Origin of the sequence: Actinomyces sp. SKVG-SVH-4(1), from assembly GCF_048514265.1 — a bacterium.
In the GTDB taxonomy this organism is placed as follows: Bacteria; Actinomycetota; Actinomycetes; order Actinomycetales; family Actinomycetaceae; genus Actinomyces; species Actinomyces oris.
This window is the reverse complement of the sequence record NZ_JBGEVE010000001.1, coordinates 57,672-173,014: the sequence shown is the minus strand read 5'-3', so window position 1 is coordinate 173,014 and position 115,343 is coordinate 57,672. Positions and strand designations below refer to the sequence as shown.

The 115,343-nt window shown below is 68.3% G+C and carries 87 protein-coding genes, 1 tRNA gene, 3 pseudogenes and 1 CRISPR repeat array (1 of these 92 only partly in view); of the genes and pseudogenes, 42 read left to right on the top strand and 49 right to left on the bottom strand.

Annotation, left to right across the window (positions count from 1 at the left end; genetic code table 11):
• Both AB7V09_RS00680 and pepN read left to right on the top strand, forming a co-directional pair.
• Nucleotides 1-47: part of an LPXTG cell wall anchor domain-containing protein coding region (locus tag AB7V09_RS00680; protein ID WP_419142631.1), annotated on the top strand (this coding region is incomplete at its 5' end). 661 nt of the annotated region lie to the left of the window's left edge; the window shows 47 of its 708 annotated nt.
• Nucleotides 48-239: 192 nt separating this feature from the next.
• Entirely contained in the window at nucleotides 240-2,840 is a 2,601-nt protein-coding gene (gene pepN, locus AB7V09_RS00675) for an aminopeptidase N (protein ID WP_419142630.1), read from the top strand.
• A gap of 131 nt (nucleotides 2,841-2,971) precedes the next feature.
• Here the strand turns inward: pepN and AB7V09_RS00670 are convergent, their stop codons facing one another.
• The gene (locus AB7V09_RS00670; RefSeq protein WP_003786634.1) at nucleotides 2,972-4,420 is read right to left on the bottom strand and encodes a PTS transporter subunit EIIC; all 1,449 of its coding nucleotides are present in this window, start codon (nucleotides 4,418-4,420) and stop codon (nucleotides 2,972-2,974) included.
• Between the two features lie 260 nt (nucleotides 4,421-4,680).
• Between AB7V09_RS00670 and AB7V09_RS00665 the strand changes: the two genes are divergently transcribed.
• From AB7V09_RS00665 to AB7V09_RS00655, 3 genes are all read left to right on the top strand, one after another.
• The gene (locus AB7V09_RS00665) at nucleotides 4,681-5,430 is read left to right on the top strand and encodes a GntR family transcriptional regulator (protein WP_009407254.1); all 750 of its coding nucleotides are present in this window, start codon (nucleotides 4,681-4,683) and stop codon (nucleotides 5,428-5,430) included.
• Nucleotides 5,431-5,617: 187 nt separating this feature from the next.
• A complete protein-coding gene (locus AB7V09_RS00660) occupies nucleotides 5,618-5,848 on the top strand; it encodes a glucose PTS transporter subunit EIIB (protein WP_009407032.1) in 231 nt (76 codons plus the stop codon).
• Nucleotides 5,845-6,306 carry a PTS sugar transporter subunit IIA gene (locus AB7V09_RS00655; RefSeq protein ID WP_009747852.1) on the top strand — a complete coding sequence of 154 codons (462 nt, stop codon included), beginning with the start codon at nucleotides 5,845-5,847 and terminating at the stop codon, nucleotides 6,304-6,306. Before AB7V09_RS00660 ends, AB7V09_RS00655 begins: the two co-directional genes overlap by 4 nt.
• 147 nt (nucleotides 6,307-6,453) lie before the next feature.
• Here AB7V09_RS00655 and malQ read toward each other — a convergent pair whose 3' ends face one another.
• A complete protein-coding gene (malQ, locus tag AB7V09_RS00650; RefSeq protein ID WP_009747917.1) occupies nucleotides 6,454-8,667 on the bottom strand; it encodes a 4-alpha-glucanotransferase in 2,214 nt (737 codons plus the stop codon).
• 433 nt (nucleotides 8,668-9,100) lie between these two features.
• The gene (locus AB7V09_RS00645; protein ID WP_009407368.1) at nucleotides 9,101-9,328 is read right to left on the bottom strand and encodes a glucose PTS transporter subunit EIIB; all 228 of its coding nucleotides are present in this window, start codon (nucleotides 9,326-9,328) and stop codon (nucleotides 9,101-9,103) included.
• 368 nt (nucleotides 9,329-9,696) lie between these two features.
• On the opposite strand from AB7V09_RS00645, the gene ptsP reads away from it, so the two are divergent.
• The 4 genes from ptsP to AB7V09_RS00625 all read left to right on the top strand — a co-directional run bounded on the left by ptsP (nucleotide 9,697) and on the right by AB7V09_RS00625 (nucleotide 13,284).
• Nucleotides 9,697-11,394, top strand: coding sequence for a phosphoenolpyruvate--protein phosphotransferase (ptsP, locus tag AB7V09_RS00640; protein WP_003786645.1), 1,698 nt, complete (start codon nucleotides 9,697-9,699; stop codon nucleotides 11,392-11,394).
• Nucleotides 11,391-12,371, top strand: coding sequence for an acyl-CoA thioesterase (locus AB7V09_RS00635; protein ID WP_314156843.1), 981 nt, complete (start codon nucleotides 11,391-11,393; stop codon nucleotides 12,369-12,371). Before ptsP ends, AB7V09_RS00635 begins: the two co-directional genes overlap by 4 nt.
• A gap of 38 nt (nucleotides 12,372-12,409) precedes the next feature.
• Nucleotides 12,410-12,763 (top strand): hypothetical protein, encoded by a 354-nt coding sequence (locus tag AB7V09_RS00630; RefSeq protein ID WP_232622547.1) that lies wholly within the window; start codon nucleotides 12,410-12,412, stop codon nucleotides 12,761-12,763.
• Nucleotides 12,764-12,957: 194 nt separating this feature from the next.
• Nucleotides 12,958-13,284, top strand: coding sequence for a hypothetical protein (locus AB7V09_RS00625; RefSeq protein ID WP_315063909.1), 327 nt, complete (start codon nucleotides 12,958-12,960; stop codon nucleotides 13,282-13,284).
• 563 nt (nucleotides 13,285-13,847) lie between these two features.
• Here the strand turns inward: AB7V09_RS00625 and AB7V09_RS00620 are convergent.
• Nucleotides 13,848-14,552, bottom strand: a complete 705-nt coding sequence (locus AB7V09_RS00620; protein ID WP_419142772.1) for a M23 family metallopeptidase — start codon at nucleotides 14,550-14,552, stop codon at nucleotides 13,848-13,850.
• A 157-nt stretch (nucleotides 14,553-14,709) separates the two neighbouring features.
• On the bottom strand, nucleotides 14,710-16,392 hold the full coding sequence (gene ettA / locus AB7V09_RS00615) for an energy-dependent translational throttle protein EttA (protein WP_009747851.1): 1,683 nt from the start codon (nucleotides 16,390-16,392) through the stop codon (nucleotides 14,710-14,712).
• Between the two features lie 225 nt (nucleotides 16,393-16,617).
• Between ettA and AB7V09_RS00610 the strand changes: the two genes are divergently transcribed.
• A complete protein-coding gene (locus AB7V09_RS00610) occupies nucleotides 16,618-17,169 on the top strand; it encodes a methylated-DNA--[protein]-cysteine S-methyltransferase (protein ID WP_419142629.1) in 552 nt (183 codons plus the stop codon).
• Here AB7V09_RS00610 and AB7V09_RS00605 read toward each other — a convergent pair.
• The 3 genes from AB7V09_RS00605 to AB7V09_RS00595 all read right to left on the bottom strand — a co-directional run bounded on the left by AB7V09_RS00605 (nucleotide 17,108) and on the right by AB7V09_RS00595 (nucleotide 20,324).
• A complete protein-coding gene (locus AB7V09_RS00605) occupies nucleotides 17,108-18,067 on the bottom strand; it encodes a type II CAAX endopeptidase family protein (RefSeq protein WP_314920781.1) in 960 nt (319 codons plus the stop codon). The two genes, AB7V09_RS00610 and AB7V09_RS00605, sit on opposite strands and share 62 nt — an antisense overlap.
• 123 nt (nucleotides 18,068-18,190) lie before the next feature.
• Nucleotides 18,191-19,312 carry a peptide chain release factor 2 gene (gene prfB / locus AB7V09_RS00600; protein ID WP_279014831.1) on the bottom strand — a complete coding sequence of 374 codons (1,122 nt, stop codon included), beginning with the start codon at nucleotides 19,310-19,312 and terminating at the stop codon, nucleotides 18,191-18,193.
• A 100-nt stretch (nucleotides 19,313-19,412) separates the two neighbouring features.
• A complete protein-coding gene (locus AB7V09_RS00595; protein ID WP_419142628.1) occupies nucleotides 19,413-20,324 on the bottom strand; it encodes a LysR family transcriptional regulator in 912 nt (303 codons plus the stop codon).
• Nucleotides 20,325-20,396: 72 nt separating this feature from the next.
• On the opposite strand from AB7V09_RS00595, the gene AB7V09_RS00590 reads away from it, so the two are divergent.
• Nucleotides 20,397-20,753, top strand: a complete 357-nt coding sequence (locus AB7V09_RS00590) for a CBU_0592 family membrane protein (RefSeq protein ID WP_003786661.1) — start codon at nucleotides 20,397-20,399, stop codon at nucleotides 20,751-20,753.
• Nucleotides 20,754-20,820: 67 nt separating this feature from the next.
• Here AB7V09_RS00590 and AB7V09_RS00585 read toward each other — a convergent pair whose 3' ends face one another.
• Complete coding sequence (locus tag AB7V09_RS00585) at nucleotides 20,821-21,288, bottom strand: glycosyltransferase (RefSeq protein ID WP_314882793.1); 468 nt, start codon at nucleotides 21,286-21,288, stop codon at nucleotides 20,821-20,823.
• 189 nt (nucleotides 21,289-21,477) lie between these two features.
• Between AB7V09_RS00585 and AB7V09_RS00580 the strand changes: the two are divergent.
• The 3 genes and pseudogenes from AB7V09_RS00580 to AB7V09_RS00570 all read left to right on the top strand — a co-directional run.
• A pseudogene (locus AB7V09_RS00580) lies at nucleotides 21,478-21,702 on the top strand (IS481 family transposase); the annotation flags it as partial.
• A 79-nt stretch (nucleotides 21,703-21,781) separates the two neighbouring features.
• Nucleotides 21,782-22,594 (top strand): transposase, encoded by an 813-nt coding sequence (locus tag AB7V09_RS00575; RefSeq protein ID WP_419142627.1) that lies wholly within the window; start codon nucleotides 21,782-21,784, stop codon nucleotides 22,592-22,594.
• A 175-nt stretch (nucleotides 22,595-22,769) separates the two neighbouring features.
• A pseudogene (locus AB7V09_RS00570) lies at nucleotides 22,770-22,949 on the top strand (IS3 family transposase); the annotation flags it as partial.
• Nucleotides 22,950-22,991: 42 nt separating this feature from the next.
• On the opposite strand, the gene AB7V09_RS00565 reads toward AB7V09_RS00570, so the two are convergent.
• Complete coding sequence (locus AB7V09_RS00565; RefSeq protein WP_419142626.1) at nucleotides 22,992-23,321, bottom strand: transposase; 330 nt, start codon at nucleotides 23,319-23,321, stop codon at nucleotides 22,992-22,994.
• A 9-nt stretch (nucleotides 23,322-23,330) separates the two neighbouring features.
• Entirely contained in the window at nucleotides 23,331-24,167 is an 837-nt protein-coding gene (locus AB7V09_RS00560) for an ISAs1 family transposase (RefSeq protein WP_419142625.1), read from the bottom strand.
• Between the two features lie 234 nt (nucleotides 24,168-24,401).
• Here AB7V09_RS00560 and AB7V09_RS00555 point away from each other — a divergent pair, with 234 nt between their 5' ends.
• Entirely contained in the window at nucleotides 24,402-27,476 is a 3,075-nt protein-coding gene (locus tag AB7V09_RS00555) for an N-6 DNA methylase (protein ID WP_419142624.1), read from the top strand.
• A gap of 1,166 nt (nucleotides 27,477-28,642) precedes the next feature.
• Here the strand turns inward: AB7V09_RS00555 and AB7V09_RS00550 are convergent.
• From AB7V09_RS00550 to AB7V09_RS00540, 3 genes are all read right to left on the bottom strand, one after another.
• On the bottom strand, nucleotides 28,643-29,806 hold the full coding sequence (locus AB7V09_RS00550) for an XRE family transcriptional regulator (RefSeq protein ID WP_419142623.1): 1,164 nt from the start codon (nucleotides 29,804-29,806) through the stop codon (nucleotides 28,643-28,645).
• Entirely contained in the window at nucleotides 29,799-30,521 is a 723-nt protein-coding gene (locus tag AB7V09_RS00545) for a hypothetical protein (protein ID WP_419142622.1), read from the bottom strand. The genes AB7V09_RS00550 and AB7V09_RS00545 overlap by 8 nt, the downstream gene beginning before the upstream one ends.
• A gap of 119 nt (nucleotides 30,522-30,640) precedes the next feature.
• A complete protein-coding gene (locus tag AB7V09_RS00540; RefSeq protein ID WP_419142621.1) occupies nucleotides 30,641-30,964 on the bottom strand; it encodes a hypothetical protein in 324 nt (107 codons plus the stop codon).
• A gap of 25 nt (nucleotides 30,965-30,989) precedes the next feature.
• On the opposite strand from AB7V09_RS00540, the pseudogene AB7V09_RS00535 reads away from it, so the two are divergent.
• Nucleotides 30,990-31,571, top strand: a pseudogene (locus tag AB7V09_RS00535) (transposase); the annotation flags it as partial.
• A gap of 72 nt (nucleotides 31,572-31,643) precedes the next feature.
• Here the strand turns inward: AB7V09_RS00535 and AB7V09_RS00530 are convergent.
• From AB7V09_RS00530 to AB7V09_RS00500, 7 genes are all read right to left on the bottom strand, one after another.
• Nucleotides 31,644-32,150 carry a glycosyltransferase gene (locus AB7V09_RS00530; protein WP_419142620.1) on the bottom strand — a complete coding sequence of 169 codons (507 nt, stop codon included), beginning with the start codon at nucleotides 32,148-32,150 and terminating at the stop codon, nucleotides 31,644-31,646.
• Entirely contained in the window at nucleotides 32,147-32,560 is a 414-nt protein-coding gene (locus AB7V09_RS00525; protein WP_009407090.1) for a hypothetical protein, read from the bottom strand. The genes AB7V09_RS00530 and AB7V09_RS00525 overlap by 4 nt, the downstream gene beginning before the upstream one ends.
• A 156-nt stretch (nucleotides 32,561-32,716) precedes the next feature.
• Nucleotides 32,717-33,190 carry a TadE family protein gene (locus AB7V09_RS00520; RefSeq protein ID WP_009747807.1) on the bottom strand — a complete coding sequence of 158 codons (474 nt, stop codon included), beginning with the start codon at nucleotides 33,188-33,190 and terminating at the stop codon, nucleotides 32,717-32,719.
• The gene (locus AB7V09_RS00515; RefSeq protein ID WP_009747723.1) at nucleotides 33,180-33,410 is read right to left on the bottom strand and encodes a hypothetical protein; all 231 of its coding nucleotides are present in this window, start codon (nucleotides 33,408-33,410) and stop codon (nucleotides 33,180-33,182) included. Before AB7V09_RS00515 ends, AB7V09_RS00520 begins: the two co-directional genes overlap by 11 nt.
• A gap of 87 nt (nucleotides 33,411-33,497) precedes the next feature.
• Nucleotides 33,498-34,451, bottom strand: coding sequence for a type II secretion system F family protein (locus AB7V09_RS00510; protein WP_279014826.1), 954 nt, complete (start codon nucleotides 34,449-34,451; stop codon nucleotides 33,498-33,500).
• Nucleotides 34,448-35,299 (bottom strand): type II secretion system F family protein, encoded by an 852-nt coding sequence (locus tag AB7V09_RS00505; protein ID WP_419142619.1) that lies wholly within the window; start codon nucleotides 35,297-35,299, stop codon nucleotides 34,448-34,450. The genes AB7V09_RS00510 and AB7V09_RS00505 overlap by 4 nt, the downstream gene beginning before the upstream one ends.
• Nucleotides 35,299-36,549, bottom strand: coding sequence for a CpaF family protein (locus AB7V09_RS00500; RefSeq protein WP_419142618.1), 1,251 nt, complete (start codon nucleotides 36,547-36,549; stop codon nucleotides 35,299-35,301). Before AB7V09_RS00500 ends, AB7V09_RS00505 begins: the two co-directional genes overlap by 1 nt.
• 287 nt (nucleotides 36,550-36,836) lie before the next feature.
• Here AB7V09_RS00500 and AB7V09_RS00495 point away from each other — a divergent pair, with 287 nt between their 5' ends.
• Nucleotides 36,837-38,153, top strand: a complete 1,317-nt coding sequence (locus AB7V09_RS00495) for a phosphotransferase (protein WP_419142617.1) — start codon at nucleotides 36,837-36,839, stop codon at nucleotides 38,151-38,153.
• 39 nt (nucleotides 38,154-38,192) lie between these two features.
• Here AB7V09_RS00495 and AB7V09_RS00490 read toward each other — a convergent pair whose 3' ends face one another.
• A complete protein-coding gene (locus AB7V09_RS00490; RefSeq protein ID WP_419142616.1) occupies nucleotides 38,193-41,621 on the bottom strand; it encodes a UvrD-helicase domain-containing protein in 3,429 nt (1,142 codons plus the stop codon).
• Nucleotides 41,618-45,235 carry a PD-(D/E)XK nuclease family protein gene (locus AB7V09_RS00485; protein WP_419142615.1) on the bottom strand — a complete coding sequence of 1,206 codons (3,618 nt, stop codon included), beginning with the start codon at nucleotides 45,233-45,235 and terminating at the stop codon, nucleotides 41,618-41,620. Before AB7V09_RS00485 ends, AB7V09_RS00490 begins: the two co-directional genes overlap by 4 nt.
• A 243-nt stretch (nucleotides 45,236-45,478) precedes the next feature.
• Here AB7V09_RS00485 and AB7V09_RS00480 point away from each other — a divergent pair, with 243 nt between their 5' ends.
• From AB7V09_RS00480 to AB7V09_RS00465, 4 genes are all read left to right on the top strand, one after another.
• A complete protein-coding gene (locus AB7V09_RS00480; protein WP_009407243.1) occupies nucleotides 45,479-45,694 on the top strand; it encodes a DUF3107 domain-containing protein in 216 nt (71 codons plus the stop codon).
• 147 nt (nucleotides 45,695-45,841) lie between these two features.
• Nucleotides 45,842-46,084, top strand: a complete 243-nt coding sequence (locus AB7V09_RS00475; protein ID WP_419142771.1) for a DapH/DapD/GlmU-related protein — start codon at nucleotides 45,842-45,844, stop codon at nucleotides 46,082-46,084.
• Between the two features lie 75 nt (nucleotides 46,085-46,159).
• Nucleotides 46,160-46,585 carry a hypothetical protein gene (locus AB7V09_RS00470; protein WP_419142614.1) on the top strand — a complete coding sequence of 142 codons (426 nt, stop codon included), beginning with the start codon at nucleotides 46,160-46,162 and terminating at the stop codon, nucleotides 46,583-46,585.
• 10 nt (nucleotides 46,586-46,595) lie between these two features.
• Nucleotides 46,596-47,351, top strand: coding sequence for an NAD-dependent protein deacylase (locus tag AB7V09_RS00465; protein WP_419142613.1), 756 nt, complete (start codon nucleotides 46,596-46,598; stop codon nucleotides 47,349-47,351).
• On the opposite strand, the gene ppk2 is transcribed toward AB7V09_RS00465, so the two are convergent.
• From ppk2 to AB7V09_RS00450, 3 genes are all read right to left on the bottom strand, one after another.
• On the bottom strand, nucleotides 47,348-48,187 hold the full coding sequence (gene ppk2, locus AB7V09_RS00460; protein WP_101558783.1) for a polyphosphate kinase 2: 840 nt from the start codon (nucleotides 48,185-48,187) through the stop codon (nucleotides 47,348-47,350). The two genes, AB7V09_RS00465 and ppk2, sit on opposite strands and share 4 nt — an antisense overlap.
• 127 nt (nucleotides 48,188-48,314) lie before the next feature.
• Nucleotides 48,315-48,391: transfer RNA gene (locus tag AB7V09_RS00455), tRNA-Met, on the bottom strand.
• Nucleotides 48,392-48,511: 120 nt separating this feature from the next.
• On the bottom strand, nucleotides 48,512-51,718 hold the full coding sequence (locus tag AB7V09_RS00450; protein WP_419142612.1) for a UPF0182 family protein: 3,207 nt from the start codon (nucleotides 51,716-51,718) through the stop codon (nucleotides 48,512-48,514).
• 234 nt (nucleotides 51,719-51,952) lie between these two features.
• On the opposite strand from AB7V09_RS00450, the gene AB7V09_RS00445 reads away from it, so the two are divergent.
• Nucleotides 51,953-52,534 carry a PPA1309 family protein gene (locus tag AB7V09_RS00445; RefSeq protein ID WP_309336909.1) on the top strand — a complete coding sequence of 194 codons (582 nt, stop codon included), beginning with the start codon at nucleotides 51,953-51,955 and terminating at the stop codon, nucleotides 52,532-52,534.
• 60 nt (nucleotides 52,535-52,594) lie between these two features.
• On the opposite strand, the gene AB7V09_RS00440 is transcribed toward AB7V09_RS00445, so the two are convergent.
• Complete coding sequence (locus AB7V09_RS00440) at nucleotides 52,595-54,157, bottom strand: zinc-dependent metalloprotease (RefSeq protein ID WP_009407147.1); 1,563 nt, start codon at nucleotides 54,155-54,157, stop codon at nucleotides 52,595-52,597.
• 237 nt (nucleotides 54,158-54,394) lie between these two features.
• Here AB7V09_RS00440 and AB7V09_RS00435 point away from each other — a divergent pair, with 237 nt between their 5' ends.
• Nucleotides 54,395-55,624, top strand: a complete 1,230-nt coding sequence (locus tag AB7V09_RS00435) for a PDZ domain-containing protein (RefSeq protein WP_419142611.1) — start codon at nucleotides 54,395-54,397, stop codon at nucleotides 55,622-55,624.
• A gap of 167 nt (nucleotides 55,625-55,791) precedes the next feature.
• The gene (locus AB7V09_RS00430) at nucleotides 55,792-56,772 is read left to right on the top strand and encodes a hypothetical protein (RefSeq protein ID WP_309336905.1); all 981 of its coding nucleotides are present in this window, start codon (nucleotides 55,792-55,794) and stop codon (nucleotides 56,770-56,772) included.
• A 30-nt stretch (nucleotides 56,773-56,802) separates the two neighbouring features.
• Here AB7V09_RS00430 and AB7V09_RS00425 read toward each other — a convergent pair whose 3' ends face one another.
• Both AB7V09_RS00425 and nudC read right to left on the bottom strand, forming a co-directional pair.
• Nucleotides 56,803-58,890 (bottom strand): ATP-dependent helicase, encoded by a 2,088-nt coding sequence (locus AB7V09_RS00425; protein ID WP_419142610.1) that lies wholly within the window; start codon nucleotides 58,888-58,890, stop codon nucleotides 56,803-56,805.
• Between the two features lie 63 nt (nucleotides 58,891-58,953).
• Nucleotides 58,954-60,066, bottom strand: a complete 1,113-nt coding sequence (gene nudC, locus AB7V09_RS00420; RefSeq protein ID WP_419142609.1) for an NAD(+) diphosphatase — start codon at nucleotides 60,064-60,066, stop codon at nucleotides 58,954-58,956.
• 312 nt (nucleotides 60,067-60,378) lie between these two features.
• Between nudC and AB7V09_RS00415 the strand changes: the two genes are divergently transcribed.
• Nucleotides 60,379-61,599 (top strand): cysteine desulfurase family protein, encoded by a 1,221-nt coding sequence (locus AB7V09_RS00415; RefSeq protein ID WP_419142608.1) that lies wholly within the window; start codon nucleotides 60,379-60,381, stop codon nucleotides 61,597-61,599.
• Nucleotides 61,600-61,641: 42 nt separating this feature from the next.
• Nucleotides 61,642-62,241: direct repeats of the CRISPR family, unit length 29 nt; unit sequence CCTCAATGAAGTGCAGTTCCCGAAGGAAC.
• Between the two features lie 170 nt (nucleotides 62,242-62,411).
• Here the strand turns inward: AB7V09_RS00415 and cas2 are convergent.
• The 7 genes from cas2 to cas7u all read right to left on the bottom strand — a co-directional run bounded on the left by cas2 (nucleotide 62,412) and on the right by cas7u (nucleotide 70,757).
• On the bottom strand, nucleotides 62,412-62,711 hold the full coding sequence (cas2, locus tag AB7V09_RS00410; RefSeq protein WP_075378448.1) for a CRISPR-associated endonuclease Cas2: 300 nt from the start codon (nucleotides 62,709-62,711) through the stop codon (nucleotides 62,412-62,414).
• The gene (gene cas1 / locus AB7V09_RS00405) at nucleotides 62,711-63,766 is read right to left on the bottom strand and encodes a CRISPR-associated endonuclease Cas1 (RefSeq protein ID WP_419142607.1); all 1,056 of its coding nucleotides are present in this window, start codon (nucleotides 63,764-63,766) and stop codon (nucleotides 62,711-62,713) included. Before cas1 ends, cas2 begins: the two co-directional genes overlap by 1 nt.
• Before the next feature lie 15 nt (nucleotides 63,767-63,781).
• Nucleotides 63,782-64,051: a CRISPR-associated protein Cas4 gene (locus tag AB7V09_RS00400; RefSeq protein ID WP_204473043.1), complete on the bottom strand. Its 270-nt coding sequence runs from the start codon at nucleotides 64,049-64,051 to the stop codon at nucleotides 63,782-63,784.
• 238 nt (nucleotides 64,052-64,289) lie between these two features.
• Nucleotides 64,290-65,321 carry a hypothetical protein gene (locus AB7V09_RS00395; protein WP_419142606.1) on the bottom strand — a complete coding sequence of 344 codons (1,032 nt, stop codon included), beginning with the start codon at nucleotides 65,319-65,321 and terminating at the stop codon, nucleotides 64,290-64,292.
• Nucleotides 65,321-68,008 (bottom strand): hypothetical protein, encoded by a 2,688-nt coding sequence (locus tag AB7V09_RS00390; protein WP_419142605.1) that lies wholly within the window; start codon nucleotides 68,006-68,008, stop codon nucleotides 65,321-65,323. Before AB7V09_RS00390 ends, AB7V09_RS00395 begins: the two co-directional genes overlap by 1 nt.
• A complete protein-coding gene (gene csb2, locus AB7V09_RS00385; RefSeq protein WP_419142604.1) occupies nucleotides 68,005-69,570 on the bottom strand; it encodes a type I-U CRISPR-associated protein Csb2 in 1,566 nt (521 codons plus the stop codon). The genes AB7V09_RS00390 and csb2 overlap by 4 nt, the downstream gene beginning before the upstream one ends.
• On the bottom strand, nucleotides 69,570-70,757 hold the full coding sequence (gene cas7u / locus AB7V09_RS00380; RefSeq protein ID WP_419142603.1) for a type I-U CRISPR-associated RAMP protein Csb1/Cas7u: 1,188 nt from the start codon (nucleotides 70,755-70,757) through the stop codon (nucleotides 69,570-69,572). Before cas7u ends, csb2 begins: the two co-directional genes overlap by 1 nt.
• A 147-nt stretch (nucleotides 70,758-70,904) precedes the next feature.
• On the opposite strand from cas7u, the gene AB7V09_RS00375 reads away from it, so the two are divergent.
• The 4 genes from AB7V09_RS00375 to AB7V09_RS00360 all read left to right on the top strand — a co-directional run bounded on the left by AB7V09_RS00375 (nucleotide 70,905) and on the right by AB7V09_RS00360 (nucleotide 74,607).
• Nucleotides 70,905-72,278 (top strand): sensor histidine kinase, encoded by a 1,374-nt coding sequence (locus tag AB7V09_RS00375; protein WP_419142602.1) that lies wholly within the window; start codon nucleotides 70,905-70,907, stop codon nucleotides 72,276-72,278.
• The gene (locus AB7V09_RS00370) at nucleotides 72,275-72,976 is read left to right on the top strand and encodes a response regulator transcription factor (protein WP_315063962.1); all 702 of its coding nucleotides are present in this window, start codon (nucleotides 72,275-72,277) and stop codon (nucleotides 72,974-72,976) included. The genes AB7V09_RS00375 and AB7V09_RS00370 overlap by 4 nt, the downstream gene beginning before the upstream one ends.
• Nucleotides 72,977-73,091: 115 nt before the next feature.
• On the top strand, nucleotides 73,092-74,138 hold the full coding sequence (locus tag AB7V09_RS00365; protein ID WP_419142601.1) for a DUF418 domain-containing protein: 1,047 nt from the start codon (nucleotides 73,092-73,094) through the stop codon (nucleotides 74,136-74,138).
• 103 nt (nucleotides 74,139-74,241) lie between these two features.
• Complete coding sequence (locus AB7V09_RS00360) at nucleotides 74,242-74,607, top strand: DUF5655 domain-containing protein (RefSeq protein ID WP_419142600.1); 366 nt, start codon at nucleotides 74,242-74,244, stop codon at nucleotides 74,605-74,607.
• Between the two features lie 196 nt (nucleotides 74,608-74,803).
• On the opposite strand, the gene AB7V09_RS00355 is transcribed toward AB7V09_RS00360, so the two are convergent.
• The gene (locus tag AB7V09_RS00355) at nucleotides 74,804-75,100 is read right to left on the bottom strand and encodes a hypothetical protein (RefSeq protein WP_419142599.1); all 297 of its coding nucleotides are present in this window, start codon (nucleotides 75,098-75,100) and stop codon (nucleotides 74,804-74,806) included.
• 410 nt (nucleotides 75,101-75,510) lie between these two features.
• Between AB7V09_RS00355 and mnmA the strand changes: the two genes are divergently transcribed.
• Nucleotides 75,511-76,698: a tRNA 2-thiouridine(34) synthase MnmA gene (mnmA, locus tag AB7V09_RS00350; protein ID WP_419142598.1), complete on the top strand. Its 1,188-nt coding sequence runs from the start codon at nucleotides 75,511-75,513 to the stop codon at nucleotides 76,696-76,698.
• 113 nt (nucleotides 76,699-76,811) lie between these two features.
• Here mnmA and AB7V09_RS00345 read toward each other — a convergent pair whose 3' ends face one another.
• Nucleotides 76,812-78,953 carry a DUF4132 domain-containing protein gene (locus tag AB7V09_RS00345; protein WP_419142597.1) on the bottom strand — a complete coding sequence of 714 codons (2,142 nt, stop codon included), beginning with the start codon at nucleotides 78,951-78,953 and terminating at the stop codon, nucleotides 76,812-76,814.
• A 271-nt stretch (nucleotides 78,954-79,224) separates the two neighbouring features.
• Here AB7V09_RS00345 and AB7V09_RS00340 point away from each other — a divergent pair, with 271 nt between their 5' ends.
• Nucleotides 79,225-81,537 carry a hypothetical protein gene (locus AB7V09_RS00340; RefSeq protein WP_419142596.1) on the top strand — a complete coding sequence of 771 codons (2,313 nt, stop codon included), beginning with the start codon at nucleotides 79,225-79,227 and terminating at the stop codon, nucleotides 81,535-81,537.
• A 72-nt stretch (nucleotides 81,538-81,609) separates the two neighbouring features.
• On the opposite strand, the gene AB7V09_RS00335 is transcribed toward AB7V09_RS00340, so the two are convergent.
• The gene (locus tag AB7V09_RS00335) at nucleotides 81,610-82,590 is read right to left on the bottom strand and encodes an electron transfer flavoprotein subunit alpha/FixB family protein (protein ID WP_009747897.1); all 981 of its coding nucleotides are present in this window, start codon (nucleotides 82,588-82,590) and stop codon (nucleotides 81,610-81,612) included.
• Nucleotides 82,591-82,687: 97 nt separating this feature from the next.
• The gene (locus AB7V09_RS00330; protein ID WP_419142595.1) at nucleotides 82,688-83,446 is read right to left on the bottom strand and encodes an electron transfer flavoprotein subunit beta/FixA family protein; all 759 of its coding nucleotides are present in this window, start codon (nucleotides 83,444-83,446) and stop codon (nucleotides 82,688-82,690) included.
• Between the two features lie 203 nt (nucleotides 83,447-83,649).
• On the opposite strand from AB7V09_RS00330, the gene glgX reads away from it, so the two are divergent.
• The 7 genes from glgX to AB7V09_RS00295 all read left to right on the top strand — a co-directional run bounded on the left by glgX (nucleotide 83,650) and on the right by AB7V09_RS00295 (nucleotide 97,999).
• Nucleotides 83,650-86,043, top strand: coding sequence for a glycogen debranching protein GlgX (gene glgX / locus AB7V09_RS00325; RefSeq protein WP_419142594.1), 2,394 nt, complete (start codon nucleotides 83,650-83,652; stop codon nucleotides 86,041-86,043).
• 70 nt (nucleotides 86,044-86,113) lie between these two features.
• Nucleotides 86,114-87,226 (top strand): tryptophan--tRNA ligase, encoded by a 1,113-nt coding sequence (trpS, locus tag AB7V09_RS00320; protein WP_419142593.1) that lies wholly within the window; start codon nucleotides 86,114-86,116, stop codon nucleotides 87,224-87,226.
• A gap of 132 nt (nucleotides 87,227-87,358) precedes the next feature.
• Entirely contained in the window at nucleotides 87,359-89,518 is a 2,160-nt protein-coding gene (locus AB7V09_RS00315; RefSeq protein ID WP_419142592.1) for an alpha-1,4-glucan--maltose-1-phosphate maltosyltransferase, read from the top strand.
• Between the two features lie 11 nt (nucleotides 89,519-89,529).
• Nucleotides 89,530-91,452: a maltose alpha-D-glucosyltransferase gene (gene treS / locus AB7V09_RS00310; RefSeq protein ID WP_419142770.1), complete on the top strand. Its 1,923-nt coding sequence runs from the start codon at nucleotides 89,530-89,532 to the stop codon at nucleotides 91,450-91,452.
• Nucleotides 91,452-93,059: a phosphotransferase gene (locus tag AB7V09_RS00305; protein ID WP_419142591.1), complete on the top strand. Its 1,608-nt coding sequence runs from the start codon at nucleotides 91,452-91,454 to the stop codon at nucleotides 93,057-93,059. The genes treS and AB7V09_RS00305 overlap by 1 nt, the downstream gene beginning before the upstream one ends.
• A gap of 88 nt (nucleotides 93,060-93,147) precedes the next feature.
• Nucleotides 93,148-95,358, top strand: coding sequence for a 1,4-alpha-glucan branching protein GlgB (gene glgB / locus AB7V09_RS00300; protein WP_419142590.1), 2,211 nt, complete (start codon nucleotides 93,148-93,150; stop codon nucleotides 95,356-95,358).
• Between the two features lie 274 nt (nucleotides 95,359-95,632).
• Complete coding sequence (locus AB7V09_RS00295) at nucleotides 95,633-97,999, top strand: glycogen/starch/alpha-glucan phosphorylase (RefSeq protein ID WP_279013747.1); 2,367 nt, start codon at nucleotides 95,633-95,635, stop codon at nucleotides 97,997-97,999.
• 101 nt (nucleotides 98,000-98,100) lie between these two features.
• On the opposite strand, the gene AB7V09_RS00290 is transcribed toward AB7V09_RS00295, so the two are convergent.
• From AB7V09_RS00290 to AB7V09_RS00280, 3 genes are all read right to left on the bottom strand, one after another.
• Nucleotides 98,101-99,048 carry a co-chaperone YbbN gene (locus AB7V09_RS00290; RefSeq protein WP_419142589.1) on the bottom strand — a complete coding sequence of 316 codons (948 nt, stop codon included), beginning with the start codon at nucleotides 99,046-99,048 and terminating at the stop codon, nucleotides 98,101-98,103.
• 167 nt (nucleotides 99,049-99,215) lie between these two features.
• Entirely contained in the window at nucleotides 99,216-100,265 is a 1,050-nt protein-coding gene (locus tag AB7V09_RS00285; RefSeq protein WP_419142588.1) for a Tat pathway signal protein, read from the bottom strand.
• Nucleotides 100,262-102,034 carry a hypothetical protein gene (locus AB7V09_RS00280; RefSeq protein WP_419142587.1) on the bottom strand — a complete coding sequence of 591 codons (1,773 nt, stop codon included), beginning with the start codon at nucleotides 102,032-102,034 and terminating at the stop codon, nucleotides 100,262-100,264. The genes AB7V09_RS00285 and AB7V09_RS00280 overlap by 4 nt, the downstream gene beginning before the upstream one ends.
• Before the next feature lie 468 nt (nucleotides 102,035-102,502).
• Here AB7V09_RS00280 and AB7V09_RS00275 point away from each other — a divergent pair, with 468 nt between their 5' ends.
• Both AB7V09_RS00275 and AB7V09_RS00270 read left to right on the top strand, forming a co-directional pair.
• Nucleotides 102,503-104,134, top strand: coding sequence for a DivIVA domain-containing protein (locus tag AB7V09_RS00275; protein WP_419142586.1), 1,632 nt, complete (start codon nucleotides 102,503-102,505; stop codon nucleotides 104,132-104,134).
• A 9-nt stretch (nucleotides 104,135-104,143) separates the two neighbouring features.
• Nucleotides 104,144-104,635, top strand: a complete 492-nt coding sequence (locus AB7V09_RS00270) for a hypothetical protein (RefSeq protein WP_009747786.1) — start codon at nucleotides 104,144-104,146, stop codon at nucleotides 104,633-104,635.
• Nucleotides 104,636-104,670: 35 nt separating this feature from the next.
• Here the strand turns inward: AB7V09_RS00270 and AB7V09_RS00265 are convergent, their stop codons facing one another.
• The 5 genes from AB7V09_RS00265 to AB7V09_RS00245 all read right to left on the bottom strand — a co-directional run bounded on the left by AB7V09_RS00265 (nucleotide 104,671) and on the right by AB7V09_RS00245 (nucleotide 109,702).
• On the bottom strand, nucleotides 104,671-104,961 hold the full coding sequence (locus AB7V09_RS00265; RefSeq protein WP_003786752.1) for a hypothetical protein: 291 nt from the start codon (nucleotides 104,959-104,961) through the stop codon (nucleotides 104,671-104,673).
• Between the two features lie 114 nt (nucleotides 104,962-105,075).
• Complete coding sequence (locus AB7V09_RS00260) at nucleotides 105,076-105,930, bottom strand: carbohydrate ABC transporter permease (RefSeq protein WP_419142585.1); 855 nt, start codon at nucleotides 105,928-105,930, stop codon at nucleotides 105,076-105,078.
• A gap of 6 nt (nucleotides 105,931-105,936) precedes the next feature.
• On the bottom strand, nucleotides 105,937-106,866 hold the full coding sequence (locus tag AB7V09_RS00255) for a carbohydrate ABC transporter permease (protein WP_009747956.1): 930 nt from the start codon (nucleotides 106,864-106,866) through the stop codon (nucleotides 105,937-105,939).
• Between the two features lie 143 nt (nucleotides 106,867-107,009).
• The gene (locus tag AB7V09_RS00250; protein ID WP_009407007.1) at nucleotides 107,010-108,329 is read right to left on the bottom strand and encodes an ABC transporter substrate-binding protein; all 1,320 of its coding nucleotides are present in this window, start codon (nucleotides 108,327-108,329) and stop codon (nucleotides 107,010-107,012) included.
• 386 nt (nucleotides 108,330-108,715) lie between these two features.
• Nucleotides 108,716-109,702 carry a malate dehydrogenase gene (locus tag AB7V09_RS00245; RefSeq protein ID WP_075373778.1) on the bottom strand — a complete coding sequence of 329 codons (987 nt, stop codon included), beginning with the start codon at nucleotides 109,700-109,702 and terminating at the stop codon, nucleotides 108,716-108,718.
• A 254-nt stretch (nucleotides 109,703-109,956) separates the two neighbouring features.
• Between AB7V09_RS00245 and AB7V09_RS00240 the strand changes: the two genes are divergently transcribed.
• Both AB7V09_RS00240 and AB7V09_RS00235 read left to right on the top strand, forming a co-directional pair.
• A complete protein-coding gene (locus AB7V09_RS00240) occupies nucleotides 109,957-111,768 on the top strand; it encodes an ABC transporter ATP-binding protein/permease (RefSeq protein ID WP_419142584.1) in 1,812 nt (603 codons plus the stop codon).
• Nucleotides 111,765-113,618: an amino acid ABC transporter ATP-binding/permease protein gene (locus AB7V09_RS00235; protein WP_419142583.1), complete on the top strand. Its 1,854-nt coding sequence runs from the start codon at nucleotides 111,765-111,767 to the stop codon at nucleotides 113,616-113,618. Before AB7V09_RS00240 ends, AB7V09_RS00235 begins: the two co-directional genes overlap by 4 nt.
• Before the next feature lie 125 nt (nucleotides 113,619-113,743).
• On the opposite strand, the gene AB7V09_RS00230 is transcribed toward AB7V09_RS00235, so the two are convergent.
• Nucleotides 113,744-115,240: a dicarboxylate/amino acid:cation symporter gene (locus AB7V09_RS00230; protein ID WP_419142582.1), complete on the bottom strand. Its 1,497-nt coding sequence runs from the start codon at nucleotides 115,238-115,240 to the stop codon at nucleotides 113,744-113,746.
• Between the last annotated feature and the right edge of the window lie 103 nt (nucleotides 115,241-115,343).

Sequence of the window (115,343 nt, the reverse complement as noted above, 5' to 3'; positions counted from 1 at the left end):
TGGCAGGAGGCGCCGCCCTGGTGCTGCGTCGCCGTAACAAGGCCTGAGCCGCATGTGACCTGATCCGCTGACGTTCCCGCTTCCATGGGAACAGCGTCGCTGCCGGGGGACGACACGCCACGTGTCGTCCCCCGGCAGCGTCGTGCCGTACCTCAGGCACTGCCGGTGTCGATCAGAAGGTGAGACAATCGCCCGGCGCGCCCCCATGGGCCGCGCATCCCTCTCAGACAGGAGTTCTTATGCCCGGCCAGAACCTGACTCGTCTTGAGGCCGCCGAGCGCAGCGCAACCGTACGGACCCAGAGCTATGACGTCATCCTCGATCTCACGCGCGGCGAGACGGTCTTCGGATCCACCACCACGGTGCGGTTCACGGCCACACCGGGTTCCTCCACCTTCATCGACCTCGTCGCACCGACGGTCCGCTCCATCACGCTCAACGGCGCCCCTCTGGACCCAGCCGAGGTCTACGCGGACTCGCGTATCGCGGTGAAGGATCTGGCCGCGGACAATGAGCTGGTCGTCGTCGCCGACTGCGCCTTCATGCACACCGGAGAGGGGCTGCACCGCTTCACCGACCCGGCCGATGGCGAGACCTATCTCTACAGCCAGTTCGAGGTCCCCGACTCCCGGCGGGTGTTCGCCGTCTTCGAGCAGCCCGATCTCAAGGCCTCCTTCACCTTCACCGTCACCGCGCCGTCGCGCTGGACGGTGCTGTCCAACTCCCCCACTCCTGAACCGACTCCCACCAAGGCCTCCGACGGCTCAGGGGATGCCCACACCTTCGCCTTCGACCCCACCGAGCCCATGAGCTCCTACGTCACGGCCATCGTCGCCGGGCCCTATGTCGGTGCGACCGACGAGTACGTCGCCGGAGACGGACGCGTCGTGCCCCTGGGGGTCTACTGCCGAAAGAGCCTGGTCGAGCACATGGACTCAGAGGAGATCCTGGACCTGACCAAGCGGGGCTTCGCCTACTACGAGGACCTGTTCGCCACCCCCTACGCCTTCACGAAATACGACCAGATCTTCGTTCCCGAGTTCAACGCCGGAGCGATGGAGAACGCCGGCTGCGTCACCCACCGCGACGACTACATCTTCCGCTCCAGGCCCGTCGAGGCCCGTGTGGAGCGGCGAGCCGTGACGATCCTGCACGAGCTGGCCCATATGTGGTTCGGGGACATGGTCACCATGACCTGGTGGAACGACCTGTGGCTCAACGAGTCCTTCGCCGAGTACACCTCCACCCTGGCCACCGCCGAGATCACCCGTTGGAACCAGGCCTGGACGACCTTCCAGACCCTGGAGAAGGGGTGGGCCTACAACCAGGACCAGCTGTCCTCCACCCACCCCGTGGCCGCGGAGATCCACGACCTGCACGACGTCGAGGTCAACTTCGACGGCATCACCTACGCCAAGGGGGCCTCGGTCCTGGCCGCGCTCGTGGGATACGTGGGCCGGGAGAACTTCTTCGCCGGCATCCAGCGCTACCTGGAGGCGCACGCCTACGCCAACGCCGAGCTGAGCGACCTGCTCCGTGAGCTGGAGGCGGTCTCTGGACGCGACCTGAGTACCTGGACCCGCTTGTGGCTCCAGGAGGCCGGTGTGACGACCCTGCGCACGCAGCTGGCCACTGACGCCGACGGCCTCATCACCCAGGTGGCCGTCCGCCAGGAGATCCCCGCCGACTCACCGGCCTCGCTGCGCCCGCACCGGGTGGCGATCGGCTGCTACAACCTGACCGGCCAGGGAGCCGAGGCGCGCCTGGAGCGCACCAACCGCATCGAGCTCGATGTCGACGGCGAGCTGACCGAGGTTCCCGAGCTGGTCGGCGCCAAGCGGGCGGATGTCCTCGTCCTCAATGACGACGACCTCACCTACGCCAAGGTTCGCCTCGATGAGGACTCACTGTCCTTCGGCCTCGAGCACATCGAGGCCTTCACCGACTCCCTGCCGCGCTCGATCGTCCTGGCCTCGGCCTGGGACATGGTGCGCGACGGCGAGCTTGCCGCCTCCCGATTCCTTGACGCGGCCCTGCGGGCGCTGGGCGTGGAGGAGCATTCCTCGGTCATCCAGGGGCTGCTGGGACGTATCACCACCTGCCTGTCCGGTTTCCTGCCCCCGGCCGTGCGGCGCGACCTCGCCCCGGGCACCGCCGACCGGCTGCTGGGGCTGGCGCGGGCGGCCCAGCCCGGCAGCGACAAGCAGCTCCAGCTGGTCCGGGCCCTGGCCGCTCACGCCGTCACCGATGAGCAGCTCGACGTCGTCGCCGGGCTTGTGGAGGGGAGCCAGGCTCTGGGCGGTCTCGACGTCGACCAGGACCTGCGCTGGGACCTGCTGATCGGCCTGGTGGCAGCCGGCCGAAGCGGGGAGGAGCAGATCCGCAACGAGGAGGCCCGGGACCGCACGACCACGGGACGCGAGCGCGCCGCCGAGGCCCGGGCGTCGATTCCGACCCCGGAGGCGAAGCAGGCCACCTGGCGGGCCCTCGTCGACGACGCCTCCATGCCCAATGAGACCCAGGTGCGCATCCTGCGGGGCCTGACCAATGTCGAGCGCCACCCCGAGCTGCTGGCTCCCTTCGTGGGGGCGTATGTGGAGGCCATCGACTCCGTGTGGTCCTCGCGCACCTTCCACATGGCTGAGAACCTACTGACGGGCCTGTGGTCCTGTGCCACGGTGGGCCTTGCGGGCGCTGACGACCCGGCCGCCGCCCTGACGGGATGGTTGGAGTCCCACGCCCAGGCCCCGGCCGCACTGCGACGGATCGTGCGCGAGAACCTCGACGACACGCTGCGCGTGGCCAGAGCGCAGGCCGCTGAGGCCCGGAGCGTCCAGTAGCCGCCTCGGGTCCCGGTCCGGGGCGCAACCCGGACCGGGACCCGACGACACCATGAGTTGGGGCCGAGCGCATGATGCGCTCGGCCCCAACTCGTGAGGTGCCGGCCCCGACATCCCGACACCCGAATCTCTCAACGCCCAGACGACTCCGCGGCCTTCTTGCCCGTGGACGTGGCGGCGGCGGCCTGCGCGGCGGCGAAGGCGTCGACGTCGTCGTCCTCACGCCCAGGGGTCTTGAAGTCGAACTTGACGATGAGGAACCTGAAGAGGAAGTAGTAGATGACGGCATAGACCAGCCCCATGATGACGATCATGAGCGGTCCGCGGACCACACCACCGGAGAGCTCGGCGGACTTGCCGAAGTTGAGCAGGTAGTCGATCGCTCCGGCGGAGAAGGCGAAGCCGTCCTTCGCGCCCAGGAGGTTGGCGATGGCCAAGGAGGAACCTGTCAGCACCGCGTGGACGGCGTAGATCGGGAAGGCCACGTAGGCGAAGGCGTACTCGAGGGGCTCGGTGATGCCGGTGATGAAGGCGGTCAGGGCCACCGAGACCATGAGGGCGCCGGTCGCCTTGCGCTTGGCTGGTTTGGCGGTATGCCAGATGGCCAGTGCAGCGGCGGGCAGCGCGAACATCATGATCGGGAAGAAGCCGGTCGTGAAGCCCCCGGTCCAGGAGTTCGAGCCGTCCACACCCTGGAAGAAGCAGGTGATGTCACCGTGCGCCGTATCCCCGGAGGCCGTCTGGCAGGAGCCGAGTTGGAACCAGGGCACGGAGTTGAGCAGGTGGTGCAGGCCGAAGGGGATGAGCAGGCGGTTGACGGTACCGAAGACGAAGACCGCCAGGGCTCCGGCGATGCCCTTGGAGTTCCCGGCGTTGATGAGCCAGCCGCCGAGCTGTTCGTTGATGAGCCAGTTGAAGGCCGGGTAGAGAGCCGACATCACCAGGGCGATGACAAGCGCAGCGCCGGAGGTGACGATGGGGACGAAGCGGCGTCCACCGAAGAAGGCCAGCCAGTCCGGCAGCTTGACGCGGTAGTAACGCTGCCAGAGCAGGGCGGCGGCGACGCCGATGACGATGCCGCCCAGCACCCCGTAGTTGATGGGCGTCTGAGTGGGGATGTCACAGAGCTTGATTCCCTGGTTCCAGGGGCCGACCTGTGCAATCTTCCCCGTGGCGGGATCGAAGGAGTGGAGGCAGTCGAGGGCCTCCTTGCTCAGGGGCGCGGGCTTGCCCATGATGATGGGGGACATGGTCCAGGTGACGGCGCGGTAGACGAGGAAGCCGAACAGCGCGGCCACCCCGGTGGAGCCATCGGCCTTCTTGGCGAATCCCACGGCGACGCCAACGGCGAAGATGAGGGGCAGGTTATCGAAGACCGCCCCACCGGCCGCACTGAAGATGTCTGCGACGGGCTGCAGCCAGGACGCCTTCGCGGCGAGCCCCTCGGCCCCCAGCATGTCCGCCTGCCCCAGACGCAGCAGCAGACCCGCTGCCGGGAGCGTGGCGATGGGTAGCATCAGAGATCTCCCCAGACGCTGGGCAAGGGCGAAGGCACCGCCCGTCTTCTTCTTGACTGACATGAGTGTTCTCCAGTTCAGGATCGCGCGGCAGCACTGCCGCGTCAGAGATATCCACCGTGACGGTGGTAGTCGGGACGGATCGACACCGAACACGTCTGGACCAGTGACACCAGAAAAACCGATAGAACCTTCAATGTCAAGCGCGGGGCACACTCGTCAGCCATAATGATATGAAAGTCGATGCGACACAGCGGAAGCAGCGGTCGTAGCCATCCCCCACGCCCTGGCTGCGTCCACCCACTGTCAACCAGGGGAGTCCCATGCCCAAGAACGCAGGCAAGAAGCCGGCAAAGTACGTCATCGTGCGCAATCACCTGCTGGACCTGGTCAGGAACGGGCTCGCCAACGGCAGCCCAGTGCCCTCCGAGCGCGAGCTGTGCGAGCAGTTCGAGGTCTCCCGCATGACCGTGCGCCAGGCCATCGACACCCTCGTCGTCGACGGCATCCTGGAGCGCCACCAGGGCAAGGGAACCTTCGTGGCGCCCCCGAAGCTCGACCTGCAGGTCCGACTGACCTCCTTCACCCAGGAGATGCGGCGCCGCGGGATGGAGCCCGGCGTCGTCATGCTGCAGGCCGAGACCATCGCCTCCGATGAGACAGTGGCGGAGGCGCTCGAGCTCGAGGCCGGGGCCGAGGTCCACCACCTGCGTCGCCTGCTGACCGCCAATGCCATCCCCATGGCGATCGAGGAGAACTGGATTCCCGCTGCGCTTCTGCCCAACCTGCTGCGCACCAGCCCGAACTTCTCGGTCTACGCCGAGCTGACCAGCGCCGACCTGGCGCCGCAGTGGGGTGAGGACATGATCGAGGCCCATGCGGCCACGGCCCAGGAGGCAGCGTTGCTCTCCGTCCCAGAGGGCGCCCCGACCCTGGACATCACCCGGCGAACCTTCCACGAGCACTGCGCCATCGACTACTCGCGCACCTTGTTCCGCGCCGACCGCTACACCCTGTGGGTCCCGGTGGCCGCCCCCAAACCCGCCTTCCGCCCGGACCGCTCGTCGTCTTGAGGGGCTGACCCAGGTCGGTACTGGACAACCTCCGGGCGGCCTGTACCATGGGGTACTGGTATGGACCATTAGTCCGGTACCGGCGAAGGTGCCGCACCTGACTGCACCTGCCCATGTCCTGACGCCTCATCTCGGCACCATCACCCACTGAGCCCGGCAAGCACCCGGGCAGACCCAGGAGGAACCCATGTCTCAGGCACAGAGCATCGTCGACGCCCTCGGAGGATTCGACAACATCGTGGAGATCGAACCCTGCATCACGCGGCTGCGCTGCGAGCTGGAGGACGGTTCCCTCGTGGACGAGCCGGCCCTGAAGAACGCGGGAGCACATGGTGTCGTCAAGCTCGGCGACATCGTGCAGGTCGTGGTCGGCCCCAACGCGGACACCATCGCGGAGGACATCGAGGACCTGCGGTGAGCCTGACCGTCCAGTCGCCGGTATCCGGCGTCGTCGTCGCTCTCAGTGACGTTCCCGACCCCGTCTTCTCCGGCAAGATCGTCGGCCCTGGTGTGGCCATCACCCCGGACACCGCTGACGGGGGCGAGGTCATCGCCCTGGCACCGATCAGCGGAACCATCACGAAGATCCATCCCCACGCCTACGTCATCACCAACGACGACGGCCACAGCGTCCTGGTCCATCTGGGGCTGGACACCGTGGGTCTGGGGGGCAAGGGCTTCACCCTCCTGGCCAGTGAGGGAGACACCATCGACGCGGGCAGCCCCGTCATCAGCTGGTCACCGGCTCAGATCGAAGCCGGCGGACTCAACCCGATCGTCCCCGTCATCGCCCTGGAGGGTGATGAGACTGATCTGGAGCCCGTGTCACCCGGCCGCATGATGGCAGCCGGCGACACGCTCATGACCTGGGTGTAGACCCGAACGCGGGCCCGGTCTCATCGGACCTCAACCGCTTAGTGTGTGGCCCCGGCCGTCATCGTGACGGCCGGGGCCACAGCGTCTCAGCACGTCGCCCGCCTCAGGCCCGTCTGCAGCCCAGTGGGCGCGGAGCCTGTGGTGGCATCAGTCCCGAGAAGCCATCTCGTCGCGCACGACGCTCAGCAGGCTGCCCAGGCGCGCGTTCTCGGGCAGGTCGTCGACCAGGACGACCTCTCCCGCGCCGTCGGCCAGAGGAATCCGCCAGTTGGGGTACTCCTGGTCGGTGCCGGGCTGGTTCTGAGCGCGTCGCTCCCCCACGCCGTCAACCAGGGCGACGCCGACCAGCACCGAGGGGGTGCGCACCACGTAGCGGTGCAGGGCCTCGACGACCTGACGCTCGGTGGGGGCATCCCCCAGCAGGCCGTGCTCGCGCAACCGGGAGGTCATCCGGTCGCGTTCGATGCGCGCCTCGGTGCGCACCTGCTCGACCGGCTCGGTGAGCAGGCCGAGGCGCTCACGCAGATCGACGTGCTCGTCAGCCAGGTAGCCGGCAGTCGGGGGAAGATCGTGGGTGTTGACCGTGGACAGGGCGAGCCGGCGGTAGTCCTGGGGCTGGAGGGGCCAGCCGTCGTGCTGCTTCTCGAACCACAGGACACTGGTTCCCAGCACACCGCGGCTGGCCAGGTAGTCGCGCGCCCAGGGCTCCACGGTCCCCAGGTCCTCACCGATGACCACAGCGCCGGCCCGGTGAGCCTCCAGCAGGACGACGCCGAGCATGGCCTCGTGGTCGTAGCGCACGTAGGCGCCGTGGTCCGCACCCATGCCCTCGGGGATCCACCACAGGCGGAACAGGCCGATGATGTGGTCCACGCGCAGTGCGCCGGCGTGACGCAGGACCGTGCGCACCATGTCACGCAGAGGGGCGTAGGCGCTGCGCGCCAGGTACTCGGGGTTCCACGGCGGCTGGGACCAGTTCTGGCCCTGCTGGTTGTACATGTCCGGCGGAGCCCCCACGGTGACTCCGGAGGCGAAGGCCTCCGGGTTGGACCACACGTCCGCCCCCTGGGAGTGGACTCCGACGGCGAGGTCGTCCATGATGCCCAGGGCCATCCCCGAGGCCAGGGCCTCGGCCTGCGCGCGAGCCAGCTGCTCGTCGACGATCCACTGCAGCCAGGCGAAGAAGTCGATGCGCTCGGCCAGCTGGTGCGCCTCGTTGGCGACGTAAGCGGAGTCCGCCTCCCGCAGCGTGGCGGGCCAGTTCTCCAGGGACCCGTGCTTCTCCACCAGCGCGCTCCACAGGGCGAAGCGCTCCAGCCCCTCGCCCTGCTCGGCCCGGAAGCGCTCGAAGTCTCGCTGGCGGGAGTAGGAGCGACCGGCGGCGAAGATGACCTCGAGGGCCTCGCGCTTGGCCTTCCACACCGCGTCGCGGTCGATCGGCTCGGCGCTGAGGTCACTGTCCTTGACCTCTTCGAAGGCCCACTGCACCAGCGAGCGCTTGGGGCCGGACAGGCGGGCCACCTCGGGGATGTTCTCCGGCCGGATGTAGAGGGGGTTGACGAAGCGACGTGTCACCGGCAGGTAGGGCGAGTGGGTCATCGGCGCCACCGGCTCAGCCGCGTGCAGCGGGTTGATGAGCAGGAAGTCGGCTCCCTGGTCCCCCAAGAAGGCGGCGAGCTCAGTGAGATCGTCGGTGTCACCGGTCCCCCACGACCCGCGCGAGCGGGTCGAGTACAGCTGGGTCATGACCCCCCAGCCCCGGTCTCCGAGGGACTCGGGAAGATCGAGGTGGTTGGGGGTGACCGCCAGCGCCGAGGTCACGGTGATGGTCTCCGCCTCGCCGTCGGCGGGCGGCGCGGCATGAGCCCCCTGCGGGGCGGCCTGGTCCGTGGAGCCGGGGCTGACCTCGGCGATGATCCGGTGCCATCCCAGGGGCAGATCGGCTCCGAGGATGAAGGAGGCGCGGCCGCGCTTGACGCCGTCCACCTCACGGGGCACGGTCCAGTCCTCAGTCTGAGTCAGCTCACGGACGTCCCCGTTCTCGAGCTCGACGCGCACCCGCACCTTGGCGCCGTCGGGCACGTAGACGGGGACGGTCGACTCCACACCGCCGCGCGTGACGACCGTGGGGGCAAGCGCCTGCCGCCAGGGGGCGTCCTCGACCTCTCGCAGAGCGCGCCCGATCTCCTCCTCGGAGTTGATGCTCACCCCTAACGCGGCCAGCACGGCCCTGAGAGTAGCGCTTGAGGGTGAGGCAAGGTTGCCGTGATAGTCCCAGTACTCGGTGGAGACACCGTGCGCCTCAGCCAGTTGCTTGAGGCTCTCGGAAGCAGGTAACAGGTCGTCGTTGAACTCGTTCATGTGCGTGGGTCAGCCTTGCGTGAGCAGATGTGCGATGGAGCGCCATGGAGCGGGCGTGGAGCAGGGTTGCGCTCCGCCATCACCCCTGGGGATGGATGGGTCGGATCGGGATGCGGGCGCTAGCAGGACTAGCAGTGTCCAAGTGTGCCCTAGCGGCTGAGGGTTGTGCACCCGCCGCACCGTGTCTCCTGACGTTTTGCTGCAACTGTTTCACCGTGAAGCCGCGCAATGGCGCGACTGCCGTTGAGCCGCCCGGGACCATGTGCCCAGGAACGCGCAGCCGGTCGGCGATCAGCGGAGCGGACGGCGAGATCGGGTCACACGTCCCGACATACGCCCACCGCTGTGCGGGGAAAGGCAGGCCGCCCGGCTCCGCGTTGCAGGTGCTGGAGCCGGGCGGGTGCGCAGACCCTCCGGGAACGGGGCGATCAGTTCAGAGCGCTGCGATCTCCGAGGCGAGGCTGTCCGCCGTGGGCCCCACGACGACCTGGACGACGCGGCCCGAACGCACCACGCCGAAGGCGCCGGCCGCTCGCAGCGCCTCCTCATCCACCTTCGTCTGGTCGGCTACCTCGACGCGCAGACGCGTGATGCAGGGCTCGAGGTCGGTGATGTTCTCCTGGCCGCCGAGACCGGCGACGATGTCTGATGCAGTGCTCATGGCTTCTCCTTCCCGGTTCCCGCCCTTGCGCAATCCCCGTCTGTCATGCGCGTGGTCGGGCAGCTGAGGTCCTTCGTGCTCGCGATCACTTTATCCCACCTCCGCGTTGTCCGCGGCGAAGAGTTCCAGTCGCCAGGAAGACGCGTGCGCACGCGGGCCGCAGGGCCTGCTTCACAGCGGACGACCGCGCCGGAGGATCTCCTTCCTCGCATGACGGGGCTCACTCACGTAACCTTACGGGAACGCGATAGATGCCTTGACGCGCCCACAGAGGAGATCGTTATTCCCCTGGCGGAAACGTCTCTTTCCGGCCGCACTCGGGGCACAATGAGCAATGATCCCCATTCGTCTCCGATGAGGAGCACCACATGACAGCGTCCGACACCACCTCCACAACCCTGTCCGGCATCGGTGTGAGCCCTGGCCTTGTGGCCGGCCCCGTCGCCAGGATGGCACCTCCCATTCCTGAGCCCGAGATCGCGACCCTCGAACCCAGTCGCGATGTCGAGAAGGAGTGCGAGCGCATCGCGCTGGCGGCCCAGCAGGTTAAGAAGGGCCTGGAGCTGTCCGCAGCCGAGGCCAAGGCCGAGGCGCGCACGCTCCTTGAGACCACCGCGCAGATGGCTGCTGACCCCACCCTGACCTCGACGGCGCAGGCCATGGTGCGCGAGAGGCGCCTGGTTCCGGAGCGCGCCGTGTGGGAGTCCGCAGGAACTCTGGCCTCCATGCTGGAGTCCCTGGGCGGCTACATGGCCGAGCGCACCCGTGACGTCCAGGACGTGCGCGACCGCATCGTCGCCGTCCTGACCGAGTCCCCGATGCCCGGGATCCCCCGCTTGCCCGAGCCCTTCGTGCTCGTGGCGGCCGACCTGGCCCCGGCCGACACCGCGCTGCTGGACCCCGAGAAGGTCATCGCCTTCATCACCTCCGAGGGCGGCCCCACCTCCCACACCGCGATCCTGGCGCGCGCACTGGGCATGCCGGCGATCGTCGGCACTGGCGAGAAGGTCACCGATGCGCTGGCCGAGGGCGACATCGTCCTGGTCGACGGCACCAAGGGAAGCATCACCCTCAACCCCTCCGAGGACGCTCTGCGCCGGGCGCGGGAGCTCGCCTCGCGCGTGCGTGTCTTCAACGGCGACGGAGCCACGAAGGACGGCCACGAGGTCCAGCTGCTGGCCAATGTCGGTGACGCGGCCGGCGCCCGTAGCGCCGCCGAGGCCGGAGCCATGGGCATCGGCCTGTTCCGCACCGAGTTCTGCTTCCTAGACCAGCCCGAGGAGCCCACGGTGGAGGCTCAGGTGGAGGCCTACCAGGGCGTCCTCGAGGCCTTCCCCGGCAAGAAGGTCGTGGTGCGCACCCTCGACGCCGGAGCGGACAAGCCGCTGCCCTTCCTGACCGACGCCACCGAGGCCAACCCGGCGCTCGGTGTGCGCGCCTACCGCACGACGCGCCGCGACCCCGAGGTCCTGGACCACCAGCTCGAGGCCCTGGCCAAGGCCGAGGCCGCCACCGAGGCGAAGGTGTGGGTCATGGCCCCGATGATCTCCACGGCCGAGGAGGCCGAGGCCTTCACGCAGAAGGCCCGCTCCTACGGCTTGAAGACGGCCGGGATGATGATCGAGGTGCCCTCGGCCGCGCTCATGGCCGACAAGCTCTTCGAGCACGCCGACTTCGCCTCGGTGGGCACCAACGACCTCACCCAGTACGTCATGGCGGCCGACCGTCTGCTGTCCTCGCTGGCGGATCTGTCCACGGCCTGGCAGCCGGCCGTTCTGCGTCTGATCGGCACCGCCTGCGAGGGTGCCTCGCCCAAGGGACGTCCGGTGGGCGTGTGTGGTGAGGCCGCCGCGGACCCGGCGCTGGCCGCCGTGCTCGTGGGTCTGGGGGTCGCCTCCCTGTCCATGACGGCGCGCGCTCTGCCGGACGTCGACGCCGTCCTGAAGTCCGTCACGCTCGCCGAGTGCCAGGAACTGGCGAGGATCGCTCTGGACGCGGCGACGGCTGAGGACGCGCGCTCGGCAGTGCGCGCCAAGCTGCCGATCCTGGAGGAGCTCGGTCTGTGACAACCCCATACCCCGTCCCCGCCGCCACGGAGGAGCCCCTCGGGTCGGTGACCCGGATCCTCAGCCTGGCGGCGGGTGACGGGGAGGATGTCTTCTCCGGGGGATCCCTCCCCCAGCTCTCGGGCCGGGTCTACGGAGGACAGGTGGTGGCCCAGGGCATGCTTGCCGCGGCCGCCACTATTGAGGATGACGGCGACGGCGAGCGTCTGCCGCACTCGGTTCACGCCTTCTTCATGCGGGGCGGTCAGCCCGATACGCCAATCACCTTCGCCGTCGAGCGCCTGCACGACGGACGGTCCTTCTCCCAACGGCGCACCGCCGCCTCCCAGGAGGGCACGCCGATCCTGACGATGCTCACCTCCTTCCAGGAGGAGCAGGAGGGTGCCGACCTCCACGTGGAGGCCCCCGTAGTTCCGCGCCCCGAGGACTTGACGAGCGCTCTGGAGATCTTCCGAACCATCGATCATCCGGTGGCGCGTTTCCTGGGGCGCACGGCGGCCTTCGACCTCAGGCACGTGGAGGGCAACCTCTACCTGCGCCCCGCCAAGGAGCGCACCGGTCGCCAGCACCTGTGGATGCGCTCGCGCAGCCGCATCCCGGAGCGGACCTCCCAGACCGTGCACCGGGCGCTGCTGGCCTACGTGTGCGACCAGGTGATGCTGGAGCCGGTGCTGCGAAGCCAGGGACTGTCCTGGCGCAGTGAGGGCATGAGCCTGGCGACCCTCGACCACGCCCAGTGGTTCCACCGCGACGTCGACATGGGCGACTGGCTGCTCTACGTGCAGGACTCCCCCTCCTCACAGGGCGGCCGCGGCATGGCTCGCGCGCAGGTCTTCGACTCATCCGGCCGGCTGGTGTCGACCATCGCCCAGGAGGGCATGATCCGCATGCCCACTGGCTCCCAGTCCGACGGCGGTTCGGGACGTTGGCGGATCCGCATGGGAGAGGGCGACGACGGCAGCGCCATCCCCGGCTGAGGCCCACCACATCCTTCTCTCCTCTCAGGTGATTCACGGTGTCGATTGCCGTACTTCAGGTTCTCAACGCTATCGCCGCAACAATCAGTACAGTGTCATCACTGCTGGCTGTCGTCCGACCTCAGATCATGAGCAAGTCGCAAGAGGTCAGCGCCAGCGAGAGGTTCTTTGCTCAGATGTATGCGGCTCGAGCGGTTCCCCTCGGTGTGGTGACGGCAGTCGCACCTTTTGTCGCAGCTTCGGACATCACTACCGTGAGGATGGTTCTCGTGGCTGCGATGGCGGTCCAGGCCGTCGATGCCAGCATCGGTATCCGACGCAGAGAGGTGGCCATGATCGTCGGTCCGTCAATCGCGGCGATCGTTCACGGCACTATGGCGTGGTATGCCTAAGAAGAAGGTTTCTCCATAGAGTCACTGCTGCCTTTGCTGTTCACAGGATTCTGGTTCTGAAGGAGAGATGATCCATGGACTGTGAGACGGAGGAACTCATCCTCGACGGAATTCCCGCCTTGAGGTGGGGAGAGCCCGGTGGGCGGGCCGTTATCGGTGTACACGGCCAGTTCTCGAACAGGCGCGACCCCGTCATGGCACAGTACGGCAACGTGATTGCCTCACGGGGTGACCAGCTGATCTCCTTCGATCTGCCCGCCCACGGTGATCGTCAGGACGACAAGGCCTTCAACCCCATGGAGGCAAGTCCCGAGGTACGAACGTTCGCGCGGCTGGCCCGAAGCCAGTCCACCGAGGTCAGTCTGCTCGCGAACAGCATCGGGGCCTACTTCTCCTTGTGCGACACACCTGCCGGGACCTTCGAGCGCGCCTGGCTGATCTCACCACTTCTTGACCTGGAGTACTACATCCGAGACATGATGGCCGAGTACTCGGTGACCGATGAGCAGCTGGAGGCGTAGACCGTCATCGACACGCCTCGCGGGGTGCTCGATTGGCCCTACCTACGTTTCGTGGAGGAGCATCCCGCAAAGTTGGACACTCCCAGCTAGACGATTCGCGGCGACCAGGATGAAGTGGTCCCTCTGGCGCCCTCAGCCGGTTCGTCGGCGCACCTGGGGTCGAACTTGTCCAGGTCGAGGGCGGCAAGCACTTCCTTGGCCGGCCCCCGCATCTTGACACAGTGGTGGCGTGGTTCGAGGAACGCTATCCGGCTTAGCAAGGGAGCATATGGTTCCCGCCATCTTCAGGATGGGCTTGCCATCGTGAGCAGCCATGGCGGCCTCGGAGTCCGATGGCGTGGGTCGAGGACTGAGTCGTCCGTCCAGGACGTACTTCTCCCCCATACGACTGCGGCCGGATCTCAGAGGTTTGGAGGACAACGCAGTCCTCGCCGGAGAAGTACGTCCCCGATCAGGAGCTGCGCACTGTGCCGTAGGCCCCCGCGTCCCGTCACGATCGCGTCGCCGCGGACCGACGAGGGGACACCGCGTGCCGGATCTGAGGCTCATTCCATGACGTCATATCAAGGTTGAGCCACGACCGCCCCCTGCTCGGGGCATGACTGCCGACGAAGTTCCCAGGGCGCACCCTGCTGCGGGCTGCGTTGCCGGAACTCCTCAAAACGGAGCGGAACCCCCTTCGCGGCACGGAGATCTGGGCTGTCCATCGCCTGGATGTGAAGGTGGGGCTGCGTGGAGTTCCCGGAGTTGCCGCATCGACCGATCTGATCGCCTGCGCTCACCCGGTCGCCGGGCGACACCTGGACGGAGCCTCGCTGAAGGTGCACGAGTCCCACGCAATGAGGCCCCTTGGCAACCTGGATGATGATGTGGTTTCCAGGGATGGCGGGAAGTCCCTGCCGAATTCGTTGGGGCTGACTCAGTCCGTACGGGATGCGAGTCAGGACGGAACGGCGCGCCACGTGGTCGGGCTCGCCGTCGTGAACGGAGACCACGGTCCCCACAACGGGCGAGTACAGGGGACGACCGAAGGCGTGGAAGAGCTCTGGCGGTTCGGGGGTGAAGAGCGCACGCATGCTGCGTGCCGGAGCTGTGAGACCATCGTCGTCGACGGAGACGAAGTCAAATGCGTACGTGGTGGCGAACAGGTGAGTCCCATGGCTGGGAACGCGGCGTGTGGGACTGCGCTCGGTCAGCCACTGCCCGTCGAACGGGAGCCTCCCGATAACGCCGCCTTCGGGGATGAGTCCTGGGGTATTCCTACTCATCATGACACCTCCACCAGCACCTTAAGTGCAATCGACTCCAACCGACAAGACGTATGAAGTCGCCTTCTGAAGCAGGACGAGAAACGCCATTCCCTCAGCAGCCTGGCTGAGGGAATGGCGCTTCTCCTTCTTACGCGGTCGACCGGGCGGGCTCCACTCAGTCTCGAGTCAGCTTCCGGTAGGTGACCCGGTGGGGGCGGGCCGCCTCGGGGCCGAGGCGCTCGACCTTGTTCTCCTCGTAGGAGGCGAAGTTCCCCTCGAACCAGTACCAGCTAGCGGGGTTCTCGTCAGTCCCCTCCCAGGCCAGGATGTGGGTGGCCACGCGGTCGAGGAACCAGCGGTCGTGGGTGATGACCACGGCGCAGCCGGGGAACTCCAGCAGGGCGTTCTCCAGGGAGCCCAGGGTCTCGACGTCGAGGTCGTTGGTGGGCTCGTCCAGGAGGATGAGGTTGCCGCCCTGCTTGAGGGTCAGGGCCAGGTTGAGGCGGTTGCGCTCACCACCGGAGAGCACGCCGGCCGGCTTCTGCTGGTCGGCCCCCTTGAAGCCGAAGGAGGCGACGTAGGCGCGCGAGGGCATCTCCACATTGCCGACCTGAATGTAGTCCAGCCCGTCGGAGACGACCTCCCAGAGGGTCTTCTTCGGGTCGATGCCGGCTCGGGACTGGTCGACGTAGGAGAGCTTGACGGTCTGACCGATCTTGAGGTCTCCGCCGTCGAGCGGCTCCAGGCCCACGATGGTCTTGAACAGGGTGGACTTTCCAACGCCGTTGGGGCCGACGACCCCGACGATGCCGTTGCGCGGCAGGGTGAAGGAGAGCCCGTCGATGAGGGTGCGCCCGTCGAAGCCCTTGTTGAGGTTGGTGGCCTCCAGGACCTGGTTACCCAGGCGGGGCCCCGGCGGGATCTGGATCTCCTCGAAGTCGAGCTTGCGGGTGCGCTCGGCCTCGGCGGCCATCTCCTCGTAGCGCGCCAGACGGGCCTTGGACTTGGCCTGGCGTCCCTTGGCCGAGGAGCGCACCCACTCGAGCTCCTCCTTGAGGCGCTTGGCGAGCTTGGCGTCCTTCTTGCCCTGGACCTCGAGGCGCTTCTCCTTGGTCTCCAGGTAGGTGGAGTAGTTGCCCTCGTAGGGGTAGAGGTGGCCGCGGTCGACCTCGGCGATCCACTCGGCGACGTGGTCAAGGAAGTAGCGGTCGTGGGTGACGGCGATGACGGCGCCCTGGTAGCTGGCCAGGTGCTGCTCGAGCCAGAGCACGGACTCGGCGTCGAGGTGGTTGGTGGGCTCGTCCAGGAGGAGGAGGTCGGGTGCCTCCAGGAGCAGCTTGCACAGGGCGACGCGGCGGCGCTCACCACCGGAGAGGTGCTTGACCTCGGCGTCCGGCGGGGGGCAGCGCAGGGCGTCCATGGCCTGCTCGAGCTGGGAGTCGAGGTCCCATGCGTTGGCGGCGTCCAGGGCGTCCTGGAGGGTGCCCATCTCCGCCATGAGGGCGTCGAAGTCGGCGTCCGGGTCGGCCATGGCGGCGCTGATCTCGTTGTAGCGGTCCAGCTTGGACTTGATCTCGGCAACGCCCTCCTCGACGTTGCCGAGCACCGTCTTGTCCTCGTTGAGCGGGGGCTCCTGCAGGAGGATGCCGACGCTGTAGCCGGGGGTCAGGCGGGCCTCGCCGTTGGAGGGCTGGTCGATGCCGGCCATGATCTTGAGGATGGAGGACTTGCCGGCACCGTTGGGGCCGACCATGCCGATCTTGGCTCCGGGGAGGAAGGCCATGGTGACGTCATCGAGGATGACCTTGTCACCGTGGGCCTTGCGCGCCTTGATCATCTGGTAGATGTACTCAGCCACTGCTCGTCTGCGCCTTTCGTCAGGGTGTGAGCGGAGGTTCTGCGCGACGACGGCGATCGATCGGACCGTCCGTGCGCACCGTGGCCAAGCCTAAGGGAGCCCCGGAGCAATGGCGACGACGGCGGAGGTGAGACGGTGCACGCGGATCCACAGCGAGTAGATGCGAGGCAGAACAGCGCCCGCGCTGTGACACCATGAGAGGCGGAGGAGCGAAGGGAAGGCCCCATGCACTACGTCAGTCACTACGAGTCCCCGTTGGGCACTATGACCGTGGCCAGCGATGGCGATCGCCTCACGGGCCTGTGGTTCGACGGTCAGAAGTACGACCGCTCAACGATCAACGACGAGGCGGCCCTGGAGCCCGATCTGCCTGTCTTCACGCGGACGGCCCAGTGGCTCGACGCCTACTTCGAGGGCTCCGACCCGGGTTTCACCCCGCCGATCAGCGTTGAGGGCTCCGACTTCAAGAAGATGGTCTCCTCCATCATGCTCTCCATCCCCTTCGGCGCCACCAGCACCTATGCCCGCATCGCTGCCGAAGTTGCCCGGCGTACTGGCCGGACGCACATGTCCGCCCAGGCCGTGGGTGGCGCGGTCGGGCGCAATCCGATCGTTCTCATCGTGCCGTGCCACCGCGTGCTCGCCTCCGACGGGAGCCTGCGCGGTTACGCGGGTGGGGTTGACCGCAAGGAATGGCTCCTGAAGAGGGAAGGCGTCAACGTGTCCGGTCTGTCAACGCCGCCAGACGCTGACGACGGCGGTGGAAGGCCAGAATGAGAAGGCCGACCGCTGCCCAGAGCAGGCCCTGGAGAATCCAGGCGATCGACCCGTGAGGAAGATGCAGCCAGTCCGACAGCATGTCGTTCGCCACGTGCAGTCCTCCGTGCACGCCGATGGCCGCCCAGGTCGACCCGGAGATCGTCCGAACGATCAATGCTGTCACCGCGAATCCACACGGCATCGCGAGATATGTGATGTGCTCCAGCAGGTTCTGCTGACCCACTTGGGATAGAAGGTGAAGAACAGTGAACCCGAGGACGCTGGACACTGCTGCAAACCGCGTCTCGCCCAGCGAGGAGAAGAGCCAGCCTCGCCAGATTATCTCTTCAGGGATACCCTGCAGAAGAAAGGCCTGAGAGAAGATCGTCACAGCCATAATCCACCAAGGCCTGTCCGGAATCCCCTCATTCCCACCAGCAAGACCGAGGGCGTGGACAATACCGGTGACCGCGAGATTCACCGCGGCTGCAACGAGAACCATCCCCACCACCCACAACAGGGCTCGACGATCTACACGCAAACATAGGCTGACGCGGCGGCCGCGATCAAGAGTACGACGCAGCACATAGCACAGCATGAGAACCAGAATCGTTGCCGTCCCATAGAGCAACAGAACGAAGGCAGCCATGACTAAGTCGTCGGCATTACCCTGGGGATGCGAGTGCGCGAGAGCAAAGGACCGGACAGCAGGAATCTGACTCAGTAAAGGCGGCGTGAGCGCACAGGCGAACATCATCGCAAACGCAATCACGATGCGCACAACCTTGCCGCCCACAGTAAGGTGATGACCTTGATCCGATCGATCCCCACTGAGATCCGAGGACTCGAGAGACGAGAGTGTTGATGAGACTTCCACCGATCGAGGTTTTCCATGTGATGTGCTCATGAAATTCACGGTACGCTCACCATTTTGCGACCTCAATCGGACCCCGGAAAAATCAGGGGGGCACGGAAAAGAAATCAGGGACCCCTCCGGGGGATCCCTGACTCCGATGATGCTTCTGATGAAGCGAGCCGCTCAGTCCTCGACCGTTTCCTGCTGCTTGCGCCAGCGGATGCCGGCGTCGATGAAGCCGTCGATGTCGCCGTCGAAGACCGAGTCGGGGTTGCCGACCTCGAAGTTGGTCCGCAGGTCCTTGACCATCTGATAGGGGTTGAGAACGTAGGAGCGCATCTGGTCCCCCCAGGATGCCTTGACGTCCCCGGCGAGCTCCTTCTTCTTGGCGTCCTCCTCCTGCTGCTTGAGCAGGAGCAGTCGCGACTGGAGGACGCGCATGGCGGCGGCACGGTTCTGGATCTGGGACTTCTCGTCCTGCATGGAGACCACCAGGCCCGTGGGCAGGTGGGTGATGCGCACGGCGGAGTCGGTGGTGTTGACGCTCTGCCCGCCGGGGCCCGAGGAGCGGAAGACGTCGATGCGGATGTCGGTCTCGGGGATGTCGATGTGGTCGGTGGACTCGATGAGCGGGATGACCTCGACGGCGGCGAAGGAGGTCTGGCGGCGCCCCTGGTTGTCGAAGGGACTGATGCGCACCAGGCGGTGCGTACCGCCCTCGACGCTCAGGGTCCCGTAGGCGTAGGGGGCGTGGACCTCGAAGGTGACCGACTTCAGGCCCGCCTCCTCGGCGTAGGAGGTGTTGAGGACCTTGACGGGGTAGTCGTGCCGCTCGGCCCAGCGGGTGTACATGCGCAGGAGCATCTCGGCGAAGTCGGCGGCGTCCACGCCGCCGGCGCCCGAGCGGATGGTGATGACGGCGTCGCGGGGGTCGTACTCGCCGCTGAGCAGCGTGCGGATCTCCAGGTCGGAGAGGTCCTTGCTGATGGCCGCCAGGTCCGTCTCCGCCTCGGCGAGGATCTCGGCGGCATCCTCACCCTCCTCCTCGCCGGCGAGCTCGACCATCGCCTCGAGGTCCTCGATGCGCTCCCCCAGGCTCTCGACCCGCTTGAGGTCGGCCTGGGCGTGGGACAGCGCGGAGGTGACCACCTGGGCGGAGTCGGGGTCATCCCACAGGTCGGGCGCGGAGGCCTGCTCGGAGAGCTCGGCGATCCGGGCGCGCAGGGCCTCGGGGTCGGTCACCGCGGCAATGGAGGCGTAGGTGTGTCGGAGTCGTTCGATCTCAGCGGAGAAGTCAGTGGCCACGAAGGGGAGTCTACGGCAGATCGTGCGAGGGGCGCCGTCGGGGCGTACTCGGCTCGCGCGACGGCTCGGTCACTCCCACAGTGGTCCCCTCATCTGTCACTCACCCCAGCTCGATGCCCTGGGCCTGGGCGAGCAGGGCATCGAGCACCGCGCGTGTCGCCGGGCCCGGCTCGGTGCGGGTCTGTCGGTGACGCACCACCAGCTGGCGCACGCCCAGCCCGGGTAGGCGTACCACACTGAGCTCATCGGGGACGAGACCGGAGTAGACGGCCAGCTCGGGCAGAAGCGCGCAGCCCAGGCCCTGACTGACCATGGCCAGCACGACGTCATAGTCGTAGGCGACATGCCGTGTCGTCAACGGCACCCCCAGCTGACGCTCGAGACGGTCCAGGGCGAAGGCGCCCGCGGTCCCCGGGGCCAGATCGATCCAGGTGGCGCGCGCCAGGTCCGCCAGGGTCGAGGGGGCCGCCTGCTCAGCCGGCACGACCACGAGCCAGGACTCATCCAGCAGCGGAATGTCGGCCATGCCCCGAGGCGCCGCGGGCAGTGTGTGCTCGTCACGCTCGATGAGGACCAGGTCGAGCTCGCCGCGACGCAGGCGGGGCAGGGCGTTGCGCTCCTCGACCTCCTCGACGATCACCTCCAGCTCGGGGCTGGTCGTCGCCAGCGAGCTGAGGAGGGGCAGCAGGAGCGCCCGGACAGCTGAGGCGAAGCTCCCGACACGCACCACACCGGAGGGGATGGAGTCGTCCAGGTCCGCCAGCTCACGGCGCACGGTGGTCAGCTCGTCCTCGATGCGCTCGGCCGCGTCCGCCAGAACCTTCCCTGCCGCAGTGAGCACGGCTCCGGTGGGTGTGCGATCCAGGACCCGGGCACCGCACTCGCGCTCCAGGAGGCGAATCTGCTGGGAGACCGCCGACGGCGTTATATGAAGGAAATCTGCCGCTGCGACGACTCCTCCGGCTCGATGGACGGCCAATAGAACCGAGAGCCTCTGGGGCAATACCTGCATGAAGTAAATCTACATCCCTCATGCAGATAGATGCGATTGACCTTCATTCGGGGGTGTCTAAGAATCGTCCCCGTGAACGACGTGCTCTCCTCCCTCATCTCTATCGGCGGCTGGATCGGTGCCGCTGAGCTCCTCGTGGCCTACTTCCTGGTCTCCAAGGGCACGATCGCCGGCGATTCGCTCAAGTATCAGGCCCTCAACATCACCGGCTCCGTGCTGCTGACGATCAACTGCGCGAGCTCCGGCGCCTGGCCCAGTGTCATCGCCAACGCCTTCTACCTCCTGGTGGGGCTCAACATCCTGTTCACGGTGAAGCGGGCCTACATCGCCCAGCTCTCGCGCCGGCAGACTGAGGAGCTGCGGTCCCGGATGCACCTGCGCCGGCACCCCTCCCCCGTGGTCTCGGCGGGCTTCGTCGAGCAGGCCTGAGCGGCGGGCCGCCTCCGGCCACACACAACCTTTCACCCATCCGTCTCGACGCAGTGAGTCCGCCGACTCACTGCGTCGTCGTCATTCGGGCAGAGCCGGTGGCGGTGATGGTGAAGCCCTCGGCCGGGAGGATCCCCCAAGGAAGGAAAGGCGGGCGGGAACGCGCCCGCAGCGTCACGACAGCGGTCCGGCTGTCGGCGGCCCGGGCACTGACGATCATGACCCCCTCCAGCCTGGCCGCCGCCGGCTGGACGGACAGGTCCTCGGCCGCCTTGCTCCCCACCCCTGCGTCGGTGAGGGACCCGGGTGCTTCATCCGTGACACCGCCCCCGTAGTAGGGGTGCGCCTCCACGCTGTCGGCTCCCGCGGCCGCAGCCGAGTCCGCCAGTGACGTGAGGGTCTTGAGGTCGAGGTAGACGGCGGTTGCCGAGGCCGCGACGAACAGCAGCGCGAGGACGACGCAGATGAGCCCGACCCCCAGTTGTTGTGGGCCATGAGGTTGTAGTTGCAGGGGTAGCGGGGCTTGAGCTGTCAAGATCGGTAGTGCTGAATCATCCTTTTTTGCATAGAAAGCCCCGCCGTCACAACCCGCCGTAACACCCCACTGAAGCCCCAAGCCCCCTACCGGCTCGCGATTAGCGTCCAGGCCAGTCGTCCTATCGCCCACCTAGCAGCCGAGGCTGCCCTCACCCTCGCCACACTGTCCAAGTGAGTCGCTCATTACCGCCTGGCCTACACCGAGGCCCTCGATGACGAGAGAGCCTCGACCACGATCGGCTTCTTCTGCCGCGCCCGGGCCTTCCTCGCCGCCCACGAAGCTACCAGCCTCGTGCGGGTGATCACCGACAACGGAGCGAGCTACCGGGCCCGTGCCTTCACCACAACCATTGTCTCCCTAGCCTCACGCCACCAGACAATCCACCCCTACACCCCACGCGACAACGGCAAGGGCCAGAGCATCCTTGGGGTGCATGGTGTTTCCCGGACTGGAAGAGTTTTTCTTCCCTTGAGTCGATAGGATGGATACCATGCCGACAGCGAAATACTCGGAGGAACTCAAAGAGCAGGTGGTGCGTGAAGTCATCGAGAAGGAACGCACCACCTCCTCGGTCGCGTCTTCGCATGACCTTGCCTCCCAGACGGTAGGTAACTGGGTCGCAAGGTACAGACAAGAGCACGCCACTGACCAGGATAGCAAGAAAGCCTCTGAGTCGGCTGAGATAGCGAAACTGAGAGCAGAGGTCCGTGAGTTGCGTCAGGAGAATGAGTTCTTGAAAATAGCAGCCGCCTTCTTCGCCAAGGAACGACCACGACCGAACGCTACGAGCTCATCAATCGCGAAGAAGCCACTCTCCCATCTCCTCGATGTGCAGACGGTCCCGGGTGTCGAAATCAGAACACACTCCTGGCGCGACCGACCCCAGTCACAGACGGCTATCAGGAGGGAGAAGCCGACCACTATGGTTAAGGACATTTTTGAGGACTCCGACGGCACCTACGGGTACCGGCGAACCCAGGTGGTCCTGGAGCGGCATGGTGTGCGGGCCGATGGGGCCACGATTCGGTCCATCGTGAACGACCTGGGACTGCAGGGCGCGCAACCGCGGGCGAAGAGGTCCGGACCGCTGTGCCGGCCCAGGACCTGGATGAGCGGCCGGGCCTGCTCAGTCGGGACTTCACCGCTAACGAATCTGGACGTAAGTGGCGCGAGGACATTACTACGTCAGGACGTGGGCTGGGTTCGTTTATCTTGCGACCGCTCTGGACTGCTGCACCAAGAAGGTCGTGGGTTAAGCGGTGGCCGACCACATGCACACGTCCCTGGTGCGCCAGGCCACTGACATGGTGGTACACAGGTGCCCGATGATTGGCAGGGGCGTGACAGTCTTTCATTCAGACCGAGGTAATCAGTACATGTCTCAGAGTTTCCTGGATCACCTCAAGGGTCATGGGATTCGCCCATCGGTGGGGCGCACGGGGGTGCGCTGGGACAACGCTTAGGCGCAATCCTTCAACGCCACGCTCAAGAATGAGAGGATCCACCAAATAGTGTACCCCACGAAGAACAAGGCCGTCAAGGATATTGCCTCGTGGATCGAGCTGAGAGACAATCATGTCCGCCTTCACTCAGCCCTAGGGTATCGCACCCCAAACGAGGTCGAACGCGAGTTCCTGGACTTAATGAAGGCAGGCTGAAACACAAAACAAGCAATGTCCGAAAAACACCTGCCAGTCCACCTACCGGCACGTCTGTAGCTGGGTCCCAGTGCAGGAGGTCGGCAAAGTCGGCTTTAGTAGGGGTTGGTGGGTCAGTAGGCTGATGGCTCGTGTGGGGCGTCTGGACAGGGATCTGCCGGTTGAGGCAATGGAGACGCCGGGCCCGAGGAAGAGGCGAATCAGGCTGATGGCCAGGTTACGCAGAGCGGCCATGATCTCGAGGCCGTTGCGGGTGCGCGGCTGGTTGCGGTCCTCATCGAAGACGACGTCCCACCTCCAGTGGAGACGGTTCTCTATCCCCCAGCGCCCGCGGAGCCAGGCTGCGACACCCTCGGGCTGGGCGTCGGTCATGGGCAGAGATCACATCAGGTAGACCACCTCCACCGACCTGCTCGAGGCCTCGCGGCCTTTGACGGTGCGGGAGCGTCGGACCTGGACCACCTGAGCAGGCCCCGGGAAGTCCACCCACCTAGGTGCCTCGACGGCCTTGACGGCGCGCCGCACCCGCCGACCTTGGGAACACTCGACCGAGGAGATGGATGGGACGTCCTTCCAGGACAGAGCCTTCAAGGTACGACGAAGGAACTTCTGGTTGTCCTGAGGCGTCAGCACGTAGTGGCCACCACACACGCGGATCCACTGGACGGTGTCCACCTGAGTGTGCATCGCGCCGACGGTCACCACGACCCCGCCTGGGTCGAGGGGCTCAAGCAGGACCCTGGGTACGGGGATCTCGTTGGACTTGCCTGCCACCCGCTGCTGGGACAGCACGGCGCCCGTGGCGTGGCCCAAGGCGGCCAGGAGGTGCGGCGCCGGATCCTCACCCCTGCACGCTGCACGCATGGCCTTGCCGTCCACCGCGATCACTCTGCGGCCGTTGATGGTGCCGGTAAGCGTGTAGAACCAGGTAATCAGGTGGGCATCGAGGTCTGCGGGGTCCAGGTCCTGCAGGACCCGTCGGATCGTTGACTCCGACGGTAAAGCCTGCCCCTCCGGTAGGCCCAGGGCCTCCAGATCGGCAGCGGTCAGGTCGGTGGCGTGCTCCCGTATCGCCGTCAGGCTCCGGCATCCGGCCAGAACCCCCGCCACGGACAGGGACAGTACCGTGGGCAGGTCACGGCGTACACCCCGCCAATCGCGGGGGTCGGTCACGTTCCTGACAACCTGGGTCAGGGGCTGGCGCGACAAGGCGGTCATGGCGGAGGATGGCATCAGCACGCGCTCCCAGGACGAGGGGATGACTAAACACCACTCATCGTCCCCACGGGGCCCGCGTCCCCGTCTCGACTACACACCACCCCCGTCAAACCAGCTCAGCCCTCATCACCCACAGACTTTGCCGACCCCCTGGGTTCCAGTGAACGATGCTTCGACTCGCGGCCACAGACTCACGGTCCACGGTTTCTCGCACTGCTTTGGTAACGTAAGCGCGTGACTTCTTTCTCTGCCCGCGATACCCTGATCTCACGGCTGGTAAAGCGCGATCCAGCTCGCACGGAAGCGGACATCCAGTCTGACATTCATGCACTACTGGTGGTCGGGGAGCTGATGAACATTGGCGACCAACAAGCGCGCATGGAATCCCCGTCCGCGGATGGTACGCGCCGACGTATCGATGTTGAAGTTGGGCAACTGGCCATCGAGGTCAAGAAAGACCTGCGCAACCAGACCGTGCGAGTTGATGGGGAAGCTCAACTCGAGGGGTACATCAAGACGCGAACCGAGCAGTCAGGCGCTCACTATTCCGGTGTCCTGACTGACGGCGTTCTGTGGCTGCTGTTCAATGTCGGCGCCGAGGGTCGTCGACTCGTAGCCGAACTGGACATGACTGGCAAGAAAACGCATGTTCTCGTGCGCTGGCTTGAAGCTGTCCTGTCAACACAGACACAGGTGAAGCCCACCCCAGCCGAAATCGTACGCCGACTCGGGGCCAGCTCACCGGCCCACCTCGTCGATGTCGCCGCATTCCGAGACCTCTATCAAGCGAATGCCAATAATTCGGAGGTCGCACTCAAACGCGAACTATGGGCTAAGCTCCTTCGCACTGCTTTTGGGTCCGCGTTTGAAGACGACGAAACACTCTTCATCAACCATACCCTGCTTGTTCTCACCGCAGAGATCATTGCTCACGCCGCCCTCGGGTTCGACGTGAGCGCAACGGGCGGAATAGGCGCGAAAAAGCTCAGTCTCGGCACTGAGTTCTCGAACTCACAGATCGTCGGGGTCGTTCAACCGGACTTCTTCGACTGGCCCCTTGACGTCGACGGCGGCGAAGAGCTCATCGCGAACGTCGCCCGACGTATATCCCAGTTCAACTGGGAGCATGTCGAGCACGACGTGTTGAAACTCCTCTACGAATCAGTGATTGACACGCGCGACCGGAAGGCACTGGGCGAGTACTACACGCCCGACTGGCTGGCTCAGTCCATCGTTGACGCCAACGTGGACGAGCCTCTGACTCAACGCGTTGCGGACGTGGCGTGCGGCTCGGGAACCTTCCTGTTCCACGCCATTCGCCGCTACCTTGCCGCCGCGGACCGAGCCGCTATGTCGAACGGTGATGCGATCAGCGGGCTAACATCGCATGTCACTGGCATGGACGTCCACCCAGTAGCGGTCACTATCGCCCGCGTCACGTACCTGCTCGCTATCGGCGCGGAACGGCTTAAGGCCGACGACCGCGGACCCATAGCCGTGCCTGTATATCTCGGTGACTCCCTACAGTGGGAGCAGCAGGCGGACATCTTCACATCTGAAGAGCAGCTCACCATCGCAACCTCAGGTGCGGACCTTGTGGGGGCTGGTGCGGCGCTCTTCCATGAGAATCTCGTCTTCCCGAAGTCGGTACTACATGACGCAGCAAACTTCGATCGACTCGTCACCGCGATGTCAGACAAGGCGTCCGACACAAGCAATCGGAAGAGTAAAACCGTGATCTCGCCGACGCTACGCCAGTTCGGTATTCCCGAACACGACATGGATGTTCTCGTGAATACCTACGACACCATGCGCAGACTGCACGCCGATGGGCGCGACGGCATCTGGGGATACTACGTCCGCAATCTCGTTCGTCCCACATGGCTGTCCGCGGACGACAACAAGGTGGATGTCCTCGTCGGCAATCCGCCCTGGCTCCGATATGGGGCGATGACCGGCCCGATGCAGAAACGCTTTACCTCCATGCTCAAAGCTCACGGCCTGATCACCGGCAGAGCCGGCGTGACCGGCAGGGATCTCGCTCCGTTGTTCGTTGTACGGACCACAGCGCTATACCTTCGGGCGGGAGGCAGGTTCGCGATGATTGTTCCTCACGGCGTTCTTACTCGCCAACCTCACGCCGAGTTCCGGTCGGGGCGCTGGGGGAGCACAACTCTCGACCTGCGCGTGCAGTTCGACCGCGCGTGGGACCTACGGGAGGCGGCGACCGGATTCCCCAATCACGCAGCCGTCATCATCGGCAACCGCAGTACGACGTCCAAGGCGATGACCACAGAGGTCGAGACCTGGTCGACGAAAGGGATAAAATCCAACGTCACCTGGGACGAAATACTTCCGCGTCTTACAAGGAACGTGACCACGGTCGGGGTCACAAGAGAAAAAGACGCAGCAGTCACCTTCTCTGTCTACCGGAAAAGGTTTCGTCAGGGAGCAGTACTCGCCCCACGAATGCTTACGTTCGTCGAGAAGGGAAAGTCGAGTCCGCTTGGAGCTGGCGCTGGGCGCGTCCCAGTCGTTTCGCGGAAGACGAACCAGGATAAGCAGCCATGGAAGGCGCTGCCGCCGATTTCCGAGGTAGTCGAGAAGGCGTTTATTCGTCGAGTTCATCTCGGTGAGACCATACTTCCGTTCCGGACTGCAGAGCCGTTGAAGGCAGTGCTGCCGATATCGCCGAAGACCGGGAAGCTTCTCTCACCTAGCGAAATTGCTGAGCATGAAGGCCTCTCAAATTGGTGGGGTACGGCGGAGAATTTTTGGAGCGCCAACAAGTCAGCGAAAGCTTCTGAAACGTTCCTCGATCGCATCGACTATATTCACCAGCTTTCCGCACAGCTCCCTTCTGCGAGTCAGCGCGTAGTCTACACCAAGGCCGGTAACACCATTACTGCGGCCCGAGTTGATGATGTTGATGCGATAATCGATCACAAACTGTACTGGGCGGCCACGAACACTGTCGACGAATCGCGTTACCTCGTCGGGATTCTCAACTCCGCAGCCGTGCTTGAGCGCGTCAAGCCATTCATGGCGGTAGGCCTTTTTGGCCCGAGAGACGTCGACAAGAACGTGTTCCGCGCATTGATTCAGCCATACGACGCCAGCAACCAGTCCCACATCGCCCTTACGGAGGCGGTCGCTGAAGCAGAAGACGCCGCAAGCAAGGTCAACGTCAGCGAGACAAAGACATTCAAGGAGGCACGCAAGCTCATTAGGGCGGAACTCGAGCATAAGGCGCTCCTTCCGAAGATTGAGGCACTCGTTCTTGACGTCGTGCCTACAGTCGCCCCCTAGCGTCGTTTGCACGGCAGGAACGAAGCCTAGGGGGTCGGCAAGATCGCTGCATAAAGGTGGCTGAGCGTTGACAGAGACGATGAGTCGTGTCGATGTGTATGAGGTCAGGGCTTTGTACCTTGTTGTTGGACGCGGGGGTTGGTTTACGCGGCGGTTGCCAGCGTAGTGGTTGAGGTCTGTTTCTTGTAGGTGGTTGGGGGCTAGGTAGCCGCAGTAGGAGTGATGGCGTACGGTACCCGTGCGCAGGTCGACCACCTGAAGGTCTGGCGCCGGCAGGTCAGCTCATCAGACCAAGAGCGCTCGTCCACGAGGATTTCACGTTTCAACGTGACATTGAGTGACTCAGCCAGCACGCCTGCCGCGCTGGAGCCGACTGCTCCCATGGGCCCAGCAACCCTGAGCCTCATACATTCGGCGGCGAAGTCCTTGGAGGTATAGACCGATCATCACCCCAGAAACAAACACAAACGCTGCCTCAAATCACAACTAGCAGTTGACTTCACTCTCAAGACGAACCTAATCAAGAGGGACAGGAAACGTCTATTGCTCTTGATAGGTTTTAGCAGATCCACACTTTCCCATTCTCACCTCAACGCTATGTCAGTCGTTCATCCACAACACTTCCTGACGCGATCTTACGCCGTCGCATGTGCAACAACCGACTGGCGAGTGGAGCCACCAGCGAAGGACAGCGCGTTATCGGCGCCAAGCGTATTTTGGCTCGTGTGACCGCGTCACCAGCAACATGCACGGGACCGATCAAGCAGTCCTCAGTCAACTTGAACGACTGCAGCCCTCAACATCAAAGCGCCGTCCGGCTTGCATGCCCGAAACGCTTCTCGCGATGTTCCTAACCGCATAGGCAGAGTTGATTATGGCCACCGAACAGTACGGTACGGGAAGAACACGCACGAGATGTTCCTTCGCCAGAGACTTCGCTCCACACCCATTATCGCGAAGGCGGACACCGATCTCTGCAGATATCTTAGACTCGGCGCCTCTGGCAGCATCCAGACGCCACCTCGGTCATCGACGCCTTGATGACCGCCGCCAGTGCACGATCGTCGATGTGTTCGTCTCAAGCCTGACCATTCATCCCGGTCACCCAAGCACGTATTTCGGTTCCTGAATCGATCCATGTCCTCGCGCCCGATGGCATGAGAGCTCTATATCTGAGGTGGGTCGCTCACGGGTCGTAGACTTGGACGGGGGTCTTCCGCGCCGAGGACCTCACGCAACCGCGCGGGATGCCATCTCAGTTCCCGTGCAAGGTCGATCTGCCCGTAGCCTGCTTGATCAGCGAGTTCGGCTGCCTGCGCGAGCAACGAGGGCATCTCTCCAGGATATGCATTCACAGGTTCCTGTGTTTCCAGCCCCGAACTGCGCAACTGGTTCAACTTCTGATAGCCGCGCCGGACCGACGCATCAGAGACAGTGCCAGTCTCCTTCATCCGCAGCAGCAGCGAGTCGACCGAGACACCCCAGTGTCGCGACAGTTCGTCCAGCCTTGACAAGTTCACCCTGCGTGGCAGTAGGTTCACGATCTGGGATCGCGGCGTAAGGAACTCGGCCGCGAACTTATCAGCTTCGCGTTCCTGCTGCTTGTCACCCGGCGCCACCTCTCCGTGCAGCAACAAGTGCCCAAGCTCGTGCGCGACCGTGAACCGGTAGACAAACACAGACTTCGCCCGTTCCGGGGTGATGACGATGACTGGTCTTGCCAGGTGCGACGTGGAGAATGCACCAACACGAGCAACATCCGCGTTTGCCAATGTGAGCAGACTGACGACGATCCCGTGCGACTCTGCCAAAGCGACCAGATGCTTCACCGGCTTTACGCCCAGTCCCCACCTCGCGCGAAGTGCATGGGCAGCCGAAATCGGATCCGCGTGCCCACGGTCGATCGGTGGCAGATCGACCTCTGGGAAGCGAACCTTCTTCTCCAGGGCGAACGTCAACTCCCACACCTGCTCGATAAACGCGATTGCCTTCGCACGATCCCGCGCAGACGTCGAACGTAGGCTCCGGAAGTGCGCCTGCGACCCATCCAATCGACCAATCGGTCGGCCGGTCGCGAAGTACTCCACAGGAACATGCAGTTCGCGCGCAAGCAAGGGCAGCAGGTCACGTCGGGGCGTAGAGGACTGCGACTCGTACTGACCGATGGCTGCAGGTGTCACCCCGACGAGTTTGGCGAGTTTCGCTTTTGACAGACCGGCTGCCAAACGCGCCTGCGTCAGGCGCGCAGGATCGAAGCTGCCCGCAACAGTACCGAGGTCAGGGCGATCGGAGGGCTTGACCAGGGAGAATAGGGCACCCCAGTCATCCATGAGCGCCTCCGTCTGCCTCTCTCTTCTTCATCCCCAGTTGCGGACGCGGGATAGGGCCGTCCGAGAAACCCTCGTCCTCCGCAGGCGCGACATCCACCAGCGAGCCCGAGCCAACGTCGAGCAACGACTCCATCGAGGCAAAGGCGAGACAGCCATCGGCTTCCAGAGTCGCCTCACCCCAGTCGATGCTGTGAAGCGCAGAGGGGTTGCTCGCGTAGGGCACGACGACCACACGGTGAGACGTCAATGTCTCCTCAAGTGCCTTGGCTTCGGCGTCGAGAAGTTTTCGCTCCTCCTCAGTTAGCTCCAGGTGCTCGAACTCGATGTCGAGGTGCTGCTGCGCGAAATCCCGTTCCTGCCTGAAGAGGGAGATGCGCGTGTCCGACACCGCGAAAGGACGCGATCCGACGTCAGTAGAAGACTCCCGAGCGAAGCGCCACGGGAAGAGGACCACACCTTTGAACGAAACCAACTTGTAGCCCCGCCGCAGGATGATTTCAGCCGAAGGAAGCCGCCCGAGCACCGCCACAAACTCATCCAAGCACTTGCGCCAAATCTGCCCGTACACCCCAGTATGCTTCATGTCTGCTTCCGCCTGCGCGTTCGCCATCTTCTCGTGGCAGTCGCGGATGATGGCTGGGATCTGATCCCGCACCAGCACCCCATCGGCTCCCAGCGTCCGCAACGCCCACTCACGTCCCGCATCAATTGCCACCTCTGACTCCCTTCATCTACTTACAAAGATAGTAGCACATCACTTTAGTTTTTGACACTGGACACTCATTGTCGGTTGATGTGTCAACGGTTATCGCTAGATGGGTAAGTCCAAGGGGGTTAGTGGTCGTAGAGGGTTAGGGAGCGTAGGACAGCCGCGCCGGTGAGGCTGTTGTGCCAGATAGCGGCTGCCAGGGCCGAGATTCGTGGGGTGATGCGGCGCAGGGGCAGAAACCGCTGGCCGCTGGGAGGGCGCTCGCCCTTGCAGCTGGGACGGATCAGCGTGATACCTCTACCGGCGAGCTCGGCCTCGAAGGCAGAGCCGAAGTAGTTGTTGTCGGCGATGACCACCCGACCGCTCTGGGCGGGCTGGTTCATGGTGGCCAGTACAGTGAGCAGATTCTGGCGCTCGTCGGCCTTGGCACCGGTCAGTGTCCAGCCCATGGGAAGACCGTGGACGGTGCACACCGGGTGCAAGCGGCAAGCCACCTGGGCCGGCCAGATCGTCTCGGCTCTGGAGCGCCAGAGCGTGGTGGTCGCCGGCACCGACGCCGCCGCAGTGGTGCTTCCTCACCTGGAGAGCCAGCTCATCGCTCTGCACGCTCAGTGGGCTGATGTCGCCGCCCTGGTGCAGGCCCACCCTCCTCGTTACCAGGTCCCGACCTCCATGCCCGGGATCGGTGTCAGGACCGCCGCCATCTTCCTGGCCGAGACCCTCTGGGCAGAACCTCCAGTCACCGGGGCACAGCTGGCCTCCTACGCCGGCCTGGCACCGGAGACCAGAAGATCAGGCTCTTCCATCCGTGGTGAGCACGTCTCCCACGGCGGCAACAAGAGACTCAAGCGAGCCATGTTCCTGTCCGCCTTCGCCTCCCTGCGCTCCGCCCCAGCCTCCCGGGCCTACTACCAGCGCAAACGCGACCAAAGTAAACGCCACAACCAAGCCGTCCTCACCTTGGCCCACTGCCGCATCCTGACCCTGCACGCCATGATCCGCAACGACACCCTCTACGACCCACAACCAGCCACGAAACTACCCACCGCCGCTTGACACACCACATAGGGGCACCCCCTCATCAGTCCCCAACCAGCTACTCCGCTACGACGCAGTGGGTCCGCCGACTCACTGCGTCGTCGTCATTCGGGCAGAGCCGGTGGCGGTGATGGTGAAGCCCTCTGCCGGGAGGATCCCCCACGGGAGAAAAGGCGGGCGGGAGCGGGCCTGCAGCCTCACCTCGGCGGTGCGGCTGTCGGCGGCCCGGGCGCTGACGATCGTGACCCCCTCCAGCCTGGCCGCTGCCGGTTGGGCGGACAGGTCCTCGGCCGCCTTGCTCCCCACCCCCGCGTCGGTGAGGGACCCGGGTGCGTCATCCGTGACACCGCCCCCGTAGTAGGGGTGCGCCTCCATACTGTCTGCTCCCGCAGCAGCAGCCGAGTCCGCCAGTGACGTGAGGGTCTTGAGGTCGAGGTAGACGGCGGTTGCCGAGGCCGCAACGAACAGCAGCGCAAGGACGACGCAGATGAGCCCGACCCCCAGGAGAAGCGTCTGCCCGTCCTCCTCGCAGTGCAGCCGACGCACCAGAGCGAGAGTCCGCCGTCGGGCGGTTCTGGGAGCGGAGTTCCGGTTCACGGCTCCTCCTTGCCCGGCAGGGTGATGGAGCGCTCGGTGTCCACGACGACGACGTCCCGACCGATCCCCAGCGAGGCGAAGCCCGGCAGGTCCACACCGACTGAGACTTCGACCATCGCCACCTGCCCCCGGGCGCAGCCGTGAGCACAGGTGACCGACAGGGAGCCCGACGGGTCGGCGTCGATGCCCTGATCGGACAGGGACAGCTGCATGGCCAACTGCGCGTCATCCATCGCGGAGGGCGAGTCATCGACCTCCAGCACCCGGCTGGCGGCGTCGGCCGCCGAGGCGACGGCGAAGGTTGTGGCCTGGAGCTGGGCGAGCGTCACCACCAGGTAGAGCACGGGCACCACCAGGACGGCGCTCCACCCGATGAACTCGACGATCGCATTGCCCTCCTCCTGGCTCATGAGCCGCCGGACGGTTCGGCGACCTGCCCTGAGTGCCTCTCGGAGCCTGCTGACTGCCCTCCCGGCGATGAGGGCGGGGGCCGGCACCGCCCTCGGCGACCGCGGCGCGGCACAGCTCCCGCGTCGCCTGGAGCCGACCATGGCTATCACCCGAGCTCACCTCTGCTGGATCAGGGAGGACTCATCGATGGCGTGCCCGGTGACCCGCAGTGTCCCACCGGGGCCGAACAGCCCCAGGACCGGGAAGGGCGCTGTCACCGTCACCTCAACGATCCTCAGGTCGCCGGAGGGGACCCGCGAGACGGTGACGGTGTCCACGTAGCCACGTCTGAGGGCGGCGTCGGTGAGGACCTGTACCCGCTGGCGCGCCTCGGCCTCCGTGCCTCCGACCAGTGCGGCTCGACGAGCACCGTCACCCGCGGCGTCGGTGAGGACGTTCCGGGCGTAGACCCCCAGGGCCACCTGGAGGAGCGCCACGAACACGACGATGACAAGCGCACCGACCATGACGAAGTCGACGACGGCCGAGCCCGACTCGTTGTGCTCGCGCGGGCAGGGGCGAGCCGGCCGGGGCAGGGCGCGACCAGCCCGTTGGAGCACCCCGAGGAGGGGCACTCGTTCAGATCGCACTGGTCACCTTCGCGATGGCGTTGAGGAAGACCTCGGTCAGCGTGCTGCCGGCCACCGTCCACAGAGCCACGACGAGCCCCGCGGTCATGAGGGTCACCAGGACCCAGCCGGGGACGTCGCCGCGTTCATCGCGCAGATCGATCCGGGTCGCACCGGTGGCAGGCCACGACCGGGAACCGGGGTCAGGGCGGTGGGATGTGGGAGGGATGAGGCGCTTCATGACTGCTCCTTGCTGTCGGTAAGGATTCTGGGCAAGAGGACGAACGCTGATTGGGCTCGGCAGGTGCAGGAGGGAGGTGAGGGCGCTTCACACCCCCAGCCTGAGGACGAACAGTCCCGGGAAGAGGGCGAAGACGACGGTGATGGGCAGGACGAGGAAGACCACGGGGACCATCTGGGCGATCTCCCGTCTTCCGCCTTCCTCCATGAGGTCCTGGCGCGCCGCCTCACGCACGTCGGCGGCCTGGGAGCGCAGGACCTCGGCCAGTGGTGTACCGCGCTCAAGGGCCACGATGATCGCCTCGCACAGGCGGGTGACGTGGACGGAACCGACTCGCCGCTCCATACGGTCCAACGCGGTGGACAGGACCGTGCCGGAGCGGATGTCGGTCAGAGTGCTGCTCAGCTCGTCGACGAGGTCGCCCCGGCCCAGCGCGACGATGCGCTCGATGGCCGGCACCGGGCCCTGACCGGCCCCCACCGCCAGGGCCAGCAGCTCGACGACGTCGGGCAGCTGCGCCTCGATCCGTGACAGCCGCTTCGCCACGGCCCGGCTGAGCCACCAGTCGCGGGCAGCGGCCCCGGCCACTGTGCCCATGAGGCACAGGAGGATGAGCGCGGACACGTTGACGGAGCGGGCCAGGGCCGCCAGGCCGCCTGCAGTCAGGACGAGCAGGAGCGCCGTCGTCGACCACAGGACCTGCTGGAGGCGGAACTGATCGACCCCCAGTGACGACCCTGATCGCGTCAAGCGCCGCCGGACCGAGTCGGCCGACGAGCCCAGGGTGTCCATCAGCCTGCCGAGACTGAGAGCACGTGCGGTGGAGGCCATGAGCAGGCCGACGACGGTGCTCCCGTCAGAGGTCGGCCCTGCCGGAGCGGCCAGCAGGCCGGAGGTCGTGGGACGGCGGTGGACGTAGGGCTCCAGGCGGGCCATGAGTGTGGGGCGACGTCGGCGGAGGGCCGAGATGACGCACAGGACGCCCACGGCCCCCAGCAGCCCGGCGAGTCCTCCGGCGAGCATCGCGTTCATGGGGTTCATCGCAGCGTCCTCTCCTCCTCGGGCAGCCGCCCCAGGCGCAGCATGAGCCGGTAGGCGATGACCGAGACAACGGCTCCGATCAGGAGAACGACGGCTCCGGCACCGGTGGCATAGGCCGCTGCTGCCTGAGGCCGGCTGGACAGCAGCGCCAGGACCAGCCACGGGGCGGCGACCGCGACCTTGGCGCCGTTGACGGTCCAGGACTGGCGAGCCTCGAGCTCGCCTCGGGTGCGCATGTCCTCACGCAGCATCTGCGACAGGGAGCGCAGCAGCGTCCCCAGGTCAGTGCCGCCGACCTCGTGGGCCAGGCGCAGGGCCTCAACGATCCGGTCGGCGACCGGGTCAGCGAAGCGGGCCTTGAGACGGTCCAGGGAGCTGTCGAAGCGGGCCGAGGCGGCGTAGTCGGTGGCGAAGGCCCGGAACTGGGGGCGGACTGCCTCCGGGCCGCGCTCACCGAGGTTGGTCAGCGCCTCCGGCAGGCTCATGCCCGCACGGACGCCGGAGACGAGGGTGTCGACGGCCTCGGGCCACACCTCGCGCAGCCGGGTGCGGCGGTTACGCGCTCGTGAGGAGATGACAAGGAAAGGAATCGCCGTGAAGATGGCGGTGAAGGCCACGGCCACCGGCCAGGCCCGGGACATTCCCAGGAAGACCAGACCGATCAGCAGCCCCAGCCCGATCGACCCCAGGACAAACATCGCGGGACTGGTGTGGCCAGCACCGGCCTGGACCAGGATGTCGGCCAGGAGACGGGAGCGCCTCGAGCGCCACTGAGGCGGGTCGGAGGTGCAGGCCATCCAGATCAGGAGCAGCCCCACCCCGCCCAGGAGCCCGGCGAAGGCGCCCATCAGTAGGCCTCCTGGGGGCCTGCGGGGCGGGAGCCGAGCAGGGCGGTGAGGTCATGACCGGCCCGATTGAATCGCTCGGCGGCGTCGGGCGCTCCGGCGCCCCGGACAAGGTTGCCGGCGGAGTCGCGGTGGAAGACGTCGGAGAGCTCGATGATGCCGTTCTCCACCCGGCCGGACAGGGCCGCGACCTCGCGCACCGTACGGCGCCCGCTGCGATCCAGGTCGAGGTGGACGACCAGGTCGATGGCGCTGGCGACGGTGGGGACCACGAAGTCGCTGGAGACGTTCTCCCCCGCCAGCAGCGGGAGCGTACAGATCTTGATGATGGCCTCCCTGGCGGAGTTGGCGTGGATGGTGCACATGGACGGCAGACCCGAGTTCATGGCGATGAGGAGGTCCAGGGCCTCGGCCTCGCGGACCTCTCCGATGAGGAGGCGGTCGGGGCGCATGCGCAGGGCCTCCTTGACCAGACGCCGCAGACTGATCTCTCCGACTCCCTCAAGGTTGGGCGGCCGGGTCTGCATGGCCACGCAGTCCCGGTTGCGCAGGGCGAGCTCGAAGACCTCCTCGCAGGAGATGACCCGCTGCGCGCCCGGGATCGCTCCGGCCAGCGCCCTGACCATGGTGGTCTTGCCGGCCTGGGTGGCGCCCGAGACCAGGATGTTGAGGCCGGCCTGCACGGAGGCGTCCAGGAAGGCGGCGACCCGGCTGGTCAGTGAGCCCATGCGCACCAGGTCGGCGGTGCGGGAGGCACGCGAGGTGTGCTTGCGGATGTTGACCGCCCAGTGCTGGGAGGTGATGGGCGGGATGACGACGTGGAGCCGCTGTCCCCCGGCGAGCTGGGCGTCAACGAAGGGGCTGGACAGGTCCAGGCGGCGTCCGGAGGCCCGCAGCATCCGCTCGACCAGGACCGCGAGGTCCTCGCTCTCCAGGATCGTGGTGGTCAGCTCGGGGCGCCCGGAACGGGCGACGAAGACTCGGCCGGGGGCGTTGACCCAGATCTCCTCAATGGACTCGTCATCGAGGTAGCCCTGGAGCGGGCCCAGCCCCGCCATGGAGTCGAGTACGTGGGTTCGCGCCCCCTTGGGGTCGATGAGCGGAGGGACGAGTCCGGCGTCGGAGCGGCGCAGGTAGTCCTCCTCGGCCTGGGTGACGAGCTGGTCGAGGTCGGAGGCGTCCTTGAGCGGGTCGATGCCGCGAGCGCGCACCAGCTCGCGAACCTCGGTCAGGAGAAGATCGGCAGCGTCCATGATGCCTCTCAGCGTGGGAGTCGTATGAGGGGAGGAGTGAGGATGATGTGAGGACCGACCCGGGGCTCTGCACTGAGCCGTGACACACCAGCCGGTCGGTGACCATTGTCACGGATAAACTCTAGGGCACCTGATCACGACATGGCCACTACCTCGACATAACCTGTGGATAACATCGATCTTCTGGCACATTCCTCAAGCCGTTGCCCACGTCCCTGGACGTTTGCCGCCAGCGGACGGGCGCGGCTGTCCTGCGAGACATAGGACCTGTCGCCTACGGTTGGACCATGTCACAGCCTCCGCAGTCCCCGGACGCCCCCGGCACCACTGATGTCGACGGCGGCGCCGACAGCCTCGCCGATGAGGTGACCTCCGACGTCGAGCGCGCTGAGGCTCAAGCCGGCGATGAGGACAACCACCAGCAGCAGGCTGAGCCCTCCGATCAGCGAGCCGACGAGCACGACGAGGACTATCGGGCGCCCGTGGTCGTGGCCCCGCTGCCGGGTGCCTCGGCCGAGCCGCCCCTCAGCAGCACGCCGGCACCCCAGGCCCAGCCCGCCGAGACTCCTCGCCCTCACCACACCGCGCTCTCCCTGGCGGCGATGGCGAGCGTCGCCGTCGCCGGCCTCAACCCGACTCGGCTGGCGCTGCCGCAGTCCGAGACCCCGGAGCGGCACATCATCGGCGTCATCGACACCCAGGGCCGCCACTGGGAGGTCCATGAGGCCCGCACCGATGCCGTGGGCGCTTCCTTGGAGGCTGAGGCCGAGGTGCTGCGCCGCATCGGCCGGGTCGTCGACGACGGACGGCTCTCCTTCGACGTTCCTCGCGTCGCCGGCTCCCTGCGTCAGAAGGACGCGCACATTCAGGTCCGCTCCCATGTGGAGGGCAAGCCGATCCCGGTGGAGACGCTCCGGCCGGGACCGGGGATGTCGGCGGGCCTGGGCAAGGCGCTCGGTGAGATCCATGAGCTGTCCATGACGGTGATCTCCGAGGCCGGTATGCCGGTCTACGACGCCGAGGAGGTGCGTCGGCGCTGGCTGAGCCTGCTGGACGACACCGCCGCGACGGGCAGGACTCCACCGGCGCTGCTGGGGCGCTGGGAGCAGGCCCTGGAGGACACCGCCCTGTGGCGCTTCCGCCCCACCGTGGTTCACGGGGACCTCGCCGAGGAGAACGTGCTGGTGGCCGGCGGCACGGTGGTGGCCGTGCGGGGCTGGTCCCAGGCGCATGTGGGAGACCCGGCCGAGGACCTGGCCTGGGTGTACTCCTCAGCACCGGTGGACTGCCTGGACTCCATTGAGGACGCCTACGACATCGCCAGATCCGAGGGCGTTGACCGCCACCTGCGTGAGCGCGCCGAGCTGGTCAGTGAGCTGAGCCTGGCGCGTTGGCTGCTGCACGGGGTGAGGACCGGGGACAAGCCGGTCATCAATGACGCGGTGGCGATGCTGGAGGATCTGGCCGCCCAGGTGGGTGACGCCCCGCTGGTGGAGCCGGCCACGCCCCGGCTGGCTCCGGTGCCCGGGGTTCGCGAGCCGGCTGAGCCTGACGCCATCACCAATCCGGTGGCGATGGTGCGCGTCGACGACGAGGAGATCTGACGGGCGCGCTGCTCTGCGGCCCTTGTCTCACTGCGGCCCCTACCCCACTGTCAGAGCCGCCTGGATCTGCTCGATGCTGAGCAGGCCCTCGGCGGTGAGCTCATCGACGCGTCCTCCGGGGTAGTCGACGTAGACGTAGGCAGCCCGTACCGACCCGGTGGGCACGCCCTGGGAGGCAGCCCAGGCATGGACGTAGACGCTGAGCTGGTCCACGGGCACCTGTCGGCGCCCGGTCTTCCAGTCGACGATGAGCCACCCTGCCTCGTCCTTGCGGCGGAAGACGGCATCCATGCGGCAGCGCAGGGTGGTGGCGCCGATGGTGATCTCCCGGTCCGTCTCGGTCTCGGCCAGGACGTAGTCCTCCAGGAGCGGCAGGTTCTCGGCAGTGCCCAGCCAGCGCTCAATGCGGTCCCGGTCCTGGGGTCCGAGGCTGTCGGGCACGCCCGCCTGCCCCAGGCCGAACAGGGTGCCGCGAGCACTCAGGCGCTGGGCGACGGCGTCGTGGAAGACGGTTCCGAGCCGGCCGGCGGCGCGGGGTTCGGGTGGGAGCGGGCGACGCAGGTCGAGTGCGAACTGGTGGCGGTCGGCGCGCAGGTCGTCCAGGCGGGTGGCGGCCAGGTGCTCGGGCAGGCGGACAGCGGGTCCGCTGGACAGGGCCCGGGTGCGCTCGGCCAGGAGGAGTCCCGCCTCGAGTCGCCACCGCCGCACCGTCTCGTCATCGGGCTGGGCCTGAGCGGGCGCCTCCTGGATGGTGTTGGTTCCGCCCATGGCGGCGGTGACCCGGGCGGCGGCCGCGTACCGGGCTCGGCGCACAGCGGCGACGCGGTCCGTGACCGCTGTCCCCTCTCCCCCAGGCTCCGGGGCCTGGCTGTCCAGGGGCTCCGCTGCGTCGGCGTCGGGGGGCCAGGTGCCCACCTGGGTCAGGGCGGTCAGGGGGTTGGGGCGGGACTCATCGAAGTCGACCCAGCCCTCCGCGTAGGGAGACAGGAGGTCGCGCCGCTGGAGCTCGGTGAGGAAGCGTGAGGGGCGGCGGGGCTTGGAGGCGGTCTTGGACAGGTGAGAGCCGGTCAGGAGGAGCTCGTGGCGGGCCCGGGTGAAGGCCACGTAGGCCAGGCGGCGCTCCTCGCGCAGGCTCTGGCGCCCGAGGGCCTCCTTGTAGGCGCTCATCGTCTCAGTCAGGAGGGGCTTGTCCGTGACAGCCGGGTCGAGGTCCCCCACGGTGAAGGGGGGCAGGTCGCCGGCGTCGGCACGCAGCGGGAAGGGGAAGGTGGAGGTGGAGCCCATCCAGCCGGTCTCCGCGACACGAAGGTCGTCCTTGACGGCGCTGGTGTAGGAGGGGAAGACCTGCTCGTCCATGCCGGGGACGGCGACGACGTCCCACTCCAGACCCTTGGCGGCGTGGACGGTGAGGAGCTGGACCGCCCCGGGCGAGGGCTCGACCTCGGGGGCGCTCATGGCGTCCTCGTGCTCCTCGGCGGCGTCGAGCCATTCCAGGAAGCCGGTGAGGGTGGGGGCGTCGGTGTCGGCGGCGAAGGCCCGGGCCGTCTCGTGGAAGGAGTCGAGGGCACGGTGCCCCATCGGGTGACCGACCCGGGCGGCGATCTCGATGTCGAGGTCGAGGACCTGCTCGGCCAGGGCCACGAGGTCGGGCAGGGGCAGGGAGACGGCCTCCCGGATGCGTCGGATCGCCCGGGCGGTGCGCAACGCGACGGCCCGCCCGGCCTCGGTCAGGTCCCGGGCCGCGGCGGACTGTTCCTGCTCTTCCTGCACTCCGTCCTCATGCCATCGCAGCAGGGTGTCCAGGGCCTCGCTGAGCAGTGGGGAGTCGGCCTCGGCATGGTCGCCGTGAGGTCCTGGTGCTTCCTTGCCGCTTTCGGTCGCGGGGCGGGTGAGCTCGCGGGCCAGCGACGCCAGGGCCCGCAGGTCGCGGGCACCGATGCCGAAACCAGTCAGGAGCCTGACCACCCGGTCCCCGCGCTCCGGGTCCGAGGCCGCGGTCAGCAGGGCGCGGACGTCGGCGACCTCGGGGACGTAGAGCATCCCGCCCAGGCCAATGATCGTGTAGGGCAGGCCGGCGGCCTCCAGCTCGGCGGCAATGGGATCCATCTGCGCCCGGGTGCGGCACAGGACGGCCATCTCGGCACTGGGCGACCAGCGCTCGGCGAGGAAGGCGACGACTGTGCGGGCCTCCTCGGCTGGGTCCTGGAGGAAGGCCCCGAACGCCGCCCCGGGCTCCAGGCCGAAGGCCGCGGGGCGGGCCCGCAAGGGGGCGACGGTGAGGTGCTCGCCCACCGGGTCCCCGTCCTCGACGACGCCGGAGCGCAGAGGCGCGGAGACGACGTTGGCGACCTCCAGGATGGTGGAGTCGTTGCGCCAGGAGGTCGACAGCTCCAGGACGGGGGTGGCCTCGACCGGTGAGGTCCCGGAGTCCAGGAGGGCGGTGCCGGTGGGGTTGAAGCGCTGGTGGAAGGTGTCCAAGGCTGCGGCGCTGGCTCCTCGCCACCCGTAGATGGCCTGGTGGGGGTCGCCGACGGCGGTCACCCCGGAGTCGGCAAAGAGGGCCGACAGGAGCCGGACCTGGGCCACCGAGGTGTCCTGGAACTCGTCGAGCAGGACCGCGGGGTACTGGGCCCGCACCTGGCCGGCGGCCTCGGGGACGGACTCGGCGATGGCGCAGGCCAGGGCGATCTGGTCACCGAAGTCGAGCAGGCCGTGGTGACGCTTGTGCGCATGCAGCTCGGCGACGACGTCGAGCAGGGCCTCCCACTCGGCCATGACGGCGGGCGCCTTGCCGACCAGGGTCTTGCAGCCCTTGATGGCGGCCAGGGCGGTGAACTGCTCGGACAGGTCGGCCAGGTCCTTGGCGGCCTCCTCGATGGTCAGCAGGTTCTGGCTCAGGGAGTCGGCCAGGACCAGGGTGGCGCTCGCGTTGTGGCTGAGGCTCTCGTTGGGCAGCGGGAGCGTGCGAGCCTCGAGCAGGGAGGTGACGATCTGCCAGGAGCGGGCCTGGGTGATGAGGGTGGAGTCGGGGTCCACGCCGATGCGCAGTCCGTGGTCGCGCACCAGGGCGCCGGCGAAGGAGTTGTAGGTGGCGATCATCGGCTCGCCAAAGTCGGTGGCGTCAGAGGTGCCCTCCGCTCCGCTGTCGTGCTCCGGTGCGGCGACCGGGAGCAGGCCGGCCGCACTGAGGCCGGCCAGGCGGGAGGCGACGCGCTGGTCGAGCTCGGCGGTGGCCTTGCGGGTGAAGGTCAGTCCGAGGATCTGGTCGGGGCGGACCTGCCCGGTGGCGACCAGATAGACGACTCGCTGGGCCATGGTGGCGGTCTTGCCCGAGCCGGCTCCGGCGACCACCAGCAGGGGGCTCAGCCGGTGGGCGATGACGCGCGCCTGCTCCTGGGTGGGGGTGTGGATGCCGAGCGCCTCCGCCAGGGCCTGGGGGGTGAGCCGGTGTGGGCCGGTGGGGGTCATGAGACGACTCTCCTTCCCTCGACCTGCACGGGGCAGGAGTCCTTGACCTGGCAGGTACGGCAGTGCTCGCCGGTGCGGGCCTCGATCTGCGGGCCCACTCCGTCCACGGCCGCGGCGGCCACGAGGTCCTCGGCCCAGTACTCCTCGCTGCTGTCGGCAGCACTGTTCACTTCCTCGTCAGGCTCCTGCTCTGGTTCCAAGGCTGCGGGGCTGGGGTCGAGTGCGGCACCCGGCGGAGCCAGGACGTATCCGTCCCCGGAGCGTTTGGAGGGCTCCTTGCCCAGGAGCACGAGGGCTCCGCCAACGACGTCGAGGCCCTGCGAGCTCAGGGCCAGCCGGTAGGTGGCCAGCTGGGGGTGACGCTGGACGTCCTTGGGGACCCGCTGCCCGGTCTTGAGGTCGATGACGCGCACGGTGCCGTTCCGGTCGGGGCCGGCGGAGTCCTCCAGGTCATCTCCCGACAGGCTGCCGAGGTGCTCGAGGCGGTCGATGCGCCCGGAGATCGTGATCGGGACGGCGTTGCCGCCTTTCGTCGGTATCCGCAGGCCGGCCCGCTGGCGGACCGTGGGGCTGAGGACACTCAGGGGGATGTCAACGTCGGCGCGCACGGGCTGTTCGACATCGGCGCGCACGCCCAGGGCGTCGCAGTCAGCCAGGTAGGCGTCGAGGCGCTCGATCATGGCGCGGGCGCGATCTGCGGCCAGGCCTCCCTGCCAGGTGGCGGGGTAGCCGAGGTCACTCAGGCGCTCCTCGAACGCCTCGCGCAGGGCCGGACCGCGCAGGTGCTCCTTCTCCGCCCGTTCGGCGACGGCGTGGACAAGGCTGCCCAGGGCCTGGGCGTCGCTGGCGGGGGCCGATCCGCCGCTGCGGGTCAGGAACCACTTCAGCGGGCAGGCGGCCAGGCCCTCCACGTCGGAGGGGCTGACCCGTATCCGCTCGCCGGCGGCGATGAGGGGGGCGGTGGAGGTGGGGCCGGTCGCGCCGATCCAGGTGGCGGGGTCGGCGCCAGGTACGCCTTGGCGGGCGAGGTCGGCCAACAGGTCGACGGCGGCCCGGCCGCGGCGGCGCTCGGCGTCGGTGGCCGTTTCGAGGTTCCCGCAGATGGCGGCGTGGCGCAGCTCCCCCACCAGGCCGCGCAGGGTGAGGTCGCCGGTGTCGGGGGTCAGGAGAGGGGCGCCGTCGGCGTCGGTCAGGGCGATCCCGGCGCTGCGGGCGATCTCGGTCAGGAAGGGTGAGGGGGCGTGCTCGGTGTCGGCGGTGGCGGTCAGCAGGAGGCGCCTGGAGGCGCGGGACAGGGCCATGATGAGCATGCGGCGCTCGTCGGCACGCACCTGTGCCCGGGCGGCGGCCACGGCGCCGCTGCCGCCGCTTCCCTCCCCCGGTGCGGCGGTGTCTGTGGTCAGGCGGCCGGTGACGGCGTCGACGAGCAGGCCGGTGCGGGTCAGGGAGTCCCTCAGGCGCAGGTCCGGCCAGCGGTCCCGCTCCAGTCCGACAACCACAACAAGCTCCCACTCCTGGCCCGCGCAACCCGCCGGGGTCATGACGGCCACGCCCTCCGGGCGCCGCCCCTGAGGGGCCACGGAGTCCGAGGGCAGGACCTCGGCGTCGAGCTCGGCCAGGAAGCTGGAGGCGTCCTGGCCCGGGTGGCGCTCGGCCCAGACCTCGGCGCGTTTGAAGAGGGTGGTGACGACGTCGAGGTCGTGCTCGGCGGCCTCGGACAGGAGCGATCGCACCGAGCTCGCCGAGGGCGGCAGGGCGGTGGCGCGCCAGGCCTCGGCCCGCTCGGAGGCGTTCCAGGCGGCCCACAGCAGGGCCTCGACATCGCGCGGGGCCTCGGCCGGGGTCTGCCCGATGGCGGAGCGCAGGGCCTCGAGGATCCTGGCTGCGGTGAGGAGCCGCTCCGCCTGGGCGCTCAGCGGCTGCCCGTCCAGGGACCGGGCGAAGTCGGAGGCCTGCTCAGGGTCGGCCAGCAGGGCCAGGAGGGCGGCGTCGCCGCCGGTTCGGGGCCCGGTCCCTACAGCGGGAACGGGGGCGGGACCGGTTGTGGGTGCGGTGGTCCTGGGCTCACTGGGCTCGGCCGCACTGGAGTGCGGGGTTGCGGCCGGCTGGGCCTGTCGCAGCCTGCGGCGCAGCCGACGCAGGTCCATGGTGGTCAGCCCCACCAGAGGACTGGTGAGCAGACTGATAGCGGCCTCACGCTGGGGCGGTTCACCGTGCCCGCCCAGCTGGTCGCGGATGGCGGCGCGCACGATGTCCAGGAGTGCGGCCGCAGCCGGTTCTGCGCGTAGCAGGACCGCGGGCGTGCGGGAGGCCAGGGGCACGCCTCGTCTGCGCAGGTCCCTGGCGAGGGTCTCGGCGTCGGCGGCGCTGCGAACGATGACCGCCATCTGTGACCAGGCGGTGCCGTGGTGGACGTGCTCGAGCCTGAGCGTCCGGGCGACGTGGGCGTGTTCCTGCCAGGCGGAGGAGGCCAGGATGACCTCGACGCCGGCCGCCGCCTGCGGGCGCTCAGCGTCGCTCGCCCCGGAGGAAGGCCCTGCCGAGGACCGTACTGAGGACTGGGGCGCCAGGGTCGTCTGCCGGTGGGCCGTCGTGCCGGTCACCGGGACCCGGGCGCTCTGGTCGGCCACCACCGCCGCGATGGCCGGGTTGCCTCGGTAGCAGGTGGTCAGGCGCAGACGGGTGGCTGCGAGCCCCGAACGGTCCTCGGCGGCGACGAGCAGGCTGGGGGTGCCGCCACGGAAGGTCTCCACCGCGACGTCGGGGTCGCCCAGCACCACGATCTGCGCCCGGTGCCCGTCGGGGTCCGGGGTGGCCAGGGCCGTCAGGAGCCTGGCGGTGGCTGCCGTGCAGTCCTGGTAGTCGTCCACGAGGACGAGGTCCGGGACGGGGCGGCGAACGGTGACGGCGTCGGAGCCCCAGGAGCTCAGGGCCTCCACGGCTCGGTCCTGGAGGCGAGCCGTGTCCATCTTGCGGGTCTGGGCCCTGCGCTCGGCGCTGGCCCGCCCCTGAGCGTCCCAGGTGCGCAGGAGCTGGGACGCGGGCCCCCAGATGGGGACGTTGAGCCGGCGTGCCAGGTCGGCCAGGTCGTCGGCGCTGATGCCGAGCTCTCCGGCGCGGGCCAGGAGGTTGCGCAGCTCGGAGCGGAACGCCCGAGACCCGGTGGCCTCGGCGGGGAGCCCTGGCCAGGTGACGGTGCTGACCATGGAGGCCAGGGCGGAGTCCTCCTCCGCACCGGCCAGAAGCACCGGGGGCGGCAGCGGGGCGGGCCGCATGGTCAAGGAGGTGGTCAGGATCGTCAGGGCGAGGGCTGCGGGGGTACGCACTCGGACGACGCCGTCGCCATGGCCCTCACGCAGCAGGTGGGCGGCCCGGCCGCGCAGCCAGTCGGCCCGCGCCCGGGTGGGTGCCAGCAGGACGGCGTCGCGGCCGCCAGCGACGGCCTCGGCCAGCAGCCTCAGGGCCAGAGAGGTCTTACCGGTCCCAGGAGCCCCCAGGACGACGACGTTGGAGCCCTCAGCCACGCGGTCCAGGACCCGCTGCCCATCAGCGTCGGCGGCGGGCAGCTCGGCCGCCTCGGCGGGCGGGAGGAGACGGACGGGGTCCTGGGACATGGGACCATCTCACCACGGGCCACCGACAGGATCGTGCACCGTTAACGGATCGTCATCGGTCACGAGCCCTCCACCCGGAAGCGCCGGCGGCGCATGTTCCGCGTGGCGCGAAACGGCGCGGCTCCTGGGGCGCGCGAAGGACCGGCACGGCCGCAGCCCCCTAGGATCGAGCCAGGTTCACGCCCTCTCCCCGATGGGCGCTGTGCCGCTCAATACGGCACACAGACGATGCGAAGGAGCCCCATGCAGGTCACGATCGGAATCAAGCACGCCAGCCGCGAGCTCTCCCTGGAGACCTCCGACTCTCAGGAGAAGGTGCTGGCCGCCGTGGCCGACGCCGAGACCAAGGCCGTCATCCTCAGCGACGACAAGGGCCGCAAGGTCTTCGTGCCGGCCGGCTCCCTGGCGTACATCGAGCTCGGCGAAGCCGAGCCCCGCCGAGTCGGCTTCGGTATCTGAGCCTCTCCCCCACGACGAGCACGCACAGGGCCCAGGTCTGGCGGACCTCATTCCACACCGTTCCGCTGCTGATCTGGGCCCTTGCCTTATCACTCAGCGTCCTGCGAGGAGGCTGAGAGTCGATGAACCGGAACGGCAGGCAGGAGGATCGGTACGCATGAACCTGACGGAGCCTGCCGAGCGCGTCCGATCACGATCGGCGACGACGTCTGGGTCGGCGGCAACGTCACGGTCCTTCCTGGTGTGACCATTGGCTCGAGCACTGTGGTCGGAGGAGGCAGCGTCGTCACCCGCAGCATCCCTCCTGGTGTCATCGCCGCGAGCAACCCGGCGCGGGTGATTCGGGACGTGACCGAGGCCGATCGCACCGGCTACCGACCGATCCACTGAGGCCCAACCCGGCGCAGAGTTGTTCGTCCTTCGATTCTTCACGTTGCCAACATGCAGGCCGATACAGTCGCTCTCATGAAGTCACCTGTGCTCGCGGTGATGTGTGCCGCCTTGTTCTTCATCAATGGCGTGCTGCAGCTACTTCTGGCCCTGGGACTTCCTTTGGGCCGGTTCGTCCTGGGCGGCGCCTATACCATCTCCCCTGTCCTACTCAGGCCGGTCAACCTGGCACTCTTTCTGGCCTGGTTCAGCTGCGGCCTGGCGTACCTCAGGTACGGCGGTCTGATACGCCGGCCCCTGCGTGATCGCACCGCGCGAAGGGTTGTGTATGCCTCAACTCTGTGGCTGATCATCGCCTCGGCCTTCAACCTCTTCATCACCACCAGCGAGTTCGAGCGTTATGTCACCGGGACGCTGTCCACTATTGCCTGTGTCCTGAGCATATGTCTCGTATGGCGCCGCGACCGGCTCTGCGCGTGCAGGATTGGTCCCCGGCGTTAGGGTGGAGTGCATGGATCGCCAGGACAGCCAGAGGGGCCTGCTCGCCCAGTGGATCGAAGAGTCCAACCGCATCGTCTTCTTCGGCGGCGCCGGGGTCTCCACGGAGTCGGGGATCCCCGACTTCCGGGGCGCCAAGGGCTTCTACCACCAGGATCGGGAGATCCCCCTGGAGCAGGTCCTGTCCATCGACTTCTTCACCGTGCACCCACAGGCCTACTGGGAGTGGTTCGCCCAGGAGAACGCCCGCGAGGGCGTGGCCCCCAACGCGGCGCACAGGTTCGTGGCCGATCTCGAGCGGGCCGGGAAACTGTCGGCCGTGGTCACGCAGAACATTGACGGCCTCCACCAGCGGGCCGGCTCCGAGCGGGTCCTCGAGCTGCACGGCAACTGGTCGCGCCTGACCTGCACCGGCTGCGGCGAGCACGTCACCCTGGACGACGTCGACGGCGCCCGCTCCGGCGAGGTCCCCCGCTGCCCCGCGTGCGCCTCGGTGCTGCGCCCGGACATCGTGTTCTACGGCGAGATGCTGGACAGTGACGTCATGGAGGGGGCCGTGCGGGCCATCTCGGAGGCGGACCTGCTGATCGTGGCCGGCACGAGCCTGATCGTCTACCCGGCGGCGGGCCTCATCGACTACTACGCCGGTGAGCGCCTGGTCCTCATGAACGCGACTCCCACGCCGTATGACTCCCGCGCCGACTTCATCATCCGTGAGCCGGTCGGGCAGGTCTTCGAGGAGCTGGGGCGCAGGAGCCGCCGGCCCTAGCTGATCCCCTGGTCCTCCAGGTCCACGTAGCGCTCGGTTGCGTCGGACTCACTGAGAGTGGCCGCGTAGTCGGGCACCTCGCTCTGGAGGGAGCGGTCCGTGCGGCGGTAGCCCGACGACGGGAACGAGGGCTTCTTGGGGAACTTCATCTTGGGACGCTCCACGTGCTCGTAGGGGATGGACTCCAGCAGGTGGTGGATCATGTTGAGGCGGGCCTTGCGCTTGTCGGCCGACTCCACGACGTGCCAGCGGGCGGAGTCGATGTCCGTGTGGACGAACATCTCGTCCTTGGCCCGCGAGTAGTCCTCCCAGCGGGGCAGAGCCTCCAGGTCGGTGGGCGAGAGCTTCCAGCGCCGCATGGGGTCAGTCATGCGCGACTTGAAGCGCTTGTACTGCTCCTTCTGGGGAACGGAGAACCAGTACTTGCGCAGCAGGATGCCGTCGTCGACGAGCATCCTCTCGAAGACCGGGCACTGCTGGAGGAAGCGCCGGTGCTCCTCCGGGGTGCAGTAGCCCATGACGTGCTCGACGCCGCCGCGGTTGTACCAGGAGCGGTCGAACAGGCAGATCTCGCCGGCGGCGGGCAGGTGCGCAATGTAGCGCTGGAAGTACCACTGGGTGCGCTCACGCTCAGTGGGGACGGGAAGCGCGACCACGCGCGCAATGCGCGGGTTGAGGTACTCGGTGATCCGTTTGATCGCCCCACCCTTGCCGGCCGCGTCACGGCCCTCGAAGATGACGACGACACGGGCTCCAGTGGCCCTGACCCACTCCTGCATCTCGACCAGCTCCGCCTGCAGCCTCAGCAGCTCTGCCTCGTACAGGGAACGGTCCATGGTGGGGTGCTTCTTTGCCATACTTGAGTTTCGCACAGATCCCACGCGGGCGCGCAGGCAACCCGACGATCTCCGTTCAGACACAGCAGAGGAGCCCGGTCCTGGGAAGGACCGGGCTCCTCTGGAGTGGTAGCGGGGACAGGATTCGAACCTGCGACCTCCGGGTTATGAGCCCGGCGAGCTACCGAACTGCTCCACCCCGCGTCGGTGAGACCAACCTTAGGGGGCGTCCCACCTTCGAGGCAAATGACGAGGGCGTGCCCTTGCTCACCGCCCGGTGAGGCGGGTCGCAGGGCACGCCCTCAGTGGCGGCCGACCGGGGGCTCAGCCCAGCTTCTTCTGGGCCTCAACGGCCCGCTTGACGGCTTCGTTGAGGCGCTTCTGCGCATCGCCGTATCCCGACCAGTCGCCCTTGCTCCTGGCTGTGTCCGCGTCGGTCATCGCGGTCTGAGCGTCGGAGAGCGCCTGATCGAGCTCCGCCTTCGGATCCGAGGTTCCCGAGGCCGACGGGGTGGCGGAGGAACTGGAGGACGCGCTGGCCGAGGCCGAGGGGGACGCACTGGCTGAGGCCGTGGGCGCGGCGCTCGGGCTCGCCGATGCCTTGGCCCCGCCATCCGCCGTCGGGTCCTTGCCGTCGGTCGTCTCATTGGTGTCATTGGCCGCGGCGGCATCGCCGTCGATGGCCTCCTGCCCCGTGGTCGCCCCGGAGTTGCCGCCGAAGACCTGGTCGAGCGCCCCCGAGAGGGTATCGGCGAATCCGACGTTGTCCCCGAAGGAGACCAGCACCTTGCGCAGCAGCGGGTACTGAGTTCCCGACGACGACTGCACGTAGACGGGCTGGACGTAGAGCAGTCCGCCTCCCACGGGCAGCGTCAGCAGGTTGCCCTTGATGACCTGGGAGCCCTCCTGGGACAGGAGGTTGAGCTCCTTGGAGATCTCCGGGTTGGAGTCGAAGATGTTCTGCACCTGCCCCGGCCCGGCCACGTTCGAGGAACGCGGAAGCTCCAGGAGTCTCAGCTTGCCGTAGCTCGGACTACGCTCCCCCTTCTTCCCGGTCCCGGGAGAGGTCTCGGAGTCCACGGCGAGGAAGCCGGTGAGCACGTTGCGGTTGGTATTTCCGCCGATGATGTAGGCGCTGGACAGGGAGAAACTCGCCTGGTCCTGCCCGGGCATCTTGAGGGTCAGGTAGTAGGGGGCCTGCTGGTCCTGACCGGGTGTGGTCGGGTCGTCCGGGATCTTCCAGAAGTCTCCACCGGAGTAGAACTCCGCGGCGTCGTTGACGTGATAGGTCGCCATCATGGTGCGCTGGACATTGAACAGGTCCTCGGGGTAGCGCATGTGGGCGATGAGGTCGGCGCTCATCTGGCTCATGGGCGTGACTGTCCCGGGGAAGACCTTCTGCCAGGCCTTGAGGATCGGGTCCTTGTCATCCCACTGGTAGAGCTTGACCGACCCGTCATAGGCGTCCACGACGGCCTTGACGGAGTTGCGCACGTAGTTGGACTCCTCCGGCGCCCGCAGGAGTCCGCCCTTGTTGTCGGCGGTCGCCGTCGCCTTGGCCAGGGACTCGTGCTGGGCGTAGGGGTAGTTGTTCGTCGTGGTGTAACCGTCGACGATCCACATCACCCGCTTGGGGGTGGCCGGGTTGTCGTCGTGATCGACGACGGCCGGATAGGGGCTGTTGTCCAGGGTCAGCCAGGGGGCCACCTTGGCGACGCGCTTGGCCGGGTCCCGGTCGTAGAGGATCTGGGATCCCTCGCGCACCTCCTGGGAGAAGAGGATGTTGGCCTCCCGGAACTTGGCGGCGTAGAGCAGGCGGTTGAACGGGTTGGACACGCTCGGCCCGCCGTTGCCGGCGAAGGTGGTGTTGACCTGACCGGTCTTGGACTCGTCGTCGGGGTAGTCCAGCTCGCGCGGCGAGCCGTTGTCCTTGCCGCCCACGATGGAGTAGGACGGCGAGGACTGACCGAAGTAGATCCGGGGCTCGTACTTACCCAGGTCGCCCTGGGAGGGGATGCCCCCCTCCCAGAAGGAGGGGTAGCCGCGGGTGGCCACCGTGTTGCCGTAGGCGTTCACGACGCCGTAGCCGTGGGTGTAGACGGTGTGCTCGTTGACCCAGGTCTGCTGCTGCTCGCCCAGGCCGGACAGGTTGAGCTCACGCACCGCGATCACCGTGTCCCGACTGGTGGAGTCCACCTTGTAGCGGTCCACGTTGAGCCGGTTCGCGAAGGAGTAGTACTGCTTGTTCTGCTGGACCTGCTGGAAGGTCGGGGAGATGAGCCCGGGGTCCAGGAGCCGGATCGAGGTGGTGGACTCGGCGTCCTTCTCCAGCTGGCCGGCCGCCGTCTTCGTCGTGGCGTCGTAGTTGGTGGTCTCCACGTTCTCCAGGCCGTAGGCGGCCTTGGTGGCATTGATGTTGCGCTGGATGTACTCGGCCTCCTGGCGCTGGGCGTTGGGGTCGACGATGAACTTCTGGATGACCAGCGGGTAGGCGGTCCCCACCACCAGGGAGGAGACGATCATGACAACCACACCGATGATCGGCAGGCGCCAGGAGCTGGATCGCACCGAGGCGACGAAGAGGAAGGCCACGGCCAGTCCGATCGCCGCGAGAATCGCGTTGGCGGGGATGACGGCGTTGACGTCGGTGTAGTTGGCGCCGTCGAACTTGGAGTTGGAGGCGTACAGGGCGCTGTAGCGACCCAGCCAGTAGCCCACGGCCCGGATGACGGCGTACAGCGCCAAGAAGATCGCCAGGTGCATGCGGGCGGCCTTGGTGAAGTGAGGCTTACGCACCACGGAGATACCGCCGTACAGGTAGTGGACGACGATCGAGGCCACCCCGGCGAACAGGACGACGCCGGACAGGAAGGACACGAGCGTCAGCACTGCGGGCAGGATGAAGACGTAGAAGGAGATATCGATCCCGAACTGGGGGTCCTTGACTCCGAAGGACTGGGAGTTGAAGGCCAGCAGAATCTCCCGCCAGCTGGGGGCCAGCTCCCAGGCCGAGCCGAACAGGGCCAGCACCGCCGGCACTGCCCAGGTCAGCCGACGTCGCACGGGCTCGATGACGGAGCGGTAGGCCTCGAGGTTGCGCGTGGCCTCGTCGTCGGGCATCCCGATCTCCCGGGCCCGGTAGGCCCTGGTCATCGAGACGAAGACGGCCCCGAACATGATGCCGAATCCCACCAGGAACAGGACGATGAGGGCAATCCACTGCGTCCACAGCACCCGGGCGTACCCGATCTGACTGAACCAGAGGACCTCGGTCCACACCTGCGACAGGATGCCAATGACCACAGCGATGGCCGCGATGATCGAGATGGTCAGGACCAGCGGACCGGGACGTCCGCCGCCTTTACCGGTGCGCGGAGCGCGGGGAGGACGGGGCCCTCCCCCACCCATGCGTCCAAGGCCGAACAGTCCGGCTAAGTTGTCAGGCTTGCCCTGCCGGGACGAGCCGGCGGACTTGCTCGAGGACTCCTCGGAGGTTGAGTCCGGGGACTCGTCATCGGGCCTGGTGCTCACGATCCTGCTCCCTGTCTGACGTGCGTGGTGACGCGGCCTCGCACACGGTGAAACATGGCGTCATCGGCCGGAGGGGCCGCTCGGTCCATCGTCCCACACACCTCTGACACGGCCATAACCTTCTCCAGGATGAGAAAACGCCTCGGGTGGCCAGGGCGCGCCACCTGACTGATGAAGCCTCGTCATTGGAGGAGGCGGCGCCACCAGTGAGACGATGGCGGCGTGACTGACACAATGCATGACGAGGCGACCACCGAGGGGGCGGGTCGAGCCGCAGCCTTATCGGCAGGGGCCCTGGCCCGCGCGGTGACGGAGACCGAGACTCACGTGGCGGCCCACGGCTGGGACCAGCCGGTGCGCGTCTTCGCGCTGGTGCGCACCGCCGAGGCTCTTGAGGCCGACCCGGACGTGGCCGACCTCCTGGACGCCGCCACCGTGGAGGAGGCCCGCTCGAACCCCGAGCTGCTCATGGTGGTGGAGCAGGAGGGGCTGCCGCCCGCCGCGGACCTGGAGCACCTACTGGCCCAGCTCGCCTGGCCCGACTCCGTCCACGGCGCCGCCATCAGCGTCGAGCGGCTGGTCCTGCCGCCTGCGGCCCAGGAGGAGGCCGAGGCCATCACCGATGCCGCCGAGCGTCTGGCTTTCCTCCAGGAGCGCCCGGATCGCGAGGACATCCGCATGGTGGTGGGGGTCCTGCGCGGCGGGCAGTCCTGGTGCGTGCTGCGCTCACGCAGTCACGACGACGACGCCTCGCTCTATCAGGGCGAGCGCCTGGTCCCCGGCCTGATCGAGGCCCTGGAGGCGACCTTCCTGTAGCCGGTCACCGTCGGGAGAGCACTCGACGCCGGTCACCAGCGCCGCGTGGCCCCGTGCGCCTCAGTCCTTGTCCGTGCCGGTCGGGTCCTGCTCGTCGGGCTCCCCGGGCGAGTCCTCGCCCCCGGCGCCGGCCGAGGCGGGGTCGGCTGACTGGCCGGGCTCCTGGGAGGCGGCGTCGGCGGAGGCAGGGCTCCGGTCCCCGAGCCCCTCGGGGCTGTTCTCGTCGGCCTCCTTGGCGCCCTCGGCGTACCCGAGGGTCCCGTCCAGCAGGGAGGCCAGGTCGGCGTCGATCTCGGCGTCGATGTCCTGAGCCATGCGCCGCATGGTGAGGAAGTCCTTGGGGTTGGCGAGCTCGGAGGCCGTGGGCATGACGTCGGGGTGGTTCCAGAAGGCGTCGCGCTCGGCGTCACCGGCCTGGGCGCCCAGGTGGGCCCACAGCTCGGCGGCCTCCCGGGCCCGGCGGGGACGGAAGGTCAGGCCGATGAGGCGGGCGAAGACCTGCTCGGCGGCGCCGCCCTGGGCCCGGCGCCGGCGCATCATCTCGGCCAGTGCCATGAGGTGGGGCAGGTGCGGTGCGGCGGCGCGGGCGGTGACCACCTCGACCCAGCCCTCAACGAGTGCCAGGAGCGTCTCCAGGTCCTCAAGGGCCTCGCGCTGGGCCGCCGTCTCCTGGGGCGCGAACAGCCCGCTCTCAAGGGCCTCGCGCAGGGCGTCGGGGTCGTTGGGGTCGACCTGGGCCACGGCGGACTCCAGGGTCTCGGTGTCGATGCGGATCTCGCGGGCGTAGGCGACCACTGCCTGGAGCACCTGCCCGCGCAGCCAGGGCACGTGGGCGTAGAGGCGGGCGGTGGCGGCCTCCCGCACGGCCAGGAACATACGGGCCTCGTCCTCATCGACCTCCAGCCCCTCGGCGAAGGCGGCCACGTTGGCGGGAACCAGTGCCGTACCGGGCTCACGGGTCAGGGGCAGGCCGGTGTCGGTGGCCCCCAGCGCCTCCTTGGCGAGCTCACCGATGGCCTGGCCGATCTGGAGACCGAAGGCCGTGCCGGCCATGGTGCGCATGATGGATCCGAGCGCCCCCATCTGCTGGGCGGCCTGCCCCATCTCGGCCGGCATCTCCTGAATCTGCTTCTCCAGGGTACGGGCCAGGGCGGTGGTGACAGCCTCGGCCACCGGGGCGCACACGTCCTTCCACACCGGCAGCGTGCGCTCGACCCAGCTGCTGCGGCTCCAGGCCTCCCGCTGTCCGGGGGCCGGCATGAACTCGGTGGCCGTATCCAGCCACAGGTCGGCCACCTGAAGGGCCTGACGCGTGGACTCGGCGACCGCGGCGGTCACCGTCGGGTCGCCGTCGCCACGCGCCTGCTGGAGGGCCAGCTCCTGGCCCATCTGCCAGTTGACCGGCTCGGCGGTGGAGGCGGAGAACATCTGCTGGAACTGGGCGCGCATCGCCAGCAGCTGGGCGGGACTGAGCTGGGAGATGTCCCCCACCCCCGGCATCTGGGCGATGGAGCTGGGATCCACCCCGGATGAGCGCAGGGCGCTGACGGCGTCGGAGGCCATCTGCTCACCGAACAGTGATGCGAGCATCTTCTCGAGCTCGTCGAAGGCGTCCTCGCTCACGGGGTTTCCTCTCGCCGGGTCGTCCTTGGGCATCGTCCGGGCCGACCGGACACTGTCGCTAACGGCCCTATGGTCGCACCCATTCCTGTGCCGGGGCTATGTTCCGTTCGCCGACGGCGTGCCCGCTCCGTCCCGGTCGGGCCCGCGTCCTGTCCGTGCCGGCAGTGTGTCGAGTTCGTGCCGGGTTCGTGTCGGTATCTGCGCGTCTTCCTCAGGAAGATGTCGCATGATGAGCGCGTGACGCACCCAGACCAGCACGACGCCGTCGACGCCGCGGGCTCGCTCGCCCCTGACGACACCCGGCCGGCCCCGGAGCCCGAGGATGATCGGCTCGACCAGGCCGAGCACGCCGAGGCCCCGCAGGCGCAGCCCTCCCCGAAGGACCGGCGCCGACGCAGGCTGCGGCGCACTGCGGCGGTCGGGGCGGTCCTGGTGGTGGTGGCCCTCATCGTCGCCGTCTTCACGGTGCCGATCAACGTGGTCATCGAGGCCCCCGGCCCGACCTGGAACGTGCTGGACAACGGCTCGTCGTCGAGCCAGGACGTCCTGAAGGTCTCGGGGACCGAGACCTACCCGACCCAGGGCGCCCTGCGGATGACGACGGTCTCGGTGTCGGGCTGCCCCGGCTACCCGGTGACCACCGCGGACCTCATCGCCGCCTGGTTCTCCGCGGACAAGCGGATCGTGGACCGTAACGAGGTGTGCCCGCAGGATCAGAGCGCCGAGCAGGTCGAGGAGACCGGCAAGGCTCAGATGACCGCCTCGCAGGACTCCGCCGTCATCGCCGCGCTCGTGGAGACCGGCAAGGCCGGAGCCATGCACCTGACCGTCACCGAGGTGGCCGAGCAGCAGACCTCGACCGAGGTCCAGGCCGGGGACGTCCTGGAGACCATCACTCCTGAGGGCGGCCAGGCCACGACCATCACCTCCTTCTCCCAGCTGAAAGAGCTCATGACCACCATTGCCGAGGGCACTCGGGTGACCCTCGGGGTGCGCCGCGGCGATCAGCAGGTGGCCGCCGCGCTCACCACGATCGCCCCGCAGGAGGGGACGACCGGTTCCCTGCTGGGGCTGAGCCTGAAGATCTCGGTGGACAGCAAGGTGGACGCCACTTTCGGCCTGTCCGACGTCGGCGGGCCCAGTGCCGGCATGATGTTCGCACTGGGGGTCGTTGACGAGATCACCCCGGGGGCGCTGACCGGCGGTAAGGACATCTCCGGGACCGGGACGATCGACATCAACGGCCAGGTCGGCCCCATCGGCGGCATCCAGCAGAAGATGGCTGGTGCCCGCAAGGCGGGCTCCACGTACTTCCTGGCCCCGGCGAGCAACTGTGACGAGGTCAAGGGCCATGAGCCCAAGGGCATGCAGGTCTTCGCCGTCGGTACGCTGCACGAGGCCGTCACCGCCACCGAGGCGATCGCCTCGGGCGACACCTCCGGTCTGGCCACCTGCTCGGCCAAGTGACCCCCGCTGACCCGCGCTCGGCCGGGGATAGTTATCCACAGGCCGGCAACTGCCTCTGGTGGCTTGGACACGCCCCGTGCCACTGTCGCACCGTGTCCTGACACGCTCGCCAGGACATCGAGCTCCCGGCACCCTTTCGGGTTCCGGGCGGACTGTGAGGAGGCACGATGCGTGTACGTGGTGGGTGCGCCATCCTGTGGCGCCAGCAGGGCGTCAGCCAGATCGGGACGAGTCCTGGGCGGCGCACCATTGTCAGTGACCTGAGCCTGGCCGAGCAGCGCCTGCTCGATGAGTTCGCGCGCAACCTGGAGAGCACGGGTGTCTACCGGGCCGCCCGGCGCAGCCGGGTGCCGGTGGCGCGGGCGCGTGAGATCGTCGCGGACCTGGAGCGTCAGGGGGTGCTGGTGGCCTCGGCAACCAGCGAGCTCGGCGGGGCCGACGGCGTGTACTGGGACCGGCTCGGAGCTGACGCGAAGGGCCGTGGCGCGGTCCTGTCCCAGGCCGTCCTGGCTGTTCACGGCGTGAGCGCCCTGGCTCAGGAGGCGGCTCTGTGGCTGGCGGAGGCTGGGGTGGGCACGATCCTGTCCACCCGTTCCCCGCAGGACGGGGGCCTGGCTCCGCTGCTGTCGGCACGTTTCCCGGCCCTGAGGACGCGGGCGCCGTTGCGCACCCGTCCTGATGTCATGGTGACGGTGGACGCGCACGTGGTCGAGCCGCTGCTCGCGCGCCGGCTCGCTCAGGAGGACGTGGTGCACCTGCCGGTCGTCGTCGGCGAGGCGGGGGTGCGCATCGGCCCGGTACTCAACGCTCAGGGCCCGTGCTCGACCTGCCTGGACCTGTGGGAGAGGGACACCGACCCGTGCTGGCCGGCGCTGGCCACGCAGATGCGCACCCTGCCCATGCCGGAGGTCGAGCACCTGGTCCTGCACGAGGCGGCGGCGTCGACGGCTCGGGCCGTCATCGACACGCTGGTGGCCCAGGTGACCGGGACCGACGGCACCGGGGACGAGGCTGAACCGGGCGGGGAGGCGAGCGCAGGCTCGGCCGCGTGGTGGTCCACGCACTCGGTGGAGGTCACCGGCCAGGAGCCCCGGGGGCGCCACAGGGCCTGGGAGCGTCATCCCGAGTGCCTGTGCTCGCAGCTGTGAGCGCCGTCGGGCAGGAGTACCTCGGGCCGCTCAGTCCCCGGCCTCGAAGTCGCGCAGGAGGGCCAGGACCGGCCCGCCGTAGTCCTGGAGCTTGGTGGCACCCACGCCGCGGATGAGGGAGAGCTGGGGCAGGCTGGTGGGTTTGACGACGGCGATGTCCCGCAGGGTGGCGTCGGCGAAGACCGTGTAGGCGGGTCTGGACCGCTCCTTGGCGATCTGGGAGCGCCAGGCCCGCAGCTCCTCGAACAGGGCGATGGTGCGGGGGTCGTTGTTGGCCTCGAAGTCGGCGGCGGACTGTCGGGAGCGTTCCTTGGCGCTTTGGCGGCCCTGGTGCCGGGAGGCGTCTCGGCTGCCGTGGCCGGTGGGCCACAGGCCGTCCAGGAAGCGGGAGGGTTTGCGGGAGGCCCGCCCTCCGGCGTTGCGGGCACGGGCGTAGGAGATGATGAGGTGCTCGCGCGCGCGGGTGACGCCCACGTAGAGCAGGCGCCGCTCCTCCTCGATGGCGGCCTGCCCTTCGGCCAGGGAGATCGGCAGCAGGCCCTCGCAGACGCCGGCGAGGATGACGGCGTCCCACTCCAAACCCTTGGCGGCGTGCAGGGAGGACAGGGTGACGCCCTCGACGGTGGGGGCGTTCTGGGCGTCGGCGCGCTCACGCAGCTCGGTGTGGAAGGCGTCGAGGTCGGCGCCGCGGGTCTGGGCCATCTCGTCTGCCAGGGCCACCAGGGCGTTGAGGGCGTCCCAGCGCTCGCGCACGGCTCCGCGGGGGGCGGGCGGCTCCTCGCTCCAGCCCTCGCGGGACAGGACGGTGCGCGCGTCCTGGCCGAGGTCGCCGGTGAGAGTGGCCTTCTCGGTGCGGGCGGCCCCCAGGATGACGGCCATGGCACGCTTGACCTCCTCACGCTCGAAGAAGCGCTCGCCGCCGCGCACGAGGTATCCGATCTGGGCTCCCGCCAGGGCCTGCTCGAAGACCTCGGACTGGGAGTTGGTGCGGTACAGGATCGCGATCTCGCTCAGGGGGACCCCGGCGGCCTGCAGGCGGCGCACCTGGGCGACGGCGCCCTCGGCCTCGGCGATGTCGTCGTCGTAGGTCTTGAAGCGCACGGCGGGGCCGCTGGGCCGCTGGGCGACCAGCTCGACGGCGCCTGCGGGCAGGTGCAGGCCGCCGCCCCCACGCCGCGAGCGCGACAGGACCCGGTTGGCCAGGGAGACGACCTGCGGGGTGGAGCGGTAGTCGCGGCTCAGGCGCACGGTGCGCGCGCCCTCGTAACGGGTGGCGAAACCGGTGAGGAAGGCGGGCGTGGCGCCGGTGAAGGAGTAGATGGTCTGGGAGACGTCCCCGACGACGCAGAGCTGGCGGCGCCGTCCCAGCCACAGGTCCAGCAGGCGCTGCTGGAGCGGGGAGACGTCCTGGTACTCGTCGACGACGAAGTGCTTGTACTGGCCGCGCACCTGGGCGGCGACGTCCTCACGGTCCAGGAGGATCCCGATGGTCAGCAGGAGCACGTCCTCGAAGTCGATGACACCGCGCTCGCTCTTGGCCTCCTCGTAGAGGGACAGGACCTGGGCGACCGTGGCCGCCTCCTGCCCGGCCACGCCGGTGCGGCCGGCGGCGACGGCGGCCTGGGCGTAGTCCTCGGGCAGGGTCATGGTGACCTTGGCCCACTCGACCTCGGCGGCCAGGTCTCGCACGGTGGCCCGGTCGGTGGGCAGGCCCAGGCGGCGGGCGGCGGCGCCGACCAGGGGCGCCTTGTGGGCCTGGATGTCGGGGCGGCGTCCGCCGATGGCGGTGGGCCAGAAGTAGGTGAGCTGGCGCAGGGCGGCGGCGTGGAAGGTGCGGGCCTGGACGCCGGGGACGCCGAGGTCGGCCAGGCGCGAGCGCATCTCGCCGGCGGCGCGGGCGGTGAAGGTGACGGCCAGGACCTGGGTGGCCTGGTAGGCGCCGGTGGCCACGCCGTGGGCGATGCGGTAGGTGATGGCCCGGGTCTTGCCGGTGCCCGCGCCGGCCAGGACGCACAGGGGTCCTTCGAGGTGCTCGGCGACCTCGCGCTGGTCGGGGTCAAGGGCCTCCAGGAGCCTGGATGCGTCGAGGGGGGCGGGGTGGGGGGTGGTCGGGCTCATCGGGACCAGCCTGCCATGCGGCGGTGACAGGAATCGACGGTCCTTGGCCCGGGCGGGGTGGCGTCAGCTGACTATGGGGCCGCCGTACCAGTCCTCGATGAGGAGTCGAGCGATGGAGGTGGGCCCGGGCAGGAGGATGCTGCCCTCGTCGGCGGCCGCGGTGAGCTCGTCGCGGGAGACGAGACGGGCCTCGACGACCTCCTGGCCGTCGGGGCGGGGCCGGTCCTCGCCGGGGGCCAGGCGGGCGCGGCAGCCGAGCATGAGGGAGCGTGGGAAGGGCCAGGGCTGGGAGGCGAGGTACTCGACGTCGGCCACCCGCAGCCCGGTCTCCTCCCACACCTCTCGTGCCACGGCCGCCTCCACGGACTCGCCGGCCTCGACGAAGCCGGCCACGACCGAGTAGCGCCCGGGAGCCCAGGTGGCGCCGCGCACGAGGAGGAGGCGGTCGGAGGTGTCGGTGACCGCCATGATGACGGCCGGGTCGGTGCGCGGGAAGTGGACGGTGGCGCAGTCGGAGCAGCGGCGGGCCCAGCCGGCCTCGATGATCGAGGTGCGTCCGCCACAGCTCGGGCAGTAGGCGGAGCGGGCGTGCCAGGCGGCCAGGGCGGTGGCCGTGGTGGCCAGGCCGGCGTCGCGGGCCGTCATCTGGGCGCCCATGGCTCTCAGGGCGGAGAGCGGGTAGCGCTCCAGCAGCCGGCGCAGGTCGGGGTGGTCGACGGCGGTGCCCTCGGCGTCGGAGCCGGTGGCGGGCGGCTCGGGGGCATCTGGGACCTCGAGCGCCTGGGGCACGACGACGGCGATCCAGGCGGGGCCCGAGGCTGCGTCGTCGGCGAACTCGCGGCCCATGTAGAGGACGGTCAGGTCGGGGCAGCGAGTGGGGGCGGAGGCTCCGAGGTAGCCGACGCGCAGGTCGGGCAGGCCCCAGCCGCTGCGGGTGCCGGGGCCCTCCCAGGCGGTGGCGCCGGGGCTGCCGATGAGGCTGGGCGGGGTGAGGCCGTCGTCGGGCAGGTCGGGGTGGATGGCGGGGCCGGTCAGGGCGACGCGGCCGCGGGCATCGACGAGTAGCAGGCGGGTGTCGGGGTCGGCGGCGAGGCGCTCCAGCAGCCCGGGCTCGCTGCGTCGCTCGGCGTCGCGGTCGGTGGCGGAGCGGGACAGGGCGAGCTGGTTGGTGCGCATGGGTTCACTCTCCCACCCCCTGCTTCGAGGCGCACATGGGCACGCCCATACCGATAGGAGATGAATATGGGACTCGGGAACTTCCTCGGCGACGTCCACGACGCATCCTGTGGCCCAAACTCGCGCGGGTGCGAGGCGGGACCGGCGGAAATGTGTCCATATGGGACGGCTTTAGCGACGAGTCGGTCGAGCGTCATGAGCATCTGTACAGGTCAGAGCGTTACGGGTCGGCTCCGCATGCGAAAAACGGCTTCAAAACCGTCCCATATGGACAAAGTCTGGCTCCTCTGAGCCGCCGTCTAGGCTGGGGGCGTGCGCACCTATCTCGATCATGCCGCCTCGGCCCCGGTCCGTCCCGAGGTCGCCCGGCAGGTTGCCGAGGACCTGGCCAGTGGGCTCGGGGGCTGGGCGAATCCGAGTGCGCAGCACACTGCGGGCCGGCGGGTGGGGGCGCTGCTGGCGCAGGCGCGTGCGCGCCTGGCGAGTGCCCTGGGGGTGGATGCGTATGAGGTGCTGCTGACCTCCGGTGGGACTGAGGCCGACGCCCTCGTGGTCTCGGGGCGGGCGCGAGCGGTTCCGGGCGGGAGGCTGGTGGTCTCTCCGATTGAGCACCCGGCGGTTCTGGACTCGGCGCGCACCGCTGTGGACCAGCTGGGGGCGGGGCTGAGCCTGCTGGAGGTTGACGATGCGGGGCGGGTCGAGCTCGACTCGGTGGATCGGGCGGTGGCGCCGGCGGGCAGTACCGGCCATTCCCCCGCGTCCTTGGTGTCGGTGATGACGGCGAACAATGAGACCGGCGTGGTGCAGGACATGGCGGCGCTGGTGGAGCGCGTGCGGGAGGCCAGTGGCAGCGGGCGTCCCGGCGAGGCCGGGTACGTGCCCGTCCACTCCGACGCGGTTGCGGCGCTGGGGAAGGTTCCGGTGGACTTCCATGGCTGGGGCCTGGATGCGATGAGTCTGAGCGGCCACAAGCTGGGGGCACCGGTGGGCGTGGGGGCCCTGGTGGTTCGCCGCGACCTGGCGTTGACGCCGGCCACGGGCGGGGGCCGTCAGGAGCGGGGGCTCCGCTCGGGTACTCAGGACGTGGTGGCGGCCCGGGCGCTGGCCCTGGCGGTGGAGCTGGCGATCGCCGAGCGGGAGGAGCAGGAGGCCCGGCTGGCGGCGCTGCGGCGTCGGATCCTGGAGGGTGCCGGGGCGCTTGCGGGCGTTCACGCCACGTTGCCGGAGGGTGCCGATCATGTGGCCTCGACGGCGCACTTGTGGTTCGAGGAGGCCGACGCCGAGGCGCTGCTCATGGCCCTGGACCTGGCGGGGATCGATGCGTCGGCGGGGTCGGCCTGCCACGCCGGGGTCACCCAGCCCAGTCACGTGCTCCTGGCGATGGGCTTTGAGGAGGGGCCAGCCCGCTCCACGCTGCGCTGCTCCCTGGGCCGGGAGACGATCCCCGACGACGTCGAGCGCCTGCTCGCCGCCCTGCCCGCCGCCCTGGAAGGGGCCAGGCGATCCTGGAAGGTGACACACAAAGAGCAGTAGGTGGGGATCAATAGCCGCGATAGGCATATCGATCCCCACCTGCCTCAGTGAAGTGCAGTTCCCAAAGAAACTGCAAGACCAGGACCTGAGCGATCTCCACGGTCGCGAACCCACCTCAATGAAGTGCAGTTCCCGAAGGAACCGCGACTGCCCCCACGGGACGCCGTAAGTGTCATGCAAACCGCCTCAATGAAGTGCAGTTCCCGAAGGAACTGCGACCGGGACGCAAACTCCTTGGTCAATCCGGAGCAGTCGCCTCAATGAAGTGCAGTTCCCGAAGGAACTGCGACGACCCGACTATCACGGCCGCCCGCGCGACGGCCACGCCTCAATGAAGTACAGTTCCCGAAGGAACTGCGACTTGGCAGCGTTGAAGATCGGCCCGGAGAACGCCTGGCCTCAATGAAGTTCAGTTCCCGAAGGAACTGCGACACGGGGGTTGAAAGCAGAACTGGTGCCTTCAATCCCCGCGCCTCAATGAAGTTCAGTTCCCGAAGGAACTGCGACAGCAGCCCCTCCTCGGTCTCCTCGGCCTTCGTCGAGCCTCAATGAAGTGCAGTTCCCGAAGGAACTGCGACCGGCCCTCGTCGGTGACCTGAAGGCATATGAGCTGCCTCAATGAAGTGCAGTTCCCGAAGGAACTGCGACGGCCCGCTCAGTATAGCCCGCCACCACGCACATCTGAGGAGACTTCGCGAGCGCTCCACGCTCGGACTCCCACTCAGCCACCCCACCTCACAGATTCCGCGCCATTTCAACGTTCTACCGCTGCGAGCACTGCCCGGGGAACCTCGAGCACCGGAGCGCTCGCATCAGGCGATAAGCGGCCCCTCTGGCGTGATCGTCCTGGTCAGGCCGACATAGGAGAATCGTTGTTCATCGACTGAGGACAGCAGGCCGACGTCGCACAGGAGCACGGAGTCCTCATCCGTCTTGATGACTCCTTCCAGCTCGCCCCGCATCCGCAGGAGCTTGGCCGGCGCCGCATCCACGACGAACACGGAGTACTGGATGCGGTCCCCGTACTTCAACAGAGTCTTCGCCACCCGCGTTCGGCGCCGGTCGGACGGGACGTCGTAGGCCACGAGAACACGTCTGACATCATCACGCATCAGCGCACCGTCACTCCCTTGTAGGCCGCTTGAGTCCCATCGATGGTCCCGAGCACGAGTCGCGCCTGGACCTCAATGGCTCGCCGCCAGGTGACGTCGTAACCAAAGACCGGGTGTCGGAAGGAAGTCTCGATGCGGCGCTCGAACCCGGAAATCAGCTGTTTGCGACCGCGGTCCGTCATCCTGCAACTTCCCATCTCTCCTGAAAAGTCCTGCTCGGTCAGCTCGCCGTTGCGAAAGGCACGCACGACAACAGAATCGGCCACCGGCGCCCTGAACTCCTCCATGAGGTCGAGCGCCAGGGCAGGCTTGTTACGGGAGCTGGAGTGAAGGAAACCGGCATGAGGGTCCAGACCACAGGCCACCAGTGAGCGAACACAGTCCCCTAGAAGCAGGGCGTAGGTGTAATCCAGGGCGGCATTGGCGGGGTCGGGAGCCGGTCGGCGTCGTCTTCCCCTCCACCGGGAGGCTGCAAAGGCCGCCGTATTTCCAGTGAGCATCGTCGGGAAGGAATCGAAGTAGAGCCCGGCAGCTTCACCCTCAACTCCGAGCAAGTCCGCCAACGACCGCACGCAGACGGCGTCACGTTGCAGGCGACGCATCCGCTCCACGGCATCAGCGGCCTCACCGTTGCGCCGGAGCAGCGTCGCCTGGTTCGCGATCTTTGCTGAGACCATCTGCTGGGCGATGTCCAGCCGCCCCTCGGCGCTGGCAACATGCTGGCGCACCCGCTGAAGTCCATTGGGAGAGTCCGCGCCCTGCGACCAGCCGATCACTCGGCCGGACCACGAGCACCACACCACACACCGGTCGCGCCAGCACAACTCACGCAGCAGAGCCGACGAGACGTCGACATTCCCATGGACTACCAGACCGAGTACCCGTTCAATCGGCACGCTGAGAAGACGCTCTCCGGCTTTAGCGACCTCGACTCGTCCACTGTTGAGAGACGCCCTCGATCCTGCGGTGGCAGCGTGGAGGATCTGGGCGTCGGGGGCGGAGGCGACAACCCGCCGTCGGGCGTTCTCATATCGATGTTCAGAAGGCAGGCACACCGAAACGTGGGAGCACTACTGGCAGCGACTGTCATCGTCAGGCGGCTCAGGCGCCTGTGGCGCCCCAATCAGACGACGCGTACGTGCAACCGCCTCCTCCGCCCGGGCGAAGTCAGCATCGGTCAGGGCGACCTCCACTCGCTGGCGATGCCCGGCGAAGTAGACCTCTGCCCCTTGGACCTCTCGTCCCATCTCCTTGAGACAGAGAGTCTGGAGCGCGAGCTGGAGCCGGTTGGCGTAGGTGACTTCGGGGCGACGCCGTACGGGAGTGGCCTTGTACTCCACGACGGTCAGTGGGCCATCATCTGCGCCCTCGATGATCTGTCTCCTTTGACAGATATAACGGTGGCGATACGTCAGCCCCACCACCTGGGCGCATCCTGAGGAACCTTCAGGACATAGGTCGGAACAGCAAAGAATTCACCGCATTGGCGGGCGCCCACACAGGCAACCGTGCCGGCGCCCACCATGCATGACTGCCAGCCGCCCTGGCGCTCCGATTCAAGGACGGCCGGTTCCTTGTTCAGTTCAGCGCCTCCAGCCTCCCCGCACCCAGCGAACGCTCCGGAGCATTGGGGTTATCACTGACGTTGACGTGGAACGTCAAGGTCGCTCGGGCACCGTGCGCTGCAAGCCACGCGCATGCCGATCTCGCTGCAGCAGCCGATTCCCTGCTCGTCGCAGCCTGAATGACCTGTTCTGAGACCACCACTGCCTGCCACCTTCCCAGCGTATGAGCCCCGACGAGTACTGGGAGCACCAGGTGCATCGGGGTGAACTTGCCAATCGGCACTGCCCCGGCGGTGACGGAGGCCCCCATGAGTCGGTGGATGACAGGGAACGACGAGATCCCCCACAGAGCACACCAGGCGAGCGCACTGTCGGTAAACCGTGGCGAGGTCAGCCCAGTCGCAGTCCTGGACTCGTCCGAGCGCTTCCCTTTGTAAGCTTCATCCTTGACGCTCTGGCCAATGAGCCCAGAGGCAATGGCACTAGCATCCCGATCGGCAACAATCTGAGCTAGCTGTCGCAGTCGGTTGCGAATGAAGTCCTCACCACGGTTACGCGTCTTCATCTCCCATCGGTTTGCCCCCTCATCCGGTCTAGGACCGTTGTTGGCAAAACGCCAGTAGGCAGGTTCCCCTAGCGCTCCTATCAGTTCAAGATCAATGTCACGTTTGAGTTGTTCCTTGTCCTCCACCTCGTGATCGATCCTTTGCAACCGCTCAGTCTGCAGAGACCGCCACTGTGGTAGAGACTGAGGCGCTTTCACCCGCGGACTGAAGAGGGCGCTATTTCCGTTCCAAGGCGCGGCTTGAAGATTGCAGTCAATCCAGCTTCCCGAAACCGCGCGTGCCGTGGCGTGCTCATGAACAGCAACCGCGATGGCCTCGTCGTCGTAGCCGTCGGCGGTGACAACCATCTGAGGCTCAGCAGCGTCAGTCCAGCCGAGCCGGACGCGCTCGGCTCCGTCACCTTCCAGGATGAGCGCCAGTCCAAGCCCGGCGAAGGTGGTCAGCGCACTGGTGACCTCTCCGCTAAGGATCATCCCCATCACTTCCCTTCCCTGGAGATCGTGCAGTCGGCGGCACGCAGCAGTGCCTCGAGGTAGGCGGTCCCCCAATGACCCCACCGCCTGTCGGTGCGGTCGATCAGGGACTCCCACTCGCCTTCACCCACCAGTTCTTTCAAGGCACCGACGTGGTCGGGCCCGGCCGTGGCCGGGTCGTGGTCGAACAGGGGCCTGCCACGACCATGACTGGTTCCCACCAGCCTGGTGACCAGGTCCCGGAGATCCCGCTCGACGCCGTTGGGCTCAGTCTGCTCCCAGTAGGCGGCCGCGGAGGCCAACTCATGGCGCCATCCCGCGGGGAGTCCAGCATCGGCCCATGCGCGGCGCACGGCCGCCAGCGATGTACTGCGGCCCCCGCTCTTGGCAAGCACCTCCCTGCCATCGGGATCACTCCGCCACAGGAGCCTCTGGAAACGAGCATCGTTCTTTCCGACGTCGTGCCAGACCCCGGCCTCAGTCAAGGCCGTCGCAGGCATCGACTCAATACCGATGCCGCCGGCCAGCGCCTCCGCACGGGCGGCGACCGCCGCGTTGTGGTCCTCAAGGAGCACCCGGTGGCTCACGGACCAGGCGGAACGGTCGTCGGAATCATCGTCCGGTGTCACGCTGCTGCGCCGCACCATCCATGCCGGTACGTCGACCTCATCCCGACCTGGAGACCACACCACTGTCTCCCCCGGAAACATGTCACTCAGCTCATCCGGTTCCAGCTCCGCCAGCCGGCGCAACTCATCGGAAGCGGTCACGACGTCGACAACACCGTCAAGTTCCCCGTGGGGAACCGGCTCGCCCCGTTCCTCACCAGCGTCTGTGACAACTCCGGAGGTCAGAAGCGGTATCGAGGCATCCAGAATGAGGAGGTCGCCGGGGCGAAGCGCACGAGACGCGATCTTGTCTCCCCCCTCGTCCTCGAGGACCATCGCCTGCCACTGGGGCAGGACCGCCCCGTCTCGCCACAACACCGATCGTCCCAAAGGATGGTCCGTATGCTCTCTCAGCCCCTGCACCACCTTCCGCGCGGTGGCGATGGTCATGGGGTAGACCTCGCGGTCCTGCGGGGGCACCTCAGTCACCAAGGTCTCGCACGCCGTCACCTCAGGCAGATCCTTCAGATCCCTCAGGACAAGACCCACTGTTCCGGTCTCGGGGTCGAGGTCATCACGGATCCACAGATCGAGCTCCGGTTCGACGACGAGCCTCATCGACGTCTTCGACCACAGGGCCGCATCCCAGGGCTCAGGCCTCTGGTACAGCAGGCGGCGCGAGGACTCCGCAGGCGGTGCTTTCAACTTCTCGCTGACCGCGAGAGGAGACAGGTCGCCGTCATCGGCACGGTCCAGAATCCAGGTGCGAGCGGCGAGCAGGTCATCCTTCCGGTACGGCAGTGCGTCTTTGCTCAACACTGCTTCCCTCGGAGGGCCGATGACGGTGAACCATGCGCGGTCACGCCGCCCCAGCCGGTTGACCCGGCCGGCGCGTTGAGCCAGGGCACTAGCGGAGGCGAGCTCAGTCACCATATGGGTCAGGTCCAGGTCGACCCCGACCTCAATGGTTTGGGTTGCTACGAGGACGTCCACGCCCTGTGCCCCTGAGACATCGAAGAGTCCAGGCTCCCCCCTCCTCATACGTTCCAGGTCCCAGGGGCGCATGCGCCCCACCCACAGCCGGCAGTTCAGCCCCTGCTCGTCGAGGGCCTTCGCCACCTGAACTGCGCTGTCCACTCGGTTGAGGACACACCCCACCGTCCGAGGGCCGTCGGGGAGGAGCTCGCGCGCATCCTCAACAGCGGCGAGCACCCGAGAGACAAACTCATCGCGATAGGCCTTCGTCATCTTCCCGTTGATAGGCCATTCGGTCGTCTCCACGTACCGAGGCGACTTAGGTGCCCGTACCCGAGCGGCCAACCGGACGTCATGAGCCAACGACTCCGTTGTGACGCCGATGATGTCCGTCGCGTCACCCGAGGGCGTGGCCGTCATCTCCACAGTCTGGAGCGTCGGGATTCCGAGCCGCTGCGCACTTGGAACGCACAACTGCCCCACCCTCCGCGCAGTCACAAGGATCTGGCGGCTCAGGTGGGCCTCATCAACCACCACCGCAGTATCGAGGGCCAGCATCCCCGCCAGCCGGGGGCGCGCCAGCCGAGATGCTCCGTAGGAGCGGAACAGCAGGCTTGAGGCCCACATCGCTGGGGTCATGCACAGCACGGCGCACGCCTCCGGGGCATTGAGCCAGGCCCGATCTGTGACCGCCGCGCCACGCATGGTGGCGGTGACCAGCGGTGCGCGGTCCTCGGCCTCAAACACACGCAGCCCCACCAGAGCGTCACGTACGCGACTGAGGATCGAGTCATCCGCGGGTGCTTCCTCCAGGAGGCACCGTATCCTTGCCGCGCGCGCGGCATGAGAGTCGGTCAGCGCCCTGCGGTTGACCACCACGGCCAGTCTTCTGGGGACACGCTCCGCGGCACCAACCGCGAACAGAGCCACTGCGAAGACGTGCATCTCCACAACCGATGACTTGCCGGCGCCTGTCGGCGCAACGATCTGCTCCGGCCAGGTCCCGGTATTCACCAGGTGCCTCAGCAGATCCTCCTGCCACGAGAACGGCCGCTTCCCAACTCCGTGAACCGCCTCGAAGAAGTCTCCGAAGTCCTCGATGGCTATCACGGCCGCCTCCCCAACACGTTCTGCGCCAGTTCGGTGGGCAGATCAGCCGGTACCAGCAGCCCCCCGCCCAGGTGGCGGCTCTGCCCGACGGCAGCCAACCCCGTATCCGCCAAGAGGTCCCCAGCGCTGATGAGCGCCGTGTAGGGCTGAGCGGTGACGCCCTGCGGCATCTTGTGGACGTATAAGCTCGGATTTCTCGTGACACGGTGGCGCCACATCACTCCTGCTCCACGTTCACGTACCTGGGCCACCAATGAGCGGTAGCCCTGGGTGCCTTTGGGAACAGCATCGAAGCGATCGCGCCAGACGAATCCGAGGGACAGGAGGATCGCGTCCTCGAAGGTCCAGTCCCCTCGCTGGCGAGTCACCTCCGGCACAGCCACCGGCGTCGGGGACCACAGACGCCGCGTTCCCTGAGCAGGTGGGCGCCAAAAGCCCTGCGCGTCGAAGACCTCCCCTACCGGACGCAATCTCGCCGGCGCCTCATCTCTGCGGTAGTTCAACCGAGTCATCCCCGCCAGGGCTTTGAGGACGGCTCCCTCGTCGTCGTCGCTGACATCGGAGGGCAGCATGACGAGGAAGGCGCCTGGAACGTCGATCTCCGTCTCAACCACTGACTGAGCGAGCACAGACGCGGGAACGTACTGGATAGCCAGCCGATTGGCTGGCCTTGTCAGCCCTTCGTGGTATCGCCCGGTGACGAGCGCAGGTGCCCCATCACCAATACGGGCCACAAGCGCCCGGTGGAAGGCAACGCACCAGCTCACCCTGCGTTCCGGGGTGATTTCCCGCCCAGTACCGTCGTCGGCCAAGAAGATCAGGACATCACTCCAAGGAGAATGATCGCCATCAGGACGTCTCAACGGTCCCACCTCCGCATACCTGGCGGTTCGCAAGCACTCCTCGGAGGTGGGGAATGCCCTGACGGAGTCTCCCGAGGGACGGAACCTGTCTGCGGATGCAGTTGGGACCTTAGGCGGCCGGGACTGAGAATGCAGCTCGCGGAGCACGCGGGTTCGCCCCGGTGCGGGAATCTGCACGCGCAGCCCCCCAGGAGTGAAGGCGGTTGCGGCAGAGTCAAGTCGCCAGTTCGCCTCCACCGTCTCGATGCTCATGACCACGGGACTGTCCATCTCCCCTAGACACGGCACGTCCTCGCACAACCGAGAGAGCGCGTCACGAACACCGTCTGGCATGTCATCCCAGAGCCAGCCGATCTCACCATTGATCGCGTAGCCGTCGGAGATGGCTTTGGCAGCGGTCTTAGGCTGATCCTTCTCGATCGTGCCCGTCTTCCGGTAGGCGACTCTATTGCCTGACTGAACTGGAGCCATGCTCGGGATATGCAGACCGTGAGGAGGGTGTTTCTCCAACCAGGTCAACGCCTCATCGATATCAGGGGCCACCTGGCCATCAGTGCCCGCAGTGACCCCGGTATGGGAGGCACTCACGAATGCAGAGAACAACCGAGCTGGCGAAGGGAACGGCTCGGGGCTGCCGTCTGCTGCATGCCCGTGGTAGACACCGAGCGGAAAGTGCGCGGTAACACTAGCAGGAGCCATCAGTCATCCTGCGCGTCGTCAGCCGCAGCGGCCAGAATCGCCGGATTTCCCTCAACGACGAGGACCGAACCATCCCAAGTCAGGTTCGCCGTCTGAATCGCATGGTCGATGGCGGCGCTCAGCAACTCCTGAGCCTGGTCGATGCTCAGTGGCTCGAAGCTCTCCTTCTGCCCGTAGCGCTTGTCCAGGGCGACGACCGCGGGGCCGGTCTCCACCAGGTCGCAGTTGGCCCGTAGGAGGAGCTCGGCGTCGGAACGCGCCAAGCCGTTGAGCGCCAGTGCGGCCAGCAGCGCTCGACAGGCGACGTCGCCTTCCGGCGTCGGAGAGTCGAAGCGCAGGGCACGAAGCGCGGCAAAGCTGAGCACATGGGAACGAATGATCGCCTGACAGGTGACACCGCCGAGCTGCTCCAGTGACGGCGGAATACCGCCAAGTCCCAAGGTCGATGCCTTCCCGTTCTTACCGGAAGCACTCTTATGTGTGCTCGCAGACAACTCGTGCTTCTGAGCCTCAGCAATCGCCTTGCGCTCCTTGTCCCCCAGATCGATCCGCATCCCCACGGGGTCAATGCGTGCTCCTCCGCGCTTGGACTGGTTGGCCTCCGGGCCCCCTTCCTGGTCCGCGAGGATGCCGATGATCTCGCCGACGAGGATGCTGCGGTAACGCCCTTGATGAGTCTTGCGGCTGGCGTCCCAGCCGCCGAGCAGAAGTGTCATCGGGCTGCGCTCCAACAACGGGCGCGCATGGTTCACCGTGGCATCACGGAGCTTTCGATACTCCTGAACGGAGGTCACCGGTTCTCCGTTGATGGTGCCGGCTCGGATCTGCCCGTCGAAGGCCCGGTGCGGCAGGTCGAGGTCGCTGTAGACCTGGCCGTTCTCGAAGCGGAGCTCAATGCGTGGAGTGCGGGTCAGTATGGGGTCCCCATCCGCGATGGCAGCTGACACGACTGCCTCTAATCTGTTGTTCTGGGACTGCTTGGAGTCGATGAGGACGGCGGTGACGGCTTCCCCATTCCAGAAGCGCCGCTCATAGGCGAACACGGACTTGCTGCCGGAGACGAACTTGGCCGGAGCGACTGAGGCATGAGGGCCAGCCGCAGGCTGCAAAGAGGTGATCGAGGTCAGGACGCTGGCTCCGCCCGGGCTGCAGGCATCAAGCAGGTGCTGAAGGGTAATCGTTGACATGTAGGGACTCCTCGTTGAGGTAGGTCCGTCTGACCTACACCTACATCTCTACACCTTCCCTACGACACATATGACGCGACGATATTGCGGGTTGACTCCGGCGGCGAAACGCTGTTACCGCCCGAAGCTCTCTGCCATAGTGAGGGCATGCCCAAGCAGAACAGACGCATCGTGACCCGCTGCTTGCGAGTCGTGGGCGCCGTCGTTCTCACGCTCTTCGCGATCGTGGGCACATGGCAGGTCTCCGACGGCTCCTGGGGCATCACGGCTGGCGCCGCGCTGGCAGTCATCGTGCTGCGGTGGCGCCGCGAGAAGCCCGACGCCGTCCTCGGCGTCCATCTTGTGCTGTGCGCACTCCAGCTCGGCGTCACCGACGCTCCGCTGCCCGCGGATCTGACGATCGTCGTGTCCCTGTACGCGGCAGGCCGGTGGGGCGAACGGGGGCTCACGCCGGTGTGGGCCATAGCCGTTGTCGTCGGCTCGACGCTGGGGGCATGGGACTGGAATCGGGATGAGCTGGGAGTCGTCCCGCTCTCCCTCTGGGCCCGGGACATGGCGCAGGCCGCCTTCGCACAGTTGTGCAGCGCCGCCATCGCCTGGGGCCTGGGAAGATTCGTGACGCAGCGCCGCCAGCTTCGGGCCAGCCGCCTGACGGCGGAGGAGCAGCGCCGGGCTGCGCACGACGCAGCGCTGCGCAACGAGATCGCCAGGGAGGTTCACGACGTCGTCGGACACGCCCTGGCGCTGATCGCCGTGCAGGCCGAGGCGGGCCACTACCTGGCGGCCGGTTCCGAGGACATCGACCTCCCCGCCGACGAGCGACTGGAGCAGGCGGCTCAGGCGCTCGGGCAGATCCGGGCGACCGCGCACTCGGCCCTGGCCGATACCCGCAGTCTGACCCGCACTCTGGCCTCTTCCCCGCAATCGCAAGAGCACCGGAGCGCCGCTGAGCCCAACGATGCCCGGCCCGCCTCCCCCGTCGCCGAGACGCCGTTGCGTCCGGTCCCGAGGATCGCCGATCTGCCCAGGATCATCGACGACGTCCGTGCTACCGGGCTGCCGGTCACCCTGTCAGTGGACGACCGGCTGATCAGTGAGGGCGAGCAGACTGGAGGCCGCAGTCCGCTCAGCGCACAGGCGGAGCTCGCCCTGTACCGAACGACGCAGGAGTCTCTGACCAACGTGCTCAAGCACGCCGAGGCGGCGGCGGTCGAGGTGAGGCTGGAGTACCGTGACGACGAAGCTCACAAGGAGGTCGTTCTGACTGTCGCCGATCAGCCCAGCGCTCACGACACCGGGGCGCTTACCCCGAGGGCCGGCGGTCGCCTCCCGTCGTCCGAGCAGACGCCCGCGGACACCGGCGGTGGCCAGGGACTGGTGAACCTGCGCCAACGCCTGGCGGCGGTCGGCGGTTCCCTGGAGGCGGGCCCGGGCCCCGGGGGAGGATTCATCGTGCGCGCCCGTATTCCCTCCGAGGCCCCTCAGTCGACAGCCGTGACCCCAGGAGGAGAACCGATATGACCCGAACTCTGCGCATTGCGCTGGTGGACGATCAGGACCTGGTCCGTTCCGGCTTCCGCATGATTCTCGATGCTCAGAAGGACATGTGCGTGGTCGGCCAGGCCTCCGACGGCGTCGGTGTTCTTCCCATGGTCAAGGCCACTCAGCCCGACATCGTCCTCATGGATATCAGGATGCCCACCTTGGACGGAATCTCCGCCACCCACGCGGTTCTGGGCAGCCACCCCGACCTCAAGGTGCTCATCCTGACCACCTTCGACCTGGACGACTACCTCGTGGCGGCGATGCGGGCCGGGGCCTCGGGCTTCCTGCTCAAGGACTCGACGGCGCCCGAGCTCCTGGCCGGTATTCGCGCCGTAGCTCGAGGAGACTCGGTGGTGGCGCCGTCGGCCACGCGCCGGCTGCTGAAGCGGTGGTTCGCCCCCGCTGGTTCCACCGCCGGCCCAGCCGGTCCCTCGGAGCCCGGTGCCGGCACCGCGCATACAGAGTCCATCGATGCTCTATCCGATCGGGAGAAGGAGATCGTCACGCTGGTCGGACGCGCCATGAGCAACACCGAGATCGCCCAGCACCTCGTCCTGGCCGAGTCAACGATCAAGTCCCACCTCAACCGGATCCTGCACAAGCTGGAGCTACGTGACCGGGCCCAGCTCATTGTGCTGGCCTACGAGAGCGGACTCGTGCGCGTGGGTGGGTAACCCGGCACCGGTTGCGCGTCCCCGAGTTGGAAATCACCCCGACACCTTGCAACCCCGGGTGGAAACAGGCCCCCATCGGTCACGATGACCGTCGTCGGGCTCTACGGTCGGCTCCATGAGTTCCAGCAACCGGTTCCATTTCCTCGACTCCTTGCGCGGCTTCGCCGTCGCAGGCATTCTCCTCGTCAACGCCGCAGATCTCATGTGCCTGGGACATGACGTCCCGGTCCGGCCCTTCCAAGCCGTCCCGCTGGCGGAGAACGTCCTGAACTTCCTGGTGGCGACCCGCTTCGTACCGATCTTCTCCTTCATGTTCGGAATGAGCATGGGGTTCGTCATCGATTCCGCGATCCGCCGGGGCGCCCCTGCCTGGAAGATCCTGCTGCGCCGCCTGGCCGCGCTCCTGGTGATTGGGCTACTCCACTCGATCCTCTATCCCGGTGAGATCCTGCGCGACTACGCGGTTGCGGGAGCCATCCTCCTGCCATTCGCCCTCAAGGTCCCGCGCTCCGTGCGTCTGGTACTCGGTCTGCTGGCAACGGTCAGCGCCTACGCATTTACAGGAGGAGGGGCACTATCACTGCCCGGGCTGTTCCTTCTGGGATCGGCGGCCCAGGCCTACGGCCTTCCGGCACGGCTCGAGCACGCCGACCGTCGGATCGGGGCGGCGACGCTCGTATTCGCAGCCGCCAGCGCGGCCGCGATCCCCTGGCAGGCCGCCGAGGACGGTGATCCCAGGTTCTTCACGGCGGGCGGAGTCGCCGGAGGACTCATGGCTTGTCTCTACGTCTGCCTTCTGGCGCTGCTCTGGCGCACCCCGGTGCGGCGGGCCCTGAGCGCGGTATTCGAGCCCCTGGGCCGCATGGCGCTGACTTGCTACGTCACCGCTTCCTTCGTCATGGTGCCGGCGGGAGTGCTGCTCGATTCGCGCTCCACCCATGACGTGATTCCCGGACTCATCGTCGCTGCCGCGGTTCTGCCCCTCCAATGGGTGTTCTGCCGTCTTTGGCTCTCCCGGTTCGCCTACGGCCCCCTGGAGTGGGTGTGGCGCTGCATCACCTGGTGGCGGTGGGTTCCGTTGCGGCGCCAGCAGTTACAGCAGCCTGACAATCAGTCAAACCCATACAGGTACGCTCGGTTACCGACGACCGGGGTAATGTAGACCCTGTACTCCGTATCTCAGGATCCCGACGTCCTCCCGTGCAGGAGAACAACGAAGAGACCGCCGCCCGTCGTACAGCACTGCTCGCGCCGAGGAACTCCGCATGCCAGCCACCTCCAACAAGATGATCGGCGACTTCAGCGGCAAGCCGGCGTCGGCCGCTATGTACGCGGCGATCGAGTCCTACGCACTCTCGCTCGGCTCCGTCACGAAGCACCTGACGGCCCAGGTGAGCTTCTCCATCAACCGGAAGTTCCTGTGGGTCTGGGCCTATGAGAGGACGGGCGACGGCACCCTGTTCCTCAACGTGAGGCTCGACCGACCCGTGGAGGATCCGCACTTCCACCGCGTCGACCAGGTCAGTGCCAACAGGTGGAACCACCACGTCGTCGTTAAGACGATGGAGGCCGCACAGAGCGACTGGCTCAGGGACCTCATTCGCGCCGGCCATGAGTTCGCCGCCCGTTGAGCGCCCCTCAACGGCCACGCAACAGCGCCATGCCGCCGGCCATCCGCTCTGGTGCCCGAGTTCTTGGCCATCGGGGACGTACTTGGTGACCGAGGACTGCGATATCCCCCAAACGACTGGAGTCCGTCAGCAGTCGTTTGGGGGAAAAGTACGTCCTGGGCGAAGAACGCAGTTCTCGATCCAGCGCAGTCCCCTCTCACACGCGGTCGACGAACTGAACGGCGATCTCCCGAGGAACGGGGTCCCATTCTTGTACGTACCTAATGGCTCGCGCACTCCCGTCGCTTCTCCCGGAGTCACGCAGGCGCCGTACCTCGTCACGATCCAGCGGGCTCTCCGAGAGCATGCGATCGATCGACAGGCTGTAGGTCTGCCGGAAGAACATGCGTTCCTGCTCGCTCTTCGTCATCGGACGCTCTCGACCATCTGCTATCCGCCAGATCGCCAACAGCATGGCGAAAATAACCAAGAAGGCCAACCACGCATCAGACATCGCGACTCCTTTCGTGAACGATGAGGCAAGAGCACCATGAGCACACTGACACGCACTGCCACGCCTTTGTCGAGTCGAGCCCGACGAACAGCATGCCACCGCTGGGCAGGCGCTGCTGGAACATGCCTGGGCACTACCGTCACATGCTCACCCGCCACGCTGAGAATGCGCTTGCACTCCCCCGACGGAAAACGAAGAACCCTGGGCATCAACACTGATCGCGCAAGGTCCGGGCGAAGCTGCCGGCGCCGGTGACGCACTCGTCAGGTATGACATCCCCGTCGTCAGCACCTTCTTTACCGGGCGCCACGAGGTCCCCCGGGCTCCCCCGGTTGCCTGGCCGCCACCGACCTGCGGTAGCCTGCCACGGCCCGTAGCAACGGCTACCCATCTGCCTGAAGGAGACCCTCGTGCGCGTCCTGGCCGCCCTGTCCGGTGGAGTCGACTCCGCCGTGGCCGCGGCGCGCGCCGTCGACGCCGGCCATGAGGTCGTGGGCGTCCACATGGCCCTGACCCGCAACCGGGCCCAGACCCGTTCGGGCTCACGCGGCTGCTGCTCCATCGAGGACTCCGCCGACGCCCGCTGGGCCGCCCAGATCCTGGGCATCCCCTTCTACGTGTGGGACCTGTCTGAGGAGTTCGAGGAGCGCGTCGTGGCCGACTTCCTCGACGAGTACCGCGCCGGGCGCACCCCCAACCCCTGCGTGCGCTGCAACGAGCGCGTCAAGTTCGACGCCCTCCTGGAGCGGGCCCTGGCCCTGGGCTTCGACGCCGTCGCCACCGGCCACTACGCGCGCCTGAGCGGCGGCGCCTCCTCCGGCCGCCCCGGGGACACCGAGGGCCTCATGCTGCGCCGCGCCGTCGATGCCGCCAAGGACCAGTCCTATGTCCTGGCCGTCTCCGGCCGTGAGGGCCTGGCCCGGGCCCTCTTCCCCCTGGGGGATGCCCCCTCCAAGGCGCAGGTGCGTGCCGAGGCCGAGGCCCGGGGCCTGCCGGTGGCCTCCAAGCCGGACTCCTACGACATCTGCTTCGTGGCTGACGGCGACACCCGTGGTTTCCTGACCCGCTCACTCGGCGCCCACGAGGGCGCCATGGTCTCCCCCGACGGCGAGGTCCTGGGCACTCACCAGGGCTACTTCGGTTTCACCGTCGGCCAGCGCAAGGGTCTGGGCCTGTCCCGGCCGGCCGAGGACGGTCGCCCCCGCTACGTCATCGAGACGCGTCCGGCCACCAACGAGGTCGTCGTCGGCCCCGAGGAGCTGCTCAGCCGCACCGCGGTCGACGGCGACGGGCTCGTTCTGCTCGCCGACCCCGAGCCGCTCACCACCGGCCCGGACACCGGCGGCACCGATTCTGACGGCTCCCCCGCCGTCGGCTGGCAGGAGGCCAGCGTCCAGGTGCGCGCTCACGGCCGCCCGGTCCCGGCAAGGGTCCGCATCGATGCGGCGCGCGGGCTCCTGCACGCCAACCTGGCCGTGCCCCTGCGTGGCGTGGCCGCCGGTCAGAGCCTGGTCATCTACGGCGGCGACGACGGCGACCAGGTCCTGGCCCAGGCGACCGTCGCGTCCGAGCAGTCCCCCAGCCACGCCGTCGCCTGACGTCCCACTCGACGGCGAGCGGGGCCGTCGAGCTGAAGGGCCTCGAGCCCGCACTCGGGCTCGAGGCCGCGGCTCCTCGTCGGGCCGGGCCAACTGCCTCTCCCGCCGGGCATTCAGCCCGGCAGGTCGACAATGGCGCGGTAGTCGGCGTAGCACTCGGCCAGGAGAGCGGGAGGCACCTGCTTCAGGGGCATCGCCCGCCGTCCGGCGACCAGGCTCAGAGGACCGGTGGTCACCACCTGGTCCTCGCTCCACACGTCCGCCCCACTGAAGTCGATGACGCTGCACAGGCCGGCCGCCGGGAAGTCCTTGAGGAACGTGGTGTACCAGTAGATGGTGGAGTCGGGCTCATAGCCGCGGGCCTTGGCCCGTTTGCGCAGGTCGCGGACGACAACCCGCTGACCCGCCCCGTCGTCGATGCCCCACTGCCCCGATTCCACCTGCGGCGCGCCGGCCGAGAACTGGTCGAAGAGCGGGGTGATCTCGTAGTCGGCCAGGTGCTCCTGCCAGTCGGCCACCTCCGCCTCCGGCAGCAGCGTCCCGTGAGCCAGTGTGACCACGGCATCCGGGGGCAGCTCCAGGACGGCGTCGTCGGCTCCCAGAAGCTCGCCGTCCTCAGTGGGGCGGAAGGTCCATGTCCGGGGCTCGTGGCCGCCGGCTTCCGGATCATGAGCACCCACGCCCTCGCCCTGGCGACGGGCCATCCAGACCAGGCGAGCCGCCAGGTGCCGGGCCAGGGGGTGGTCGGCGAACAGCTCCCTCCACTGCGGAACCTGCCAGGAGCGCCCGACACACATGGCCTCATAGAGACGCCGCCCCTGGACCTTGAGCACGGCGGCGACCTCCTTGCGCGCGAAGGTCAGGCGGCGTCTGGTCTGCGCCACGAGCTCGCCGTCCTCGCTCTTGCGGGCGGTGGGCAGGGTCTTGCGCGGGCGTCCGTCGGCGTCCGTCAGGGCGATGGTCAGCTCCGGGGTCAGGCGGCCCAGGAACTCGCGCTCGCCGTATGAAAGATGCAGCAGCCCATCAGGTCCGAAACCGGCCGTGGGGATACTTCGGTCACCGAGCTCGGCCTCACTCCAGCCCTGCTCGGCGGCCACAGCCCGAGTGAGCAGGTCGGCGAAGCCACGCACCCGTGGCAAGCGGTGCTGGGCCGCCGCCGAGACGATGACCTGCAGGGCCTCGGCGGATGGGTTCGCGGCGACGGCGGTCAGCACGGTCTCGGACTCGGCGCGCCATGTGGGGTGGCGGCTCAGGGCGCTCCTGGCGGCGGCGGAGAGACGCTCGCCCTCCATCCCGACGGCGAAGGCGAGCAGCCCCTTGTTCCTCAGGCTCTGCCCCTTGACGGCCTCGCGGTTGTGGGCGACCCAGCACTCGACGACGAAGGCGCTGAGAGCACGGGCGTCCTCCGCGTCGAGCAGGCGCAGGTAGAGCTCGATGGTGCCGGCCCCGTCGGGGGTCTTGAGCCTGTAGGCCTCAAGCACCCAGTTCCGCACGATATCCGGGGCGAGCGGCGTCCCGTCGGCGAGCCTCGCTTCGGGCAGGGCCTCGAAGGGGAACCAGTCCAGGGCCACCGGAGGGCGCTTCAGTCGCCGCCGGGGAGGCGTCAGGGCCTCTGCGGTCACGAGGTCGGTGACGTCATCCCCGTATACCTGCAAGGTGCGCAGCAGGTTGGCCCGAGCCAGACGGTCCTCCTCCTGGGCGCGGGCGGCACGCAGCCGGGCGACGCCGTCGGGGATCGTCAGACCGGTCAACCAGGCCGCCCCTGCCCGGCGCACGTGCGCGACCGGGCTCATCACCGCGTCGAGCGCCAGGTCCCCGGCGTCGGGGAAGCCTGCGAGAAGCCTCTGGCCCAGCTCCCGGTTGACCTCGGAGCGCCCCACGGCGACCTGCACCAGGGAGGGCACCATACTCCGGGGGACGGTCGGGAAGTGGGCGAGCGCACGCAGCACTCGCGTCGCCGACGTGGAATCCTCCAGCAGGTCACGAGTCCTTGCCAGGTCCTGGGCCATCCACGGCCAGCTGTCCTCGGGCTCGCAGCTCCACAGGGCCCACCCCCAGGTGATAGTGCGCACCACCTCGGGCGAATGCCCCACCCGGGCCAGAGCGTCGGCGACGAGGCGCGGATCGGTGTCCCACGGCAGGCCCGTCTCCAGGCGGTGTCGGTAAGCACTTGTGCTGATGTCCCCGTCGGATACATTCAGGGAGCGGCACAGCTCGTCGAGCGCCGCAGCGCGATCCTCAGGCAGGGGGACCACCGGTGGAACCGCGACTGGTGGAGTCTCATCCGACTCCGCTCCGCTTTCCCCTTCCGTCTGCTTCCCGATTTCCTGACTCGTGTCATCGGATGAGTTCTGTGTTCCGGACGTGACCTGCATACCCGTATTGTGCCGGTCGTCACGAACACCGGATGCGGAAATGACGGGGCATTCCTCCGGACAGGCGCCCGCGCAGCAGGAGGCCTATTGACCGTGCGGTAGGAATCTTATTTCGCCTCTCGGCCGGCCCATTTCCTTCTAGGCTGCGGTTATGTCTCCGTCTCCTGACTCCCCTGCTCCTGACTCCTCTGCTCCCGAAACGCCTTCCCCGGAGGCCCCCTCATCCACGACCCCGCCGCCTGCGGCACCGCCCCAGGGGCCTCCTGCCCTCGCCTCACCGCCTCCGCCTCAGCGGCGCCGTCGGGCACGGCTCGGGATCCTCAGCGCCGTCGTCGCCCTGGTCCTGGCGCTCGGCGGTGGAGGCATCTGGGCGCTGACGCGTAGCTCCGACCCGCTCTCCATGGTCACAGCCCCGATCCTCCAGGCGCAGCAGGACCTGTCCAACATCGGCAAGGAGCTCGCGGCGGCGCCCTTCGACGCCAACGGCACCACGACGATCACCAGCAAGCAGCTGACGATCCTGCGGGTGATCGCTGATCGACGTGAGGCACTGGTGGCTTTGAACCCAAGCTCATCGTCGTCCTACGCCGCGTGGCAGGTCCCCATCCCCGATAATCTGGCTGGCCAGGACCTCGGCTGCCGGATGAACGCCAAGACCTTGGACTGCGGTGACCAGATCAGCATCGATCTGGCCTCGGGGATCAACTCCCCCGCCAAGCCCTCAACTGTCTCCGCCGAGGCCCCCACAGCGCCCGCCTCACCGGTTGCACCCCAGCCCAGTGACGCCCGCTCGGCCGCTCCCTCCCAGAGCGGGCCCTCGAAGATCCCCAATGGCATGGCCCCCACGAACCCCGTGGGTCCCGCGGCTCCCTCCGCCACCCCGTCCTCCGCTCCTGGCGCACCGGCGTCACCGAGCACGCGGGCATCGGGACCGGCACCCGCCTCGGTGCGGCTGAGCGACACTCCCGGGGACGGAAAACCCCTGTCGGTCAGCTCCGACGGGACCGTGAGCGTCAACCGGGAGAAGGTCTCGGGGCTGAAGCTCGACGGTTCCAAGCCGGTGTGGGCGACCCGAGTCGAGGCGCCCCGCAAGCTCGTCAGTGTCAACCTGCCGATGAGCCGTGATGTCTGGGTGGTCAGTGACGGCGTCACCGTGGCCGGCCTGGACGGCAGCAGCGTGCTGTGGTCGAGCAAGCTCCCCGAGGGCGCGGGCGCTCTCAACACCTTGGGCACCGAGGCGGTACCCCGCTGGCAGACGAGCAAGGGGGCCCTCGTCATGGCCTACCCGGACTCGCTGCGCGCCCTCGACCCGGTCGACGGGAGCACGATCTGGCGGGTCTCCACCCCGGTGACCTCGTGGGCGGCCGGCGATGGCTACGTCGTGGTGTTCAACGGCTCGACGACGTCGGTCATGACCTTCGACTCCGGCTCGAGCTCGACCCGCGCCACGGCACTGCCGACCTCAGCCCCGACCTCCGCAGCCAAGCCCGCCCCCAGCCTGGAGGAGCTGGGTGGCGCCACCCTCGATGTCCCGGCCGTTTGCGCCGACGGCTTCGCCTCCGTGGTCCGCGGCACGACGAAGTCGCAGGTGGTCGAAAAGATGAAGGATGACAAGACCAGCCTCACCTTCTCCAGCGGCACCGCGACCGCGGCGGCGGGCAACGGTCCGGGCGGAAGCAACTTCACCGTCGCGCTGAAGGAGGCTCAGCCGGGCTTCTTCGGCTCTTCCCCGGTGACGGTCGCGGTTCTGGAGTGCAACAGCGGCACCGCTGCGGCCTTCGACGTCATGGCCGCCTACAACGGCGACAAGCAGATGGTCGGCTCCCTCATCATGGAGGGCAGCAACGAGATCGGCTACACCCCGACAACCCATATGGAGAACCTGCGCGTCGTGGGCGGAACCGTGCTGTTCAACATGCCCCAGCTCATGGTCGCAGGCGACATGGACTGCAAGGCCTGTTCCGGTTCGGGGACGGCCGCCGTCGCCGCTCAGTGGGACGGTGAGTCCCTGGCGCTGTTCGACGTCGTCTACCACCTCCCGACCCAGGACATCCACCGCCCGTCACTGGTCAAGGTTCAGGCCGTCTACGACGCCCTGGCCGCTAAGGAGGACAGTAAGGTCACCGACCAGGTCGACTCCGCGGTGCTCTCCTCCCTGGATGAGCCGGCCGGCTCCACGCAGGCCGGTAACGCCACGGCGCGCAGCGCCTACCTGCCCAAGGGAGGCAAGGTGGCCTCCTGCCTGCTGGCGGGCCCCAAGGACTCGTTGTTCGGGACCATGGTGATCTCTGAGGATCTGGCTCCCGGGTCGATCCTGTGCCCGATCACCTCGGATGATCAGTCCAAGCCCTGGATGCAGCCGCTTCCCAACCACCGCGCTCAGTTCGAGTACGGGGCCTGGCTCATCCTCACCCCCAGTGAGGACGGCTTCAAGGTCACCGGACTGGGGCACCGGAGGAGCTGACGCCCCGTGCGCGTTGTGGGGGTGCGCCGTCGATGAGACGGGGCACCCCCACAATGTCGTTGGAGAAACTGCTCAGCCGCGCAGCCTGGCGAGCTCCTCGACGAGCTGGGGCACGACCTCGGTGACATCGCCGACGACGCCGAAGTCGGCCATCTCGAAGATCGGGGCCTCGGAGTCGTCGCAGATGGCGACGACGGTGCCGGCCCCCTGGATGCCGCTGGTGTGGTGGACAGCGCCGGAGACGCCCAGGCCGATGTACAGGCGCGGGGAGATGGTCTCGCCGGTCTGACCGATCTGGGCGCTGCGCTCGATCCAGCCCTCGTCGCAGGCCACGCGGGTGGCGCCGACGGCGGCGTCGAGCGGCTGGGCCAGGGAGCGGACCAGGTCGAAGTCGCCGTCCACGCCGCGGCCGCCCACGACGACGGTGCGCGCCTCGCTCAGGACCGGACCGGAGGCCACGGAGGTGGCCTCGCGCGAGACGAGGCGCACGGCGGCGGCCTCAGCGCTGACGGGAACCTCGAAGGGCTCGGCCGTCAGGGGTGCGCCCTCGGCCCCGGTGACCTCGGCGATCCCGGGGCGCACGGCGATGATCGGTGCATTGCCGCCCGAGGCGACGCCGGCGGTGGTGGACCAGGAGCCGGACAGGACCAGCTTGGAGGCACGCAGCTCGGTGCCGGCGGCCTCCAGGGCGGTGACGTCGGAGACGCAGGCCGAGCCGAGCACGACGGCGGCCCGCCCGGCCAGCTCCTTGCCGCGGTAGTCGGAGACGACCAGGACCGCGGCGGGCTGGACGGCGCCGACGGCCGCCACGACGGCGTCGGCCGCGGTGGCGGCCAGGTGGGCGGCCTCGCCCAGGTCGGCGGACAGCAGGCGGGTGGCTCCGGCGCCGGCCAGGGCCGCTGAGGCGGCCTCACCCAGAGGCTGGAGGGCCAGGGCGACGACGTCGCCGCTGGTCAGCTCCCGGGCGGCGGTGAGCAGCTCCAGGCTGGGGCCGGTGGGGGCGGCCTCGGTGGTCTCGAGGTCGACGAGGACGAGCAGGGGGGCATCGAGCATGGGAATCAGCTTCTTTCGCGAGTGGTAGGAGGCGGACGGGCGGCGCGACGGCGTCCAGCGCCCCTGCCGGGACGTGGGCGGGCGCTGCGGCCGGCCGTCAGACGAGCTTGTTCTCCACGAGCCAGGCGGCGAGCTCGCGGCCCGCCTCTCCGGCGTCGGTGCGGATGATGCCGGCCTCACGGGCGGGTCGGGCCTCGTCGTCGACGACGGCGACGGCCGGCTCGGCGATCTGGAGGCCGAGCTCGGAAACATCCCAGAAGTCGATGGGCTTCTTCTTCGCGGCGCGCATGGCGGCGAAGTTGGGGTAGCGGGGCTCGTTGGCCTGGTCGGTGACGCTGACGAGCGCGGGCAGCGGCGCACTGAGGACCTCGCGGACGGTGCCCACGGTGCGGGTGATGGTCACGGCACCACCGTCGACCTCGAGCCGGTTGGCCAGCGTCAGGGCCGGACGGCGCAGGGCGGCGGCCAGGGCGCCGGGCAGCATGGAGGTCATGGAGTCCAGGGAGGCCATTCCGGTGATGACCAGGTCGACCTCGCCGATGCGCTCGATGGCGGCGGCCAGGACCCGGGCGGTGGCGACGACGTCGGCACCGGCCAGGTCGTCATCGGCCACGACGACACCGGAGTCGGCCCCCATCTGCAGGGCGCGACGCACTCCGTCCTCAGCATCCTCCGGCCCCATGGTCAGGGCGATGACCTCGCCGTCGGCCTCCTCGGCCAGAGCGACGGCGGCCTCGACGGCGTTCTCGTCGAGCTCGTTGAGGACGTCCTCCTCGCCGCGCACGAGGCGACCGTCCTCAATGCGACGCTCGGACTGGACGTCAGGAACGTGCTTGATGCAGACCACGATTCTCATGGGCTCAAGGTTGCCATAACAGCGGCATCTCGCCACTGAGCGCTCAGTCACCCTGACACGGCGTCAGGACAGGGATGAAGACGACGCGATGATGACGAGGCAGTCACGGCGGGTGGATTGAACGCGACGGGGCGCACTCCCACGAGGGAGACCTCACGTCCCTTCAAGTGGTAGCAACCAGCGGCCGCCAGGACAATGGGCCCATGCCTTCGACGCCAGAGCCCGCTCCAGCACCGCGCGCCGACCTGCCCGCAGCTCCCGACCACGGGCTGGGCGTCACCCTGAACGGAGACGGCGCGGACTTCGCGGTCCACGCCCCGCATGCCACGGCCGTGGACCTGTGCCTGCTGACCATGGATACCGACGGCGCCGTGGTGGAGGAGACCCGGATCGGGATGCACGGGCCCTCGCGGGGCCTGTGGAGCGCGCACGTCCCCGGCGTTGGTGCCGGTCAGCGCTACGGCTACCGCGCCCACGGCCCCTGGAACCCGCACGAGGGCCTGCTCTACAACCCCCGCAAGCTGCTGCTGGACCCCTACGCCCGGGCCCTGGACGGCCACGTGGACCTGGGGCCGGCCGTCTACGCCCACGAGGTCACCGACGACCTGGTCCCTGCGGCCGAGCCGTGGAGGCCCTCACGCCTGGACTCGGCCGGCAGCACCGCCGTCGGCGTGGTCACCGGTGACACCTTCCCGGTGGTTCCGGGCCCCCGTGTGCCCCGCGAGCGCGCCGTCATCTATGAGGCCCACGTCAAGGGCCTGACCTACCAGCTGCCCGGGGTGCCCGAGGAGCTGCGCGGCACCTACGCGGGGCTGGCCCACTCGGTGACGGTCGAGCACCTCAAGGCCCTGGGGATCACCACGATCGAGCTGCTGCCGATCCACGCCTCGGTGAGCGAGCCCTTCCTGACCAAGCGGGGCCTGAGCAACTACTGGGGCTACTCCACGCTGAGCTACTTCGCGCCCGAGCCCTCTTACGCCACGGCCGCGGCGCGTGCGGCCGGCCCGCAGGCGGTCCTGGACGAGGTCCGCGGCATGGTCTCCATGCTCCACGAGGCCGGCCTGGAGGTCGTGCTCGACGTCGTCTACAACCACACCTGCGAGGGCGGTGTCGATGGCCCATCCTTGAGCCTGCGCGGCCTGGACAACCTGGACTACTACCTGCACGCCCCCTACCTGCCGGCGCAGTACATGGACGTCACCGGTACCGGCAACACGGTGGACTTTCGGGCCACGGGTGCGATCCGGCTGGCCCTGGACTCACTGCGCTACTGGGTCACCGAGGTCGGCGTCGACGGCTTCCGCTTCGACCTGGCCACCACCCTGGGGCGCCACGCCGCGGAGTTCTCGCCGCGTCACCCGCTGCTCACGGCGATCGCCACGGACCCGGTGCTCAGCACGGTCAAGCTCATCAGCGAGCCCTGGGACGTGGGGCCCGGCGGCTGGCGCACCGGCCAGTTCCCCGAGCCCTTCCAGGACTGGAACGACCACTTCCGCGACACCACGCGCTCCTTCTGGCTGCATGACGCCTCGGAGATCTCCAAGGGCCGTCTGGGCTCGGACCTGCGAGACCTGGCCACGCGCCTGTCGGGCAGCGCGGACCTGTTCAGCCACGGGGAGTTCCCCGGCGGCCGCGGCCCGCTTGGCTCGGTCAACTTCGTGGCCGCGCACGATGGCTTCACCCTGCGCGACCTGGTGGTCTACGACCACAAGCACAATCTGGCCAACAAGGAGGACAACCGGGACGGCAACTCCAACAACCGCTCCTGGAACCACGGTTTCGAGGGGGACGTCGTCGAGGGCATCAACGGCGGCCCGATCGAGGTGCTGCGCCGCCGGTCGATGCGCAACCTGCTGGCCACCGTACTGCTGAGCGCCGGGACCCCCATGCTGGTGGCCGGCGACGAGATGGGACGCACCCAGCAGGGCAACAACAACTGCTACTGCCAGGACTCCGTGCTCTCCTGGGTGGACTGGAACCTGGAGGTCTGGCAGCGCGACCTGGTCGCCACGACACGCTTCCTCATCCACCAGCGCCACAGCCACCCGGTGGTGCGCCCCTCGCGCTTCGCGACCGGGCAGGTCCTGGAAGGCGACACGATCGCGGATCTGGCCTGGTACCGGGCGGATGCCGCGCCGATGGACGGGGACTCCTGGCACGACCCGCACACTCGCGTCGTCCAGATGCTGCGCTCGGGCCACCCTTGGAACGACGACGACATGCTCGTGGTCATCAACGGCGCCCTGGACCAGGTCGACGTCGTCCTGCCCGAGGGACGCGGGACCGACTGGCACCTGGCCTGGGACTCGACCTGGGCGGTCCCCCAGCCTCATACAGCGCCCTTCTCCCAGGCACGGCGCGTGAGCCGAAGCCCCCAGGACACCCAGGCCGACGTCATCATCGAGACGGACGGCTCCGGCGAGGTCAAGGAGGTCAGGACCACGGCCGCCGAACCCGAGGGCCACGCCGCCGAGAGTCTCACGGACTGCCATCACGACCGGCCGGGCGACACGACGATGCTGGAGGCGCTGTCCCTACGGATCTACTTCTCCGGAGAACCGCTGGAGACCCTGATCCCGGGCGCCGAGACGGACTGAGCCGGCACCACTGCGCTCGGGGCTGGCCACCGTCAGCCTGCCGCCGCAGCGCACCCCCTAGGATGAGGGTATGACTCAGACCCCCACCGCGGCCGAGGAGGCCCTGGCCAACGCCACCAATGACGCCTCCCTGGCCCGATCCATCGCCCGCTCCGCCGAGATCGAGGCCGATATCGCCGTCAACCCCGGCCGCTACCGGATGTTCACCGGGGTCCGCCCCACCGGGAACATGCACCTGGGCCACTACTTCGGAACCATGCACTCCTGGAAGACGATCCAGGACGCGGGCGTGGAGACCTGGATCCTCGTGGCCGACTACCAGGTCATCACCGACCGCGACGGCGTGGGCCCCATTCGCGAGCGGGTCCTGTCCCTGGTCACCGATGCCCTGGCGGTGGGCGTGGACCCGCAGCGCTCGACGATCTTCGCCCACTCGGCGGTCCCCGCCCAGAATCAGCTGATGCTGCCCTTCCTGTCCCTGGTCACCGAGTCCGAGCTGCACCGCAACCCCACGGTGAAGTCGGAGCTGGAGGCCACCGACGGGCGGGCCATGAGCGGACTGATGCTCACCTACCCGGTCCACCAGGCCACCGACATCCTCTTCTGCCAGGCCAACCTCGTGCCCGTCGGCAAGGATCAGCTCCCCCACCTGGAGCAGGCCCGACTCATCGCCCAGCGCTTCGACAAGCGCTACGGGCGGGCGGTCAAGGACCACCCGGTCTTCCGCCGCCCCGAGGCGCTGCTCAGTCAGGCCCCGATGCTGCTGGGCCTGGACGGGGAGAAGATGAGCAAGTCGCGGCACAACACGATCGAGCTGCGCATGAGCGCCGATGAGACCGCCAAGGCCCTCAAGAAGGCCAAGACGGACTCCGAGCGCGTCATCACCTACGACCCGGACAACCGGCCGGAGGTCTCCAACCTGTTGATGCTGGCCTCCCTGTGCGGGGCGGGCGCTCCCGAGGAGATCGCCGAGCGCATCGGCGACGGCGGAGCGGGCACGCTCAAGAAGGTCACCACGGAGGCCGTCAACGAGTTCTTCTCCCCCATTCGGGCCCGTCGCGCCGAGCTGGCGGCCAACGAGGACTACCTCCTTAAGGTCCTGGGGCAGGGCAACGCCCGGGCCAACGAGGTCGCCAACCGGACGCTCGACGACGTCCGCACCGCCATGCAGATGAACTACTGAGGGCCTGCCGGCCGCTGAGCCGGCCCGCACACCCACCTCGATCGGCCCGGTTCGCGACGCGCGTACCGGGCCGATCCGCGTCCTGCGAGCCGGCATGTGACTCAGGTCGTTTCTCACCGTACTCTTGTTCTTGTGACTCCGAACACGACGCCGAAGGCCGGCAAGAAGCAGTCCACCCGTCCCTCCAAGTCCTCTGCCGCTCCCACCGACGCACCCGCTCAGGGCACCGGGACGCAGACCGCGCCGTCGGGGTCGTCCGCGGCCAGTGCGGCACCGCAGCCGGCCCCGTTCTCGCTGATCGGCCGGATCCCGGTCACCGAGGTCTTCCCCGTCGTCGAGGACGGGCGCTGGCCGGCCAAGGCCGTCGTCGGCGAGGTCATTCCGATCCGCGCCACCGTCTTCCGCGAGGGGCACGACCGCTACGGCGCCACCGCGGTCCTGGTACGTCCTGACGGCAGCGACGGCCCCAGCGCCCGCATGCACGACATCGCCCCGGGGCTGGACCGTTATGAGGCCTCCGTGGCGCCCGACGCCCCCGGGGACTGGCGCTTGCGCGTCGAGGGCTGGTCGGACCCGTACGCCACCTGGAGCCACGACGCCGGTATCAAGGTGCCCGCCGGCATCGACGTCGAGCTCATGCTGGAGGAGGGAGCCCGAGTCCTGGACCGGGCGGTGGCCGTTGAGGGGCGCGATGAGGAGGGCGTCAAGGCTCTCAACGACGCCGTGTGGATCATGCGCGACCCCTCCAACCCCGTGGCCGACCGCCTGGCTGCGGGCATGTCGGACTCGGTCCAGGCCGCCCTGGAGCGCCTGCCGCTGCGCGACCACATCTCGCCCTCCGCCGAGTACCCCCTCCAGGTGGACCGCGAGCGCGCCCTGACCGGCTCCTGGTATGAGATCTTCCCGCGCTCGCTGGGCTCGGGGGCCGATGAGGACGGCACCTGGCACTCGGGGACGCTTCGCAGCGCGACCGAGCGGCTGGACCGCATCGCGGCCATGGGCTTCGACGTCCTCTACCTCACGCCCATCTCCCCCATCGGCCTGACCAACCGCAAGGGCCGCAACAACACCCTGACGGCGCGTCCCGGCGACCCCGGCTCCCCTTACGGCATCGGCTCCCCCGACGGCGGCCACGACGCCATCCACCCCGACCTGGGCACCTTCGAGGACTTCGACGCCCTGGTGGCGCGCTCGCGCGAGCTGGGCATGGAGGTGGCCCTGGACCTGGCGCTCCAGTGCTCGCCGGACCACCCGTGGGTGGCCGAGCACCCCGAGTGGTTCACGGTCCTGGCCGACGGCTCGATCGCCTACGCCGAGAACCCGCCCAAGAAGTACCAGGACATCTACCCGCTCAACTTCGACAACGACCCCGAGGGCATCTACCAGGCGATCCTGGAGGTCGTGCGCACCTGGATCGCGCACGGGGTGACGATCTTCCGGGTGGACAACCCCCACACCAAGCCCCTGACCTTCTGGCAGCGGCTCATCGCCGAGATCCACGCCGAGTCCCCCGAGGTGCTGTTCCTGGCCGAGGCCTTCACCCGCCCCGCCATGATGCGCACCCTGGGCATGATCGGCTTCCACCAGTCCTACACCTACTTCGCCTGGCGCAACACCAAGGACGAGCTCATCGAGTACATGATGGAGCTCAGCAAGGACACCGCCCACCTGCTGCGTCCGGCCTTCTGGCCCACGACGCACGACATCCTCACCCCCTTCATGACCAACGGGAAGGTGCCGGCCTTCAAGCTGCGCGCCGTCCTGGCGGCCACGCTCAGCCCGACCTGGGGCATCTACTCGGGCTACGAGCTGGCCGAGTCCACACCGCGGCCGGGCTACGAGGAGCAGATCGACAACGAGAAGTACGAGTACAAGCCGCGTGACTTCGCCGCCGCTCGCCGCAACGGCATCGAGGATCTCCTCACGCGCCTCAACGCCGCCCGGGCCGCTCACCCCGCGCTGCGCCAGCTGCGGGACATCTACTTCCACCCCACCAGCGACGACCAGATCCTCGCCTACTCCAAGCGGGTGGACGCCTTCCACAGCCCCACGGGCAGGGACGACGTCGTTCTGACGGTGGTCAACCTCGACCCGCACGGGGCGAGGGCCGGCGAGGTCTACCTCAACCTGGAGGCCCTGGGCCTGCCGGGCTGGGTGGACGCCTCGCGCCCGGTGGTGCGGGTGACCGACGCGCTCACCGGAGACTCCTACGAGTGGTCGGGGCAGAACTATGTGCGCCTCGACCCCTTCGCCGGGCAGGTCGCCCACGTCTTCTCCGTGGAGCCGCTGTGAGCACCGATCCGATGAGTACTGCCCAGGCGCCCCCCGGCAGCGAGGCGCCGGCCGCAGCGCCGGGTGGAGCCTTCGGCCAGCCCGCGGCGGGCGTGCCCGTCACGGCGCCCGTGGCGGCCCAGATGTCGACGATCCCCACCCCCAGCGGCGGGATCCCCATGCCGCTGGCGGTGGCCCCGCCGATCCCCGGGGTGCCGGCCCTGCCGGCCCAGGCCCGCCCCGGCCTGAGCCCGGACCCCGAGTGGTTCCGCACGGCGGTCTTCTACGAGGCGCTACTGCGCTCCTTCGCCGACTCCGACGGCGACGGCGTCGGAGACCTGCGCGGGCTCATCTCCCGCCTGGACTACCTGGCGTGGCTGGGCGTGGACTGCGTGTGGATCCCGCCGTTCTACCCCTCGCCCGTGCGCGACGGCGGCTACGACATCTCCGACTACACGGCCATCGACCCGCGCTACGGGACGATGGAGGACTTCCGCGAGCTGGTCCACCAGGCCCATCAGCGCGGGATCCGCATCATCATCGACATGGTCGTCAACCACACCTCGGACGCCCACCCCTGGTTCCAGGCCTCCCGCTCGGACCCCGAGGGCCCTTACGGGGACTTCTACGTGTGGGCCGACGACGACTCCGGCTACGACGACGCCCGCATCATCTTCGTGGACACCGAGGAGTCCAACTGGGCCTACGACGTCGAGCGCGGCCAGTTCTACTGGCACCGCTTCTTCTCCCACCAGCCCGACCTCAACTACCGCAACCCGGCGGTCATCGAGGCGATCCACGACGTCATCCGCTTCTGGGCGCGCACCGGGGTGGACGGCTTCCGCCTCGACGCCATCCCCTACCTGACCGAGTCGGAGGGCACCAACTGCGAGAACCTGGCCGGCACCCACGAGATCATCGCCGGGATCCGTCAGATGCTCGACCGGGAGTTCCCCGGGACCATCACGCTGGCCGAGGCCAACCAGTGGCCCGAGGACGTCGTGGAGTACTTCGGCACCGAGGAGGCGCCCGAGTGCACCATGTGCTTCCACTTCCCGGTCATGCCGCGCATCTTCTACGCACTGCGGCAGGGCTCGGCCTCGGCCATCCGCTGGGTGCTGGAGAAGACCCCCGACATCCCCGCCCACGGGCAGTGGGGGACCTTCCTGCGCAACCACGATGAGCTGACCCTGGAGATGGTCACCGACGCCGAGCGCGACCAGATGTACGCCTGGTACGCCCCCGAGGAGCGCATGCGCGCCAACATCGGGATCCGGCGCCGCCTGGCCCCACTCCTGGACGCCTCGCGCGCCGAGGTGGAGCTGGCCTACGCCCTGCTCCTGTCGCTGCCGGGCAGCCCCTGTCTCTACTACGGCGACGAGATCGGCATGGGCGAGAACATCTGGCTGGAGGACCGCGACGCCGTGCGCACCCCCATGCAGTGGGACGACTCCCCCAACATGGGCTTCTCCTCAGTGGTCGACCCGGGCGCCCTGACGCTTCCGCTCATCCAGGCCCCCGGCTACGCGCACCTGACGGTGGCCACTGAGATGGCCCGGCCCGACTCGCTGCTGCAGTTCACCCGGCGGATCCTGCACCTGCGCCGCGCCCATCCCGTGCTGGGTCGCGGGAGCTTCCTCCTGCGCCCCACCAGCGACGACGCCGTCCTGGCGCACACGCGCTGCGACGAGGCGCTGGTGGAGGGGGCAGAGACCCTTCTGTGCGTCTCCAACCTCTCGGCCACCCCCCGGTCGGTGACGATCGAGGTTCCCGAGCTGGCGGGCAGGGGCACCACGGACCTGTTCGGGGGCTGCGCCTTCCCGCCCGTCGACGAGCAAGGCCGCCTCACCCTGACGCTGGGAGCGCGCGGATACTACTGGCTGTCCGTTGACCGGACTGAGCCCGACGACGCCCCCCAGGACGACCACGACAACCACCCGACCGAGGAAGTCTGATGCCAAACGAACCGATCTCCGCCGCACCACAGCCCGCCACCGTGCCGGCACACTCCCTGCGCAGCACCCAGGCCCCGTCGACCTGGCCCACCAATGCCGAGATCCTCGCAGCGCTGGGACCGTGGATGCTCCAACGGCGCTGGTTCCCGCTCAAGGGGGACGCCGCACCGCCCCTGGGCTCCCTGCGCGTGATCGCAACCTGGGAGCCGGAGGAGGGGGTGCGAGACCTCGTCATCGCCGCCCTACGGGGCAACCAGGCCGAGACCAGTCACCGCGACGGGATGGTGCTGCTGCACGTACCGGTGGTCCTGGAGGCCGCCGAGGCGCTCGACTCCTTCGCCACCCCCGGTGAGGCACCCGGCAACCACGGCCTGCTGGTGACCACCGGCTCTCAGGGGTCACCCACGCAGGTGGCGCTCGTCGACGGCGCCCACCACCCGGCCTTCTGGCGGGCCTGGGCCCTGAGCACGCTGAAGGCGGGCACCGTCCTGGACGAGGCCGGAGCCCTGGCCATCGCCCAGCGGGCGCCGAGGCTGCGGGTGACCACCGGGGAGCAGTCCAACACCTCCGTCATCCTGCCGGCCCCCACCGACCCCGCCGAGGCTCTTGGGAAGCAGGACGCCGCCACCGGTGACCTCATCGTCAAGCTCCTGCGGGTCCTGGAGCACGGGCGCAACCCCGACGTGGAGCTGACGGTGGCCCTGGCCCGCAGCGGCTGGGACCGGGTGCCCACGCCGGTGGCCTGGTCCACCATGACCTGGACGCGCATGGGCGGCTGCGGCCAGCCCGCCCTGGAGGAGTCCACCGACTCGGCCGTGGCCTGCAGCTTCGTCCCCCGCGCCGACGACGGCTTCGAGCTGTTCTGCTCACTGGCCTCCACCGACGACGTCGACGGACCGGTGCGGGCCCGGGCCCTGGACCTGGCCCAGGATCTGGGACGCACGACCGCGCAGATGCACCACCACCTGGCCGCCTCCCTGGGCACGAGCCGGCCGCCAACGCCGACCGAGCTCGCCGCCTCCCTGCGCAAGCGCGCCCGGTGGGCGCTGGAGGAGGTCCCCGAGCTCTCCGGGCACATCCGGGCCCTGGAGCTCAAGGTGGAGCAGAACATGGAGCGGCTCGAGGCGCTCGAGGCCCTGGAGCCGGCCACCCGCATCCACGGCGACTACCACCTGGGGCAGGTGCTTCACGAGATCGGCGGCCAGCAGCGCTGGTACGTCCTGGACTTCGAGGGCGAGCCCCTGCGCCCCCTGGCCCAGCGCTCCGACCCCGACCTGCCGGCCCGGGACGTGGCCGGCATGCTGCGCTCCTTCGACTACGCCGCCGCCGTGGGCAAGGCACCCCACCCCGACTGGCTCCCCGCCGTGCGCTCCGCCTTCGAGGAGGGCTACCGCCTGGGACGCCAGGAGACCGGCTCTCTCGCCCCGTCGCCAGCGGCATCCGGCGACCAGGAGCAGGCCGAGGCCTCGTACCAGACGGTCCTGACCTGCCTGGAGCTGGACAAGGCCCTCTACGAGGCCGTCTACGAGGCCCGTAACCGTCCCGACTGGCTGGGCATCCCCCTGGCGGGGATCGAGTCGGTCCTGTCCAAGCACGCGGAGGGCTGAGCACGCGACGATCCTCCATTCCCCTCATCCCCATCGGTCCGACGTCCAAAAGCACCCGTTAATCACCAACGCATGGAAGAGTTGCTGTATGAGCGCCAACACACCTGAGAAGGACCTCGCCCCTGTCCCTGTGGACCCCTGGATTCTGGCTGACGTCGCCTACGCGCGCTACCACGACCCGCACGAGGTCCTGGGCGCCCACGTCGGCGAGAACGGAGTCACCATCCGCACCGTCCGTCACCTGGCCGACGACGTCGTCGTCGTCACCAAGGACGGCACCCACCCGGCCACTCATGAGCAGGACGGCGTGTGGGTGGCGGTCCTGCCCGGCCAGGAGATTCCCGACTACCGCATCAAGGTCACCTACGGCGACGAGACCACCACCGTCGACGACCCCTACCGCTACATGCCGACCCTGGGTGAGATGGACACCTACCTCATCTCCGAGGGCCGCCACGAGGAGCTGTGGGAGGTCCTGGGCGCCCACGTCAAGCGCTACGACGGCCCCATGGGTGAGGTCGAGGGAACCGCTTTCGCCGTGTGGGCCCCCAACGCCCGCGCCGTGCGCGTCGTCGGCGACTTCAACTACTGGGACGGCACCGCCACCGCCATGCGCTCCCTGGGCTCATCGGGAGTGTGGGAGCTGTTCGTGCCCGGTGTGGGGGTCGGTGCGCGCTACAAGTTCGAGCTCTGCTTCGCCGACGGCTCCTGGCACCAGAAGGCCGACCCGATGGCCCGCGCCACCGAGGTCCCCCCGGCCACCGCCTCGGTGGTCACCGACCAGTTCCACCAGTGGGAGGACCAGGAGTGGATGGCCAAGCGCGCCACCACCGACCCCCACAGCGGGCCGATGAGCATCTACGAGGTCCACGTCGGCTCGTGGCGCCAGGGACTGGGCTTCCGCGGCCTGGCCGAGGAGCTGGTCCCCTACGTCAAGGAGGCCGGCTTCACCCACGTGGAGTTCCTGCCGGTGGCCGAGCACCCCTTCGGTGGCTCCTGGGGCTACCAGGTCACCAGCTACTACGCGCCCACCTCGCGCTTCGGCACCCCGGACGACTTCCGCTACCTGGTGGACCAGCTCCACCAGGCCGGAATCGGCGTCATTCTGGACTGGGTGCCGGCCCACTTCCCCAAGGACGAGTGGGCCCTGGCCCGCTTCGACGGCACCCCGCTGTACGAGGACCCCGACCCGCAGCGCGGCGAGCACCCCGACTGGGGCACCTACGTGTTCAACTTCGGACGCAACGAGGTGCGCAACTTCCTGGTCGCCAACGCCCTGTACTGGCTCCAGGAGTTCCACGCCGACGGTCTGCGCGTCGACGCCGTGGCCTCCATGCTCTACCTGGACTACTCGCGCCAGGACGGCCAGTGGCACCCCAACCAGTTCGGCGGCCGCGAGAACCTGGAGGCCATCAGCTTCCTGCAGGAGGCCACCGCCACCGCCTACCGCAAGAACCCCGGCATCATCATGGCCGCCGAGGAGTCCACGGCGTGGCCGGGCGTCACCGCCCCCACCGAGTACGGCGGCCTGGGCTTCGGACTGAAGTGGAACATGGGGTGGATGAACGACACCCTGCGCTACCTGGCGGAGGACCCCGTCAACCGCCGCTACCACCACGGAGAGCTGACCTTCTCCCTCGTCTACGCCTTCTCCGAGCAGTTCATCCTGCCGCTAAGCCACGATGAGGTCGTCCACGGCAAGGGCTCCCTGCTGTCCAAGATGCCCGGCGACCCCTGGCAGGAGCTGGCGGGCCTGCGCGCCCTGTACGCCTACCAGTGGTCCCACCCCGGCAAGCAGCTGCTGTTCATGGGCCAGGAGTTCGGTCAGGGAACCGAGTGGAACGCCGATACCTCCCTGGACTGGTGGATCCTGGACGATCCCGGCCACCAGGGGCTGCTCGCCCTGGTCAGCGACCTCAACCGCCTCTACCTGAGCTCGCCGGCCCTGTGGTCGGAGGACTTCTCCCACCGAGGATTCGAGTGGATCGAGGCCGGCGACGGCGACCACAATGTCCTGTCCTACCTGCGTAAGGGGACCGACGCCGACGGGCGGGCCGACCTGATGGTCTGCATCATCAACTTCGCCGGCACCCCGCATGAGGGCTACCGGGTGGGCCTGCCCTTCGCCGGGGACTGGGAGGAGGTCCTCAACACCGACTCCGAGGACTACGGCGGCTCCGGCGTGGGCAACCTGGGCCGGGTCGAGGCCGAAGACCTGCCCTGGAACGGGCGCCCTGCCTCGGTGCGCCTGCGGGTCCCCCCGATGGGAGCGGTCTTCCTGCGTCCGGCTCAGAACTGACCCGGGCTGACACCACGCGCCGCGGTGGGGTGAGGGGCATGGACCTCTCGCCCCACCGCGACATGTTGCTCGCCACGTCATCAGAACTGTGAACTCGACCCACCACTATCGCCTATGAGCGGGTAGTCTGGGCCCTGTCTCGCACAGGCGTGCGGCCTCCGGTGCCATGTTCCCTTGCGCGCTCCGGTCGGCCCGGCCCCGTCGATGTACGATGTTTCAGTCCGCTGCAAAACTCTTGCAGTCGGCGACCACGATGCCTGACAAGGGAAGAAGAATGACACAGAAGCTGGTCACGAGCGCCCCCGCGCAGGTGCGCGCCGTATCCGGTCGACCCGAGACCGCAGCCACCCTCATGGAGGTCTGGCAGGGCCTGTCCGCCGCCGTCGTCGACACCATCGCGGACGACTGGTACGCCACCGAGCAGAAGTACAGCGCCGGGCGCCAGGAGCACTACTTCTCCGCCGAGTTCCTCATGGGTCGCGCCCTGCTCAACAACCTCTCCAACCTGGGGATGATCGATGAGGCGCGCGAGGCCGTCGGCTCCTTCGGCGACAGCCTCAGCGACGTCCTGGAGCAGGAGCCCGACGCCGCCCTGGGCAACGGCGGTCTGGGCCGCCTGGCCGCCTGCTTCCTCGACTCCTGCGCCACCCTCGACCTGCCGGTCAACGGCTTCGGCATCCTCTACCGCTACGGGCTGTTCAAGCAGCTCTTCGAGGACGGCTTCCAGACCGAGCACCCCGACCCCTGGATGGAGGAGGGCTACCCCTTCGTCATCCGCCACGAGGAGGCCCAGCGCCTGGTCCACTACCAGGACATGACCGTGCGTGCCATCCCCTACGACATGCCCATCACCGGCTACGGCACCAAGAACGTGGGGACCCTGCGCCTGTGGAAGGCCGAGCCGCTCGAGGAGTTCGACTACGACGCCTTCAACTCCCAGCGCTTCACCGAGGCCATCGTCGAGCGCGAGCGCACCTCGGACATCTCCCGTGTCCTCTACCCCAACGACACCACCTACGAGGGCAAGGTCCTGCGGGTGCGCCAGCAGTACTTCTTCTGCTCGGCCTCCCTGCAGCAGATCGTTGAGAACTACGTCAGCCACCATGGTGAGGACCTGACCGGCTTCGCCGACTACAACGCCATCCAGCTCAACGACACCCACCCGGTGCTCGCCATCCCCGAGCTGATGCGCATCCTCCTGGACGAGCACCACCTGGGCTGGGAGGAGGCCTGGGAGGTGGTCACCAAGACCTTTGCCTACACCAACCACACTGTACTGGCCGAGGCCCTTGAGACCTGGGAGATCTCCATCTTCGACCGTCTCTTCCCGCGCATCACCGAGATCGTCCGCGAGATCGACCGCCGCTTCCGCGTGGAGATGGCCGAGCGAGGCCTGGAGCAGGCCACCATCGACTACATGGCCCCCGTCTCCGGGGACAAGGTGCGCATGGCCTGGATCGCCTGCTACGCCTCCTACTCCATCAACGGCGTCGCCGCGCTGCACACCGAGATCATCAAGCGCGAGACCCTGGGCGAGTGGCACGCCATCTGGCCCGAGCGCTTCAATAACAAGACCAACGGCGTCACCCCGCGCCGCTGGCTGCGCCAGTGCAACCCGCGCCTGTCGGCGCTCCTGGACGAGGTCACCGGCTCGGACGCCTGGGTCAAGGACCTGTCCGTCCTGGCCGAGCACACCGACTCCGTGGACGAGTCCGTCTACGACCGCTTGGCGGAGATCAAGCACGCCAACAAGGTGGACTTCGCCGCCTGGATCGCCCAGCGCGAGGGGATCGAGATCGACCCGGAGGCCATCTTCGACGTCCAGATCAAGCGCCTCCACGAGTACAAGCGCCAGCTGCTCAACGCCATCTACATCCTGGACCTCTACTTCCGCATGAAGCAGGACCCGAGCCTGCAGGTCCCCAAGCGGGTCTTCATCTTCGGCGCCAAGGCCGCTCCCGGGTACATCCGGGCCAAGGCCATCATCAAGCTCATCAACGCCATCGCCGACCTGGTCAACAACGACCCCGTGGTCTCCAAGACCATCAAGGTCGTCTTCGTCCACAACTACAACGTCTCCCCGGCCGAGCACATCATCCCGGCCGCCGACGTCTCCGAGCAGATCTCGATGGCCGGTAAGGAGGCCTCGGGTACCTCCAACATGAAGTTCATGATGAACGGAGCCCTGACCCTGGGCACGCTCGACGGCGCCAACGTGGAGATCCTGGAGGCGGTCGGTGACGACAACGCCTACATCTTCGGCGCCACCGAGGACGAGCTGCCCGCCCTGCGTGAGAGCTACGACCCCGTGTGGCACTACGAGAACGTCCCCGGTCTCAAGCGCGTCCTGGACGCCTTCACCGACGGCACCCTGGACGACAACGGCTCGGGCTGGTTCGCCGACCTGCGCCGCAGCCTGCTCGAGGCCTCCTACGAGCCGGCCGACGTCTACTACGTCCTGGGCGACTTCGCCTCCTACCGCGAGACCAAGGACGCCATGGCGGCCGACTATGCCGATGCCCGCGCCTGGCAGCGCAAGGCCTGGGTGAACATCACCCGCTCGGGCCGCTTCTCCTCCGACCGCACCATCAGCGACTACGCCCGCGAGGTCTGGAAGATCGACCCCGAGCCCATCGCCTGATCGTCACGGCATGAGCGAGCGCCCCTCACCGCAACCGGTGAGGGGCGCTCGCTCATGCGCTGGGTGAGCCGAGAACGCCCGGCAGGGCTGTTCGTCGTGGCTCAGTAGAGCATGGTGGCCAGGCGGCGGCGGGCCTGGGCGACCTCTGGGGAGGTGGAGCCGATGACCTCGAAAAGCTCGAGCAGCCGCAGCCGGGCCTCCTCCCGCTCCTCCCCCGCGTGGGTGCGCACGGCCTCCAGCGCCCGGCCGAGGGCTGCGTTGACATCCCCCAGGGCCAGGGCGGCGTCGGCACCGGCCAGAGCGGCGGCCAGATCCGTGGGCGCGGCGTCGGCCGCCGCAAGGAGCTCGTGGGGGTCCTGGCCGTCCAGGCGGGCCATGAGACGCACCTGGTTGCGGGCCACCTTGAGGTCGTCGTCGCCCGGGTTCTGGGCGATGGCGTGGGTGTAGACCTCCTCGGCAGCGGCGAAGTCCCCGGCCTCGATGGCCTCGCGGGCGGCCCGCTCCACCTCGGTCTCCTCGGGCTCGGCCTCAGCAGTGCCGGCGCCGGCCGCGCCGTCGACGGCGATGGTGCCGTTGACACCGTTGGCGGCCGCCACCTCCAGCAGCTGGTCGATGACCGAACGCAGCTGCTCCTGGGGCACCGCCCCCTGGAACATCGGCACCGGCTGGCCCGCGATGAGGGCCACCACCGTGGGGACGGCCTGAGCCTGGAGGGCCTGGGCGACCTCCGGGGCGGCATCCACGTTGACGCGCGCCAGCTGGAAACGGCCGGAGTACTGATCGGCGAGCTGCTCCAGGACGGTGGCGAGGTCGGCACTGGCCTGGCTGCGCGGGCTGTGCAGGACGACGATGACAGGCACCTGGGTCGAGACCTCGGCGACGTCGCGCAGGGTGGAGGCGTCGACGTCGACGACGAGCGGGACCGGCAGACCGGAGCCGGCGGCTCCGCCTGGGCGATCCCCGGTGGCGGGACTCGGGGTGGCGCCGGTGGGGCCGGCGGGTTTGGCGGGGGCGAGACTGGACAGGTCGACGGCGCCGAACATGCTCATAGCAGCTCTGCCTTCCTCGGGCCGCGGCCCGATTGCTTCATGGATCTGGGTCTTTCGGTGTTCGTGAGCGCCGGCGCGGTTGGCAGGCCTCACGCTGCGCACCGGCCTGGGCGCGCCAGCGGCCCGACTCCGAGCAGTCACGGAGCCGGGCCGGGGACCGGAGGCGGTCAGGACGGCTTGGCCGACGCCGACGCAGTGGGGGCCGGCGTCTTGGAGTCGTCCCGGTCCACCTTCATCAGCGCCGTCTCGGCGCCCAGAACGGTCACCTTCCCGCCGCTTCCCTCCTTGGGGATGGAGAAGGCAACCATGGAGTCGTAGGTGGCGGTCACGGTACCGACGATCTTCTGGTTGCCACCCATGTGGGCGGCGACGTCACCCTGCAGGGTGAGGTCGGAGCCGTCAACGGTACGCTTGTAGACCACTGTGAAGGTCAGGGTGGTGAAGACCAGTGCCCCGCCGTCCCCCTCCTCCAGCTGGAGGCCCTGGAACCCGTCCTGTCCGGGGACCGCCGTCACGGTGACCTCACCCAGGGACTTGAGATCGGTGCTTCGGGCGTTTTGGACCTTCTGACGCAGGTTGTCATCGGGGAAGGCCTTGCCGTTCTCGCCGTCGGGGTGGTTGAGCGCATCGACGTAGGAGTCGAGAGCCGCCTTGGGGGTGACGACGAGCCCGGTGGACTCGGCCGTCACCTGCTTGGCGTGCTGGGCCGACTGCTTGGTCAGCACGGGAATGCTCGCCTGCGCGGCGAACCCCTGCACCCAGGCCCACACCTTGAACTGGTCCCGGGCCGAGCCCTGCTCCAGGGAGATGATCGAGACGCTCTTGTCGCTCTCCGAGGCGACGGCCGCGTTGCGGGGGAAGCCGACGGTCTGCCCCACTCCCCCGCCCTGGATCTTGGTGTTCATGGCGTGGATGACGGAGTCGTTCCCGCTGGCGGAGGCGGTGGCGTACTCGGCGGCGCGGATCCGTGCCGCCGGACCGGACATGACCTCCTTGAGCTTGTCCGCGTTCTTCTCCTTGTCCGCCGCGGCCAGACCGGTCTGGACGCGCTGGAGGATCTCCTCGAGCTGCTTGTCGTTGAGGACGGGCTCGGCGATCGGCGTGCCGGAGGCCACGGTCTCAGCAGTCTTGGGCTGAGACCGCGAGCAGGCGGCCAGGCTCAGGGCGAGGGCGGAGGCGCCGCCTGCGCTCAGAAAGGCTCGACGGGTGGACATCATGCGTGCTCCTGGTTGTCGGGGTCCGCGGTGGGGTCTGGCTCACTGAGGGGCTCGGCGTCAACGGCCTGGATGACGGCGGGGTCGGCCTGGGGAGGCAGCTCGACGCCGTCGGAGTAGGAGGGCCAGGACACGGTGGTCGACGTCGCAGAGGAGTCCCCGAAACCGCTCGGGGAGAAGGTGGGCCCGTGCGCCGGCTCGACCTCCTGCTCACTCCAGCTCAGGGAGGCGTCGCTCACCTCCGGCTGGGCGAGTTCGGTCGGCATCTGGAGGCCGGGGTCCTGCGGCGGGACCGAGGAGGCCGCGTCCTGGAACTCGGCGGTGTCGGTCTCGAAGGACCGCGCATCGCTGCCGCTCGCCACGTGGCTGGTGTGGTGCTCCGGCGGTGCGAAGCGGGAGTGGTCCGGGGCCCCTGTGGGCTGGTCGGCAACCGGGTCCACGCCCACGGCCATGTGGCCTGCGCCGGCGGCACCGCCGGCGACATCACTGAGAGCCGGGGGGTTGGAGTAGGCCGACGAGTCGGGGACGTTGGTGGCATCCGAGGTGATGGTGAGCGCCTCGCCGGCCTGGAGGCCCTCCGGCTCCCGGGCGGCCCGGTGCTGCTGGGTGGCGGCCTCGTCAAGACCGGGGACGACCGACGCGCCTCGGGCAAGCCCGGCAACCGCATGGTCGCCCTGCCCGCCGTGGCCCTCGCCGTAGGCGGCAGTGGTTCCGTCACCGAACCCGCTTCCGGGGACCTCACTGAGCCCGGCGGCGGGGCCGTAGTCGTAGCCCTCGGCGGGAACGGCCTCAGGCATCTTGGAGGCGGCGGGTGCCTCAACGCCGCCGAGGTAGACGCGCCCGGTGCGCGGGTCGGTCCAGGGCTCGCCAGAGGCCTCGGCGCGCTCCTTGTCCCGCAGCTCTCGGCGGGTCAGCCGTCGGTCGGGATCGTCCACCTGGGGGATGCCCTCGGTGGAGACCGAGTCGGCGTTGGCGATGCGGGCCGCCCGCTCGGCCGAACGGGTACGCCGATCGACATTGGCGCGGCGCAGCTGGAGGTCGATGAAGAACAGGAAGGCCCCTACGAGCACGAAGACGCTGCCCAGAACCAGTCCCCCGTAGAAGTACCAGGGGGTCTCCACCTGACGCTTCCAGCTGACGGTCAGACCGGGAGCCGGGGCCTTGCCGTCGGTCATGGCCATGACGACGATCTGCTCGTCGAGGTTCTTGTGGGGCAGCATGGCGCGGTCGGCGTCCTTGCCGGTGTCGAAGGTGACTGACGAGCCGCCGGTCTTCTCCCCCAGCCAGATGTCGGAGCCCGAGGCGGTCACGCCCTTGGCCTTGCGCTCTGAGCACTTCGAGCCGCCGGCCTGTGCGGAGGCGGAGGGCTGAGCGGAGGGCGCTGCGGAAGGAGCGGGAGCGGCGTTGGCCGGCGGGCAGTACTGGGTCTCGTCCTTGGAGGCCAGGGTCCCGGCGTCGGCGTCGATGCTGGTGATCGCCGTGTAGGGCAGCGCATTGTCGGCGTCGGGGCTCATCCAGGCGTCGAGATCGGCCGCCCTGGCCACGAAGAGGTGGACGTCCTTGCCGTCGGAGGAGCTCGCCGTCACGGTGACGTCGGACTCCGCACCACTGAGAACCCCGGGGGCTGTGATGACGTAGGGCTGAGAAGGGCCGGAGGCGAGCTTCGCCTCGACCTTGGAGCCGGGTTTCCAGATGGTGGCCGAGCAAACGGCCAGGGCGACGAGGACCAGCCCGAGGACGGTCACCACCACGCTCAAGATACGTCGACTCACGACGCGGATCTCCTATGCTCGCGGACACGGTATGGACGACGGCCGGCTCCGTGGAGCCGGGTATCGCTGCGAGCGCTCACCGTGCGCCCGCCTAGGGACCAGAATCGCATGACGGACCCTGCGACCGCACCGACCTCGGCCCAAGATCACAACCTGGCACGCGCTGAGCGAAGCGATATCTCCCGGAATTCCGCCAGCAGAAAGGGTCTCGCCGGCCCCGCGAACAGCGCGACGGTCTCGAAGTGGACACGGAGGAAGACGCGGAGAATCGCGCACGCGAGATCGGAAGTCTCCGGAGAACCCACCAGCGCCTCCATCCGCCACCCCTCCCGGTCGGTCGGGAGCCCCACCACCCCAGACCTTCTGTGCGCATGGTCACACTTTCGTGGTGACCGTCCCGATCACACCCAATCGTTAGGCTTGCCCTGGTGGTGAGCGTCCCCGGCTCGCCAGGAGGAGGAACCCGACGTGGCTGAGGAATACAGCGAGTTTGCCATCACGATGCGCGGCTATGACCGCGCTCAGGTCGACCGGAAGCTGGAGCAGCTCTCGCGCCAGCTGGCCGATGCCCGTCGCGAGGTGGCCAGCCTCGACCAGCGCGCCATGACGCTGGCCGGCGAGCTGGCCGACGCCCAGCGCCGGCTGCGGGAGTCCGACAAGCCGACCTACGCCGGCCTGGGCTCACGGATCGAGCAGCTGCTGCGCAGCGCCGAGGAGCAGAGCGCCTCCGTCCTGTCCAAGGCCAACGCCGAGGCCGACGCCCTGCTGACCCGGACCCGGACCAACGCCAAGAACCTCTCCGAGCGCAGCGCCTCGGAGGCGGCGACCCTGCTGGCCGACGCCCGCCGAGAGGCCAGCGAGCTGCGCTCCCGCTCCCAGGGGGAGGCCTCGACCGCCCTGGCCAACGCCGAGGCCCGCGCCCAGGAGCTGGTCTCCTCCGCCTCACGCAAGGCCGCCCAGATCTCTGCCGACGCCGAGGCGGCCGTCACCGAGATGCGCGCCAGCGCGGAGCGTGAGTCCGCACTGGTCCTGTCCCAGGCGCGTAAGCAGGCCGCCGAGATCGCCATCACCTCCGAGCGCGACGCCACCGCCAACCGAGAGGCGGCCGCGGCCGAGGCCGACGAGCTGCACAAGACCTCCACGGCGAAGGCCGAGGAGATCCTCTCGGCCGCCAAGCAGGAGGCCGAGCTGACCGTCGGCAAGGCCAAGCGCGAGGCCGAGGAGATCCTCACCTCGGCGCGCAACGAGTCCGAGACACTGCGTCGCTCGGCCACCGACGAGGCCGCCGCGGCCCGCTCCGAGGCCACCGAGCTGCGCCAGCAGGCCACCCTGGAGATCGCTGCGGCGCACGAGCAGGCCGCCCAGGAGGACTCCGACGCCCACGAGGCCACGCGCGAGCGCATCCGGGAGATGCAGGAGCAGGCCCAGGTCCAGGCCCAGGAGGCCGAGGAGCGCCTGCAGGAGGCGCTGTCCCGTGCCGAGGAGGTCCGCGCCCGCACCGACGCCGAGGCCCGCAAGCGCCAGGAGGAGGCCGTCACCCAGGCGGAGGAGACTCTGGCACAGGCCCGTCTCGAGGCCGAGCAGATCATCAGCGACGCCCGCGCCGACGCCGACGTCACCGCCCAGGTGGCCGCCCGCCAGCTCCAGGAGCTCGAGCGCCAGCGCGACTCGGTCGCCGCCTACCTCACCGAGATGCGCGGTGTCCTGGGAGGTGCGCTGCCCCAGGCCCCCTCCTTCAGCGACCACGTCGCAGTCCTGCCTCAGGAGCCGAGTCCGGCCGCGGCGCCGGAGCAGACCTCCGCGCAGTCGGCAGAGCCGGCGGCCTCCGGCAGCGCAAGCAGTCCGCGCTCGGCCGGCTCCGGCAGTGCCTCCTCAGCGCCTTCGGCCACCTCGGCGGCCCCTGCGCCGGCCGGCAACAAGGCGGCTGCAGCCTCCGGTGGTGGCCAGCAGGCGGGCGCGCAGTCGGCCCCGAAGAACGCCCAGAAGGGCGGCACTGGTCGCATCGAGCACGTCCCGGCCCCCGGCAAGAGCTCCAACGCCTCCGGTAACTCCGGCAACTCTGCCAACCGTCACCCCCGCCAAGGCAAAGGACGTCGCTGAGACACCGACGTGACTGCCGACGACGCCGCCCGGTTCGAGACCGAGTCGACCAGCACCCGTGGTTCTGGTGACCGCGACTGGGCGGCGTCGCGTCGTCGTGCGGCCACACAGCGGGCCCGCATGCTTCAGGAGCGCCAGGAGGCCGAGCACGCTCGGGCCGCCCGCATCGTGGGGCTCTTCCTCGAGGTCGCCCGCGAAGAGGGCCTCCAGGACGTTCCTCTGCGGGTGCGTGGCTACGCGGGCGGCAGCGCCCGCACCCCGCTGCGTGGCTGGTACCTGAGGGCCGACGAGACGGTCGGCATCGACACGCAGGGGCGCTACTACGTCCTGTCGATGCCGCTGAGCCTGGCGCAGCGCCTGCGCGGGGTCAGGCCCGAGAGCCAGCCGGTGCCGATGACCATCGGTGAGGGCGGACGCGACGGCGATATCGTGCCGCTGCGCTTCGCGCTGGACCGCCTGCTGCCGGGCTGGGAGGAGCGCTCCCCCGAGCCGCTCGTGTGACTCTCAGCCCCGCTGCCTCGCGTCGGCGTCGGGTTCTACCAGAGGCGGCGCTCCCAGCATGAGGTGTGCCAGTGACGTCGCTCCTCAAGGCCCCGGTCCGCCCCGAAGAGGGACTCGTTGCTCCAGGCCACCACGTGCGCGGTGCCGGCCGGAATGACGCGGTGGCAACCGGGACAGGTGTAGGGCTTGTCCCCGCCGCGCAGGTGTCGCACGGTGAAGTCGGCGCCACCGGGGCCGGTCTGGGTGCGCGGCACGGAGGCGAGACGGTCCATGCTCAAGGGGATGTGCCCCTGCCCGTAGGGGCGCTTGGATCTGCGACGTGCCATGCCCCGATCACATCACATCCGGCTGCCGTCCCCAAGCCGAGGGCGGCAGCCGGATGTGAGAGCAGGCCGAGAGCAAACGAGGCGTAGGACGCGGACGAGCGGCCCGGGCCGGTCTCAGCCCTTGACGGAGCCGGCCATGAGGCCGCCGACGAAGTACTTGCCCAGCAGGATATAGACCGCCAGGGTCGGCACCGAGGCGATGAGAGCACCGGACATGGAGGCCCCGTAGTCGGCCAGGATCGAGCCGTGGGCCAGGTTGTTCAGCGCCAGCGTCACCGGCCCGGACTGCGCCCCGCCGCCGAAGAACAGGGCGAACAGGAAGTCGTTCCAGGCGGAGGTGAACTGCCAGATGAGGACGACGACGAAGCTGGGCACCGAGATCGGCAGGACCACCGAGACGTAGGTGCGCAGCATGCCGGCCCCGTCGACCCGGGCGGCCTCAATGAGCTCGTTGGGAATCGTCTCGTAGTAGTTGCGGAAGATGAGCGTCGTGATCGGGATGCCGTAGACGACGTGCATGAGGATCAGCGTGTGAATCCCGAAGCCCAGGTCGGCACTGGTCACCAGGCGCATGAGCGGGATCATGACCGCCTGGTAGGGGATGAACATGCCGAACAGGATGAGGGTGAAGACCACGTTGGCCCCGGGCAAACGCCACTTGGACAGGACGAAGCCGTTGGCGCTGCCCAGCATCGCGGAGATGATCGAGGAGGGGATGACCAGCGCCAGGGAGCGCAGCAACCCGCCACTGAGCTGGTTCCAGGCATTGGACCAGTTCTTGGTGACCCAGACCTCGGGCAGGTACCAGGTGCGCGAGGGGTCGGCGTCGGCGGATCCCTTGAAGGAGGTGACCAGCAGGACGTAGACCGGGATGAGGACGAGAGCCACCGAGGCCAGCAGCAGGATGAAGCGGATGGTCTGGCCCCAGCCGGGGCGGCGCGGGCTGCGCATCGTGAGTGCCTGTGTCATCGCCGCTCACCTCCTGCCCTTGGCGTCGTGGATGAGGTAGGGGATGACGGCGACGGCGACCAGGACCAGCAGGATCGTGCCGACGGCGGCGGCGTTTGAGTAGTCGTTGTCGGTCATGAAGTTGAACATGTCGATGGCCGGGACCTTGGTGGAGTAGGTGCGCTGGTCCGTGATCGACATGATGAGGTCGAAGGACTTCAGGGACATGTGCCCGATGATGATGACGGCGCTCAGGGCGATCGGGGTCAGCTGGGGGAAGATGATCGACTTGTAGAGCTGCCACTCGCTGGCGCCGTCGACCCGGGCGGCCTCACGCAGGTCGTCGGGAATGCCGCGGAAGCCGGCCAGGAAGAGCGCCATGACGTATCCGGCCAGCTGCCACACGGCCGGCAGCGCGATGGCCAGGATGCCCCAGGTGGTGTTCTGGGTCCATGAGTTCTCCAGGAACCTCAGGCCGGTCATCTCGAACAGGCGGTTGAGCCCGGAGGCGCTCTCGCCCTGCGCTGAGTTCAGCAGCCACCGCCACACCACGCCCGAGGCCACGAAGGACACGGCCATGGGGAACAGGAAGATGGAGCGGAAGATCCCCTCCCCCTTGATGGGGCGGTCCAGGAGCCAGGCCCACAGGAAGCCGACCACGAGGGTGCCGGCCAGGAAGGTGACGGTGAACAGGATGAGGTTGATGAAGGAGTGGCGGAAGTCCGGGTTGCCGAACAGGGCCGTGAAGTTGCTCAGCCCGACGACGGTGGTCCCCCTGCGGCCGGAGACCTGGCCGGCGGTGTGCATGTCCAGCAGGGAGGTGTTGATGTTGATGCCGATCATCCCGTAGACGAAGACGCCGACGAGGATGATCGAGGGCGAGATGAGCAGGAGGCCCGGGCCCCACTGCCTCCAGTTCGCCCGACGGCGCCGCGCGGGGGCGCTCTTGGTGCTCACAAGGTTCTCCTGATGCGTAGGTGGCGGAAGGAATCCGCCTGTCGTGGTGATGAGCTCCGGCCGAATGATCGGCGAGGGGTCGTCCCGGGGACGAGGGCGGACCGGAGCGGGCGCACGGCCCGCCCCCGTCCCCGGGGAACCGGTCAGGAGGCGGCAGCGGCCTTGAGGTCGGCCTGCAGGGCGGCGACGTCGGAGGCGCCCTGGGCGAACTTGGTCAGGGCGTCGTTCATCGCGTTGGTGGCCTTCGATGGAAGGGCCGCGCCGTGAGCGATGGAGGAGACGATCTTGTCCTTGGCGAAGGACTCCATGGCCGAGCGCTGGTACTCGGAGAACTTGCCCTTCTCCTCGTCAGTGAGGTCGGTGCGGGCCGGGATGGAGCCCTTGACCGTGTTGAAGGCGATCTGGCCGTCCTTGGAGGAGATGGTGTTGAGCCAGTTCTTGGCACCACCGGGGTGCTTGGCGCCGTCGGGAAGGGTGAAGGAGTCGGCCAGGAAGTCGAAGACGCCGTCGGTGCCCGGGACCGGGAAGTAGACGTAGTCCTGGCCGGCCTTCTTGCCGGCGGCGTCGAAGCCGGCCACGGCCCAGTCGCCCATGACGTTGAAGGCGGCCTTGCCGTCCATGATGGGCTTCATGGCGGGCTCCCAGTCCTCGGTGTAAAGGGAGGAGTCGGTGAAGCCCACGATGGTCTTGTAGTGCCCCAGCGCCTTGGTGACCTCGGCGCCGCCCCAGTCGGTCTTGCCTGCGAAGAGCCCGTTGTAGGCGTCCACGCCCAGGTCGGCGATGAGGATGGTCTCGAGCAGCTCGAGCTGGGTCCAGGCCATGCCCATGGTGATGGGGGTCAGGCCGGCGGCCTTGACCTTCTCCATGTCGGCGATCCAGGCGTCGATGGTGGTGGCGGGCTTGGTCGGGTCGAGCCCGGCGGCCTTGAGCGCGGGCACCGAGGCCCACACGACGTTGGCCCGGTGGATGTTGGAGGGCACGGAGTAGATCTTGCCGTCGGAGTCCTTGAGGCGGTCCATGAGGGTGGCCGGGAAGGCCTCGTTGAGCTTGAACTCCTCGTAGAGGTTGGACACGTCCAGCAGGTAGCCGGCCTCGATGTGGTCCTTGATCTCGGCGCCGGCGTGGGCCTGGTAGGTGTCCGGCGGGTTCTTGGCGGCCAGGTCGGCGGCGAGCTTCTGCTTGGCCTGGCTGCCGGCGCCGCCGGAGACGGCCTTGTTCTCGAACTTCGTCTTGGGGAACTGCTGGTTGAAGACCTTGACCAGGGCATCCAGACCGAGCTTCTCCGAGCCGGCCGACCACCAGGTGACGACGTCGACCTGGCTGGCGTCCCCCTCACCGGCGGCTCCACCGGACTTCGAGCCGGAGCTGCCGGAGGTGGCACAGGCGGCCAGGGTGGCGGCGACTGCAGTGGTTCCCAACCCTGCCAGCACGGCGCGGCGGGAGAGATAGTGGGTGGGACGCATGGGACTGCTCCTTAGAAACGACGGTGTCTCATGACCACGGCACCGTTGCCGCGGGCGGCGAGGCCAGATGTTGTCTAGTCATCTGAACTCGCAAGGAGAGTAGACCTAAACTGAGCGAAACTCAAACATACGTTGCGCGAACAATCATTGTACCGGTCGTGAATGACCGGTCCATACCAGCAGCGGCAATGATTCGTCCGCTGCCCAATCTGCTCCGATGTGTGAAAAAGGGTCCTCGCCGCTCGGGTGAGCGACGAGGACCCGGATGGAAGAGCGGCAGGGCCTTACGGTCCCCCGCGCCCCAAGGTGGTCCGTACCAGGAGAGGGTCGGCCCCGGGTCGGCTCTCAGGCCGAGCCCGGGCGCCGAGCCGGAGGGCCCGAAGGGCTCAGATGAGCCCCATGGAGGCCACGGTGTTCTTCTCCTCGACGAGCTCGGCCGCCGAGGCATCGATCTTGGCGCGGGAGAAGTCGTCGATCTCGAGACCCTGGACGATCTTCCACTCCCCGTTCTCCGAGGTGCAGGGGAAGGAGGAGATGATGCCCTCGGGCACGCCGTAGGAGCCGTCGGACATGACCGAGGAGGAGGTCCAGGACCCGGAGGTGCCCAGCACCCAGTCGTGCACGTGGTCGATGGCCGCAGAGGCCGCCGAGGCCGCCGAGGAGGCGCCGCGAGCATCGATGATGGCGGCGCCGCGCTTGGCGACGGTCGGGATGAAGTCGTCCTCGACCCAGGCCCGGTCGGCCAGGATGTCGGTGATGGGCGAGCCCTTGACGGTGGCCTGGGTCAGGTCGGGGTACTGAGTGGAGGAGTGGTTGCCCCAGACGGTGACCTTGTCGATGTCGGTGACGTGGCAGCCGGCCTTGGTCGCCAGCTGGGCCAGGGCGCGGTTGTGGTCCAGACGGGTCATGGCCGTGAAGCGCGAGGAGGGGATGTCGGGGGCGTGCGAGGCCGCGATGAGGGCGTTGGTGTTGGCGGGGTTGCCCACGACGAGCACCTTGATGTCCTCGGCGGCACCGGCGTTGAGGGCCTCACCCTGGGGACCGAAGATGCCGCCGTTGGCGGAGAGCAGGTCGGCGCGCTCCATACCGGCCTTGCGGGGCATGGAGCCGACGAGGAAGGCGATGTTGGCGCCCTCGAAGGCGGCCTTGGCGTCGTCGAAGATGTCGACACTGCCCAGGGTCGGGAAGGCGGAGTCGAACAGCTCCATCGCGGTACCCTCAGCGGCCTTGACGGCCGGCGGGATCTCCAGCAGACGGAGGTTGACGCGCTGGTCCGGGCCGAGCAGGGCTCCGGAGGCGATACGGAACAGCAGGGCGTAGCCGATGTTGCCGGCAGCACCGGTGATGGTGATGTTGACGGGAGCGTTAGCCATCAAGGACTCCTTCGAGACGTGTGTCGTCGCGGGCCGCAGGCGGCAGCCCGGCAGGACAACGCTATGACGTTCGTGCAGGTGAACACACCGATCCACCGTATTTCGTGACTCTCACCACTTCCCGTGGCCATGGAGGTGGGATTCCTCCTGGTAGCCCGCGATTCCAGCGAGATACTCACCGCCCCTGACAACCTCCCGTCCTGGTCGATACGCTGGAGGCCTCCCCCAGCCCATTTCTCGTTTCCAGGACCGTGATGAGCTCACGCCGATCCCCCGCGCCCATCCTCGCGCCACTGCGCCGCGGCTCCCCGCCCCGCCCCACGGTCTCCTCACCGGCCGGGCGTCGCGCAGGCGCCCTCTCCTTCGGTCTGACGCTCCTGGGCGCCCTGGGAGCCGGGTGGTGCCTCATCTGCACCGGACGCGCCCTGGGCGCCCTGCTGAGCTCCTCGCCTGCGGCGGGCCTGCTCGCCCAGGCCCTGGCCGCGGCCGCCGTGAGCGCCACCTGCCAGCTGGTGGCCCAGCGGGTCGCCCGTTTCAGTGCGCTCACCGAGGAGGCGCATCTGCGCCGCCTCACCCTGGCTCACCTGCTGGGGCTGGGCCCGGCACGCGCCGCCGACGTCCGCAGCGGTGCGACCGCCTCCCTGCTGACCGACGGCGCAGAGCGGGTGGCCCTCTACCGGCAGACCTTCCTGGCCCCCACACTGGCGGCCGCTGCGGCTCCCCTGCTGGTGCTCATCGAGCTGGCCGCCTTCGTCGACGTCGTTCCCGCCCTGGTTCTGGCGGCGGCCGTCATCGTGGTTCCGGTCTTCATCGCCTGGTGCCACTCGCGGCTGCGGGCCTCGTCCTCAAACTCCCGACGGGCGCGGATGCGTCTGGCCGCCGAGTACCTCGACGCGATCCAGGGACTGCGCACCCTCACCCTGGCCCGGGCCGCGGAGCGCACCAGTGCGCGCCTGCGCCTGGAGGGGGAGTCGAACCGACGCGCCGTCATGGGGCTGCTGGCGGGCAACCAGCTCGTCATCCTGCTCACCGACGGCCTGTTCTCACTCTTCCTCATCACCGTAGCCGCAGGTCTGGCCCTGGTGCGCCTGTCCACCGGCGCCATCGACGTCAGTGACGCCTTGGCGATCGTCCTGACCTCCTACGTGCTCCTCGAGCCGCTGGACCACGTGGGCGCCTTCTTCTACGTGGGCATGGCCGGAATGGCCAACCAGCGCGCCATCCGCAGGATCCTGTCGCGGCCCCTGCCCCGCTCGACCGCTCGTCCCGGGGCCGCGGCCTCCTCGCCGGCTGCCGCTCAGTCCTCCATCGTGCTCGACGACGTCGAGGCCGCCTGGGACGCCGACCCGGTGCTGGAGGGCGTCAACCTGAGCGTGCGCCGCGGCGAGAGCCTGGCGGTGGTCGGCCCCTCGGGGGCGGGCAAGTCGACGCTCATGGCGGTGCTCGCCGGCAACCTGCTGCCCAGGGGCGGCTCCGTCCGCGTCGAGGGCACCGAGCTGAGCGCCGCCACGCAGGACGAGGTGCGCTCGGCCTCCGCGCTGGTGGCGCAGACGACCTGGCTGTTCACCGGGACGATCGCCGACAACCTGCGCCTGGCCCAGCCCTACGCGACGCCGTCGCAGATGTGGCAGGCCCTGGAGGTGGCCCGCCTGGACAAGGAGGTGGCGCTCATGCCCGAGGGGCTGGAGACGCAGGTCGGCGAGGCCGGCCTGGGGCTGTCGGGCGGTCAGGCCCAGCGCCTGTCCCTGGCGCGCGCCTTCCTGGCCGACCGCCCCGTGCTGCTCCTGGATGAGCCCACCAGCCAGGTGGACCTGGCCAGCGAGGCCGCCATCGTGGAATCCCTCGAGCAGCTGGCCCAGGGCCGCACCGTCGTCACCATCTCCCACCGCGTCGGGGCGCTGACGGCAGCTGACCGGACGGTGAGAGTTGAGGGCGGGACGGTCCGCGAGGTGGGTGGAGCCGGGACGCCCAGATCCGCCAGCGCGGCGCCCACTCAGGAATCCACCGAGGCCGACGGGTCCTCCTCCGAGGCCACCGACGGGGATAACCAGGAGGAGCAGGCATGATCCGATCGATCCAGTCGAGACGGTCCTTAGCGCCCCGCTCGAGGGCCGCCGGCTCGGGGCAGCGCAGCGGGACCGGCCGGGCCGATTCCTCCACGCAGGCGCCTGTCTCCCGCGCGATGCTGGTGCGCTGGCTGCTTCAGGTCACCCGCCCGGTCCTCTCACCGCTGCTGGGCTCCACCCTGTGCCGTATCACTGACATGCTGTGCGGCGTGGCCCTGTTCTCCTTGGGCGCCTACGCCGTGGCCCGGGCAGGTCTGGCGATGACGACGGACGCACCGGCGCCCGCCATCTGGCCGGTGCTGGCCGTCATGGCGGGGCTGTCTCTGCTCAAGGCGGCCCTGCGCTACGTCGAGCAGTTCCTCGGCCACCTGGTGGCCTTCAAGGCCCTCGAGCTGCTGCGCGGCCAGATCTTCCGCTCCCTCATTCCCCGCTCCCCCAGGGTCAGTGCGACGTCACGCTCGGGCGACCTGCTGTCGCGGGCCACCAAGGACGTGGACCGGATCGAGGTCTTCTTCGCCCATACCTTCGCTCCGGCGGTCTGCGCCGTCGTCGTACCGATCACGGTGCTCACGCTCATCGGCCTGAAGGTGTCCTGGCTGGTGGCCCTGGCGGCGCTCCCCTTCGTGGTGCTCCAGCTGCTCATCGTGCCCCGCCTGGGGTTCGCCGCCTCAGTGGATGCCTCCCGCTCGGTCTCGGTGGCGCGGGCGGACCTTACCCAGCACGTGACCGACACCGTTCAGGGCATGAGTGAAGTTGTCGGGTACGGGCGCAGCCAGGAGCGTCTCGATGAGATGGCCAGGATCGACGCCGAGATCGCCGGTGCCGCGCGGCCAACCGGGCAGTGGGCCGCCGTGAGGCGAGGCCTCAACCAGCTGGCGGGTCTGAGCGCGCCGATCGCCGTCGTTGCCGCGGGTGCGACGCTGCCGGCAACCGGCTCGGGCGCGGGCGTCCCCCTCCTGGCGGCCGCGGCCGCTGCGGTACTGCGGCTGTCTGAGACCATCCGCGGCGTCGAGGAGCTCTCAAGCGCGCTCAATGCCTCCTTCGCCTCGGCTGAGAGAGTGTGGGAGGTCGTCAACGCCCCCGTGGAGGTGCGCGACGGCGTTGAGGAGCTAACCCCCGGCATCTCCCACGAGGTCCTGTGGCAGGACGTCACCTACTCCTACCCCAACACCGCCGCTCAGGCCGTCCGCGGCGCCAGCATCAGAGCCAGGGCCGGACGATGGACCTGCATCGTGGGGGCCTCCGGATCGGGGAAGTCCACACTGGCCCAGCTGGTGGTGCGCTTCGATGAGCCGGACTCGGGCCGCATCCTCATCGACGGCCAGGACGTGAGCGATCTGCGCGCCGTCAGCCTCTACCAGGAGATCGGCCTGGTGGATCAGCGGGTTCACCTCATGCGGGCCACCATTGCGGACAACGTGCGCCTGACGGCGCCCTCGGCCACGGACGCCCAGGTGCGCCGAGCGTGCCGAGCGGCCTGCATCGATGAGGACATCGAGACCCTCGAGGACGGTTACGACACCCTGGTGGGCGAGCGCGGCCAGTCCCTGTCCGGGGGCCAGCGCCAGCGCCTGGCACTGGCCCGCGCACTCCTGGCCCGTCCCGGGGTGCTCATCCTCGATGAGTTCACCTCCCACCTGGATCCTGACCTGGATGAGCGGGTGCGCATCGGGGTGCGCACCTATCTTCCACAGGCGACGATCATCGAGATCACTCACCGCCTGCAGTGGTCCGAGCAGGCCGACCACGTCGTCGTCATGGACGCGGGGAGGATCGTGCAGACAGGGCCGCCGGCCAAGCTCCTGGACGAGCCCGGACCGCTGCGCACACTGATCGGCCGAGGCCGCTGAGAGCGAGGCCGGCCGGACCGGGCGGATTCCGGCTGCTTCAGTCAGGTCTCAGGCCAAGATACTGATCGGGCGCCGGGGTCAATCGACTCCCGGCGCCCGATCAGTGTGGCAGCGATGTACTTGCTCTACTCGCCCGAGCGGGTGGCTGCGGCCGAGGCCTCGAGCTCCTCGGGGCTGACGACCCCTTCGACGCTGACCGCGTTGAGGTAGGCCATGCCGTCGAAGGAGAGCTCGCGAACGTTCTCCGGGTCGCCCTCGTCGTTGACGGAGCCGCCGGCCATGCGGTCCACGATGATGGCGATGGCGCCGTCACCGGTGACGTTCGTGGCGGTGCCGAAGGAGTCCAGGGCGACGTAGGTGGCGACCATGAGGTCAACCTGCTGCTTGTCAAAACCGAGCATGGAGGACAGCAGACCGGCGGCAGCCACAATGGCGCCCCCGGGGACGCCCGGCGCGGCCACCATCGTGATGCCGAGCATGAAGATGAAGCCGATCCACTGAGCGGTGCTCACGTGCAGGCCCTGGGTGAGGACGATCGCGAAGGCGAAGGCGAAGATCTTCGAGGTCGATCCTGCCAGGTGGATCGTGGCGCACAGGGGGACGGTGAAGGAGGCCACCGCGTCGGAGACGCCGTTCTTCTTCGTCTGACGCAAGGTGACCGGGATCGTGGCCGCTGACGAGGAGGTGCCCAGAGCCGTCAGGTAGGCCGGGAGCATGGTGAGCAGTGCCTTGATCGGATTGCGGCGACCGATGAGTCCCGCGGTGAGGAACTGGATGCCCAGGATGACGACCTCGAGGATGAGGACCACGACGACGACCCGCAGAAGCGCCTTCATCACCACAACAGCGTCTCCCGTATAGGTGAGGTTGAGGAAGGTGCCGAAGATGTTCAGGGGCAGCAGCGGGACGATGATCCGCTCGATGACGCGGGTGATGATGGCCCGGAACTCGATGAAGCCCTTGCGCAGCACCCCCCGGGGCACCATGGACAGGCCGATGCCCAGGAGGAACGAGAGCAGCAAGGCGGTCATGACCTCAAGGGCCGGCGGCATCGGCACCGAGAAGTAAGCGCTCAGATCCGACCCGGGTTTGTCGGCATTCAAGGTCGTCCCGGCGAGCAGACGGGGGAAGGTGGCGTAGCAGACCAGGAAGGTGAGGAAGCCGGCGAAGAGGGTCGAGGCGTAGGCCAGGGCCGTGGTGATCCCGAGCCACTTGCCGGCCCCGCGCCCCAGGTCGGCGATGGCGGGGGTCACCAGACCGATGATGATGAGCGGGATGGAAAAGCTGAGGAACTGGCTGAACAGGTCGGAGAAGGTCGCGAAGACATTGCCGACGGGCTTGGGAATGAGCGGGTGACCCCCGATGCGGATCGACCCCAGGAGCAGGGCCAGCAGGATCGCGCCAATGACCCAGGTCAGGATGCTGTGAAGAAGACGACGGATCACCGGAGCCATTCGGTGCGCGAAGCTCCTGAGCTTGCGCCCGCACCACCTGAACGGGGGCAGGAACAGGACCCAGCGGACCGGCCGCCACAGCAGAGCCAACAGCCACCGGATCGGGAACAGGAGCCTCCACACTGCGGCCAGCAGGCGCCTGGTGAGGGATGAGGGATTGCTTGGCATAGAGGGACCTTCAGAGTGTGAAACGAGATGACAAGACGTCTTGACTGGGGCCAGCGTGCCATACCGCTTGGTCATGGCGCCGCACCGGACCGAAGAATGAGCA

What these genes read in the sequence shown, in the direction of transcription:
- AB7V09_RS00305 (WP_419142591.1), top strand. Translation starts at nt 91,452, where the DNA reads ATGCCAAACGAACCGATCTCCGCCGCACCACAGCCCGCCACCGTGCCG.
- AB7V09_RS00540 (WP_419142621.1), bottom strand. Translation starts at nt 30,964, where the DNA reads ATGGGCTGGACACTGACCGGTGCCAAGGCCGACGAGCGCCAGAATCTG.
- AB7V09_RS00480 (WP_009407243.1), top strand. Translation starts at nt 45,479, where the DNA reads ATGCAGGTCACGATCGGAATCAAGCACGCCAGCCGCGAGCTCTCCCTG.
- pepN (WP_419142630.1), top strand. Translation starts at nt 240, where the DNA reads ATGCCCGGCCAGAACCTGACTCGTCTTGAGGCCGCCGAGCGCAGCGCA.
- AB7V09_RS00565 (WP_419142626.1), bottom strand. Translation starts at nt 23,321, where the DNA reads ATGACCGACGCCCAGCCCGAGGGTGTCGCAGCCTGGCTCCGCGGGCGC.
- AB7V09_RS00505 (WP_419142619.1), bottom strand. Translation starts at nt 35,299, where the DNA reads ATGGGCGCCTTCGCCGGGCTCCTGGGCGGGGTGGGGCTGCTCCTGATC.
- cas7u (WP_419142603.1), bottom strand. Translation starts at nt 70,757, where the DNA reads ATGTCAACGATTACCCTTCAGCACCTGCTTGATGCCTGCAGCCCGGGC.
- AB7V09_RS00265 (WP_003786752.1), bottom strand. Translation starts at nt 104,961, where the DNA reads ATGGCACGTCGCAGATCCAAGCGCCCCTACGGGCAGGGGCACATCCCC.
- AB7V09_RS00335 (WP_009747897.1), bottom strand. Translation starts at nt 82,590, where the DNA reads ATGCTCGATGCCCCCCTGCTCGTCCTCGTCGACCTCGAGACCACCGAG.
- AB7V09_RS00560 (WP_419142625.1), bottom strand. Translation starts at nt 24,167, where the DNA reads ATGACCGCCTTGTCGCGCCAGCCCCTGACCCAGGTTGTCAGGAACGTG.
- trpS (WP_419142593.1), top strand. Translation starts at nt 86,114, where the DNA reads ATGACTCAGACCCCCACCGCGGCCGAGGAGGCCCTGGCCAACGCCACC.
- AB7V09_RS00470 (WP_419142614.1), top strand. Translation starts at nt 46,160, where the DNA reads ATGAAGTCACCTGTGCTCGCGGTGATGTGTGCCGCCTTGTTCTTCATC.
- AB7V09_RS00670 (WP_003786634.1), bottom strand. Translation starts at nt 4,420, where the DNA reads ATGTCAGTCAAGAAGAAGACGGGCGGTGCCTTCGCCCTTGCCCAGCGT.
- AB7V09_RS00340 (WP_419142596.1), top strand. Translation starts at nt 79,225, where the DNA reads ATGTCTCCGTCTCCTGACTCCCCTGCTCCTGACTCCTCTGCTCCCGAA.
- glgX (WP_419142594.1), top strand. Translation starts at nt 83,650, where the DNA reads ATGCCTTCGACGCCAGAGCCCGCTCCAGCACCGCGCGCCGACCTGCCC.
- AB7V09_RS00370 (WP_315063962.1), top strand. Translation starts at nt 72,275, where the DNA reads ATGACCCGAACTCTGCGCATTGCGCTGGTGGACGATCAGGACCTGGTC.
- AB7V09_RS00495 (WP_419142617.1), top strand. Translation starts at nt 36,837, where the DNA reads ATGTCACAGCCTCCGCAGTCCCCGGACGCCCCCGGCACCACTGATGTC.
- AB7V09_RS00290 (WP_419142589.1), bottom strand. Translation starts at nt 99,048, where the DNA reads ATGAGCATGTTCGGCGCCGTCGACCTGTCCAGTCTCGCCCCCGCCAAA.
- AB7V09_RS00525 (WP_009407090.1), bottom strand. Translation starts at nt 32,560, where the DNA reads ATGAGCCAGGAGGAGGGCAATGCGATCGTCGAGTTCATCGGGTGGAGC.
- AB7V09_RS00445 (WP_309336909.1), top strand. Translation starts at nt 51,953, where the DNA reads ATGCATGACGAGGCGACCACCGAGGGGGCGGGTCGAGCCGCAGCCTTA.
- AB7V09_RS00235 (WP_419142583.1), top strand. Translation starts at nt 111,765, where the DNA reads ATGATCCGATCGATCCAGTCGAGACGGTCCTTAGCGCCCCGCTCGAGG.
- AB7V09_RS00395 (WP_419142606.1), bottom strand. Translation starts at nt 65,321, where the DNA reads ATGGGGATGATCCTTAGCGGAGAGGTCACCAGTGCGCTGACCACCTTC.
- AB7V09_RS00645 (WP_009407368.1), bottom strand. Translation starts at nt 9,328, where the DNA reads ATGAGCACTGCATCAGACATCGTCGCCGGTCTCGGCGGCCAGGAGAAC.
- AB7V09_RS00510 (WP_279014826.1), bottom strand. Translation starts at nt 34,451, where the DNA reads ATGAACCCCATGAACGCGATGCTCGCCGGAGGACTCGCCGGGCTGCTG.
- AB7V09_RS00250 (WP_009407007.1), bottom strand. Translation starts at nt 108,329, where the DNA reads ATGCGTCCCACCCACTATCTCTCCCGCCGCGCCGTGCTGGCAGGGTTG.
- AB7V09_RS00575 (WP_419142627.1), top strand. Translation starts at nt 21,782, where the DNA reads ATGCCGACAGCGAAATACTCGGAGGAACTCAAAGAGCAGGTGGTGCGT.
- AB7V09_RS00500 (WP_419142618.1), bottom strand. Translation starts at nt 36,549, where the DNA reads ATGGACGCTGCCGATCTTCTCCTGACCGAGGTTCGCGAGCTGGTGCGC.
- nudC (WP_419142609.1), bottom strand. Translation starts at nt 60,066, where the DNA reads ATGCGCACCAACCAGCTCGCCCTGTCCCGCTCCGCCACCGACCGCGAC.
- AB7V09_RS00245 (WP_075373778.1), bottom strand. Translation starts at nt 109,702, where the DNA reads ATGGCTAACGCTCCCGTCAACATCACCATCACCGGTGCTGCCGGCAAC.
- AB7V09_RS00610 (WP_419142629.1), top strand. Translation starts at nt 16,618, where the DNA reads ATGCACTACGTCAGTCACTACGAGTCCCCGTTGGGCACTATGACCGTG.
- csb2 (WP_419142604.1), bottom strand. Translation starts at nt 69,570, where the DNA reads ATGGCTCCTGCTAGTGTTACCGCGCACTTTCCGCTCGGTGTCTACCAC.
- treS (WP_419142770.1), top strand. Translation starts at nt 89,530, where the DNA reads ATGAGTACTGCCCAGGCGCCCCCCGGCAGCGAGGCGCCGGCCGCAGCG.
- AB7V09_RS00355 (WP_419142599.1), bottom strand. Translation starts at nt 75,100, where the DNA reads ATGTCTGATGCGTGGTTGGCCTTCTTGGTTATTTTCGCCATGCTGTTG.
- AB7V09_RS00625 (WP_315063909.1), top strand. Translation starts at nt 12,958, where the DNA reads ATGGCACAGTACGGCAACGTGATTGCCTCACGGGGTGACCAGCTGATC.
- cas2 (WP_075378448.1), bottom strand. Translation starts at nt 62,711, where the DNA reads ATGCGTGATGATGTCAGACGTGTTCTCGTGGCCTACGACGTCCCGTCC.
- AB7V09_RS00260 (WP_419142585.1), bottom strand. Translation starts at nt 105,930, where the DNA reads ATGACACAGGCACTCACGATGCGCAGCCCGCGCCGCCCCGGCTGGGGC.
- AB7V09_RS00360 (WP_419142600.1), top strand. Translation starts at nt 74,242, where the DNA reads ATGCCAGCCACCTCCAACAAGATGATCGGCGACTTCAGCGGCAAGCCG.
- AB7V09_RS00425 (WP_419142610.1), bottom strand. Translation starts at nt 58,890, where the DNA reads ATGAGCCCGACCACCCCCCACCCCGCCCCCCTCGACGCATCCAGGCTC.
- ppk2 (WP_101558783.1), bottom strand. Translation starts at nt 48,187, where the DNA reads ATGGACCGTTCCCTGTACGAGGCAGAGCTGCTGAGGCTGCAGGCGGAG.
- AB7V09_RS00285 (WP_419142588.1), bottom strand. Translation starts at nt 100,265, where the DNA reads ATGATGTCCACCCGTCGAGCCTTTCTGAGCGCAGGCGGCGCCTCCGCC.
- AB7V09_RS00515 (WP_009747723.1), bottom strand. Translation starts at nt 33,410, where the DNA reads ATGAAGCGCCTCATCCCTCCCACATCCCACCGCCCTGACCCCGGTTCC.
- AB7V09_RS00550 (WP_419142623.1), bottom strand. Translation starts at nt 29,806, where the DNA reads ATGGATGACTGGGGTGCCCTATTCTCCCTGGTCAAGCCCTCCGATCGC.
- AB7V09_RS00230 (WP_419142582.1), bottom strand. Translation starts at nt 115,240, where the DNA reads ATGCCAAGCAATCCCTCATCCCTCACCAGGCGCCTGCTGGCCGCAGTG.
- AB7V09_RS00620 (WP_419142772.1), bottom strand. Translation starts at nt 14,552, where the DNA reads ATGAGTAGGAATACCCCAGGACTCATCCCCGAAGGCGGCGTTATCGGG.
- AB7V09_RS00375 (WP_419142602.1), top strand. Translation starts at nt 70,905, where the DNA reads ATGCCCAAGCAGAACAGACGCATCGTGACCCGCTGCTTGCGAGTCGTG.
- AB7V09_RS00430 (WP_309336905.1), top strand. Translation starts at nt 55,792, where the DNA reads ATGCGTGTACGTGGTGGGTGCGCCATCCTGTGGCGCCAGCAGGGCGTC.
- ptsP (WP_003786645.1), top strand. Translation starts at nt 9,697, where the DNA reads ATGACAGCGTCCGACACCACCTCCACAACCCTGTCCGGCATCGGTGTG.
- malQ (WP_009747917.1), bottom strand. Translation starts at nt 8,667, where the DNA reads ATGAACGAGTTCAACGACGACCTGTTACCTGCTTCCGAGAGCCTCAAG.
- AB7V09_RS00365 (WP_419142601.1), top strand. Translation starts at nt 73,092, where the DNA reads ATGAGTTCCAGCAACCGGTTCCATTTCCTCGACTCCTTGCGCGGCTTC.
- AB7V09_RS00295 (WP_279013747.1), top strand. Translation starts at nt 95,633, where the DNA reads ATGACACAGAAGCTGGTCACGAGCGCCCCCGCGCAGGTGCGCGCCGTA.
- AB7V09_RS00595 (WP_419142628.1), bottom strand. Translation starts at nt 20,324, where the DNA reads ATGCAGGTATTGCCCCAGAGGCTCTCGGTTCTATTGGCCGTCCATCGA.
- AB7V09_RS00485 (WP_419142615.1), bottom strand. Translation starts at nt 45,235, where the DNA reads ATGTCCCAGGACCCCGTCCGTCTCCTCCCGCCCGCCGAGGCGGCCGAG.
- AB7V09_RS00330 (WP_419142595.1), bottom strand. Translation starts at nt 83,446, where the DNA reads ATGAGAATCGTGGTCTGCATCAAGCACGTTCCTGACGTCCAGTCCGAG.
- glgB (WP_419142590.1), top strand. Translation starts at nt 93,148, where the DNA reads ATGAGCGCCAACACACCTGAGAAGGACCTCGCCCCTGTCCCTGTGGAC.
- AB7V09_RS00660 (WP_009407032.1), top strand. Translation starts at nt 5,618, where the DNA reads ATGTCTCAGGCACAGAGCATCGTCGACGCCCTCGGAGGATTCGACAAC.
- AB7V09_RS00240 (WP_419142584.1), top strand. Translation starts at nt 109,957, where the DNA reads ATGAGCTCACGCCGATCCCCCGCGCCCATCCTCGCGCCACTGCGCCGC.
- AB7V09_RS00465 (WP_419142613.1), top strand. Translation starts at nt 46,596, where the DNA reads ATGGATCGCCAGGACAGCCAGAGGGGCCTGCTCGCCCAGTGGATCGAA.
- AB7V09_RS00490 (WP_419142616.1), bottom strand. Translation starts at nt 41,621, where the DNA reads ATGACCCCCACCGGCCCACACCGGCTCACCCCCCAGGCCCTGGCGGAG.
- AB7V09_RS00665 (WP_009407254.1), top strand. Translation starts at nt 4,681, where the DNA reads ATGCCCAAGAACGCAGGCAAGAAGCCGGCAAAGTACGTCATCGTGCGC.